At 52.4% G+C, this 115,343-nt stretch carries 101 protein-coding genes (1 of these 101 running past the window's edge); 75 read left to right on the top strand and 26 right to left on the bottom strand.

Features of this window, described 5'->3' with window-relative positions; all coding sequences use genetic code 11:
- On the top strand, nucleotides 1–187 hold the final stretch of the coding sequence (locus ACGG90_RS03635) for a DNA-3-methyladenine glycosylase I (protein ID WP_390405975.1). Its footprint begins 374 nt before the window's first position; 187 of the gene's 561 nt are visible here — the last part of the coding sequence; its start codon lies off the left edge, out of view; its stop codon occupies nucleotides 185–187.
- Between the two features lie 13 nt (nucleotides 188–200).
- A complete protein-coding gene (locus tag ACGG90_RS03640) occupies nucleotides 201–1,097 on the top strand; it encodes a DMT family transporter (protein WP_390405977.1) in 897 nt (298 codons plus the stop codon).
- Nucleotides 1,098–1,171: 74 nt separating this feature from the next.
- Here the strand turns inward: ACGG90_RS03640 and ACGG90_RS03645 are convergent, their stop codons facing one another.
- Nucleotides 1,172–1,345 (bottom strand): hypothetical protein, encoded by a 174-nt coding sequence (locus ACGG90_RS03645; protein WP_390405980.1) that lies wholly within the window; start codon nucleotides 1,343–1,345, stop codon nucleotides 1,172–1,174.
- A 121-nt stretch (nucleotides 1,346–1,466) separates the two neighbouring features.
- Here ACGG90_RS03645 and ACGG90_RS03650 point away from each other — a divergent pair, with 121 nt between their 5' ends.
- Nucleotides 1,467–1,958: a hypothetical protein gene (locus tag ACGG90_RS03650; RefSeq protein ID WP_390405982.1), complete on the top strand. Its 492-nt coding sequence runs from the start codon at nucleotides 1,467–1,469 to the stop codon at nucleotides 1,956–1,958.
- Between the two features lie 63 nt (nucleotides 1,959–2,021).
- On the opposite strand, the gene ACGG90_RS03655 is transcribed toward ACGG90_RS03650, so the two are convergent.
- Complete coding sequence (locus ACGG90_RS03655) at nucleotides 2,022–2,270, bottom strand: hypothetical protein (RefSeq protein ID WP_390405984.1); 249 nt, start codon at nucleotides 2,268–2,270, stop codon at nucleotides 2,022–2,024.
- A 138-nt stretch (nucleotides 2,271–2,408) separates the two neighbouring features.
- Here ACGG90_RS03655 and ACGG90_RS03660 point away from each other — a divergent pair, with 138 nt between their 5' ends.
- Nucleotides 2,409–3,575, top strand: coding sequence for a GNAT family N-acetyltransferase (locus ACGG90_RS03660; RefSeq protein WP_390405987.1), 1,167 nt, complete (start codon nucleotides 2,409–2,411; stop codon nucleotides 3,573–3,575).
- 107 nt (nucleotides 3,576–3,682) lie between these two features.
- Here the strand turns inward: ACGG90_RS03660 and add are convergent, their stop codons facing one another.
- Nucleotides 3,683–4,702: an adenosine deaminase gene (gene add / locus ACGG90_RS03665; protein ID WP_390405990.1), complete on the bottom strand. Its 1,020-nt coding sequence runs from the start codon at nucleotides 4,700–4,702 to the stop codon at nucleotides 3,683–3,685.
- Nucleotides 4,703–4,770: 68 nt separating this feature from the next.
- Here add and ACGG90_RS03670 point away from each other — a divergent pair, with 68 nt between their 5' ends.
- The 10 genes from ACGG90_RS03670 to ACGG90_RS03715 all read left to right on the top strand — a co-directional run bounded on the left by ACGG90_RS03670 (nucleotide 4,771) and on the right by ACGG90_RS03715 (nucleotide 17,838).
- Complete coding sequence (locus ACGG90_RS03670) at nucleotides 4,771–6,072, top strand: thymidine phosphorylase (protein WP_390405993.1); 1,302 nt, start codon at nucleotides 4,771–4,773, stop codon at nucleotides 6,070–6,072.
- Between the two features lie 113 nt (nucleotides 6,073–6,185).
- A complete protein-coding gene (locus tag ACGG90_RS03675; protein ID WP_390405996.1) occupies nucleotides 6,186–7,277 on the top strand; it encodes a metallophosphoesterase family protein in 1,092 nt (363 codons plus the stop codon).
- Between the two features lie 2,174 nt (nucleotides 7,278–9,451).
- Nucleotides 9,452–10,099, top strand: coding sequence for a PASTA domain-containing protein (locus tag ACGG90_RS03680; RefSeq protein ID WP_390405998.1), 648 nt, complete (start codon nucleotides 9,452–9,454; stop codon nucleotides 10,097–10,099).
- A gap of 310 nt (nucleotides 10,100–10,409) precedes the next feature.
- Nucleotides 10,410–11,402 carry a D-2-hydroxyacid dehydrogenase gene (locus ACGG90_RS03685; RefSeq protein WP_390406000.1) on the top strand — a complete coding sequence of 331 codons (993 nt, stop codon included), beginning with the start codon at nucleotides 10,410–10,412 and terminating at the stop codon, nucleotides 11,400–11,402.
- Between the two features lie 13 nt (nucleotides 11,403–11,415).
- A complete protein-coding gene (locus ACGG90_RS03690; RefSeq protein WP_390406003.1) occupies nucleotides 11,416–12,456 on the top strand; it encodes a PTS transporter subunit IIC in 1,041 nt (346 codons plus the stop codon).
- Between the two features lie 195 nt (nucleotides 12,457–12,651).
- On the top strand, nucleotides 12,652–13,911 hold the full coding sequence (locus tag ACGG90_RS03695) for a carboxylate--amine ligase (protein ID WP_390406005.1): 1,260 nt from the start codon (nucleotides 12,652–12,654) through the stop codon (nucleotides 13,909–13,911).
- A 741-nt stretch (nucleotides 13,912–14,652) separates the two neighbouring features.
- Nucleotides 14,653–15,114, top strand: coding sequence for a universal stress protein (locus tag ACGG90_RS03700; RefSeq protein ID WP_390406008.1), 462 nt, complete (start codon nucleotides 14,653–14,655; stop codon nucleotides 15,112–15,114).
- Nucleotides 15,115–15,169: 55 nt separating this feature from the next.
- Nucleotides 15,170–15,910 carry a DNA/RNA nuclease SfsA gene (gene sfsA / locus ACGG90_RS03705; protein ID WP_390406010.1) on the top strand — a complete coding sequence of 247 codons (741 nt, stop codon included), beginning with the start codon at nucleotides 15,170–15,172 and terminating at the stop codon, nucleotides 15,908–15,910.
- A gap of 80 nt (nucleotides 15,911–15,990) precedes the next feature.
- The gene (locus ACGG90_RS03710; protein WP_390406012.1) at nucleotides 15,991–16,683 is read left to right on the top strand and encodes a class A sortase; all 693 of its coding nucleotides are present in this window, start codon (nucleotides 15,991–15,993) and stop codon (nucleotides 16,681–16,683) included.
- A 117-nt stretch (nucleotides 16,684–16,800) separates the two neighbouring features.
- The gene (locus ACGG90_RS03715) at nucleotides 16,801–17,838 is read left to right on the top strand and encodes an AI-2E family transporter (protein WP_390406014.1); all 1,038 of its coding nucleotides are present in this window, start codon (nucleotides 16,801–16,803) and stop codon (nucleotides 17,836–17,838) included.
- A 428-nt stretch (nucleotides 17,839–18,266) separates the two neighbouring features.
- Here the strand turns inward: ACGG90_RS03715 and ACGG90_RS03720 are convergent, their stop codons facing one another.
- Together ACGG90_RS03720 and ACGG90_RS03725 are read right to left on the bottom strand one after the other, a co-directional pair.
- Nucleotides 18,267–19,487 (bottom strand): L-lactate MFS transporter, encoded by a 1,221-nt coding sequence (locus tag ACGG90_RS03720; protein WP_390406016.1) that lies wholly within the window; start codon nucleotides 19,485–19,487, stop codon nucleotides 18,267–18,269.
- 181 nt (nucleotides 19,488–19,668) lie between these two features.
- The gene (locus ACGG90_RS03725) at nucleotides 19,669–19,872 is read right to left on the bottom strand and encodes a hypothetical protein (RefSeq protein ID WP_390406019.1); all 204 of its coding nucleotides are present in this window, start codon (nucleotides 19,870–19,872) and stop codon (nucleotides 19,669–19,671) included.
- Between the two features lie 132 nt (nucleotides 19,873–20,004).
- Here ACGG90_RS03725 and ACGG90_RS03730 point away from each other — a divergent pair, with 132 nt between their 5' ends.
- The 9 genes from ACGG90_RS03730 to ACGG90_RS03770 all read left to right on the top strand — a co-directional run bounded on the left by ACGG90_RS03730 (nucleotide 20,005) and on the right by ACGG90_RS03770 (nucleotide 29,108).
- On the top strand, nucleotides 20,005–20,697 hold the full coding sequence (locus ACGG90_RS03730; protein WP_390406021.1) for a 2,3-diphosphoglycerate-dependent phosphoglycerate mutase: 693 nt from the start codon (nucleotides 20,005–20,007) through the stop codon (nucleotides 20,695–20,697).
- An 83-nt stretch (nucleotides 20,698–20,780) separates the two neighbouring features.
- Nucleotides 20,781–21,347 (top strand): hypothetical protein, encoded by a 567-nt coding sequence (locus tag ACGG90_RS03735; protein ID WP_390406024.1) that lies wholly within the window; start codon nucleotides 20,781–20,783, stop codon nucleotides 21,345–21,347.
- A 119-nt stretch (nucleotides 21,348–21,466) separates the two neighbouring features.
- Nucleotides 21,467–22,780, top strand: a complete 1,314-nt coding sequence (locus ACGG90_RS03740) for a polysaccharide deacetylase family protein (protein WP_390406027.1) — start codon at nucleotides 21,467–21,469, stop codon at nucleotides 22,778–22,780.
- Between the two features lie 605 nt (nucleotides 22,781–23,385).
- Entirely contained in the window at nucleotides 23,386–24,837 is a 1,452-nt protein-coding gene (nadB, locus tag ACGG90_RS03745; RefSeq protein WP_390406029.1) for an L-aspartate oxidase, read from the top strand.
- Between the two features lie 2 nt (nucleotides 24,838–24,839).
- Nucleotides 24,840–25,925: a quinolinate synthase NadA gene (gene nadA, locus ACGG90_RS03750; protein ID WP_390406032.1), complete on the top strand. Its 1,086-nt coding sequence runs from the start codon at nucleotides 24,840–24,842 to the stop codon at nucleotides 25,923–25,925.
- A gap of 12 nt (nucleotides 25,926–25,937) precedes the next feature.
- On the top strand, nucleotides 25,938–27,032 hold the full coding sequence (locus ACGG90_RS03755; RefSeq protein WP_390406033.1) for a cysteine desulfurase family protein: 1,095 nt from the start codon (nucleotides 25,938–25,940) through the stop codon (nucleotides 27,030–27,032).
- A gap of 84 nt (nucleotides 27,033–27,116) precedes the next feature.
- Nucleotides 27,117–27,440: a thioredoxin family protein gene (locus tag ACGG90_RS03760; RefSeq protein ID WP_390406035.1), complete on the top strand. Its 324-nt coding sequence runs from the start codon at nucleotides 27,117–27,119 to the stop codon at nucleotides 27,438–27,440.
- Entirely contained in the window at nucleotides 27,440–28,432 is a 993-nt protein-coding gene (locus ACGG90_RS03765; RefSeq protein ID WP_390406037.1) for a linear amide C-N hydrolase, read from the top strand. The genes ACGG90_RS03760 and ACGG90_RS03765 overlap by 1 nt, the downstream gene beginning before the upstream one ends.
- The gene (locus ACGG90_RS03770; RefSeq protein WP_390406039.1) at nucleotides 28,425–29,108 is read left to right on the top strand and encodes a hypothetical protein; all 684 of its coding nucleotides are present in this window, start codon (nucleotides 28,425–28,427) and stop codon (nucleotides 29,106–29,108) included. The genes ACGG90_RS03765 and ACGG90_RS03770 overlap by 8 nt, the downstream gene beginning before the upstream one ends.
- Before the next feature lie 510 nt (nucleotides 29,109–29,618).
- On the opposite strand, the gene ACGG90_RS03775 is transcribed toward ACGG90_RS03770, so the two are convergent.
- Nucleotides 29,619–30,155 (bottom strand): GNAT family N-acetyltransferase, encoded by a 537-nt coding sequence (locus ACGG90_RS03775; protein ID WP_390406041.1) that lies wholly within the window; start codon nucleotides 30,153–30,155, stop codon nucleotides 29,619–29,621.
- A 12-nt stretch (nucleotides 30,156–30,167) separates the two neighbouring features.
- Nucleotides 30,168–30,578: a peptide deformylase gene (locus ACGG90_RS03780; protein ID WP_390406043.1), complete on the bottom strand. Its 411-nt coding sequence runs from the start codon at nucleotides 30,576–30,578 to the stop codon at nucleotides 30,168–30,170.
- Between the two features lie 273 nt (nucleotides 30,579–30,851).
- Here ACGG90_RS03780 and ACGG90_RS03785 point away from each other — a divergent pair, with 273 nt between their 5' ends.
- From ACGG90_RS03785 to ACGG90_RS03805, 5 genes are all read left to right on the top strand, one after another.
- Entirely contained in the window at nucleotides 30,852–32,675 is a 1,824-nt protein-coding gene (locus ACGG90_RS03785) for an OPT/YSL family transporter (RefSeq protein WP_390406045.1), read from the top strand.
- Between the two features lie 51 nt (nucleotides 32,676–32,726).
- Nucleotides 32,727–34,139 carry a C69 family dipeptidase gene (locus ACGG90_RS03790; protein ID WP_390406047.1) on the top strand — a complete coding sequence of 471 codons (1,413 nt, stop codon included), beginning with the start codon at nucleotides 32,727–32,729 and terminating at the stop codon, nucleotides 34,137–34,139.
- Between the two features lie 123 nt (nucleotides 34,140–34,262).
- Nucleotides 34,263–34,928 carry an L-serine ammonia-lyase, iron-sulfur-dependent subunit beta gene (sdaAB, locus tag ACGG90_RS03795; RefSeq protein WP_390406048.1) on the top strand — a complete coding sequence of 222 codons (666 nt, stop codon included), beginning with the start codon at nucleotides 34,263–34,265 and terminating at the stop codon, nucleotides 34,926–34,928.
- Nucleotides 34,929–34,939: 11 nt separating this feature from the next.
- Nucleotides 34,940–35,803, top strand: coding sequence for an L-serine ammonia-lyase, iron-sulfur-dependent, subunit alpha (gene sdaAA / locus ACGG90_RS03800; protein ID WP_390406050.1), 864 nt, complete (start codon nucleotides 34,940–34,942; stop codon nucleotides 35,801–35,803).
- 74 nt (nucleotides 35,804–35,877) lie between these two features.
- Nucleotides 35,878–36,183, top strand: coding sequence for a hypothetical protein (locus tag ACGG90_RS03805; RefSeq protein ID WP_390406051.1), 306 nt, complete (start codon nucleotides 35,878–35,880; stop codon nucleotides 36,181–36,183).
- Nucleotides 36,184–36,249: 66 nt separating this feature from the next.
- Here ACGG90_RS03805 and ACGG90_RS03810 read toward each other — a convergent pair whose 3' ends face one another.
- Nucleotides 36,250–36,978, bottom strand: coding sequence for a DUF554 domain-containing protein (locus ACGG90_RS03810; protein WP_390406052.1), 729 nt, complete (start codon nucleotides 36,976–36,978; stop codon nucleotides 36,250–36,252).
- A gap of 143 nt (nucleotides 36,979–37,121) precedes the next feature.
- On the opposite strand from ACGG90_RS03810, the gene ACGG90_RS03815 reads away from it, so the two are divergent.
- From ACGG90_RS03815 to nagE, 8 genes are all read left to right on the top strand, one after another.
- Entirely contained in the window at nucleotides 37,122–37,997 is an 876-nt protein-coding gene (locus ACGG90_RS03815; protein WP_390406054.1) for a LysR family transcriptional regulator, read from the top strand.
- A 143-nt stretch (nucleotides 37,998–38,140) separates the two neighbouring features.
- Nucleotides 38,141–44,200 carry a MucBP domain-containing protein gene (locus ACGG90_RS03820; RefSeq protein ID WP_390406056.1) on the top strand — a complete coding sequence of 2,020 codons (6,060 nt, stop codon included), beginning with the start codon at nucleotides 38,141–38,143 and terminating at the stop codon, nucleotides 44,198–44,200.
- A 150-nt stretch (nucleotides 44,201–44,350) separates the two neighbouring features.
- Nucleotides 44,351–45,826: a UbiD family decarboxylase gene (locus ACGG90_RS03825; protein WP_390406058.1), complete on the top strand. Its 1,476-nt coding sequence runs from the start codon at nucleotides 44,351–44,353 to the stop codon at nucleotides 45,824–45,826.
- Between the two features lie 133 nt (nucleotides 45,827–45,959).
- Entirely contained in the window at nucleotides 45,960–46,553 is a 594-nt protein-coding gene (locus ACGG90_RS03830; protein WP_390406059.1) for a UbiX family flavin prenyltransferase, read from the top strand.
- Nucleotides 46,550–46,945, top strand: a complete 396-nt coding sequence (gene lpdD, locus ACGG90_RS03835) for a prenylated flavin chaperone LpdD (RefSeq protein WP_390406062.1) — start codon at nucleotides 46,550–46,552, stop codon at nucleotides 46,943–46,945. Before ACGG90_RS03830 ends, lpdD begins: the two co-directional genes overlap by 4 nt.
- A 108-nt stretch (nucleotides 46,946–47,053) precedes the next feature.
- A complete protein-coding gene (locus ACGG90_RS03840; RefSeq protein ID WP_390406065.1) occupies nucleotides 47,054–47,983 on the top strand; it encodes a serine hydrolase in 930 nt (309 codons plus the stop codon).
- A gap of 175 nt (nucleotides 47,984–48,158) precedes the next feature.
- Entirely contained in the window at nucleotides 48,159–48,713 is a 555-nt protein-coding gene (efp, locus tag ACGG90_RS03845) for an elongation factor P (RefSeq protein WP_390406068.1), read from the top strand.
- A 278-nt stretch (nucleotides 48,714–48,991) separates the two neighbouring features.
- Nucleotides 48,992–50,977, top strand: coding sequence for an N-acetylglucosamine-specific PTS transporter subunit IIBC (nagE, locus tag ACGG90_RS03850; protein ID WP_390406071.1), 1,986 nt, complete (start codon nucleotides 48,992–48,994; stop codon nucleotides 50,975–50,977).
- Nucleotides 50,978–51,793: 816 nt separating this feature from the next.
- On the opposite strand, the gene ACGG90_RS03855 is transcribed toward nagE, so the two are convergent.
- Nucleotides 51,794–52,543 (bottom strand): sulfite exporter TauE/SafE family protein, encoded by a 750-nt coding sequence (locus ACGG90_RS03855; protein ID WP_390406074.1) that lies wholly within the window; start codon nucleotides 52,541–52,543, stop codon nucleotides 51,794–51,796.
- Nucleotides 52,544–52,599: 56 nt separating this feature from the next.
- Between ACGG90_RS03855 and ACGG90_RS03860 the strand changes: the two genes are divergently transcribed.
- The 6 genes from ACGG90_RS03860 (at nucleotide 52,600) to ACGG90_RS03885 (ending at nucleotide 58,929) form a co-directional block, all read left to right on the top strand.
- Nucleotides 52,600–53,229 carry a histidine phosphatase family protein gene (locus ACGG90_RS03860; RefSeq protein WP_390406076.1) on the top strand — a complete coding sequence of 210 codons (630 nt, stop codon included), beginning with the start codon at nucleotides 52,600–52,602 and terminating at the stop codon, nucleotides 53,227–53,229.
- 307 nt (nucleotides 53,230–53,536) lie between these two features.
- Nucleotides 53,537–54,487, top strand: a complete 951-nt coding sequence (locus tag ACGG90_RS03865; RefSeq protein ID WP_390406079.1) for an ABC transporter substrate-binding protein — start codon at nucleotides 53,537–53,539, stop codon at nucleotides 54,485–54,487.
- Between the two features lie 329 nt (nucleotides 54,488–54,816).
- On the top strand, nucleotides 54,817–55,785 hold the full coding sequence (locus ACGG90_RS03870; RefSeq protein WP_390406082.1) for an ABC transporter substrate-binding protein: 969 nt from the start codon (nucleotides 54,817–54,819) through the stop codon (nucleotides 55,783–55,785).
- A gap of 410 nt (nucleotides 55,786–56,195) precedes the next feature.
- Nucleotides 56,196–57,143 carry an ABC transporter substrate binding protein gene (locus tag ACGG90_RS03875; RefSeq protein ID WP_390406085.1) on the top strand — a complete coding sequence of 316 codons (948 nt, stop codon included), beginning with the start codon at nucleotides 56,196–56,198 and terminating at the stop codon, nucleotides 57,141–57,143.
- Between the two features lie 79 nt (nucleotides 57,144–57,222).
- A complete protein-coding gene (locus ACGG90_RS03880) occupies nucleotides 57,223–58,122 on the top strand; it encodes an ABC transporter permease (RefSeq protein WP_390406087.1) in 900 nt (299 codons plus the stop codon).
- A gap of 3 nt (nucleotides 58,123–58,125) precedes the next feature.
- A complete protein-coding gene (locus ACGG90_RS03885) occupies nucleotides 58,126–58,929 on the top strand; it encodes an ABC transporter ATP-binding protein (protein ID WP_390406090.1) in 804 nt (267 codons plus the stop codon).
- 59 nt (nucleotides 58,930–58,988) lie between these two features.
- Here ACGG90_RS03885 and ACGG90_RS03890 read toward each other — a convergent pair whose 3' ends face one another.
- Nucleotides 58,989–61,046: an AAA family ATPase gene (locus ACGG90_RS03890; protein ID WP_390406093.1), complete on the bottom strand. Its 2,058-nt coding sequence runs from the start codon at nucleotides 61,044–61,046 to the stop codon at nucleotides 58,989–58,991.
- A gap of 249 nt (nucleotides 61,047–61,295) precedes the next feature.
- Here ACGG90_RS03890 and ACGG90_RS03895 point away from each other — a divergent pair, with 249 nt between their 5' ends.
- The 4 genes from ACGG90_RS03895 (at nucleotide 61,296) to ACGG90_RS03910 (ending at nucleotide 64,835) form a co-directional block, all read left to right on the top strand.
- Nucleotides 61,296–61,772: a DUF2975 domain-containing protein gene (locus tag ACGG90_RS03895; protein ID WP_390406096.1), complete on the top strand. Its 477-nt coding sequence runs from the start codon at nucleotides 61,296–61,298 to the stop codon at nucleotides 61,770–61,772.
- A gap of 10 nt (nucleotides 61,773–61,782) precedes the next feature.
- Nucleotides 61,783–61,989, top strand: coding sequence for a helix-turn-helix domain-containing protein (locus ACGG90_RS03900; RefSeq protein WP_390406099.1), 207 nt, complete (start codon nucleotides 61,783–61,785; stop codon nucleotides 61,987–61,989).
- Between the two features lie 77 nt (nucleotides 61,990–62,066).
- On the top strand, nucleotides 62,067–63,959 hold the full coding sequence (locus ACGG90_RS03905; RefSeq protein WP_390406101.1) for a fructose-1,6-bisphosphatase: 1,893 nt from the start codon (nucleotides 62,067–62,069) through the stop codon (nucleotides 63,957–63,959).
- A gap of 42 nt (nucleotides 63,960–64,001) precedes the next feature.
- Nucleotides 64,002–64,835 (top strand): YitT family protein, encoded by an 834-nt coding sequence (locus ACGG90_RS03910; RefSeq protein ID WP_390406104.1) that lies wholly within the window; start codon nucleotides 64,002–64,004, stop codon nucleotides 64,833–64,835.
- A 368-nt stretch (nucleotides 64,836–65,203) separates the two neighbouring features.
- Here the strand turns inward: ACGG90_RS03910 and ACGG90_RS03915 are convergent, their stop codons facing one another.
- Nucleotides 65,204–66,226, bottom strand: coding sequence for a branched-chain amino acid aminotransferase (locus tag ACGG90_RS03915; protein WP_390406107.1), 1,023 nt, complete (start codon nucleotides 66,224–66,226; stop codon nucleotides 65,204–65,206).
- Between the two features lie 237 nt (nucleotides 66,227–66,463).
- On the opposite strand from ACGG90_RS03915, the gene ACGG90_RS03920 reads away from it, so the two are divergent.
- A complete protein-coding gene (locus tag ACGG90_RS03920) occupies nucleotides 66,464–66,835 on the top strand; it encodes an ArsR/SmtB family transcription factor (protein WP_390406110.1) in 372 nt (123 codons plus the stop codon).
- 1,238 nt (nucleotides 66,836–68,073) lie between these two features.
- Here the strand turns inward: ACGG90_RS03920 and ACGG90_RS03925 are convergent.
- The 3 genes from ACGG90_RS03925 to ACGG90_RS03935 all read right to left on the bottom strand — a co-directional run bounded on the left by ACGG90_RS03925 (nucleotide 68,074) and on the right by ACGG90_RS03935 (nucleotide 70,999).
- Nucleotides 68,074–68,778, bottom strand: a complete 705-nt coding sequence (locus tag ACGG90_RS03925; RefSeq protein ID WP_390406113.1) for a VIT1/CCC1 transporter family protein — start codon at nucleotides 68,776–68,778, stop codon at nucleotides 68,074–68,076.
- A 9-nt stretch (nucleotides 68,779–68,787) separates the two neighbouring features.
- Complete coding sequence (locus ACGG90_RS03930) at nucleotides 68,788–69,456, bottom strand: VIT1/CCC1 transporter family protein (RefSeq protein ID WP_390406116.1); 669 nt, start codon at nucleotides 69,454–69,456, stop codon at nucleotides 68,788–68,790.
- Nucleotides 69,457–69,715: 259 nt separating this feature from the next.
- Entirely contained in the window at nucleotides 69,716–70,999 is a 1,284-nt protein-coding gene (locus ACGG90_RS03935) for a glycoside hydrolase family 28 protein (RefSeq protein ID WP_390406119.1), read from the bottom strand.
- A gap of 142 nt (nucleotides 71,000–71,141) precedes the next feature.
- On the opposite strand from ACGG90_RS03935, the gene ACGG90_RS03940 reads away from it, so the two are divergent.
- From ACGG90_RS03940 to tnpC, 8 genes are all read left to right on the top strand, one after another.
- Nucleotides 71,142–72,008, top strand: coding sequence for a sugar phosphate isomerase/epimerase family protein (locus tag ACGG90_RS03940; protein WP_390406122.1), 867 nt, complete (start codon nucleotides 71,142–71,144; stop codon nucleotides 72,006–72,008).
- Between the two features lie 382 nt (nucleotides 72,009–72,390).
- Nucleotides 72,391–73,923 (top strand): MFS transporter, encoded by a 1,533-nt coding sequence (locus ACGG90_RS03945; protein ID WP_390406125.1) that lies wholly within the window; start codon nucleotides 72,391–72,393, stop codon nucleotides 73,921–73,923.
- Nucleotides 73,924–74,033: 110 nt separating this feature from the next.
- The gene (locus tag ACGG90_RS03950; protein ID WP_390406128.1) at nucleotides 74,034–75,167 is read left to right on the top strand and encodes a glycoside hydrolase family 88/105 protein; all 1,134 of its coding nucleotides are present in this window, start codon (nucleotides 74,034–74,036) and stop codon (nucleotides 75,165–75,167) included.
- An 812-nt stretch (nucleotides 75,168–75,979) separates the two neighbouring features.
- Entirely contained in the window at nucleotides 75,980–77,242 is a 1,263-nt protein-coding gene (tyrS, locus tag ACGG90_RS03955) for a tyrosine--tRNA ligase (protein WP_390406130.1), read from the top strand.
- 267 nt (nucleotides 77,243–77,509) lie between these two features.
- Entirely contained in the window at nucleotides 77,510–78,769 is a 1,260-nt protein-coding gene (locus ACGG90_RS03960; RefSeq protein WP_390406132.1) for a CHAP domain-containing protein, read from the top strand.
- Nucleotides 78,770–78,942: 173 nt separating this feature from the next.
- Nucleotides 78,943–79,125 carry a hypothetical protein gene (locus ACGG90_RS03965; RefSeq protein ID WP_390406134.1) on the top strand — a complete coding sequence of 61 codons (183 nt, stop codon included), beginning with the start codon at nucleotides 78,943–78,945 and terminating at the stop codon, nucleotides 79,123–79,125.
- Entirely contained in the window at nucleotides 79,115–79,480 is a 366-nt protein-coding gene (tnpB, locus tag ACGG90_RS03970; protein WP_390406135.1) for an IS66 family insertion sequence element accessory protein TnpB, read from the top strand. Before ACGG90_RS03965 ends, tnpB begins: the two co-directional genes overlap by 11 nt.
- A 43-nt stretch (nucleotides 79,481–79,523) precedes the next feature.
- Nucleotides 79,524–81,047 (top strand): IS66 family transposase, encoded by a 1,524-nt coding sequence (gene tnpC / locus ACGG90_RS03975; protein ID WP_390406138.1) that lies wholly within the window; start codon nucleotides 79,524–79,526, stop codon nucleotides 81,045–81,047.
- A 425-nt stretch (nucleotides 81,048–81,472) separates the two neighbouring features.
- Here tnpC and ACGG90_RS03980 read toward each other — a convergent pair whose 3' ends face one another.
- Nucleotides 81,473–82,309, bottom strand: a complete 837-nt coding sequence (locus tag ACGG90_RS03980) for a hypothetical protein (protein ID WP_390406141.1) — start codon at nucleotides 82,307–82,309, stop codon at nucleotides 81,473–81,475.
- A 1,009-nt stretch (nucleotides 82,310–83,318) separates the two neighbouring features.
- Here ACGG90_RS03980 and ACGG90_RS03985 point away from each other — a divergent pair.
- From ACGG90_RS03985 to ACGG90_RS04060, 16 genes are all read left to right on the top strand, one after another.
- Nucleotides 83,319–84,518, top strand: coding sequence for a C40 family peptidase (locus ACGG90_RS03985; RefSeq protein ID WP_390406143.1), 1,200 nt, complete (start codon nucleotides 83,319–83,321; stop codon nucleotides 84,516–84,518).
- 87 nt (nucleotides 84,519–84,605) lie between these two features.
- A complete protein-coding gene (locus tag ACGG90_RS03990) occupies nucleotides 84,606–84,965 on the top strand; it encodes a hypothetical protein (RefSeq protein WP_390406145.1) in 360 nt (119 codons plus the stop codon).
- Nucleotides 84,952–85,533: an AAA family ATPase gene (locus tag ACGG90_RS03995; RefSeq protein ID WP_390406148.1), complete on the top strand. Its 582-nt coding sequence runs from the start codon at nucleotides 84,952–84,954 to the stop codon at nucleotides 85,531–85,533. Before ACGG90_RS03990 ends, ACGG90_RS03995 begins: the two co-directional genes overlap by 14 nt.
- Before the next feature lie 41 nt (nucleotides 85,534–85,574).
- Entirely contained in the window at nucleotides 85,575–86,009 is a 435-nt protein-coding gene (locus tag ACGG90_RS04000) for a Fur family transcriptional regulator (protein ID WP_390406151.1), read from the top strand.
- A 929-nt stretch (nucleotides 86,010–86,938) separates the two neighbouring features.
- The gene (locus tag ACGG90_RS04005) at nucleotides 86,939–87,439 is read left to right on the top strand and encodes a hypothetical protein (RefSeq protein ID WP_390406153.1); all 501 of its coding nucleotides are present in this window, start codon (nucleotides 86,939–86,941) and stop codon (nucleotides 87,437–87,439) included.
- Between the two features lie 9 nt (nucleotides 87,440–87,448).
- Complete coding sequence (locus tag ACGG90_RS04010; RefSeq protein ID WP_390406156.1) at nucleotides 87,449–88,285, top strand: DUF6681 family protein; 837 nt, start codon at nucleotides 87,449–87,451, stop codon at nucleotides 88,283–88,285.
- A gap of 352 nt (nucleotides 88,286–88,637) precedes the next feature.
- Nucleotides 88,638–89,375 carry an amino acid ABC transporter ATP-binding protein gene (locus tag ACGG90_RS04015; protein ID WP_390406158.1) on the top strand — a complete coding sequence of 246 codons (738 nt, stop codon included), beginning with the start codon at nucleotides 88,638–88,640 and terminating at the stop codon, nucleotides 89,373–89,375.
- Nucleotides 89,376–89,385: 10 nt separating this feature from the next.
- Nucleotides 89,386–90,207: a glutamate ABC transporter substrate-binding protein gene (locus ACGG90_RS04020; RefSeq protein ID WP_390406161.1), complete on the top strand. Its 822-nt coding sequence runs from the start codon at nucleotides 89,386–89,388 to the stop codon at nucleotides 90,205–90,207.
- Nucleotides 90,208–90,852, top strand: a complete 645-nt coding sequence (locus ACGG90_RS04025) for an amino acid ABC transporter permease (protein WP_390406164.1) — start codon at nucleotides 90,208–90,210, stop codon at nucleotides 90,850–90,852.
- Between the two features lie 15 nt (nucleotides 90,853–90,867).
- Nucleotides 90,868–91,533: an amino acid ABC transporter permease gene (locus ACGG90_RS04030; RefSeq protein ID WP_390406167.1), complete on the top strand. Its 666-nt coding sequence runs from the start codon at nucleotides 90,868–90,870 to the stop codon at nucleotides 91,531–91,533.
- A gap of 461 nt (nucleotides 91,534–91,994) precedes the next feature.
- Entirely contained in the window at nucleotides 91,995–92,666 is a 672-nt protein-coding gene (locus tag ACGG90_RS04035) for a WxL domain-containing protein (RefSeq protein ID WP_390406169.1), read from the top strand.
- 75 nt (nucleotides 92,667–92,741) lie between these two features.
- A complete protein-coding gene (locus ACGG90_RS04040; protein ID WP_390406172.1) occupies nucleotides 92,742–93,746 on the top strand; it encodes a DUF916 and DUF3324 domain-containing protein in 1,005 nt (334 codons plus the stop codon).
- A 19-nt stretch (nucleotides 93,747–93,765) separates the two neighbouring features.
- Nucleotides 93,766–96,156, top strand: a complete 2,391-nt coding sequence (locus ACGG90_RS04045) for a hypothetical protein (protein WP_390406175.1) — start codon at nucleotides 93,766–93,768, stop codon at nucleotides 96,154–96,156.
- 34 nt (nucleotides 96,157–96,190) lie between these two features.
- A complete protein-coding gene (locus tag ACGG90_RS04050; protein WP_390406178.1) occupies nucleotides 96,191–96,883 on the top strand; it encodes an EAL domain-containing protein in 693 nt (230 codons plus the stop codon).
- Between the two features lie 108 nt (nucleotides 96,884–96,991).
- Nucleotides 96,992–97,360 (top strand): hypothetical protein, encoded by a 369-nt coding sequence (locus ACGG90_RS04055; protein ID WP_390406180.1) that lies wholly within the window; start codon nucleotides 96,992–96,994, stop codon nucleotides 97,358–97,360.
- A 201-nt stretch (nucleotides 97,361–97,561) separates the two neighbouring features.
- Nucleotides 97,562–98,623 carry an iron-containing alcohol dehydrogenase family protein gene (locus tag ACGG90_RS04060; protein WP_390406183.1) on the top strand — a complete coding sequence of 354 codons (1,062 nt, stop codon included), beginning with the start codon at nucleotides 97,562–97,564 and terminating at the stop codon, nucleotides 98,621–98,623.
- A gap of 56 nt (nucleotides 98,624–98,679) precedes the next feature.
- On the opposite strand, the gene hflX is transcribed toward ACGG90_RS04060, so the two are convergent.
- Entirely contained in the window at nucleotides 98,680–99,957 is a 1,278-nt protein-coding gene (gene hflX, locus ACGG90_RS04065; RefSeq protein WP_390406186.1) for a GTPase HflX, read from the bottom strand.
- Between the two features lie 1,097 nt (nucleotides 99,958–101,054).
- On the opposite strand from hflX, the gene ACGG90_RS04070 reads away from it, so the two are divergent.
- On the top strand, nucleotides 101,055–101,252 hold the full coding sequence (locus tag ACGG90_RS04070; RefSeq protein WP_390406189.1) for a hypothetical protein: 198 nt from the start codon (nucleotides 101,055–101,057) through the stop codon (nucleotides 101,250–101,252).
- 398 nt (nucleotides 101,253–101,650) lie between these two features.
- Here ACGG90_RS04070 and ACGG90_RS04075 read toward each other — a convergent pair whose 3' ends face one another.
- From ACGG90_RS04075 to ACGG90_RS04100, 6 genes are all read right to left on the bottom strand, one after another.
- The gene (locus ACGG90_RS04075; RefSeq protein WP_390406191.1) at nucleotides 101,651–102,583 is read right to left on the bottom strand and encodes an ABC transporter substrate-binding protein; all 933 of its coding nucleotides are present in this window, start codon (nucleotides 102,581–102,583) and stop codon (nucleotides 101,651–101,653) included.
- Nucleotides 102,584–102,592: 9 nt separating this feature from the next.
- Nucleotides 102,593–103,567 carry a FecCD family ABC transporter permease gene (locus tag ACGG90_RS04080; protein WP_390406192.1) on the bottom strand — a complete coding sequence of 325 codons (975 nt, stop codon included), beginning with the start codon at nucleotides 103,565–103,567 and terminating at the stop codon, nucleotides 102,593–102,595.
- The gene (locus ACGG90_RS04085) at nucleotides 103,564–104,538 is read right to left on the bottom strand and encodes a FecCD family ABC transporter permease (RefSeq protein WP_390406195.1); all 975 of its coding nucleotides are present in this window, start codon (nucleotides 104,536–104,538) and stop codon (nucleotides 103,564–103,566) included. Before ACGG90_RS04085 ends, ACGG90_RS04080 begins: the two co-directional genes overlap by 4 nt.
- Entirely contained in the window at nucleotides 104,535–105,329 is a 795-nt protein-coding gene (locus ACGG90_RS04090; protein WP_390406197.1) for an ABC transporter ATP-binding protein, read from the bottom strand. The genes ACGG90_RS04085 and ACGG90_RS04090 overlap by 4 nt, the downstream gene beginning before the upstream one ends.
- Nucleotides 105,322–105,810 (bottom strand): flavodoxin family protein, encoded by a 489-nt coding sequence (locus tag ACGG90_RS04095; protein ID WP_390406200.1) that lies wholly within the window; start codon nucleotides 105,808–105,810, stop codon nucleotides 105,322–105,324. Before ACGG90_RS04095 ends, ACGG90_RS04090 begins: the two co-directional genes overlap by 8 nt.
- Nucleotides 105,811–106,774: 964 nt before the next feature.
- The gene (locus ACGG90_RS04100; protein WP_390406202.1) at nucleotides 106,775–108,418 is read right to left on the bottom strand and encodes an APC family permease; all 1,644 of its coding nucleotides are present in this window, start codon (nucleotides 108,416–108,418) and stop codon (nucleotides 106,775–106,777) included.
- 223 nt (nucleotides 108,419–108,641) lie between these two features.
- Here ACGG90_RS04100 and ACGG90_RS04105 point away from each other — a divergent pair, with 223 nt between their 5' ends.
- Together ACGG90_RS04105 and ACGG90_RS04110 are read left to right on the top strand one after the other, a co-directional pair.
- Nucleotides 108,642–109,403 carry an ABC transporter ATP-binding protein gene (locus ACGG90_RS04105; RefSeq protein ID WP_390406205.1) on the top strand — a complete coding sequence of 254 codons (762 nt, stop codon included), beginning with the start codon at nucleotides 108,642–108,644 and terminating at the stop codon, nucleotides 109,401–109,403.
- 9 nt (nucleotides 109,404–109,412) lie between these two features.
- Nucleotides 109,413–111,224 carry an FtsX-like permease family protein gene (locus tag ACGG90_RS04110; protein ID WP_390406207.1) on the top strand — a complete coding sequence of 604 codons (1,812 nt, stop codon included), beginning with the start codon at nucleotides 109,413–109,415 and terminating at the stop codon, nucleotides 111,222–111,224.
- 145 nt (nucleotides 111,225–111,369) lie between these two features.
- Here ACGG90_RS04110 and ACGG90_RS04115 read toward each other — a convergent pair whose 3' ends face one another.
- Both ACGG90_RS04115 and ACGG90_RS04120 read right to left on the bottom strand, forming a co-directional pair.
- Nucleotides 111,370–112,080 carry a hypothetical protein gene (locus ACGG90_RS04115; protein WP_390406209.1) on the bottom strand — a complete coding sequence of 237 codons (711 nt, stop codon included), beginning with the start codon at nucleotides 112,078–112,080 and terminating at the stop codon, nucleotides 111,370–111,372.
- Nucleotides 112,081–112,254: 174 nt separating this feature from the next.
- On the bottom strand, nucleotides 112,255–112,914 hold the full coding sequence (locus ACGG90_RS04120) for a histidine phosphatase family protein (RefSeq protein ID WP_390406212.1): 660 nt from the start codon (nucleotides 112,912–112,914) through the stop codon (nucleotides 112,255–112,257).
- Nucleotides 112,915–113,024: 110 nt separating this feature from the next.
- Here ACGG90_RS04120 and ACGG90_RS04125 point away from each other — a divergent pair, with 110 nt between their 5' ends.
- Nucleotides 113,025–113,264, top strand: coding sequence for a hypothetical protein (locus tag ACGG90_RS04125; RefSeq protein ID WP_390406214.1), 240 nt, complete (start codon nucleotides 113,025–113,027; stop codon nucleotides 113,262–113,264).
- Between the two features lie 52 nt (nucleotides 113,265–113,316).
- Here ACGG90_RS04125 and ACGG90_RS04130 read toward each other — a convergent pair whose 3' ends face one another.
- Together ACGG90_RS04130 and ACGG90_RS04135 are read right to left on the bottom strand one after the other, a co-directional pair.
- Entirely contained in the window at nucleotides 113,317–114,180 is an 864-nt protein-coding gene (locus ACGG90_RS04130) for a hypothetical protein (protein ID WP_390406216.1), read from the bottom strand.
- A 177-nt stretch (nucleotides 114,181–114,357) separates the two neighbouring features.
- Entirely contained in the window at nucleotides 114,358–115,260 is a 903-nt protein-coding gene (locus ACGG90_RS04135; protein WP_390406217.1) for a proline-specific peptidase family protein, read from the bottom strand.
- Nucleotides 115,261–115,343 lie beyond the last annotated feature (83 nt).

A 115,343-nucleotide genomic window follows, 5' to 3' on the forward strand; every position in this document is an offset into this window, starting at 1 on the left:
GATTGTTAATCGCCCCCAAACTGCCGCAGACATTCCCACGCAAACACCGCTGTCGCAAAACATCGCAGCGGATATGAAGCGACGCGGTTTCAAGTTTGTCGGGCCGGTGATCATTTATAGTTATCTTGAAGGCGCCGGGTTGATCGATGATCACCTGGCAGGGTGGCAAGGCACCAAGGCACAATAGAAGGATGTCGAACATGCAGGGCAAGCGGATCATTGGGTTAATTTTTGGGGCATTAGCAGCGTTATTATGGGGGATCTCAGGTCCAGCCAGTGAAGTGGTGTTTGCCCATCATGTCAGTGTCACATGGCTGATCAGTTCCAAAATGGTGATCGCCGGTTTGATCACGCTGGTGGCTGCGGCGATCAAACAGCGCGGGGAGATTTTTGCGCCTTGGCGCGATAAACGCGCGGCAAGGTCGCTGATCATCTTCATCTTGTTTGGGATGATCGCCATGCAGTTTATTTATTATCAAGCTGTGGCGGTATCAAACGCGCCAACTGCGACAATCTTGCAGTTCTTGTCGCCGGTGGTGGTGTTGGCTTACGTGGCGGTGTCGACGCGGCAATTGCCGCGCCGGGTGGATGTGGTGATCATTGCCTGTGCGCTGTTTGGCACCTTGCTGGTGGTGACTAAAGGCCACTTGACGCAGCTGGCCATCACGCCAGTTGCCTTAGGGTGGGGCTTGTTGTCGGCAGTGGCGGCGGCTAGTTATGCCATTTTGCCGGCACACTTATTGGAAACTTATTCGCCGCTGACCATTACCGCTTGGGCGCAGTTGCTAGGCGGGTTGGTGATGAGCATGGTGTGTCCGTTCTGGACGCAGATCCCGCACATGGATGCCACCGCTTGGGGCGCTTATGCTTTCGTGGTGGTATTTGGTACGGTGGTGGCATATTTGCTGTATCTGATGGCGATGCAATATATTTCCGTAACGGCAGTGTCGCTGCTGGATGCGTTTGAGCCATTAGGCGCGACGTTGACATCGGTGTTGCTGCTGGGCTTTGCGGTCAGCGGCGCAGAATTGCTTGGCGGGTTGATCATCATCGCCACGGTGATTGCCATGAGCTTCACCGAACCCAAAGCGCCTTGATTCAAAAAATGCCACCGCCTGACCATGATTGGGTCAAGCGGTGGCATTGTAATTGAAACTGTTGAGGTCAGGGGTTATTGACGATCATCTTGAGCAACGAGATTCGGTAAGCGATGCTGGCGTTGATGAGGGCGCAAAGCCAGGATGTAGCCGTTTTTCACCCGCATCTTGTATGTGATCTTAGGTTGCAGCTTCGTCGGACGACCGAACGCATCGACAACAGGTAATGTTCGATTCTTGGTTGGCATAAGACACCCCTCCTTCACCATCTATTATAGCCGCTTAGGCGGTTAGTTGCGTTACCACTGGGTTACAGTTGCTTGCTATAAATGATACAATAACAAGCGAAATCAGTTATGGAGGGCACTCATGGATCAATATGGCATCAGTGAATTAGCCGACTGGCTGGAAGCGCAGTCGGATGCGTTGCTTGCAAAAAGCACGCCTTTTCCCGAAACAAAAGTGTTTGCCGCAGTTGACTACCTCAAGAAACTCCGGCATCCTGCCGCAGATTACCTCAACGTCTTGCAAGGCCACTTCGATCGGCATGAATCCGACCACAAGCTCAACTTGTTAGCGGACAAGGCGACCTTAGCTGAGTTGGAAGACCGCATCATGGTCAACCACGTAGACGGCTCGATCACCGACAACACACTTAACTTCACTTATAATCATGAACCGACTTTTGAAGGCGGCTACCAACCTAAAACTGACTTGAACATCGTCAAGTTCGGTTTGGAGGTCATTGGCGCCGTCGCCACAACTGGCAAATTGGACACCGTGCGCGACGCCTTGTCTGCCGATGCCTTGGTGACACTGGTGGTGGCAGCGCACCGCTTCAAACAGTGGCAAGGGGAATAATGACAGGCAAACGCCGATGCAGCACGACGCAAAAGTCGCACAGCATCGGCGTTTATGTATCTGCTAAGCGATCGTTGGGTCACTTGGGGCCAGCCAGTCGGTGTCGCTAAGCTGATGCAGGCGCTTGGAAACCGGCACCCATAAGCGGGCCTTGACGATGGCGCGAATGCTTTGCCAAAAAGCCGGATCGTTGCGCTGTTGGGGGCTGGTGTGCACCGTGATCGTGGTGCCTTGATCGGTGCGGGCTTGAATGTTTGGGTAAGTGACCGCTGTCAGTTGAGCGGTGAGCACATCTAATTCGTTGAGTAACATTTACCTCATCCTTTCGATGCTTTCAGCATACCCAATTTGTGTGAAGATACTCGCGGCGAATTGTGATGATTCTGTGATGAAAAGCTGGCTGCATTGGTCTATACTAATTACAAAAGCGCTTTAACCGAGGAGGAAGTTATGTCTGTTCGTCAACTGACCCAAGATGAAGAAGCTGATTATTATACCCTAGCCCGTTATGCCTTCAACAAGCCGAGTTCCCCACATCGTGATGCGGCTTTTGCCAGCTTATTTGCGCATTCTGCGGCTTTTGGCAGCGGCGAGCCATTGGCCAGCGGCTTGTTAGGGACGCATTTTGCCGTGGATTTCTCTGGTGTCACTTACAAAATGAGCGGCATCGGCTATGTCGCCAGCTATCCGGAAGCCGGCGGCAATGGCGGCATCACCGCATTGATGCATGAAGCTTTCGCTAAGATGCGGGCCGATGGTGAAACGTTATCGTATTTGGCGCCGTTTTCGGCGACGTTCTATCGCCGCTTCGGGTATGAAGGGGCGTTTGATCAAGTGACCCATCAACTGGCGGCCAGCGACTGTCCCAAGGTGCCGCGGCCAAACGCGGCGGTGACGGTGCGGCGTATGCCTTATCAACAAGCCATTGCGTTGATGCAAGAAGTCTATGGCCGCAATCGCGTGGCCACGCGCGGCGGCTTGTTGCGCGAAGCGTGGTGGTGGGAGAATTTAGCCGAGCATTATCCCAAGCGCGAAGTGGCAGTGGCGATGTTAGGCGAGCGGCCGACTGGCTATGTGGTGTATGAGCGCGCCGGGGATACGTTCATGATTCATGAAATGTTCCATGATGATCTGGATGCCCTGATCGCGTTAAGCCGCTTTGTCAGCGCGCATCGCACGGCTTTTGCCCAGTTCATTTACACCACAGGCAACCCTGAGTCGCTGCATGATCTGCTTCCTGAACCAGGCGTCTTGCATACCAGCGTGGCCAGCTTTATGATGGCCCGAATCGTTGACGTGGCCGATTTTCTGCGGCGCTATCCTTATCAAATCAGCGACTTGGCACCGGTGACCATCGGTATCCAAGATGACTTTATCCCAGATAATGCCGGGGTGTGGCAGTTGGCCATTGATGACGGCCAAGTCAGCTTCACTAAAGCCGACCAGCTGACGCCGCAGGTGCAATTGACGATTCAACAATTAGTGAAGGCAACGTTTGGGGTACGCAGCTTGCGCGATTTGTATAGTCTGGGGTTGATCGATGGGGATGCTTATACGATCACCAGCTTGTCAGATGCGTTCTTAGCCCAGCAAACGCAGTTGTACGACTATTTCTAAGCTTGATCGGCACAAATAAGCCTGTGAGAAACCGAATTGGTTTTTCGCAGGCTTATTGTGATGCATGGCACCCAAAACAGTCGCCGCGGGGTTGACACAACGTGACTTCATGCCAAGAATGGCGCATACTCTTGGCGCAAACGGCTGGCCAAGGCAGTGCGAATTGCGGCAGGCTGGAAGCAAGCGGCAGCGGCATTGAGGTTAAAAGCCAAGAAATCGGCGATCGTGGTACCGAAATTGGCTGCGAACAATTGATACTCATGCGTCAAATCGGTGTGTGATACGGTGCGGTTGTCGGTGTTGATCGTCAGCTTCACGCCGGCTTGCTTAAGTTGGTCATACGGATAATGCGCCAGATCTTGGGCGGCTTTGGTTTGCAGATTGGAAGTCAAACACAATTCTGCAGTTGCACCGGCTTTGACAAATTGGGCGATGGCTGCCGGTTCGTTAAACAAGGCTGTGGCATGGCCGATCCGCAAGATACCCATGGCCAGCGCTTGGGTGATGTTGTGCACGCAGTGACATTCGCCGGCGTGCAAGGTCAAGGGCAAATGTAATTGTTGGGCCAAGGCGATTGAGTCAGTCAACACGGCAGTCGGATAGTCGGTTTCGTTGCCGGCAAAGTCGGCCCCGCACAAGCTGTTGCCTAACAGCGGTGCGGCGGCTTGGAGAATTTCGGCATTGCGCGCCGGGTCAGTTTGGCGCATCCCGCAGACTAAGACGCCGCATTGAATATCATAGGTCAACGCAGCTTGATGCAGCCCGGAAGCGACGGCTTGGATCGTTTCGGCGACACTTAAGCCTTCATCCATCGAGAATTCTGGGTCAAAACGCACTTCCAGGTAGCGGACATTTTCTTTGGCGGCTTGTTCAGCGACATCATAAGCGGCCATGCGCAAGTTGGCTTTGGTTTGCAACAGCGGCCGGATCACGTCAAAAGGCCGCAAGTAATCCAGCAAGCTGGCGGTATTTTGCGGGGCTTGGACCAATGCGGCAAGCGCCGAGTCAGCTGCTGGCAAGGTGACATGCGCATTGGCGGCAAGTTTGCGAATGACTGGCAAAGACAAAGAGCCGTCAAGGTGGCAATGCAACTCAACTTTAGGCAGTTGGTGATACAATGAATCCATAACATTTCCTCCCTTATGGCAAGGATCATCGTGCCAAGTGTAACATATCCCGAAAGGCGGCAGAAAGTATGCGAATGGTAGATTTGATCGCCAAGAAGCGCGATCGCAAAGCTTTGACCACAGAAGAGATCAATTGGATGATCGACCAATACATGCAAGAAGCGATCCCAGATTATCAAATGAGTGCGTGGCTGATGGCGGTGTACTTCAACGGCATGACCGATGACGAACAAGCGGCTTTGGCGCAAGCGATGTTAGCCAGCGGCACGCAATTGGATCTCAGCGATATTCCTGGAATCAAAGTCGACAAGCATTCCACTGGCGGCGTTGGCGACAAGATCACGCTGCCGCTGGTGCCTTTGGTGGCTTGTTTAGGCGTGGCGGTGCCGATGATTTCCGGCCGCGGATTGGGTTTCACCGGCGGGACCTTAGACAAATTAGAAAGTATTCCCGGCTTTAACGTTAATTTGACGACTGATCAATTCAAAGCGCAAGTCAAAGCGATTCATCAAGCCATTACCAGTGCCGGCGGCGTTTTGGCACCGGCAGACCGGCGCTTATATGCTTTGCGTGATGTGACCGGCACCGTGGCGTCTAAGCCGTTGATCGCCAGTTCCATTATGAGCAAGAAGCTGGCGTCTGGCACCGACGCGCTGGTGTTTGATGTCAAAAGCGGCAACGGCGCCTTCATGCCTGATGATCAAGCCGCTGCTGCCTTGGCCCAAGCCCTCATCGACATTGCCAAGAATGCCGGCGTTTCAGCGGTGGCGATGATCACGGATATGAATCAGCCGTTGGGAATCACCATTGGCAACAGTTTGGAAGTCGCCGAAGCCATTGCGTTAGTCAAAGGCCGCGGGCCCAAAGATGTACATGATCTGCTGGTGGCGCAAGCGGCGCAAATGCTCAAACTTGCCAAGCGTGCGCCATCGTTGGAATTGGCCATTGGCATGGTGGAAGACGCCTTGCGCGACGGCCGCGCTGCCAAAGCGTTCAAGCAGCTGATCCAAGCCCAAGGCGGCGATCCGCTGGTGGTTGATGACCCGCGGCGCTTGCCGCAAGCGGCGCATAAAGTTGCGATCAAAGCGCAACAGGCCGGCTTTGTCAGCGCCATTGATACCAAAGCGCTAGGCGTGGCAGTGATGCAGCTTGGCGGCGGCCGTGCTAAGCAAGACGACGTGTTGGATCACACTGCCGGGTTGGTGCTGCACAAGAAGCTTGGTACCCCGGTGGCTGTGGGTGAAACGCTGGCGGTGGCTTATGCCAGCGCGCTTGATCCAGCTGCGGTGAGCCAGTTGGTGCAAGCGGCATTTACGATCAGTGACACGCAACCCAAAGCCTTGCCGCTGATCCATCAAATCCTCAGCTAAGCGGTTGGCGGCGCCAAATAAGCTAGGCACAAACTGGCATAATCGTGTATGATAAAACTGGTGTCAGCGCTTGCGTGTTGCACTGCCATGTGATGTGTGAAAGGGGAATTGCCATGCGTTATTTGCATAATATTTCGATCAGACGCTTTGCCAAGCGGGACTTGACAGCTTTTGCCGATGCGGTGCGGCCGCAGATCACCGGGGCCGCGTTGAATATGGCTGTGATCACCGATACCCACGACCGCACCCAGCTGTCGCGGACGTTCTACGGGCCCAACGGTTATTGGCATGTGCAAGAGCAGCATTGGTTGTGCGGCGAGCTGCCGATCGATTGGCGCGTGCATCTCGGCGACATGGTCGATGGCTCGGAGCCTGCGGTATTGACCATGTGGCGGCTGCGCAACATGGTGCAAGACTATGCCGCCAGCGACGTGCCGTTTGTGATCGCGCGCGGCAATCACGACGACAACGACAAATTTGCCGAGCGCAACCGGCGTTTTGCCGGGAGTTTCCACCCATGGGTCTATCATGACCTGGTGTGGGACAAAATGGCCAAACAAGTCGGCGGCCCGAGTGTTTCGCGGCATGGGCTAAGTGTGTTTGATCATGGTAATGTGCGCGTGATCACCTTAAACACCTCAGATGTGCCGGTGCGCTGGATGAGCGGGCGCAAGAATTACGACATCAAGAAGACCTTGGCAGTAACAGCAGCGCAATTGCAAGAGCTGGCTGATGCGCTAAAAGCCGCCGGCGATCGCGATGTGTTGATCATGAGCCACGCTCCGGCAATGACGCGCCCAGGCAAGCCCGGGTTGCGCTATAACGGACGGGCGCTGCATGATTTGTTGCGGGTGTTTAATCTGCACGCAAGCGGGCGGCTGAATTGTGGCGACCATCCGGATTTTGGCGGCCAGGTGACTTTTGACTTCAGCGCGAATTCCGGCAAGATCATCGCGGCAGTGGCAGGGCATTGGCATGTGGAAGAGGATTTCAGTGTCAATGGTATTCACTACAGCTTGTTGAACAACTCGGCTTTGATGGGCTGGTCGCATGGCTTAACCACGCGCTACAATCGGCGCTGGCGGCGCCAGATCAACACACCAAGCGAATATGCCGGGTATGTGTTGAGCATCGACACCACCGCCCGTCGCTTGCGCTTATTCGGTTATGGCGCCACCAGTTTCAAGCGCGTCTTCGCGTACTGACGGGCTTTCACCAGCGGCAAAAAAAATTTGCGATTTGGCAAAAAAAAATTCGCGTAAGCGCTTGCACTTCTCAAAATTCCATGCTATACTTTAGTCAGAGTTAAGGAAGAGGTCAGGCGCAGAACCAGAAGACCAGCTCGAAAGTATCGAACGTTCAACACAACGAGTAGAGCAGGTGCAGGAAGCTGTACCACCACCAGTAATACAAGTACCAAGAAACCGTATCCAGACAAAGAACACGTGGAGGCGCAAGTCTAATAACAAGACTTTACGATCCAAGCGAAACCTTGAGTTTCCGGTAGATGTTTAACGGGTGCGTATTAACCACCAAACTTTGCCATGTTATCTGGCAACATCAATGTAGTCGTCACTCAATGTTTCGTACAAGTGAATAGTGACAGATAGAAGAGGTAAGTAGACCATTTCTAAGCAGTTTGTAAGTACCACGCAACAACCAAATTGCCGACCTCAAACATCCTTAACTTAGGGTCTCACAGTGCTAAGTACGCACGGTGAGGCCTATTTTTTATGCCCAGAGCGGAGCAAAGCGAATTTAGCGGGTCGGGTAGCTTAGCCATGCTGTTTGAGGCGTACTTTGCCTCGAACAGCATGGCGTAGCTAACCGCACCCGCGTTGCTTTGCGCAGCTCGACGAAGACCAGAGCGGAGCAGCCCGCACTTAGCGGTGGATATAAGGCGGGATGACATTTGGGCGTACTTTGCCCAAGTGGCGTCACGACTTATATCGCGCCGCGTTGGGCTGCGCAGCTCGACGAAGACCACAGCGTATAAAGCCCGGACAGGGATTGCTTCGGTGCGCGGGGCAAGCGGCGGCGCAGGCGGTGCGGCCGGTTCCAACCGCGCTGGAGAGCGCGCGTTTTCCACCTAACTTTTGAGCTTTGCGCTCGCCTGCGGCTCACTTTGCAAATCTCAAAAGTTGCCGCGTGTGATGTCGGGTGAGCCTCGCAAAGTACGCGAGTCTTACCTGACATCACACGTTTCACGGCCTGACCGCCGCTTGCCCCGCGCACCTACGCAATCCCTGTCCTCCAATAGTCGAATCAGCTAACAAGTGGCACGAGCGACCAGTCATGCGTGGACTGTGGTTACTTGTTGGCTGTAAGTTCTGAAGTCATGCCAATGAGCAAAGTTGATTTTCGTCAAACAGGGTACATCCTGGTGAGCATTGGTATGCGCAATTTAGAGATTTCCGAGCCGTTGATCCGGAAGTTGGGATATGCTCAGATTCGATTTGTAATATTGGCCACTCCGGTAGTGAGATTTTGCTGATTATTCAAGATTGTATTCGAGCTTGAGTTTGTTGATTGTTGACTGGGCCTTGCTTGCTGTTGTGTTTGCCAAAGTCTATTTCAGAAATCACGTCTGCGACATCGCGCCTTGATCGATCAATTTGTTGTCAACTCGAAAATCAAAGGACAGGGGTTGCGAAGTGGCGTGGGGCAAGCGGTGGTCAGGCCGTGAAACGATCAGCATACAAAGACAAGCGGGGTGTGCTTGGCTTTGTCTGCTGATCGCGGCAAGCATTTAGACGCGCAGGTGAGCAAAGCGAGCGCACGGCTAAATGCTTAGGCGTAAAACACGCGCTTTTTGCGTGGTTGAAGCCGGCCGCACTGCCTGCGCCGCCGCTTGCCCCACGCCGCGCAGCAGCCCCTGTCCGGCCTCCACGGACTATTGTAAATTAATTGTAAAAGCTTAGAAAAACGCTTGCAATTTAATTGTGTACGGCGTATTCTATAATTGTTCTCCGGCATAGGGGCAAGGGTAAGCGAAGGCCAAGCTTGCAGAACGCCGCACCCCGCAACGGGTCGTCTGGAAGCGCGAGTGGTTCGCGCTTTGACCCGCTCGTCCAGAGCGACAGCGCGCTGTTCGCTGTGAAGCCTCAGCTTAACCGCTAGGCAAATAAAGGACGTACTACAGATGATTTGCTCGACGGGTAACCGCCGGGTACTTATACCGCAACGAGTTGCCTTGCGCAGCTGGTTGAAAATCAAAGCCAAGCTTGTTGCTTAATTCAACACGACAAATACCCGATGCGCACTGCTGATCGGGTATTTGTCGTGTTTTGCGTTTAAAGCGCAAGCCGCTTGGGCGCTGTCAATGTTGATCTGGGGGATGCTATAATTAAAGCAGAAACACTTACAAGGGGGGATCTTGATGGCAGCAAGTAAAGGTAAACTGGATAAGTTGATCAAGGCCACAGATCAGCTGGTCGAATCCAAAGGCGTGTCGAAGCTGGCCAAGACTTTTGACAAGTCGCTCAACATTGTCGGCAACGCGGTTTCAGCGGCAGCTGATGTGGCGAACCATCAGCTGGATGAACACCGCAAATTGCATCGTGATGACGTGTCAGTCCCTGATATCAAGGGGCTCAACCTTGTGCAGACCCAGACTCTTTTTGAGGGATTGGATTTGCAATACGCGCTGGTCGTCGCCGAGCCTTCGAAAGCTTTAGCTCAAGCCAAAGCAGATACCATCGTCAAAACCGTGCCTAAGGCCAACAAGGTGCTTTCAGCCGGCAGCTTTGTGAAAGTCTATTACGTCGATGCGGCAACGATTTCAGCCAGTCAAGCACTTGTTGCCAAGGCTTCGCGCCGCAACCAAATTCGCAAAGATTCTGCCAAGGCGATCGCGCAAAAGGTCAAGCAAGGAACGGTTAGCGGTGCCAACAGCTTCGTGCAGACGACAACAGGCTTGTCTAAGAAAGTGGTGCCGCACAAGCATTCCCGCAAGCAGATCAAAGCCGAGATCATTGATGTGCCTAAGCAAAACAGCCAATCAGATGATTATTCGTCAGCGCGCTGAGGCGGGCAAATGCGAATTTGCGGTTGACAATTCTCATGTGAGTGGTAATCTAACATTAATCAATTTCTTAGGAGGTTCTCATTATGGTTAAGCTTTGGGCAAACAACCGCAATGCGTTTAGCTTCGCGTTTAGACAGTGATCTGTCTGGCGCGAAGCTCATTGTGATGAGCTTGCCCCACGCAGATCGTTCATCGACTGCGTGGCTAAATCAGACGGAGGACCGTCTCATTCAACCCCGCAGTCAATTATGACTGCGGGGTTTTTCTATGGTGTCGCTTCCTGTACATATTCCTGAGGAGGAAACAATTTATGAAAGTGCAAATGTATTCTGTCCGTCCCGATGAACAAGCTGCGATCAAGGCCAATGCCGAAAAATATGGTGCCACCGTTGATACGGTCAGCCACGATTTCACCCCGGCAGACATTCCCAGCTTAGCCGGTCATGATGTGTTGTGCTTGGCCCAACATGGTGCCATCGGGACTGCAGAAGACTATGCCAAGATCGCCGCACAAGGCATCAAGCATCTGGCTTTGCGCATCACCGGTTACGACATCATCGATTTGGCGGCAGCTGCGGCTAATGGGCTGAAAGTCACCAATGTGCCAGCATACTCACCGCGTTCAGTTGGTGAAATGACGCTGACGCATGCCATGGTCTTGGTGCGCCATCTCAATGAATCCAAAGCCCGCATGTTGCAAGGCGACTATTCTTGGGGCGGTTTGGAAGCCGATGAGATCCACACGCTGACTGTGGGCATTATCGGTGTCGGCAAGATCGGCTCTGCTGTGGCGCGGCTGTTCTATGCGTTAGGGGCCACCGTGATCGCCAACGACCCGATCCAGCGGCCGGAATTATCTGATATCTTGACTTATGTGGATAAAGACGAATTGCTGCGCACGGCGGATATCGTGACGGTGCACACGCCGCTTGATGACACCACGCATCATTTAATCAACGCCGATGCTTTGGCCAAGATGAAGAAAACCGCGATCTTGCTTAACTGCGCGCGCGGGCCGATTGTGGATACCACAGCCTTGATCCAAGCCTTAGAGAACAAAACGATCGCCGCAGCCGGCCTTGATTCCATCGAAGACGAAAACGGGATCTTCGGCGATAACCTAACTGGTAAAACCGTGCCGAATCCGCGCTTGTTGAAGCTTTTGCAAATGCCTAATGTTTCAGTTTCCCCACATATGGCCTTCTACACCCGTCCAGCTGTTGCCAATATGGTTGCCATTGCCATGAAAGATGCTGATACCATTGCCAATGGCGGCCAGTCTGAACACGAAGTCACCGCTTAAGGAGAATCAGCTTATGACCAATGCCAAAACTGTCACCATGAACATTCTCAATGGCTTGTCCATTGGGATCATCGTTGCTTTGATCCCAGGCGCGATTTTCAATTCGCTAGTTGGCGCGTTGTTGCCGACTTTCCCGCACTTGGCGTTTATCACCCAATTCACCGGCGCGGCGCAAACCATGATGCCGCTGTTGTCTGCAGTGTGCGTGGGGATGTTGGCCAAGTTTACACCGATTCAAACCACTTCGCTGGCTTTGGCGGCGCTGATCGGCGCTGGTAATGTGCAAGCGGCCAAAACCGGCTTCACCTTGGCTGGTACCGGCGATATCATCAACACCGGGATCACCTTGGCGGTAGGCTATGTGTTGATCTTATGGTTAGGCAACGCGTTGAAAGCTTATACCATCTTGTTGATGCCAAGCATTCTGTTGTTAGTCGCCGGCGGCATCGGGCATTTGACCTTAGGGCCGGTATCGGCCTTCACGCAAGCCATTGGTGTGGTGATCAAAGACGTCACCACGGTGCAGCCGCTGTTAATGGGGATCTTGATGGGCGTGGACTTTGGGCTGTTGATCGTTAGCCCAATTTCCACTGTTGGGATCGCCACGGCCATTACCTTAGCCGGCATCGGCGCCGGCAGTGCCAACCTCGGCGTGGTTGGGGCACAATTTGCTTTGACAGTGTATGGTTGGTCGGCGAATTCTTTTGGCACATCGATTGCGCATTTCCTGGGTTCGCCCAAAATGCAAATGGCCAACATTTTCTCGCGGCCGAAATTGTTCTTGCCGATTCTGATCAATGCCGGGATCATGGGCGGGATCGGCGCTTTGTTCAACATTCAAGGCACGCCGATGAGCGCCGGGTTTGGCTTTGCCGGCTTGATCGGGCCGCTGGCGGCGTTGGCTGGCATCGGCCATACCACAGCAGGCAGCTTGATTGAAGTGACGCTGATTTTCTTGGTGATCCCAGTGGCGTTGGCATTAGTGTCACACTTGCTGTTCACCAAAGTTTGGCATTATCAAGATGCAAGCGACTTTGCGTTAAATTATGCTTAAGAATATTAGCAAACGTCCGTTATTTTCGACGCTTGCCTTATAACAAGGAAGGCCTGTTGAATCGCATTGCGGTTTGGCAGGCCTTTTCTTGGCGCAGGTGAAAGCATCGGCCTAGGCCCTTTTGAGTCACTCGCCAGTCGTGGTATAATGCCACATGAAACCGCCGCTTGTGAGGCGTGAGATTAGGAGATAATAATGTCAGAGATTCCCGAATTTACCCCAGTCCTATTAGGCAGTGATATGAACGTTTACGGCATGGCCCGGTCATTTCACGAACTGACCGGCCAAGTCGTCGATGTTTACGCCAAGGTGCAGCTGGCGCCGACGCGCTTTTCTAAGATCGTGAATGTTCATTTGATCCCAGATTTCGACTCAGACCCGACGTTTATCGACCACATGCAGCAAATCGCCGCGCAATATGCCGACAAGCCCGGCAAGAAGATCTTGATCGCTTGCGGGGACGGCTATGCTGAATTAGTGTCCAAACATAAACCAGAACTGGAAAAGACGTTCGTGTGCCCATATGTTGATTACGACTTGCTCAAGCGCTTGAACTCCAAGAAAAGTTTCTATCAAGTCTGCGACGAATATGATCTGCCTTACCCGAAGACCAAAATCATCACCAAGGCGATGTACGAATCCGGTGCTCAGATCTCAACGCCGTTTGCTTTTCCAGTGGCGTTGAAGCCAACCAATTCCGTTGAATGGCTGCTGATCCATTTTGAAGGCCGCAAGAAAGCTTTCACGATCCATTCGCAAGTCGAATTAAACACCATCATCGGCAAGATCTACGACAACGGCTACACCAGCGACTTGATCTTACAAGACTTCGTGCCTGGCGACGACAGCCACATGCGGGTGCTTAACGCGTATGTGGACCAACACCACAAGGTCAAAATGATGTGCCTGGGCCATCCGCTGTTGGAAGACCCGACGCCTGCTGCGATCGGCAACTATGTGGCGATCATTCCGGAATATAACCAAGACTTGTATGATCGGATGCAGAAGTTCTTGGAAGACATCAAATTCACTGGTTTTGCCAACTTCGACATGAAATATGACGAACGCGACAATACTTACAAGTTGTTTGAAATCAACATCCGTCAAGGCCGCTCCAGCTTCTTTGTGACGCTTAATGGTTATAACTTGGCACAATGGCCGGTATTGGATTATGTGACTGGCGAATTAGCTAATCGCGATACGGTGTATGGCAACAAAGAAACCAACCAGCATCAACTGTGGCTGGGCGTGCCAAAGTCGGTGTTTAAGACTTACGCTAAGGATAATGAATATAAGCAAGAAGCCTTGAAACTGATTGGCGCCAACCGCTATGGCACCACGGTGTTTTATAATAAGGACATGAGCTTGAAGCGCTGGGTATTGATGAAGTATATGTTCCATAACTATATTGGGCGCTATAAGCAATATTTCGCGGAAAACAAAGGCGACGCCTAAAACCAGAGCGGAGCAGCCCGCACTTAGCGATGTGTATAAGATGGCCTGAGCTAATGGCGGTTTTTGCCATAAGCTCGGGACAGCTTATACACATCGCGTTGGGCTGCGCAGCTCGACGAAGACCACAGCGTAAAAAGCCCGGCCAGGCATTGCTTCGGCGCGTGGAAAAAGCAACGGCGCAGGCTGTGCGGCCGGCTGCAACCGCGCTGAGGAACGCGCGTTTTCCGCCTAAGTTTCGAGCCCCGCATCGCTGCGCTCAACGCGGGTCTTGAAACTTGCCGCGTGTGGTGTCGGGTAAGCCTCGCAAAGTACGCGAGGCTCACCCGACACCACACGTTTCACGGCCTGACCGTTGCTTTCCCCACGTGCCTACGCAATGCCTGGCCTCCTGTACTTGAAGCCGGATATGGTATGGTGTGACAAATGAATGTTGCAGGGTGCGGATAACTGATTGGATTGCGGACCAACGGCGTGCAGTTGGTTATCTTGCAGTGTGGTGGGATGAATGACCTAGACGCATTTCCAGATACGCGAGATCAAGCAAGTCATATGCAAGTATCATGAACCAATTGGCCCAGCCGCCGTTTAACCCACATTATCCAGCAATAGTTGTTGGCGGCTTGGCGGCGTTGCCTTTGGGGCAAGGGATCGCTGCGGGGTTTAGCCATTTCGTTGCAAGTTCTCACGCAAGCGCATATAATTGACGTTGAATTAGGATGACCTAAACTTAGGAGGCTTCACATGGTGACTGAAGACGATTTTGAAGTTGAATCCATGCATTACAACCGCCTTTTGTTGGCGGTAGACGACGATGACGACGAATCCTCGAGAAAAGCGTTCAATTACGCCTGCACTTTGGCGAAAATCTACGCGATTCCGTTGGGGATCGTTTCGGTGTTGGAAACCGGCGACTTGAATATTTATCAATCGTTGTCGCCGGATCTGTTAAGTGATCGGCGCAGCGATATTGCCGCACATTTGAACACATATGTGGAGAAGGCGCAGGCTTTCGGGGCCCAAGATGTTCAGCCGTTGATCGGCGAAGGCAAGCCTGCGCATGTGATCTTGGATGAGGTGCTGCCGACGTTTAAGCCGGATCTGATCATCTTAGGGTCGCATATCCGCCGCGGCAAGCTGCACATTGGCCATGTTGCAGGCGAAATCGTGCGTGAAGCCGAGGCGTCTGTGATCATCGTGCGCTAAAAGCATTATCAAGGCTTCGACCAAGGGTCGAAGCCTTTTTGCAAGGGGGAAGTTTATGCAATACGAGCATGTGGTGATCGGGCGGGTGATCGCGCGGATCAGCCGCTTCACGGTGCAAGTCGCGTTGAATGGGCAAACTGTGGCGGCGCATTTGTCCAATACTGGGCGCAACAAGGAATTGTTGGTGGCAGGTTTTGAGATCTCGTTGCGCAAAGCCGCTAATCCCGCGCGCAAAACGCCTTATGATGTGTTGGCGGTCAAGCGCGACGGCCGCTGGATCAATATTGACAGCCTGGCGCCTAATCGCGTGGTCAACGCGGCGTTGCGCGATGGCAGTTTGGTGCTGCCGGGGTTGCAGGAGCCGTTGGCGGTGCATCCGGAAACGACTTGGGGCGATTCACGGCTGGATTTTGCCGGCGTGGACGCTGCAGGTGTCAAGTGGTTTGCCGAAACCAAAGGCGTGACGCTGGCCAATCATACGCTGGCGGCGTTTCCTGATGCGCCAACCACGCGCGGGCTCAAGCATGTCCACACCTTGACGCAGGCACAGGGCCAAGGTTTTGCAAGTTTTCTGGTGTTTGTGGTGCAAGTGCCGGACATTCAGCGGGTAACGATTTATCATGAGCGCTTCGCCCCGCTGGCACCGGCGATCAGCCAGGCCAAAGCCCAAGGCGTGCAGGTGTTGGCGCTGGGGTGTGACGTTGGTGCCGATCACATCACGCTGGCTGAGCCGTTGCTGTTTGATGAGACACTGCCGTTTACCGAAGTTGATACATATCCGGAAAACGACGGCTGACAAAGCCCGCTGCAGCGGTTTGTCTCAGGCAGTTGAGTCGCAGGTGCAAACAGTGTAAAATGATGGCCAGGAGGTGGCACATGGCAAAAAAACATGCACAACACTCAGGTTGGTTGAAGCGCACGCTGTTGGTGTTGGGTTTGATCATCGGCTTGGCCTTGGTGTTCAACGAACCGATCAAGTTATTCGTGGTTGATCATATCGGCCAACAAACGATGCAAAAAATCGACAAGAATGCCGTCAAGAAGAACCAGAAGCAAAAAGGCAACTTCGATTTTAAAGCCGTCAAACCTTTAGGCGTCAGCCAAGTTGCCAAAGCTGCCACCAGCGCGACGTATAAGAATGCGATTGGCAAGATCGCCGTGCCGGCGGTGAACATGAAGCTGCCGGTATTGTTAGGCCTTTCCAATGAGAATCTGTCCACCGGTGCCGGCACCATGAAAGCCGACCAGCAAATGGGCAGCGGCAACTATGCTTTGGCAGGACATTACATGACCAACAAAGGGATCTTGTTTTCGCCGTTGAAGAATGCGGCAGTGGGCCAGAAGATCTACTTAACGGATATGTCGAAGGTTTACACTTACGACATCACCACCAAAACCACTGTCGATGAAACTCAGGTCCAATGGATCAACGATGTGGCTGGCAAGTCTTTGGTGACGCTGATCACTTGTGCTTCTGCGACTGAAGGCGAAACCAATCGCATTGTGGTGCAAGGCACCTTAAGCGACACACAGCCTGCGAATAAAACGACCTTGGCAGTCTTTAACTAAACTTAATGGCGCCAATCGATTGTGACCGGTACTTGAAACCCGCAAATAGTGGGCTTCAAGTACCGGTCATTTTGTTCGTGGGCATTTTGATGTGGCGGCGGGGAATTATCTGATATAATGTGGCGTAGATATGGAGGACGATCAGTGACTTACGATAAATTCTTGCGCCACACGCCACTTAGGCGGACTGTGGTTTTGGCGACGGTATTTCTGGTTTTGTGGTTTGCACGCAGCGTGATGAGCACCATTTTGTTGACGTTCATCTTCTCCTTCTTGGTGACGCGGGTGATCAACGCAGTGCGCCGGCGGGTGCCGGTGCGCGCGGTAGTCGTGGTGGCGCCGCTATATTTGTTGGTGGTGGCGGGGGTGATGTATGCGGCGATTCATTATGTGCCGGAGATCATCAAGCAGTCGGTGAATTCGTTTAACTCGGTGTTGGAATTTTATTACAGCGGACATTTTGCGCATAATGAAACCATTCAGTGGGTGTTGAAATCCATCGACCAGATGAATTTGAAAACGCAGATCCAGCATTGGGTCGCGGCGGTGCTGCAATACGCCGGGTCGCTAGGCGGCATGGTGGTGACGTTTGTGTTGTCGTTGTTATTGAGCTTCTTCTTCACGGTGGAAATCGACACCGTCAAGAAATTCGGCCGCCAGTTTCTGGCGTCGCCTTTTGGCTGGTATTTCGCCGATTTGAAGTTCTTCGCCGACAAGTTCATCGACACATTCGGCGTCGTGATCGAAGCGCAGATCATCATCGCCATTGTCAACACCACGATCACGACCATCACCTTGATCTTCTTGAAAATGCCGAACATTCCGACGCTGGCAGTGATGGTGTTCATCTTGTCGCTGATCCCAGTGGCTGGGGCGTTTATTTCGACGGTTCCGCTGGCGATCATCGCCTTCACCGTGGACGGTTTGCAAGGTGTGGCGACGATCGTGATCATGATCTTGGTGATCCATGCATTAGAAGCGTATGTGTTGAACCCGCAACTAATGTCCAGCCGCACCAAGTTGCCGATTTTCTTTACGTTTGTGGTGTTGTTGGCTGGTGAAGAGTTGTTTGGCACTTGGGGGTTGATCGTTGGGATCCCAATTTTCACGTTCTTGTTGGATATCATCGGCGTTAAGAAAATCGACGACGATTAAGCCGGCAAAATAAGGCAAGGCCTTGCGTTAGGTGCAGGGCCTTGCCTTATTCTTGGGGTAAATCGGTCGCCCGTACCTTTTGAATTCGGTTCAGGTTATGCTGTTAGCCGATCACGCTTATCTAATCCTTGTCTGGCTCGTCATGAATGACGTAGGGCAGGAGTTGCGCAGCGGCGTGGGGAAAGTGTCAGTCAAGCCGCGAAACAATCAGCGCAGTAAGCCAAACGGGCTTTGCTTGGCTTACTGCGCTGATTGCGGCAAGTTCTGAGACCGCGCTGAGCAAAGCGATGCGGGCTCAGAACTTAGGTGGAAAACGCGCAGCGACGTGGAGCGAAGCGGAGCTAGCAGCGCGGTTGGAACCGGCCGCGCCGCTTGCGCTGACGCTTTCCCCACGCCGCGTAGCAATGCCTGGCCGGCCCTTTACAACATTAGTTCTCGCTGGTTTGCCCGGCAGGGATGAAGGCTTTGCGGATCACCACAGACATGGTCAAGGCGATGGCTTCAAGTACGGCGAAAACGATCAAGGTGATCGTGTAGCTGCCGGTGAGCTGGTGTGTGAAAGACAATACCAACGGCCCCACCATGCCGGCGGCGCCCCAAGCGGTGAGCACATAGCCGTGAATGGCGCCAAGTTCTTTGGTGCCGAATACATCGCTTAAATAAGCCGGCACCACTGAGAATCCGGCCCCGTAACCGGACAAGATCACACACATGGCGATCATGAACAAAACCGGCGTGTGGATCACCAACAAGGCTAACATCAAGCTGCCCATCACCAAGAACACCACAGAAAACGTGTTGGGCCGGCCCAAGTAATCTGATGCGCTGGCCCACAACAAGCGGCCTAAGCCGTTGAAAACGCCGATGATCCCGACCATTAAGGCCGCGGTGCCTGGCGTCATGGCTGTTTGGCTTTGCGCCATTGGTGAAGCCGCAGCGACTAAGCCGATGCCGCAGGTGATGTTGATGAACAACATCAGCCATAACATGGCGAACTCACGTGTTTTGACCGCTTGATTGGCGGTAAGTGCTTGGCCGCCCATTAAGTTGACCCCAGCGTGATCAGCCGACGTTTGGGCCGCATGCTTTGGCGGGCGAATGAACTGCGCACACAACAGCATCACGGCAAAATACCCAGCCCCTAGCGAATAGAAGGTGGCCACCACACCGATGTGATCCATCAACATGCGCGCCACCGGACTCGTCAGCATCGCCGCAAAGCCAAAGCCCATGATCGCACAGCCGGTGGCGATGCCGCGGTGTTTAGGAAACCACTTGATGATCGTCGACACCGGCGTCACATAGCCAAAGCCTAAACCCAACCCGCCAAGCACGCCATAAGCCAGATACAATAACCACAATTGGTGGCTGGCGATCGCCACGCCAGTCAACACAGTGCCTGATCCATAACAGAAGCTGGCAATGGTCCCGGTGACGCGTGGGCCGAAGCGTTCCACGAGCTTGCCGGCAAACGCCGCGGAAGTGCCAAGAAACAAGATGGCCAAGCTGAAGGCGAAAGTGATGGCTGATTCATTCCAGTGCGTTTGGGCATGGATCTCTTGGGTGTAGACGCTCCAGGCGTATACTGAGCCGATCATCAAATGGAAAATGATCCCGGCGCTTGCGACAACATACCGATTGATTCGCAATTTGAGTCCTCCTTGAATTATCGAACGATTTCCAAAATATTTGCACTAGTTGTGCGTGTTTTCAGTATAATCGATTGATATTTTCACGCAAGGCATCGAAAAAATAGGAAAACCGCGAATTATCGCGGTTTTCCTTAGCTGAGATAGTTATGCACAAGTAATCCGACTAGCGATCTTGTGTTTAATGGCGGCGAATGATGTTGATCAAATGCAAGATCAACGCAAAGCCGCCGCCAATCAGTACCAGATCCGCTGCAATGTGCACCGCTGACCAGAAACCGCTGGTATCGACTAAAGTGTGTAAGGTCAATGAGTTAACGTAAACCATGAAATAAACGATGCTGAGCAGCCATAGCCCCAACACCACGAGCCAAATTTTGCGCATGTGAGCCTCCGTGAGTCATTTCCTGAAAAGGGTCCGCTTTCATCATAGCAAACTTTGCAATTGGCGTCGCGTTTATCGTGAGATGTGGTATCATGAATTGATACTAAAAATATTAAGCGAGGTAATCTCTAGATGGCTAAATTAGTGCTTATCCGTCACGGTCAAAGTGAATGGAACCTGTCTAACCAGTTCACTGGCTGGGTCGACGTTAACTTAAGCGACAAAGGTGTTGAAGAAGCAAAGGCGGCTGGTCGCAAGATCAAAGAAGCCGGCCTTGAATTCGACCAAGCTTACACCTCCGTTTTGACCCGTGCGATCAAGACGCTGCACTTTGCACTGGAAGAATCCGATCAACTTTGGGTTCCAGAAACGAAGACTTGGCGCTTGAACGAACGCCACTATGGCGCTTTACAAGGCCAAAACAAGGCTGAAGCAGCTAAGAAGTGGGGCGACGAACAAGTGCACATCTGGCGTCGTTCTTACGATGTCTTGCCTCCTCTTTTGAGCGCTGACGACGAAGGCTCTGCAGCCCAAGACCGTCGTTACGCTAACTTGGACCCACGCATTGTGCCAGGTGGCGAAAACCTCAAAGTTACGCTCGAACGCGTTATCCCATTCTGGGAAGACCACATTGCCCCAGATCTGTTGGCTGGCAAGAACGTCATCATCGCAGCGCATGGTAACTCCTTGCGTGCCTTGACCAAGTACATCGAAAACATTTCCGATGAAGATATCATCAACTTGGAAATGGCTACCGGCGAACCAGTTGTCTACACTTTCAACGACAAGCTTGAAGTGCAAGACAAGACCAAGCTCGGCAAATAATTTACACCTGACTCAATGAGCCAGACGCCACGTCTGCAGTGATGCAGGCGTGTTTTTTTTACGACAAAATGGGGGAATGACGTGTGAAGAAGTTAAACAAAGGGTGGCTTGCCGGCTTGGTCCTGCTGGCGGCAACGTTATCGGTGTTGTTGTTGGCCGGCTGTGGCGATACCGCAGCGGATAGTGGTGACGCCGATGAAGAAACGGCAGAATATTATACAGCCGATGACGAAAGCGTCGACGATGCCGCAACTGAAAGCAGCGAAACGACCGCTTCCAGCTTCAGTCAAAGCAGTGACGCGACAACAGCATCCAGTGTGAGTCAAAGTACGACAGACGATCAGGCAGCCGCAAGTGCGGCTGATTCAACCGCTGCCGCCAGTCAAAGCACTGGCACGACGGATCAATACCAAGATCCGCGCCCGGCGCAAGCCAGCTCGACGACGCGCAATTATCAATACCAGCCAGTGCCGCAAACCGGCCAACAAGAAACGGTGTATATCAACACTGCCATTAAAGGCCGCTATCACAAAGATCCCAACTGTCGCGGCTTGCAGCGCTTCGGCGGCGGCACGCCGATGACTTTGGCGCAAGCGCAACAACAAGGCTATACCGCATTTTGCGCGTATGAACGCTACGGAGACAATTAAGAGAGACAGGCTTTCGCTGAGGCGAAAGCTTTTTTTGTAATCTGTAGTTGTGTGCGGCGGGCTGCTCGCTCATAATGTAGCTAAACGTCGTATGGGTGCGATGATTACAGGAGGAGATCATGAAGTATTATCAGTGGGTGGCAGGCCTGGCATTGATCGGCTTATTGGCTGGGTGTCACAAAGCACAACCGGCAGTGCAGTCGCAAACTAAGCCGTTATTGAAGGCGCAACGGGCAATTTTTGCGCACAGTTCGAGTACGAACGCAGGAAAGCGGATACATATCCTGATGCCGCAAACGGCCAATGGGAAAGCTTTGGTGAAAGCAGCGCCATATCAAGCTGCCGCTGCCAAAGCTTTGGGCAAAGCCAAGGCTGCAGCGGCGTATGTCACATTCACCGGCCATCCCTTGCAAGCGGACTATTGGCAGCTCACCCCAAGCGTGCAAGTTTATCAAGTTAAAAACGGCACCACCAAGCTGGTGAAGAAACAAGCGCTCAAGCCGGTTAATGTGAATACCAAAACCGCCGAAATCTTAACCGCAGGCAGCTTGTTGAATACCGATGCCGAATTGCAAGCGGTGAATTATCGCGCGCTTAAGCAAGTGGCCGATGGCAAGCATTTAAGTGCCGATCAGCTCAAGCAGGCCCAAGCCATCACCTGGCTGAAAAATCGCCAGGCGACGAATCTGACCGTTAGCGCCAAAACCCTCACCATATACCCAGCAGCTAATCCGCTGCAGATCAAAGCTGTTGACATTCCCTTAACTGCCATCAGCAGCTATTTAAGCAAGTGGCACCAAGGGCAAGCAACAGTCGCTGATGCTAAGCAGAAGCTAGTGGCGTTGACTTTTGACGATGGGCCGAATCCGCAAACCACGCCGCAGATCCTCAACACACTGGCCAAGTTCCATGTCCAAGCGACATTCTTCTTGCTCGGCGAACAAGTGGCGCAAAATCCTGCCTTATCCGCCCAAGTGGCTGCTGGCCATGAAGTCGGCACGCATACTTATGACCATGAAAACATCGCCGCTTTGGCGCCTAAAGCAGCCGTTGCCGAAGTTGATCAATCGTTGGCGACGCTATATGAAGCCACCGGCAAGCTGCCGACGCTGCTGCGGCCTCCATATGGCGCCATGGACAAGGCGCATGATGCCGGTGTGGCGCTGCCGGCGATCCAATGGTCGATCGATTCACGCGATTGGACCACGACGCAAGTGGCACCGATCGTTTCGCGGGTGACTCATGCGACATATCCTGGCAGCATCATCTTGATGCACGACATTCATCCCCAAAGCGTCGCCGCGTTGCCGGCAATTATCAAAGGCTTGCAAGCGCAAGGCTATCGCTTCGTGACCGTGTCACAACTGTTAGGCACGCAACTGCTGCCGCACGAGCAATACTTTGGCGTAGGCGACCATCGGCCGATTGAGTGAATAAAGCAATGCCAGCACTGACTTGTTTACTTCGTACTAGTTCGTTGATTTGGCCGTCAAGTCGCATTGAGCAACGATCGACATCATTGGTCAATTAGCGGGGATCTTCGATTTGTGAGTATTTTGAGTATCGATTGTTTAATCTCCCGATTCGAATATTGTAGGACAGGTGAAGCGCAGGTGCGCGGGGCAAGCGTCGGTCAGGCCGTGAAACGCTCAATGCAGTGAGACAAGCGGGCTTTGCTTGGCTTGCTGCATTGAGCGCGGCAAATTCAGAGACGGGCAGGCGAGCAAAGCGAGCGCCTGGCTCTGAATTTAGGCGGAAAACGCGTGGCGACGTGGAGCGCAGCGGAGCTAGTCGCGCGGTTGCAGCCGGCCGCACCGCCTGCGCCGACGCTTGCCCCACGCACCGGAGCTTCACCTGTCCGAGCCTGCCTGGCAAGTAGTGGTCTTATATCAACCGCTAATCGTGGGCTGCTCCGCTCTGGTTTTATAAATAATTTGCTTTTCTCTGTGTAAAGGTGTACAAATACTTTATGGTGTCTGGACATCTTTTTTTATTTCCTACATTAAAGTTTATTTGACTAATATTCATGGAGGCTCCTATGAAACGTGTTGTGATCATTGGTGGTGGTTTGGCAGGGTGCTATTTGGCCAGCCGCTTACAAGACAATTGTGATGTGACGATCGTAACTAAAGGCGGCAAAGCTGACAGCAATTCGATGTTGGCGCAAGGCGGGATCGCTGCGGCGCTTGATCCTGGCGACAGTCCCAAGGTGCATGAAGAAGACACGCTTAAAGCTGGCGTGTTCCATAACCGCACGGACGCCGTTGAACAATTGGTCACCACCGGTCCTAAGCTGGTGCAAGACTTGATCGATAAAGGGATGGCGTTTGACCGCAATCCTGACGGCACGTTGAACTTCGGCTTGGAAGGCGCACACAGCTTCCATCGCGTGCTGCATGCCAATGGTGATCGCACCGGCGCGGCAGTGACGAGCTTTGTGCAATCGTTGCTGCACAATGTGACTTGGCAAGAACACACCGCCGCGGTGGCTTTGCAACAAGATGGCGGCCGCTGCACCGGCGTGGTGGTGCGCAATGTGCAAGACGACACCCAACAAAGCTTAACGGCTGATGCGGTGGTGTTGGCTAGCGGCGGGTTAGGCAATTTGTATACTCTGACCACCAACGATCACACCGTCACCGGCGACGGAATCGCTTTGGCGGCACGTGCCGGTGTGAAGCTGCATGACATGGCGTTTGTGCAATTTCACCCAACCTTGTTGACCATTGATCATCGCTGCTTTGGCTTGATCACTGAAGCGATCCGCGGCGCCGGGGCGATTTTAGTGGATGAAAACAGTGCCCCGATCATGGTCAATGTGCCGCATAAAGATTTGGCGCCGCGCGACGTGGTGGCGCGGCATTTAACAGCAGCCATGGCAGCCGGGCATCATGTGTTCTTGGATATCTCTCGGGTGGCAGATTTTGCCAAGCATTTTCCAGGGGTTGCCGAAAACCTCGATAATCACGATATTCCTTGGCGGCGCACCATGCGCATTCCCGTGCAGCCAGGCGCGCACTTCATGATGGGCGGCGTCGACACCGATTTGAATGCCCAAACGTCGCTTGAAGGCTTGTGGGCTGTGGGCGAAGTGGCTTGCAACGGCGTGCACGGCGCCAACCGCCTAGCTTCGAATTCCTTGCTGGATTGTTTGGTGTCTGCTGATAAAGCGGCGTTAAGCATCCAAGCTGCTCCAGCGCATCAGCAAGCGGCACCACAAGCCGCCACGCCGCAATATCAGCCGGCTCACTTGCCGGCGTTAAGCGACTTGCAGCAGCATGCTTGGGCCATGTTAGGCGTTGAGCGCACCAAGCAAGGCATGCAAGACTTTCTGACTTGGCTGAGCCAATATGACGTCGACCAGCCGGCACAAACTGTTGCCACCAAAGACTTGCCGTGTTTGAACCTCGCGTTATGCAGTCAACTGATCGCCGAAGCTGCCTTACAAGAACCGCGCAGCCTCGGGGCGCATTATCTCAAGGAGGCCTAGTGATGCTACTGACACAACTTGATCAACAAGAGGCTTTTGCCCGCTACTACGACGAAGATCCAGCCGCCCAAGCGGCGCGGGTCGCAGCAATCAAAGCAGATTTTGGGGAGCGCTTATTGCTGGTGGCGCATCATTATCAAAAAGACGAAGTGGTGCAGTTTGCCGATGCCACCGGCGATTCGCTGCGCTTGGCCCAAATCGCTGCGCAAAATCACACCGCCGATACGATCGTTTTCTGCGGGGTGCACTTCATGGCTGAAACAGCTGACATCTTAACCACCGACGATCAGCGCGTGATCTTACCGGACCCAATGGCAGGCTGTTCCATGGCGGATATGGCCAATGTGTTCCAGCTCACCCAAGCTTGGCAAGTGCTCACCCAAACCATGCCAGACCTCATTCCGGTGACTTATGTGAATTCCACCGCCGCGATCAAAGCCTTCGTGGGCAAGCACAACGGCGTGGTCGTCACTTCCAGCAACGCCCCGAAAATCGTGGCTTGGGCGCTGGATCACGCCAAGCATCTCTTGTTCTTGCCTGATCAGCATTTAGGCCGCAACACCGCGTTGAAACTCGGCATTCCAGAAAGCAACATTGCTTTGTGGGATCCGCAAGCCGGGCGCTTGGCAGGTTCAAACACCGCCCGCGTGGTGTTATGGAATGGTTATTGTTCCGTGCATCAACAATTTGACGTGGCGCAAATCACGGCCTTGCGCGCTAAGTATCCCGACATCAAGATCATTGTGCATTCTGAATGCAAGCACGAAGTCGTCGCCGCTGCAGATGTGGCCGGCTCTACCGCTGATTTGATCCGCTATATCGATGCCGCACCTGCCAACGCGCGCATCGCTGTGGGCACTGACAACAACTTAGTCGGCCGCTTGATCGCCAATCATCCTGATCAGCATGTGATGTATCTCAACCCGATGTCTTGTGCTTGCATCTTGATGAATCGCATCGACTTGCCGCATTTGGCTTGGACAATGGATCAGCTGGCAGCTGGCAAGCCGGCCAATCAAATCACTGTGGATCAAGACACCGCCTATTGGGCCAAGCAGGCGCTTGATCGCATGCTTGAGTTAAGCTAAGGGGGAATGACAATGATCGATTTTGATCATGCGGCAACCACCAGAATGAGCCCAGATGCCTTGGCGGCTTACACCAAAGTGGCCACGGCTTTCTATCAAAACAGCGAAAGCCTGCATCACGCCGGCAACGTCGCCGGCCAATTGGTGCAAGAAGCGCAAACTACCATCGCCCGCAAATTACAGGTGCAAGCGGAAGGTTTGATTTTCACCAGCGGCGGCACTGAAGCCAATCAGCTGGGGATTCAAGCCTTAGCTGAAGCCGCCAGCGGCCATACGATCTTAGTCAGCCCGCTGGAACATTCTTCGGTGTATGAGATCTTAGAGCGCCTGCAGCGCGTCGCCGGCTTTAAGGTGAATGTGTTGCCAGTAGACGACCAAGGCCAGATCCAACCGGCAACGCTTGAACAAGCCCTTACCCCTGATGTGGGCTTGGTGGTGATCCAAGCGGTCAATGGTATCACCGGCATCACTCAGCCGTTAAAACAGTTGAATGCAGTGGCTCAAGCTGCCAAGGTGCCGCTGTTTGTTGATGCGGTGCAAGCCATGGGCAAGGTGGAAGTGGCGTGGGGCGAGTTTGCCGGCTGGTCGGCCAGTGCGCATAAGTTCAACGGTCCTAAGTCTTGCGGCTTCTTATATTTGTCGCCAAGTGTGCCGGTAGCGCCGCGCTTCCACAACGTTTTCCAACAAAATGGGTTCTTGCCTGGCACCATGGATGTGCCAGGAATCGTCAGCGCTGAAGCCGCCTTTGAAGCGGCGATAAGCGATTTGCATCAAGCCCATTACCAAGCGCTGCGCCAAGCGGTATTGACCCAACTGGCGCCAAGTATCAAACCAGTCGTGCCAGATGCCGGTTTTGCTGGGATCTTGGGGTTGGTGCTGCCGCACACACAAGGTCAAGAAGCAGCCACTGCCATGGGTCAAGCCGGGATCTGTTTTTCGACGGTGAGTGCCTGCAGCATTCGCGACCCGCGGTCGGATCGCACATTAATGGCGCTGCAGTTAAGCGAAGATGCCGCCAAACGGTTCATTCGGCTTTCCTTTGGGCCAGAGAACACGGTGGCTGAAGTGGCGGCCGTGGTTGAACAGCTCAACGCCCGCTATGCTTAATCATTGCCTCGCCGAAAGTCGGTGAGGCTTTTTTATTTGGATGGCGAATGTTAGAATAAGGCCACCAAGAAATGAGGGATGACGATGAGTATTCAATTGATCCATGACCGTGATTACGCAAGCGCGACGGCTGCTGGGTTGGTGGTGGTGGACTTTCGCATGGACTTTTGCCCAGGGTGTGAACGCATGGACCACGTTTTAAGCCGTCTGGCCAAGACCTACGCAGACAGTGTGAAATTCGTCGCGTTGTCGGTGAATCAGGATTTCTATGTGGCCGAAGCCATTGGCGTCAAAAGTGCGCCGACGCTGCTCATCAAACAAAACGGCCAAATCGTGGCGCATTTCATCGGCTATCATCCCCAAACTGAAGTCGAAGCGGCGTTGACGCGCTTGTTGCAGGTGGCGTGATGTGTACCAGTATCCATTTGATCGCCCAAGATTTCACCCATGTGTTGGCGCGCACCATGGACTGGCCGACATTGGCGGTGCAGCCGCTTTATGTGCCGCGTGACTACGCTTGGCAAAGCCCCTTTGATCATCATGAATATCGCACGCGTTATGCGCTGATCGGCGGCGGCAGCATGCAGCCTGGGCGCATCGATGTGTCAGATGGGGTCAACGAATACGGCTTGTGCGTGCAGAAGCTGACTTTTGCCAATGGTGCAAAGCTCAATGTGCAAAGGCGGGCTGATCGCATTCAGCTGGCGCCTTTTGAACTGAGCTTTTGGCTGTTAAGCAATTGCCGCAATTTACAAGACGTTGCCGCGCGCTTGCCGGAGTTGGAATTGATGGCTGATGAACAAAGCGACACGAAATACGGTTACCCTGAGCTGCACTTTGCCATCAGTGATACAACTGGTGCGTGTGCGGTGTTGGAGCCGACTGCTTCACCTTTGCGCTTGCGCATGAATCCGCTGGGGGTCGTGACGAACAGTCCGGATTTTGATGAACAATTGCGCCGAATGCATGATTATGTGGAATTTACGCCGGAATTTCTGGCTGGTACCGTGGGCCCTAATGTTGCGCGGGTCACGACTGGTAATTTGTCTGGCAAAAAGGTCCCCAGCGGTTCGTACACACCAGGCGCGCGGTTCATTCGCGCGGCGTATCTCAAGGAGCGCAGTGATCAAGCTGCAGATGAAACTGCGGCATTGACGCTGGCGTGGCATTTGTTAGATGCGGTGACAGTGGTCAAGCAAAGCCGCCATCAGCCGACTTATTCGGTGTATCGTGCCGCAGCATGTGCCAACAGCCGAAAATATTATTATCAAAGTTATCAACAAGCACAAGCCAGCGTGTTGACGCTGGATGACGACTTGTTGGCGCAAACTGTGCCGCAAGTGTTTGCCACGCCGGATGAATTTCATGCCCAAACGTTGAACGGAGGCCCCTATGCGTAAAAAATTAGTGATGTTGGTGGTTGCATGTGCTTTGTTGGCGCTGCCGCTAACGCCAGTATCAGCGCGCGCCGGTGGGGCGACAGGTGGACATGTGAGCACCGGCGGTACCACCAGCTTTGGCAGCAGCCGCAGTATCGGCGGGCCGAGAATGTTCTTTGGCCGGCGGCGTTTGTTATATGGCGGGCCAGGGGCTTTGATCGCCATTGGCTTTGTGGTGTGGCAATTGGCCAGATATCGCCGCCAGACGCAAGCCGACACCAGTGCCAAAACCGGTGACGTTTATCCGATCGATGCAAACTTGGCGCCAGAATTTGAGCAGCTGTTCTATGCGGTTGAAGCGGCTTGGTCAGATAATAATGTCGATGCACTGTACCCGTTAATGACCGCTAAGTGTTACGGCAAGCAGCGCGCGATTTTGGAGCGCTGGCAGCGCGAAGGCAAAACCAATCGCTTAGACTCATTGGCAATCGTTGACACCAGCCAAGAAGTGTCTGACGCCGATCACCCGCATGTCGTGGTCACCGCCCAAGCGCGCGATTATTTCCAATATGCCCACCAGCCAGACGCTTATAACCAGCAGCTTAAAGACGACGCCTTGATCCAGCGCTTCACCGAAGTGTGGGAATTGGCTTATGCCGAGGATGGGCATTTGCTGGTGGATAATATTAGACAATAAAATCCCCAAAGCGTACTTATATCACGCCGCGTTGCTGTGCGGCGCTCAACGAAGACCACAGTCGTTAAAAGCCCGGCCAGGTGTTGCTGCGGTGCGTGGTGCAGCAAGCTGGCGCAGGCGGTGCGGCCGGCTCCAACCACGCTGAAAAGCGCGTGTTTTCCGCCTAAATTCAGAGCTAGGCGCTCGCTTTGCTCGCCTGCTTGTCTCTGAATTTGCCGCGATCAGCACAGCAAGCCTTGCACAAACCGCAAGTCTTGTTGTGCTGATCGTTTCACGGCCTGACCAGCTTGCCGCACCACGCACCTACGCAACACCTGGCCTACTGTCGTCGAATCAGGCTAGATGACACTCAGCGGGAAATCGCGTTTACTCACTTGCTGTGTTGATCAACTACAGCAGGATAAGCACGAACAGCCGATACTATACCGAGTTGGGCGTCGAGTCGCGCAGCTTAACGACATCAAAAAATGCCTCAACAACCGGAAACTTTCGGTTGTTGAGGCATTTTAGTTAGTCGGTTTTAAGGCGGCTGTATTGATTCTCATCGTGATAGCCGTCAGCGAGCAACTCGTTGTCGCGGATCATGCCTTCCAAGGTGAAGCCGGCTTTTTGTGCCACGCGGTTGGAGGCGGTGTTGTCAACGGCGGCGCGGATCACCAAACGATGCAAGGCCAAGTCGGTGAAACCCAGCGCGCACATGCCGGACACGGCACGGTGCATGATGTTTTGCCCTTGATAAGCGACGCCTAGCCAATAGCCGAGGTCTGCGGCGTGGTTTTCGTGATCAAGGCGATTAAACGAGATCATGCCGGCTTGTTCATCTTGGTAATGCACCACCAAGTTCAAGGACTGATGCGCGGCGTAATGTTCTAAGGTCATTTGCAAGAAGGCCGCTTCTTGTGCGGCGGTTTGCATGCCTGCCACCCAGGGTAAATAGCGGCCCAAGATGGTGCGGTCTTGCTGCACCAACGCAAATAATGGGGCGGCGTCATATTCCGGCCGCGGCAAGGCCAAGGCCAGTTCGGGATCGATCCGATATTCGAACATACTAAACTTCCTTTAAATCAAGATACCTTTGAGGTGATCGCATTCGTGTTGAATGATCTGCCCGAAGTAATCGCTAAAGGTTTGGGTGTGGACTTGAAATTGTGCATCTAAGTAGCGCACGGTGATGTGGTGATAGCGGGTGGTGGGGCGCTGGCCAGTCAGTGACAAACAGCCTTCTTCAGTTTGATAGGGCCCGCTTTGGGCGGTGATTTCAGGATTGACCAGCGGCATGGCCATTGGCCCCAGCTGCGCGATGATGATGGCTACCGGTTGGCCGATCATGTTGGCAGCCATGCCGACGCATTCAGCGTGATGAAAGGCCAAGGTGTCTTTGAGATCTTGAATGATCGCCGCGTCTTGAGGTGAGGCTTGACGCGCAGGTTGGGCCAAGGTCAAAGGATTCTTGTTGATAGGTTGGATCATGAAACACCTCCATGTGATTAGTCTCATTATACACATTCTTTGCTGAGAGAATGGCAGATTCCTCATCAGTATGAATATCGAAATATTTGTATCCAGTCGGGATGGTTGCGCACAGCGTTGACGATTTACGAATGAAACTATTTATTGCGGATATTTTTATTTGGATCATGTGAATTGCTTCCGGATTCATTAAGGCTTGTTCATAACAATTGTACCGATTCCCGAACTAGCTTACCATGACGGTTAATTGATGAAAAGGGTGAGGATTAACGCATGGATAAATCAAAAGCGGCTGGCCGCGGCATCGTGATGGTGATCGGCACGGTATTGGCGATCATTTTTGCCGCCAGCACGGCTTATTCTGGGATGAAGGCGGGGTTAACGGTGGCGGCAGGGATCCCTGGGGCGATCATCGGCGCCGGGTTGGTGAAAGTCGTTGCAAGAAGCCAAGGCATGCGCGGCAAGAACTTGATCCAAGGCATGTCCAGCGGCGGGGAGTCCATTGCCAGCGGCATGATCTATGTGGTGCCGGCAATCATCTTGATCGGCGGGCGCGTCAGCTTGTGGCAAGGCATCGCGGTGGGGATGTTAGCGGTGTTGTTTGCCGTGGGTGTGGCCAGTGTCGTGGAGCATTATATGGTCGTGGAAGAAGACGGCAAGTTGATGTATCCAGAAGCCCAAGCCATTGCCACGGCGCTTGAAGCTGGTGAATCAGGCAGCGACAGCTTGAAGCAAATGGCTTGGGGCTTTGGCGTTGGCGGGGCGCTGACGGCAGTGTCGACGCAGGTATTTGGCTGGGTGAACACCACGCTGACGTTTGTGGGCAGTGCTGCTTATCGCTGGAAGTTTGCCTTAGAAGTCAATCCGATGCTGGCGGGGATCGGGTTTGTGGTGGGGTTGGACGTGTCGTTGACGATGTTTGCCGGGTCGCTTCTGGCCAATTTTGCGGTGACGCCTTTGATCGCGTATTTTACGCAAATGGCTGGCGATAGCGCCATTGTTTGGAATGGCACCGCGGCGATCAATCACTTAGGCGTGGATGCGTTGGCTGGCGCGTATTCTAAATATATTGGCGCAGGGATGATGTTGTGCGGCGGCTTGATCGGCGCGCTGCGCTTGGTGCCAGTGATCCGCCGCTCGCTGGCCCAAACCATGTCGGCTGCTGGCGGCACCAGTCGCAACACGCTGGGCTTAGCCGGCATTGGGGCAGCTTGTGTGGGGATCTTTGTGGTGGGTTTGATCGTGGCAGATAACTTCTGGTTGGCGATTGTCGCTGGGGTGTTAGCGTTAGTGTTGGCCTTGTTATTCATCATTGTGTCAGCGCGCATGGCCGGTACCATTGGCTGTTCCAATGCGCCAGTGTCAGGGATGACCATTGCCAGTTTGGTGATCATGACCTTAGTTTTTGTGTTATGCGGCTGGTCTGACAATCAGCACACCCAGTGGCTGTTATTGTTTGGGGTGTTTATCGTGACCGCGATTTCTGTAGGCGGCGCTTATACCCAAACGCAAAAGGTCAACTACTTGGTCAAACAAGATCGGCGCGTGATGCAACGGTATTTCTTGGCCGCGGCGCTGATCGGCGTGGTGGTGGTGATCGCCACCACCAGCTTGTTAAGTCCCCAATTGGCCATCACCGGTGCCAATCCGCCTTTTGGCTTGCCGCAAGCCAACTTGATCGCGACGTTAACTGATGGGATCATGTCTGGGCATTTGCCTTGGATCATGATCATTGTCGGGGTGATGTTGGCGATTGTGTGCTGGGCGTTAAAACTGCCGATCATGACTGTGGCGTTAGGCTTTTATCTGCCCATGGCTACCACCAGCGTAATCTTAGTCGGCGCCTTGTTGCGCGTGGCGGTGCAGCGCGCCACCAAAGATACGCAGTTGCGCAAACAGCGCGAAGATTCCGGGGTGAGCTTGGCGTCTGGGTTGATCGCCGGCGGCAGCTTGATCGGGCTGATTGGGATCTTGCTGCAAGTGTCCGGCTTGATCCACGCCCACACGCCAAGCGGCACGTGGCCGGCAGTAGGCTTGTTGGTGTTGTTAAGTGTGGCGATTGTGGGGCCGTTGTTGAAGTCGCGCTTGGCGAAATAACCGCCGGCGCGCATAATGAAGACAGTTGTTTAGACATAAGGGGGAAGCATTGTGACACAACGTTCAGCATGTACTTCGATCATGGTTGGTAAGGCCGCGTCGCTTGAAGGGGCGACTTATATTTCCCGCAACGAAGACCGCTTGCAGGCGATTTATCCTAAAGCTGTCGTGATCAAACCGGCAGTTTCAAACCGCGAGGAAACTTTTGTCTCAGCGTATAACGGCTTAACCGTGCCGCTGCCGGCCAGCGGCTATCGTTATTCAGCCACGCCTGACGTGGATCAAAGTGCCGGGCCTAACGAAGAAGACGGCTTCAACGAACGCGGCGTTGGCGAATCCGCGACGGAATCTGTCTATGCCAATCAGCGCGTGTTAGCGTATGATCCTTTTGTCAAGAATGGCTTGGCAGAAGATGCCTTAACCACCTTGGTGCTGCCGTTTATTGACTCGGCGCGCCATGGTGTGCAGTATCTTGGTGAATTAGTGGCCAAATACGGCTCGGCTGAAGGCAATGGCGTGCAATTCATTGATCAAGCTGAAGTGTGGTATATGGAAATCGTCACCGGCCACATGTGGGTCGCCGTGCGCATCCCCGATGATTGTTACGCCGTGGCAGCCAACCAAGTTGCCATTCAGCAAATCGACTTTGATGATCCCGCAAACTTCCAATGGGCGCCAGGTATTCGGGAGTTTGTGGATGCGCATCACCTGAATCCAGATGAAACCGGCTTTAACTTCCGGCATATTTTCGGCACCGATACGGAAAAAGATCACCACTACAACACGCCGCGTGTGTGGTTTGCCCAAAGGTATTTCAACCCAGAAGACCAAAGCCAAGATCCCGAGTCTGCTGAATTGCCATTTATCCGCAAGCCCAGCCGCAAATTGAGCTTGGAAGATATTCAATATGTGTTGAAGTCGCATTATGATGAAACCCAATATGATCCTTTAGGTGGCGGCAGCACCCATGACAAGCTGACTTATCGCGCCATCAGTTTGTCGCGTACCGCCAATTCCCATATCCTGCAAGGCCGCAGCGATGTGCTTGGCGGCGTGCAATGGGTCGGCTTTGGCATTCCGACGTTCTGCCCGCATGTACCGATGCTGACCAATGCCACTGACATTGACCCCACTTACGCCAATGTCCCAGCAACCATGGATCTGGCTTCGGCGTATTGGTTGTATGAAGCCTTGGCGATGGTAGTAGAAAGCCATTACGCCGAATTCATCGAACAAGATCTCGCCTATCAGAAGGACTTAGGCGAATGGGCCCGCCGCAAGCTGGCTGCAGTGGCTACTGCGGCGGCAGATTTAAAAGGGGCAGCCTTGACGGATTATCTCACCGCGCAAAACCATGCCATCGTGACGCATTATAATCAAGTCACCAAAGCCTTCTTGTTTGATTTGATGACACAAGGTACCGAGTTGTCGAAGCTGACGTTTAAGATGGATCCCAACCTATAAACCACTGAATGGCCTGCCAAACTGTTTTTGGGGTTTGGCAGGCCATTGCTGTGGCACGTTTTTCGTGCGCAATTGGCACAAACGTGTTAGTGTGGAACTATCTTAAGCAATGGAGAAACAGTCATGCCAGAAGTGAGATTTCATAGCGTCTTTGATATTATCGGCCCGGTGATGGTCGGTCCCAGTTCGTCGCATACCGCAGGCGCTGCCAGGATCGGCCATGTGGTGCGCGACATTTTTGGCGAGCAGCCGCAGCGCATCGATGTTTACCTTTATGAATCTTTTGCCAAGACTTACCGCGGCCATGGCACCGATGTCGCCATTGTCGGCGGCTTGTTAGGCATGGCGCCTGACGATGCGCGCTTGCCTGATTCGCTGCGCTTGGCGCATGAAGCCGGCATCAAGGTGACGTTCGTGCCGAAATCCGACAAAGTCGATCATCCCAATTCCGCACGGATTGTCTTAACCAAAGGCGACCATAAGCTGACGGTGTTAGGCGAGTCGATCGGCGGCGGCAACATTCGCATCACCGAACTTAACGGCTTCAAGATCTCGCTGTCGATGGGGACGCCGACTTACATCACGATCCACGAAGACGTTCCTGGGATGATCGCGGCGGTCACCACCATTTTCTCCCAGGCGACGATCAATATCGGGACCATGACCGTCACTCGCGAAGCCAAAGGCCAGCGGGCGATCATGATCGTGGAAGTCGATGCGTATGACCCGGCGATCTTGGCGCAATTGAAGGCCTTGCCGCATATGGTCAATGTCACATTCTTCGAGTAAAAGGGGCAGCTATGTTTTATACGATCAATGAATTGGTGAGTCAAAGCCACGATTATCCATCGGTGGCGGAATTGATGATCGCCACGGAAATGCAAAACACCACCCGTTCTCGCGAGCAGATCCGCCAGCTGATGCTGCGCAACTTGGAAGTCATGGAACAATCTGTCGCCCAAGGGGTGGCAGGCGTTAAGTCGCATACCGGCTTGACCGGCGGGGAAGCCAAGAAAATGGACGACTATATCGAGACAGGCGATTTCTTATCCGGTCAGCCGATCCTAGAGGCAGTGCGCAACGCCGTGGCAGTCAATGAAGTCAATGCCAAAATGGGCCTGATTTGCGCCACGCCTACCGCCGGTTCTGCCGGCGTGTTAGCCGGGGTGTTAACGGCGGTGCGTGATCGCTTGCACATGTCGCGCGAGCAGCAGGTGGACTTCTTGTTTACTGCTGGTGCGTTTGGCTTGGTGATCGCCAACAATGCCGGCATCGCCGGGGCAGAAGGCGGCTGTCAAGAAGAAGTCGGCTCAGCTTCGGCCATGGCGGCTGCGGCGTTAGTCATGGCCAAAGGCGGCAGCGTGGAACAAGCCAGTGCGGCAGTGGCCATCACCTTGCAGAATATGATGGGTTTGGTGTGTGATCCGGTAGCAGGATTAGTCGAAGTGCCTTGCGTCAAGCGCAACGCACTAGGCGCCAGTCAGGCGATGATTTCTGCCGATATGGCACTGGCGGGGATGATCTCGGTAATCCCGACTGATGAAGTCATCGAAGCGGTGCGCCGCGTGGGGGTGCAATTGCCAAGCGCGCTGCGGGAAACCGGTGAAGGTGGATTGGCAGCAACGCCAACGGCCATTAAATTGAAACAGAAGATCTTCGGTTAGTTTTTATGCGATCTGCTCTAGTACAACCCACTTCTGTGATATACTTAATGTGAAAATGATGAGGAGCCGTGAGTATGGGAGAAGAAGAGAACGATCGCATCTTGATCTTGGACGTCTTAGGGCGCATCAACAAGAAGCTGAATATTCATTCCAGTTCGTTATTGTACCTTGAGTTCGGGTTCACAGAAAGCGAGATCGATCAGCTCAATCAGTTCATGATGACCCAAACCATCGCCGATCACACGGTCACCACCAAGGCGCTGGGGCGCGTCGTGGAAGCGACCAAACCGGAACTCGGCGGCGAACAAGCGCAGGCGTTTGCCGTGCGCTTGATGCGCGCTTGGGTTGAAGAAGGCATGTTCAAGCCGGTATTGGATTAAAATCGAATCAGTAAAAGGCCTTGCCTGGCGATTTCACAATCGTCAAGCAAGGCCTTTTATATGCGGCTAAAGCAGCGGCATGATGACTGTCATCCACAACCACGACAGCGGCATCACCAATACCATCGCTGGGATCATATCAGCAGTCGGGAACATCTTGATTTCCACCATTCTAAAGCCAGTGGCCAGCATCAAGATGCCGCCGGCGGCTTTGAAGTCCAAGATCATATTCGGCGTCGTCAATGGATAAATGACGCCTGCGCCGAGGAACAACAAGAAGAAAATGACAAACTGGGGAATGGCGATCAAGGCCACCACATACCCCAGATTCGCCGCAAAAATCGCCGCGGTGAAGAAATCCAGGATCGACTTGGCAATCAGGATCGACGCATCGCCGTTCATCCCTTCAGTCAAAGCGCCATAGATCCCCGTGCCAGATGCGCAAAACAACACGATCACGGTAACCAAAGTGGCGTCGAATTCTTGTTCACTCATGTTTTCGCTGGTGTTAGGGACAAAGCGCACGATCAGCGTCTGCATCGCTTTGGCGCCTTTGTTGAGCAAGTCGCCTAAATGAATGAGCAGCCCCAAGCCGGTGCCTAAGATAATGGCAAAAATTACCGCAGACATATTCTTCATCGGGGCAATCGAGAAGATCCCCATGGCCATGGAACACGCGCCAAACACCATATTCAACCCCGCTTTGAAGCTTTCTGACATGTGTTTGCCGCCAAGCGCGCCAAAGATTCCGCCGAGTAAAACGGCTAAAGCGTTAATGATAATACCAACTGGCACGATGTTGCCTCCCAAAATTTGCAGCCAAGCTGCCTGAAATAAGCACGATCTTTAGTCTACAGAAGTCAGTGGGCAAGAACAATTCGCATTAATGTGGTAGACTATTCCAAACAAGAATGTTTACGGATTCTCGGGAGGCTGTTATGGAACTGCGCAAGCTTGCGACTTTTGTCGATTTGGCAAAGACTTTGAATTATACCGAAACCGCTAGTCACTTATATATCACTCAAGCTACGGTGTCCAAGCAGATCAAATCATTAGAAGAAGAATTGGATGTGGAGTTGTTCGACCGCTCGCATCGCACCGTCAGCTTGACGGCTGCTGGGCGCTTCACCTTGCCTTATGCGCAAAAGATCGTCGCCACTGCTGCACAGTGGCAAGACGCACTGGCCGCCAAGCGCAAAGAAGCCGGCATGCGCTTGGTGGTGCGGGCTATCCCGTCAATTTCACAATATAAGGCCTTCAACACGATCGCCGCATTTACTAAACAAGATCCGCAAATCGAAATGCAATTTGGCGAAGCCGAAACGCAAACGCTGCTGCCAAGCTTAAACAGTGGGGCTTGTGACGTGGTGTTCACGCGGTTGTTTGACAATGATCATCCCCAATATGACGTGATCCTCGGCGAGAAGGATCATTTTGTCGCCTTGGTGCCGAACAATCAGGCACTTGCCCAAAGCGAGAAGTTGGCAGTCAGTCAATTAGCTGATCAGTCGCTGCTTTTGCTAAGCGAAGCGACTGGTTTGTATCAGCCGGTGCGCGATTTGCTGGCGCAGGCGCAAGTGCAGCCTAAAATCGCTTATATCGGCCAGCGCATTGATTTAGTCGCTGGCATGGTCAACCGCGGAATGGGCGTGGCGATCATGATGGCACGCTCGGTGGATCTGGACAATTACCCTAATGTCAAAGCCGTGCCGCTAACGCCAACGATCACAAGTCACCTGGCGTTCATCCGCAGGCATGGCCATCATACGCCGGCTTGCGATGCCTTTTGGGAATTCTGCCAAGCCAGGAATTAACGGTCTGCTGAAAAGCAGGCCGTTTTTGCTGCACGCCGCACCAAAGTTAGCAACAGATTCTTATGCATATTGAGCAAAAAGTTGACATTTTACCCCCTATACTAATGCTGGAGATGAAATCGCATTCTGTGGAGGAAAATGAAATGAGCGAACCAATTAGGCGGGTAAAATTGTATCGCGCAGGGAAGTTGTGGGTCGCAGCCGCAGTGGTCACCTTCGGGGTAGGGGTGGCGACTGGGGTGGGTCAAGTTGCCGGCTGGCAGGCGCAAACGGTGCAAGCAGCGGATGATGCAACCATCGTCACGACAACTGATGACGACGGGAATATCTCGATTGATCCTGAGCATACTGCTGGAGATGCCGTTGCAATCACCGATGAGAACATGGCCCAGTATTTTACAGTGTCAGATCTGGCTGGCAACTTGAAAACAATCAGCGGCCGCGAGGTTTCGCTGACCACTGGCAAAGAAAAACCTCTGCCAAATTTGAACTTCACTACAGGTACAGTGCTGTTGCTGGCAAATCGCCAGGTGGATTTCACCAGTGACTTCGCCTTGAGCGTCACGATGCATGTCGCTTATGACAACAGCTTGGGCACTTGGGTCGGCGGTGATGGCACGGCGCTGTTTTTCGAGCCGTTAAGCGTTAATGATGTAATCGAGGATGCCGAAATTGGCTCGGGGCTGGGAATCGCCTATGCTGATTATGTGGATTCTGGCAATCTGATCAGCTTTAATATTTCATCCAACGCTGAAGGCCGGGTAACTGCGCCGGATGGCACGAAGTACACACCAGCGCGTTGGCTGGTTTATTCATCCAGTGCCACGATTTCTAAATCGGTGCTGCAAAAGACGGCGCCGGCTTATGCCTTAGATACACCGATTGAAACAAATCAAATCGCCGGCAAAGAAGGTGAAACGGTCAAGCGGGTTGATATGGCCTACACTTTTGACATGAAGTATGACGCCAAAGGGCATACCATCACCACGAATGTCCTTGATGGCGCTGGCAAGCTTGTGCAAACTTGGAAATTTCCAGTGCCAGCCGCTTGGCGAGGCAAAGGCTACACTATGGGGGTTTCTGCCGCTACGGCGATGTCCCATGCGCAATTTGATGCCAAGATCAACAGCTACAGCTACACGCCTGCCGGCAGCAGCTTAAATATTTCCAGTACCGGCTTGCCTGAAGGCGTCAACGGCCCGAAGCAATCCGGCATTAAAGCCAGCGCCGGCAACACAGTGGCGTTCTACCCTGAAGGCACACAAGCGCCAACAACTGCCGAAGATGGGCGGCCATTGACTGCGGCGTATGCCGTGCCAGCAGTCGGTGACTACGGCTTGGCAGCCACCCAGTATGCCACGATCGTCACTGGCGACGACAACAACGTGGTTCTGCCATTTGTGAAGCAATCAAAGATCAACGTCAAGTACGTTGATCAAAACGGTAAAGAAATTCAACCTAGCACGACACTCACTGGCAACGTCGGTACGCCTTATTCAGTGACCCGGCCGACCATTGAAGGTTATACCGAAGATGGTTTGGGTAAAGATTCTCCGGGGTTGGCGGGCAAATTTATCGAAGAAGACCAAACGGTAACTTTGCAATACAAGCAAAACGCCGGCAGCCTGACAATCAAGTACGAAGATGAAGCGGGTCATGAAATTGCCGATCCTATTGTCAAAGAGGGCTCTGTTGGGGAAGCGTATCAGGTGGACGAGCGCAAAATTAACGGCTACGACTTTGATAAGTTGGCCGATAATTCTGCTGCATTAAAAGGCACCTTGACCGCCGAACCTCAGACGGTAATTTTGCAATACAAGCAAACAGCCGGCGGCCTGACAGTCAAGTACGAAGATGAAGCCGGTCATGAAATTGCTGATCCTACTGTCGAAGAGGGCTCTGTTGGTGAAGCGTATCAGGTGGAAGAACGCAAAATTGACGGCTACAAATTTGATAAGTTGAAAGACGATTCAGCTGCATTAGAAGGCACCTTGACCGCCGAACCTCAGACGGTAATTTTACAATACAAGCAAAATGCCGGCAGCCTGACAGTCAAGTACGAAGATGAAGCCGGTCACGAAATTGCTGATCCTATTGTCAAAGATGGCTCGGTTGGTGAAGCGTATCAGGTGGACGAGCGCCAAATTGACGGCTACAAATTTGATAAGTTGGCCGATAATTCTGCTGAATTAAAAGGCACCTTGACCGCCGAACCTCAGACGGTAATTTTACAATACAAGCAAAATGCCGGCAGCCTGACAGTCAAGTACGAAGATGAAGCGGGGCACGAAATTGCTGATCCTACTGTCGAAGAGGGCTCTGTTGGTGAAGCGTATCAGGTGGAAGAACGTAAAATTGACGGCTACAAATTTGATAAGTTGAAAGACGATTCAGCTGCATTAGAAGGCACCTTGACCGCCGAACCTCAGACGGTAATTTTACAATACAAGCAAAATGCCGGCAGCCTGACAGTCAAGTACGAAGATGAAGCGGGGCACGAAATTGCCGATCCGATTGTCAAAGAGGGCTCGGTTGGCGAAGCGTATCAGGTGGACGAACACCACCCAATCCCAGGTTACGGTTTTGAAAAGCTGAAAGACGGTTCAGCTGCATTGGAAGGCACCTTGACCGTCGATGCACAGACTGTAACATTGGTTTATCATAAGCTTTCAAGCGAAGTTCCAAATCCAGTCGATGCTGGCCCATTGACGATCCATTACGTGGATGAATATGGTGCGATAATCAAGTCTGATGAGACCAAAGCGGGCAACGTCGGCAATGGCTATGCGATTGTACCACCGGAAATCGGCGGCTACACATATACTGAGCTAGGTAAAGATTCCGCACCATTGACCGGCCAGTTTACCAAAGACCCGACCAACATCACGCTGGTATACAACCAGAATGAACACAAGTTGCCTGACCCAGTCGCAGCCTCTTTGACGATCCATTACGTGGATGAATATGGTGCGACAATCAAACATGATGAGACTAAAACAGGTAACGTCGGCAATGGCTATGCGATTGTACCACCGGAAATCGGCGGCTACACATATACTGAGCTAGGTAAAGATTCCGCGCCATTGACCGGCCAGTTTACCAAAGACCCGACCAATATCACGCTGGTATACAACCAGAATGAACACAAGTTGCCTGACCCAGTCGCAGCCTCTTTGACGATCCATTACGTGGATGAATATGGTGCGACGATCAAATCTGATGAGACCAAAGCGGGAAATGTTGGCAACAGTTATACAGTTGTACCGCCGAAAATCGGCGGCTATCGGTATGGCGAATTAGGCAAAGATTCCGCACCATTGACTGGACAGTTTACGAAAGACCCAACCAATATCACACTGGTATACAACCAGAATGAACACAAGTTGCCTGACCCAGTTGCAGCCTCGTTGACGATCCATTATGTGGATGAATATGGTGCCACAATCAAACATGATGAGACTAAAACAGGCAACGTCGGCAATGGCTATGCGATTGAACCGCCGAAAATCGGCGGCTATCAGTATGGCGAATTAGGCAAAGATTCCGCATCTCTGACTGGAGTGTTTACGAAAGACCCGACCAATATCACACTGGTATACAACCAGAATGAACACAAGTTGCCTGACCCAGTTGCAGCCTCGTTGACGATCCATTACGTGGATGAATATGGTGCCACAATCAAACATGATGAGACTAAAACAGGCAACGTCGGCAATGGCTATGCGATTGAACCCCCGAAAATCGGCGGCTATCAGTATGGCGAATTAGGCAAAGATTCCGCATCTCTGACTGGAGTGTTTACGAAAGACCCGACCAATATCACACTGGTATACAACCAGAATGAACACAAGTTGCCTGACCCAGTTGCAGCCTCGTTGACGATCCATTACGTGGATGAATATGGTGCCACAATCAAACATGATGAGACTAAAACAGGCAACGTCGGCAATGGCTATGCGATTGAACCCCCGAAAATCGGCGGCTATCAGTATGGCGAATTAGGCAAAGATTCCGCATCTCTGACTGGAGTGTTTACGAAAGACCCGACCAATATCACACTGGTATACAACCAGAATGAACACAAGTTGCCTGACCCAGTCGCAGCCTCGTTGACGATCCATTACGTGGATGAATACGGTGCCACAATCAAATCTGATGAGGTCAAAGCGGGCAACGTCGGCAATGGCTATGCGATTGAACCCCCGAAAATCGGCGGCTATCAGTACGGCGAATTAGGCAAAGATTCCGCACCATTGACTGGCCAGTTTACGAAAGACCCAACCAATATCACACTGGTATACAACCAGAATGAACACAAGTTGCCTGACCCAGTCGCAGCCTCGTTGACGATCCATTATGTGGATGAATATGGTGCCACGATCAAATCTGATGAGACCAAAGCGGGCAACGTCGGCAATGGCTATGCGATTGAACCCCCGAAAATCGGCGGCTATCATTACGGCGAATTAGGCAAAGATTCCGCACCTCTGACTGGAGTGTTTACCAAAGACCCGACCAACATCACGCTGGTATACAACCAGAATGAACACAAGTTGCCTGACCCAGTTGCAGCCTCGCTGACGATCCATTATGTGGATGAATATGGTGCGACAATCAAATCTGATGAGGTCAAAGCGGGCAACGTCGGCAATGGCTATGCGATTGAACCCCCGAAAATCGGCGGCTATCATTACGGCGAATTAGGCAAAGATTCCGCATCTCTGACTGGAGTGTTTACCAAAGACCCGACCAACATCACGCTGGTATACAACCAGAATGAACACAAGTTGCCTGACCCAGTTGCAGCCTCGCTGACGATCCATTACGTGGATGATCATGGTGTGCCAGTAGCGCTTGATGAAACTAAACAGGGTAATATCGGCAACGGCTATACCGTCGTGCCAAAGCCGATCGGCGGTTATACGTATACTGAGTTAGGCAAAAACTCTGCACCATTGACAGGAAAGTTTGTCGCGCAGCCAACAGATATCACCTTGGTTTACCATGCGAAACCAAGCCAAGTTCCTGAACCAATAAAAGCTGGCGAGTTAAGGATCCATTTTGTCGACATCGATGGGAAACCGTTGGGCAATGACATCGTGAAAACCGGTTCAGTGGGGAATGGCTATACCGTGGCGCCGATAGTGATCGACGGTTATCGCTATGTTGGACTGGCTGACGAGTCAGCACCTTTAACTGGCACTTTAAGTGCGGAGCCACAAACCATCACGTTACTGTATCGGCCAGTTCCTGTGACAAATACTGGTACAGGGGTTCCAGGTGGGCCAGTCGACAACGGCGGTAATCCACCGAGCACACCAGTAGATAACGGCGGCAATCCACCAAGTACACCAGTCGATAACGGTGGCACCGCACCAAGCACACCGGTGGATAACAGCGGCAATCCACCAAGTACACCGGTGGATAACAGCGGCAATCCACCAAGCACACCAGCGGATAACGGTGGCACTGCACCAAGCACGCCAGTGGATAACGGTGGTAATCCACCAAGCACGCCAATCGACAACGGCGGCACCGCACCAAGCACACCGGTGGATAACGGTGGGAACCCACCAAGCACACCGGTGGATAACAGCGGCAATCCACCAAGTACACCGGTGGATAACGGTGGCAATCCACCAAGTACGCCAATCGACAACGGCGGCACCGCACCAAGCACGCCAATCGACAACGGCGGTAATCCACTAATCACACCGGTGGATAACGGTGGCAATCCACCAAGTACGCCAATCGACAACGGCGGTACCGCACCAAGCACACCAGTGAATAACGGCGGCACCGCACCAAGCACGCCAGTGGATAACGGTGGCAATCCACCAAGCACACCGGTGGATAACGGCGGCAATCCACCAAGCACACCAATCGACAACGCCAACAGTACGCAAACGCCGAATGGTGCTGCAAATACCGTAACGACTACGCCAACACGGCTTCAAGCACAGTCAGCACAACCGGCCGCGCGCACAATGCTGCCTGACACCGATGCTGAAGCCACACCAACGTCTGCAGGCAAGGCGGCAGTGCAACAGCCAAGTCGCAAGGCGGCAGTGCAACAGCCAAGTCGCAAGGCGACACGTCAAGCATTGCCGCAAACTGGGGACCACGCAGCCTCAATGTTGGCGCTGCTAGGCGCCTTCCTGCTGGGCATCGTGGGCTTAACTGAGGCTCGGCGCGACGAATGATTTTACAAAAGGCATCCTCGCCAATTGAGGATGCCTTTTCCTTATCCCAAGATATTCCATAACGGAATGGATGGCCGAGGTAAGTGAATTGTTCGATGGTGGGATTCTTTGCATAATGAACTTTGTAATCACGAAACGGAGGCAAACAAGATGTCTGAACAACCATATGATCTGCGTAAAGTTTTAGCTGAAATTAAGAACAAACCTGGGCAATATCACGAAACAAATAAAGAAATCGATCCGCAAGCCGACCTGGCCGGCGTTTATCGCTATATCGGTGCCGGTGGGACCGTCAAGCGGCCAACGCAAGAAGGGCCAACCATGATGTTTAACAACGTCAAAGGCTTCCCCAACTCCCGTGTGCTGATCGGCTTGCAAGCTTCGCGCCAACGCGTGGCCGACATTTTGCACAAAGACTACAAGCACCTCGGTCAAGCCCTTAACACGGCGGTGACCCATCCGGTTGCCCCAGTCGAAGTGGCGCGCGCTGATGCGCCGGCGCAAGAAGTGGTGCATCTGGCCACAGATGAAGATTTTGATATTCGTAAGTTATTAGCCGCGCCAACCAATACGCCTGACGATGCCGGTCCGTATATCACCATGGGGGTGGTGTATGGCCATTCTGTCGACAAGCAAGAATCTGACGTAACCATTCACCGCATGGTTTTGGAAGATAAAGACACCATCGGCATGTACATCATGCCTGGCGGTCGACATATCGGCGCATTCTTGAAGCAATATGAAGCGCGTAACGAACCGATGCCGATCACCATTAACATCGGCTTGGATCCGGCCATTACCATCGGCGCGACTTTCGAGCCGCCGACTACGCCGCTTGGCTACAACGAATTGCAAGTGGCCGGTGCCTTGCGCAACGAAGCCGTGCAAATCGTGCAAGGCGTCGCCGTCGACGCCAAAGCTATCGCCCGCAGTGAATGGGTGATCGAAGCCGAGATCTTGCCCAACACCAAAATGCAAGAAGACATCAACACGAACTCCGGTTATGCCATGCCCGAATTCCCCGGCTACAACGGCACCGCTAATCCAGCAGTAAACGTGGTCAAAATCAAAGCCGTGACGCATCGTCAAGACAACCCAATCGTGCAAACCACTATTGGGCCTTCTGAAGAACATGTGTCTATGGCCGGCATCCCCACGGAAGCGTCGATTTTGAACTTAGTCGACCGCGCGATCCCAGGCAAAGTCACCAATGTTTACAACGCCCCAGCCGGTGGTGGTAAGCTGATGACTATCATGCAGATCCACAAAGACGACATCAACGACGAAGGGATCCAGCGCCAAGCCGCCTTGTTGGCTTTCTCTGCATTTAAAGAGCTCAAAACTGTGATTTTGGTGGATGAAGATGTTGATATTTTCGACTGGAATGACGTGATGTGGACCATCAACACGCGCTTTCAAGCCGATCGCGACATCATGGTCTTAGAAGGCTTGCGTAACCATCCGCTGGATCCATCAGAATTGCCGGAATATGATCCATCCCGTATTCGCCATCGCGGCATGAGTTCTAAATTAGTCCTTGACGGCACGGTGCCATATGACATGAAAGACAAATTCGTCCGCGCGCCGTTTAAAGAAATGAGCAACTGGGAAGATTATTTAAAGTAGCCAAAGCAGCACGCACTTAGCGGTGGATATAAGACGGGATGACATTTGGGCGCTTTTCGCCCAAGTGGCGTCACAACTTATATCACGCAGCTCGACGACCCCCAAGCCAGATCACCCCTAGAAAGGAAATATTATGAAACGAATCGTAGTTGCAATCACCGGCGCCAGTGGCACCATTTACGGTATTCGGTTGTTAGAAGCGTTACACGCTGACCCGGAAGTTGAAGTGCACTTGGTGATGAGTGCTTGGGCTAAGGAGAACTTAGCCATTGAAAACACTGGCTATGTGGAAAGCCAAGTGAACGCTTTGGCGGATCATGTTGATGATCCGCGCAACATGGGCGCGACGATTGCTTCTGGGTCGTTTCATCATGATGGCATGGTGATCGTGCCTGCCAGCATGAAAACAATCGCTGCCATTGCTTGTGGCATGGGGGATAATTTGATCGGCCGCGCCGCTGATGTGACGCTTAAAGAACGCCGCCCGTTGTTGATCGTGCCGCGGGAGTCGCCTTTTAACCAGATCCACTTGGAGAATATGCTGAAGCTGGCCAAGATGGGCGTGGAGATCATTCCACCGATCCCAGCATTCTACAACAACCCGCAAACAATCGACGATTTGATCGATCACACCACGATGAAATTGTTGGATCACCTGCATATCGCCAATGACTTATCGCCGCGCTGGGCAGGCTTGGCCAAAGCCAAGCAGGCGGCGCGCCGATGAGCACAGGGACTTTCACTCGCCAACAAGCAGGGGTGACGATGACCTTGCAAGTTGAGCAACAAGGCCAAGATATCTTGGTGACTTTAGTCGGCGGAGATGTGCCACACTTCGGCGTTGTCACCACCGTCGGCCAAGATGGGGTGTTCACCCATGCCTTACCCAGCCGACCTGGCCATGTGCATCAAGAAGGGGCGTTGACCAAGCGGCTGGCCAAGCAAATCGCGCCGGTGCTGGCGGGCAATGCGATCATCACCGCAGGCATGCATGTTAACGAAATCACCAAGGTGCAGATGCAAGCGGCGTTTGCCTTGACCAAGGCGCTAGGCGATGACCTCAGGCATTGGCTGCAGGCGCATCCGGTGGCTGCGGTGGTTGAGAAATTTGCCAAATAACTTCTTGATCCCGATCTGCCGCTGGTGGATCGGGATTTTGGCTTGTTCTGCCAACGCATTCAGGTTAAAATTTTCTTGATACGCATGACGGTTATCTCGGAGGCCAAAATGGCAACTTTACGGCAACTTATTCATTTTCTGGCAACACATCATCTCAAAAGGCGCTACCGCATCGGCTTGATCGTTGGGGTGACGGTGATCTTGATCGTGGCCATCGCCAGTATTGGCGTCCACGCCTTGAAGCGGCCGGCTGCGGCCAGTTCAAGCAGTGCCGTGATCAAAATCGCCAAGCTGCCGGATCCGACCGTCAGTTTGCAAACGTATTTGAACAGCCTGGAGCAAACCGGCAAAGTCCAAGTCAGCTTCTACAGCCTGGCGCCTAAACCCGGCTCCAAAGCCGCCAAGCAGCGCTCAGGCGCCTTGGATCGCAAAGGCGGGGTGAAAGTAGCTGCCGGCGGCGACACCAAGGTGTATTCGGCGTCGACTTATAAGCTTTACATCGCCGCGTATGTGTTCCACCGCTACGCCCAAGGCAAGCTGCCTTGGGATTTGACGGACCGCCAGAATTTCGACGCGATGATCGTCAATTCCGAAAACGGTTATGCCCAAACGATTTTGACGCGTTATGGCAATGACACAGTGGATAATTACTTGCAGACGATCGGCATCGATCCGGCGTTTGCAGGGGATGCGGCAGAAACGACCGCCAACAACTTGGTGAAGATCTTGAAATTATTGGATGCTGGCCAAGGGCCTTTTGCCAATGACAAAATGCGCACCCGCTTGCTCAAAGACATGGGCAAGCAAGTGTATCGCCAAGGCATCCCCGCCGGCGTGGCCAGTGTGGATAAACATGCCAAAGTACAAGACAAGGTGGGCTTTTTGACCAATACCAATAATGATGCGGGCATCGTTACCACCAAAGACGGCCACCGCTACATTCTGGTGATCATGACCACGGGACATGCGCAATTGGACTTCTCACAAATCAAAGAGATCGCCGCGCATATTCAACGGCTGGTTTACGAAGCGGCTTAAGTCTGGCATAATGGTATGTAAGGCACTAACCAACCGTTGCGCCAATGGAGGCCAGAATGTTTATCTTTTTTGTAGATTTAGGGCATGCGCTGATCATGCCGCTGCCGCCGCCGTGGCTAGCAGCTGATTAAACACTGAAGACATGAGCCTAGCTCACAAGGGAGAATATTAACCAATGGAAGCAATCGAATTACGTGCAGGAATGACGTTTGAAAAAGACGGCAAGTTGATCAAAGTCCTTGAATCCAACCACCACAAGCCTGGTAAAGGCAACACTTTGATGCAATTGAAGCTGTATGATGTGCGCGCAGGCTCAACGGTGCAAACCACCATGCGTCCCAGCGAGAAGCTGACGCCAGCGATCTTAGAAAAGAAGTCCGCCCAATACTTGTATGAACAAGACGGCACCAGCTTCTTCATGGATACCGAAACCTATGAACAATACGAATTACCTGATGAATCCATCGAACATGAACGTCTCTACTTGTTAGAGAACGCCATGGTCCAAATCGAATTCTACGGAACTGAAGTGATCGGCATCACCTTGCCGTCCACGGTCAACTTGAAAGTCACTGAAACCCAGCCTAACATCAAAGGCGGCTCTGTCACCAGCGGCGGCAAGCCTGCCACGATGGAAACCGGTTTGGTCATCAACGTGCCAGAATTTATCAATGCCGGCGACGTGGTGCAGATCAACACGGCCAACGGCGAATACCAAAAGCGTGCATAATCTCAAAAACAGCCTTCACGGGCTGTTTTTTTTGCAGAAAATTTCAGATTTGGCCTGGACCACTCATTTGCAATTGTTGGGAAAAAGGCGGGAATCACCGCGTTGACTCGGTTTGTCATGACAGCTTAGTTTACAATCGGTATAGCCCAAACACACCGATGTTATTGTCATGTTATGTCACAGAAACCTTTGACCGCAGGGCCGATCTCGTATAACCTAGTAACTGTTATTATTGATTTACGAAATTGGTCTATTTTTCTATGAAAGAAGTGGTCAAAATGAAAAGTTACATGCAAAGAATGGGAAGCTCGATCCAGCTGCCTGTATCGTTATTACCCGCTGCCGCCCTCCTGGAAGGAATCGGCCATTGGCTCCCTGCAAAATGGCCTGCTGCTCAGTTTCTCATGGCAGGCGGCAATGCTGTTTTAGGGATCTTGGCGTTATTGTTTGCTTTAGGGCTGGCTAGTGGGATGTCCAAGAACCAAGACGGCGCCTCTGCTATTGCTGGGTTGGTGGCATATTCTGTGCCAGTGGCAGTGCTTGCCCCAGCCAGTGTCGCCGCGCTGCAAGGCGTGAAAGTCGGCGCGGTTGATCCAGCCTTTGGCGCCATCAGCGGCAATGTCTTCATCGGCATCTTAGGCGGCTTGATCGCCGCGGCGTTATACAACCGCTTCTCTGACACAAAGCTGCCGATGGCCTTGTCGTTCTTCTCCGGTAAGCGCTGTGTGCCGATCTTGACTGCCGGCGTGATGCTGGTGTTGAGTTTGGTGCTGTTAGTCGTATGGCCGCCAGTTTATGGGGCTTTGGTAGCTTTTGGTAAGTTCATGGTCAGCTTAGGGGCAGTTGGGGCCGGCTTATACGGCTTCTTTAACCGCTTGTTGATTCCAACTGGCTTGCATCAAGCGCTGAACTCGGTATTTTGGTTCAATATCGCTGGGATCAACGATATCGGCAACTTCTGGGCCAACGCCGGCACCAAAGGCGTGACTGGTCAATACATGGCCGGCTTCTTTCCGGTGATGATGTTTGGCTTGCCAGCCGGGGCCTTGGCGATTTATAAGAACGCCAAGCCCGAGAAGAAAGCCCAAACCGGTTCGTTGATGTTAGCCGGGGCTTTTGCCGCTTTCTTCACCGGCGTCACGGAACCGTTGGAATTCTCCTTCATGTTCGTGGCTTGGCCGCTGTATGTGATCCACGCGGCTTTGACTGGCTTAAGTTTGGCATTTGCTGCGTTCATGCACTGGACGGCGGGCTTTACCTTCTCTGCTGGACTGGTCGATTATGTGTTGAGTTTGCGCATGCCGATTGCCAACTTGCCTTACATGTTGATCGTGCAAGGCGTGGTGATGGCAGTGTTGTATTATTTCGTGTTCGACTTCGCCATTCGCAAATTTAACTTGGCCACGCCTGGGCGTGAAGCTGATGTGGCCGTCAGCACGCCTGAAGTTGCCCAAAGCGTTGGCGACGACAAGTATTCGCTGAAAGCCAAGCGTATTTATGCGGCGTTAGGCGGTTTTAAGAACTTGTTAGTCGTCGACAACTGCACTACGCGCCTGCGCTTGCAGCTGGCAGACACCGCGGCAATCGATGAACCAGCAATCAAAGCGGCTGGGGCGGTCGGCGTCAACGCCATTGATGGCCGCAATTTGCAGATCATTATCGGTACCGATGTGCAATTTGTTGCCGAGCCTTTGAAGGCGATCAATGACGCCAAAACGCCGCTGGCTGATTTACAAGTCAGCAAAGCTGTCGCAACGCCTGATGCGCCAATCGCGCCAACAGAAGCCGCCGCGACAGTGGTTGAACCGCTGTACAGTCCGGCAAATGGTGAATTGATCGATTTAGCCGATGTTGCCGATGCCACTTTTGCCCAGAAAATGTTAGGGGACGGCTTTGCTGTGGAGCCAAGCGATGGTTTGATCGTGGCACCGGCTGCCGGGAAAATCACCAGCATCTTTCCCACGAAGCACGCCATTGGTTTAACTACCACCGCCGGCTTGGAGTTATTGATCCATATCGGCATCGATACGGTAGCGTTAAAAGGCGCGCCGTTTGAAGTGTTGTGCGAAGAAGGCGCCTCGGTGCAGCCTGGTGATCAACTGGTCAAGGCCGACTTGGCGGCGATTGGCAAGGCCGGTAAAGCCACCACGACCATGGTGGTGATCACCAACATGGCCAAAGCCGTTGAACTTTTCGACCGGACAGCACCAGGCGCGATCAAAGCCGAAGCTAAGGCCCTTAACGTTACGGTTGCGCAAGGTTAAGCAATGTAGCAGCCGGGCTGGTGTTGCTGCGCAGCGTGGGGCAGACAAGGCGGCGCAGGCGGCGCGGCCGGTTCCAACCGCGCATGGGGCGCGCGTTTTCCACCTAAATTCTGAGCCCGCATCGCTGCGCTCAGCGCGGTCTCAGAATTTGCCGCAAGCAGCACAGTATCCCAAGCACAAACCACTTGGGATATTGTGCTGCTTGTTTCGCGGCCTGACCGCCTTGTCTGCCCCGCGCCGCTTCGCAACACCAGCCCTACGGTATTCGTGATCGATTAGGATACTGGTCGACTTGCGTTTGTTGGTAGGGATGGGAGGTTGAGTTGCCTATGAAGCAAATGGTAATTGCACTGTCATAGACGTAAAATTTGGGTATCCCGGTGTCTTCAGATCTACTCCGCATGGTCACGATATTTAAGGTTTACCATGATTGGCGTCGGATCCTGTTTTCGGGTTAGTATTGCATATATAACCAAGTTCAGACAATGGAGGACTAGTGAAGCGGAGCGGCGTGGGGCAAGCGGTGGTCAGGCCGTGAAACGATCAGTGTCGCAAGCCAAGCGATTTGTGCTTGGCTCGCGTCGCTGATCGCGGCAAGAATCGAGACAAGCGGGTGAGCGCAGCGAGCGCTTGGCTCAATTCTTAGGCAGAAAACGCGCGAACTTCAGCGCGGTTGGCGCCGGCCGCACCGCCTGCGCCGCCGCTTGCCCCACGCCGCGCAGCTTAACTAATCCGGCCCGCGACCAACGCCAAACAAAAACATGCCCGTGAAACCTCAACTTGAGATTCCACGGGCATATTTGATCAGCCAAGCGGTTAGCGATAAGTGGTGATGCCTAAGTAAATTGCCAGCCCAAATGCGGCAAAAGCAATGGCGTAGCGCAGCGGTCGCACCGGCAAGTGGCGCACCAGCTGCGGGCCGATATAGCCGCCAATCAGAAAGCCCACGCCCATGATCAACACGACCGACCAATGAATATCCGCAGTAAAGGCGTAAATCACCATCGCCAAGGCATTAGCGGCGAAGCTGGTGAAGTTCTTGATGGCATTCAGTGTGGCAAACGGCAATTGTTCTGTCACCGTCAAAATCGCCAAGGTGATCACGCCGGCGCTGGCGCCGAAGTAGCCCACATAGATCCCCACCAAGAAAATCGCGATGCCTTTAAGAATCGGCGGGACTGGCTTGGCGTTGCGGCTGGGCTTGGCGTGCAGCGAATACAACATCAAGCATCCGGCAAAAGCGATCAGAAACGGCACCGCTTTGGCGAAGCTGGCTGCAGGCGCCATCAACAACAATACGCAGCCGCACACCGAGCCGATCAAGGCCCAAATGGTGATGCGGGCGGTGGCGCGCGGTGCAGTGGAAAGTTCTTTTCTGGCACTCAAGGTGGAGCCAATGCCGGTAAAAATTTGGGCCGCGGTGTTGGTGACGTTGGCACTTAACGGCGGCAAGCCTAAGCTTAACAACACCGGATAAGACACCAGTGACGCCATGCCGGCGATGGTACTTAATAAGCCGGCGACGATGCCGGCGGCAATAATGTAAATTACAAGGAGCGGATGCATTTGCTTCACCTCATTTCACGATAAAATCTAGTATACTAGTTGATGAGGTGTTATGAATGACAAAATTTTATTTTGTGCGACATGGCCAAACAAAGGTCAACTTGCGCCATGCGTTCAATGGCGGCGGCGTTGATGAGCCGCTGACAGCACTTGGGGTCGCCCAGGCGCAGCAAATGGGGCAATATTTGGCAAAGGTGCGCTTTGCTCAAGCCATCAGTTCCAGCATGCCGCGGGCGGTGACCACCACGCATTTGATCTTAGCCAAGAATGCGTATCCCACACCGCTGGCCACGGCCAACGGCTTGCGGGAGTTGCGGCTGGGGCCATGGGATGGGCAAATCGAAGCAGACGTGTCGGATACCCAAGCACTTGATGCATATTTTCACCGGCCGGCTGAATTTGACGCCAAGTATGCGCCAAATTTGGGCATTGAGCCTTACGGACATTTACTCAAGCGCAGCCGGGCGGTGATCCAAGCGGCGTATGCGGCACATCCGGCAGCCAATTTGTTAGTGGTGGGGCATGGCATCTTGTTTCAATTCTTGTTGAACAGTTTGTTAGGCGTGCCTTTTGACGAGTTGCGTAAGCCGCCGATGCTGCATAACGCCACGCTTTCGCGGCTGGACACGCTAGACGGCAAGCATTATGTGCGGCGGCAATGGGACTTTGCGCCGGGGATAAATTAGAATTTCCTCACGAATATCCTTGACGATTCTCATTAAGCGGCGTATGGTAGCACCATACCCACTACAGGAAGGCGTGTTGATAATGTCATTAGTACAATCAACTCATTTTAATCAATATTTCGGCGGCTACTATTACCTGTAGCAGGCTCGTGGATGCGGGCCTGCTGCTCGCATCCATGAGGCCGTCGACTTGCGTATGCAATCACGCCACATGGACGATACCATGTGGCTTTTATTTTCCGGAAAAATAATGGCCGGCCACATGGTGTTGTTGTGTGGTCGGTCATTTTATTTTTTGGAGGATATTATGAAAAAATTCATGTTAACTATCGCCGCTGCCGCTTGTGTCATTCTGTTGGCCGCTTGTGGCAAGTCTCAAAAGAGTGCCTCACCATCAACTGTGAAAATCGGTATCTTGCAACAACTCGATCAACAAGCCTTAGACGACGCGGAAAAAGGCATCCGTGAAGAACTCAAGGCCAAAGGCTACGGCCAAGCCAAGATCAAGCTGCTCAACGCCCAAGGCGATCAGTCCAACTTGAACCAAATGGCTAACCAATTGACCAGCGCCAACAACACCGTCAACATTTCCATCGGCTCGGCGGCCAGCCAAGCCATGGAGAAAGCCGGCAACAAAACGCCGCTGGTGTTTTCTGCCATCACCGATCCAGTGGCGGCGGGCTTGATCACCAAGCAAGCTGCTAAGGCGCCAGACAAGAATGCCACCGGGGTGACGGTTTTGACCAGCGTTAAGACCCAACTGAGCTTGTTGCATCAAATGTTTCCTAAAGCCAAGAAAATCGGCATGATGTACGATGCTGGCGAACCAAATGCCTTGGCGGTGGTCAAGCGCGCCCGCAAGGCAATGAAGCAATTAGGCATGACCCCGGTAGAAATGACGGTGGCTTCGGCTTCTGATGTGGAAGCTACCGCCCGCGCTTTGGCCAAGAAGTCTGATGCCTTCTTCATCCCTAATGATCACATTGCCGCCGTTGGTATGGCCACGATCGGCAAGGTTTCCTTGGAAAGTAAGGTCCCAGTGGTCAACTCAGATCCGACGATGATTCCGATCGCCGGCGTTGCCACTAAAGGTGCCAGCTTTGAATCTGTCGGCAAGCAAACTGCTGACATGGTGATCAAGATCATCAAAGGCAAGCAGGTCAAAGACTTGCCAGTTGAAGCGCCTAAAGACGTGCGCTTGGTCAAAAACGAGAAGCGCATGAAGGCTTTTGGCGTCACTGATGCCGATTTGAAGTAAGCACATATTAAAATCTTGTTGACAGCAGCGTTTTCTCAGTGTATTCTCAGACACATAAAGGCGAGGAGTGTTGAATAATGAATCACAATCTTACAACACAACTAAACAACGCTTATTACTACGGCTATTACGGATAGCGGCTTGCATCGACTGGATGCAAACCGCGTTGCAGGTTTGCATCCACGATAGGCGTAGCACCTTAACATGCTTACAACGCCACGTGGATGAGTGATCACCATGTGGCTTTATTTTCCGGAAGATAATGGCCGGCCACTGGTGTAAACTAGCGGCCGGCTTTTCGTTTGACGCTGAATTTGGAGGAGAAAAGTATGAAGATCAAGAAATTATTGGCAGGTGTATTGACTGCCGCTGCTGTGTTGAGTTTAGCCGCTTGCGGCAAGAAAGACGCCGACACCAAAGCCGGCACCGTGAAGATCGGCATCTTGCAGCTGATCGATCAAAGTGCGTTAAACGACGCGCGCAAAGGTTTCACCGAAGAACTCAAGGCCCAAGGCTACAAAGGCGACAAGATCAAGATCGATTACGTCAACGCGCAAGGTGATCAAGCCAACTTGAAGTCCATGAGCGAACAGCTCAAACAAGACAAGAACGACTTGAATCTGGCCATCGCCACCCCAGCCGCACAAGCCTTGCAAAAAGGCGACCCAGACACACCGATGTTATTTACCGCCATTACTGATCCCAAGTCGGCCGGCTTGACGTCAAGCACTAAAGCCCCAGACAAGAACGCCACTGGGGTCACAGATATGGTTGATGTCAAAGGCCAAATCGACTTCACCCACAAGCTGTTTCCAAAGGCTAAGAAAATCGGCTTGTTATACAACGCCGCTGAACAGAACTCGGTATTTCAAATCAAGCTGGCCAAACAAGAAATCAAGAAGCTCGGGCTTACTGCCGTGGTGAAAACCGCTGCGACTACCAATGACGTGCAGCAATCCGCTGAAGCTTTAGCCGGCCAAGCGGATGCCATCTACATCCCGACTGACAACATTGCCGCAGCTGCGATGCCAACCATCGGCAAAGTTTCTGAAGCCAAGAAAGTCCCTGTCGTCAATGCCGATGCCACGATGATCAAAACCGGCGGTGTGGCCACGCGCGGGATCAACTACGAAGACTTAGGGCGCCAAACCGCCAAGATGGCCGTGAAGATCTTGAAAGGCAAGAAGGTCAAAGATTTGCCGATCGAATCACCGGCCAAGACGGAACTGGTGTCCAACGCCAAGCGCATGAAGCTGTTCAATTTGACGCAAAGCGACCTTGAAGCGGCTTCTAAGTAATTAACATCACATATTCCCCCATAGCCGGTGGATGAAATGAGAATATTCCCTTGACACTTTTATCTTGTCATAGTATTCTCATTTTATACCAGCAACAGCTGGTGCCAAGGAGTGTTGAACATGACAATATTAAATCCAACACAACTGAACACAGTCTTTTTTACCGGCTTTTTCGGATAGCGGTTTGCATCATGGATGCAAGCCGCGGCTTGCATCCATGATGGCCGGTACCATTAAACGTGCGATCGATTGCCACATGGATGATTTTAAATCTTCTCCATGTGGCCTTTATTTATCCAAGAATGTTTTTGGGCCAGTCACGCGGAGAAGATCCAAAGTGACTGGCTTTTGTTTTGCACCGGCTGGCGGACTTGCCAACTATTGCCAAAACATTCTGGGAGGAATATATCATGAAGAAATTATTACTTGGCCTTGGGGCCGTTGCGATCTTAGGCTTAGCCGCTTGCGGCAAGTCAGCCAGTGCCAAAGACGACACCGTGCATGTTGGGGTCTTGCAATTGATCGATCAAACTGCGTTGACTGACGCGCGCAAAGGCTTCACCGAAGAGTTGAAGGCCCAAGGGTATTCCGGCAAGAAGATCAAGATCGATTACGTCAACGCACAAGGCGATCAAGCCAACTTGAAAACCATGAGCGAACAACTCGCCAAAGACAAGAACGACGTGAACTTGGCGATCGCCACCCCAGCTGCGCAAGCCTTACAAAAAGGCGACCCCGACACGCCAATGGTGTTCACCGCGGTGACTGATCCTAAATCCGCCGGCATTGTGGACAACATGAAAGCCCCAAGCAAGAATGCGACTGGCGTGGTGGACATGGTGGATATCACCATGCAAATCAAGTACATGCACAAACTCTTCCCTAAGGCCAAGACGGTGGGGATGTTGTACAACGCTGCGGAACAAAACTCTGTGGTGCAAATCAAAGCCGCTGAAAAAGCCGCTAAGCAACTGGGCTTGAAAGTCGTCAAGCGCACCGTAGCCACCACCAACGACGTGCAATCCGCTACCGAAGCCTTGGCTGGCCAAAGCCAAGTCATCTATGCGCCAACGGACAACACTGTGGCCGCAGCGATGGCGACTGTCGGCAAGGTATCCTTGGCCAAGAAAGTGCCAGTCGTACCAGCTGCGGCGACCATGGTCAAAGACGGCGGCGTGGCCACTGTTGGGCTGAATTATGAAGATTTAGGCAAGCAAACTGCCAAGTTGGCTGTGAAGATCATCAAAGGCAAGAAGGTCAAGTCCTTGCCAGTGGAATCCCCAGCCAAAGTCAGCGTGGTCACCAACGCCAAGATGATGAAGGCCTTCGGGTTAACGGCAGCAGATGTTAAACAATAATTGAGCGTTGCAAAATAACGCGGCTGAAGCGAGTCGTGTGATGGCTTTGCCTGCTCGATAAATCAAAGGAGTAGTACTGATGAGTATTCTAACTTCAAGCGTTTCGCAAGGGCTTTTATGGGCGATCATGGCGATCGGCGTATATTTGACCTTCCGTATCTTAGATATTGCCGATATGACGGCTGAAGGGAGCTTTCCTTTAGGCGCGGCGATCACGGCGCACAGCTTAGTCGGCGGCACCAACCCGATTTTAGCGACGTTATATGGCTTCATCGGCGGGGCGCTGGCGGGTTTTGTGTCAGGGTTCTTGCATACCAAGTTGAAGATTCCGGATCTGTTAACTGGTATCTTGACGATGACCGGGTTGTATTCTGTCAACTTGTTCATCATGGGCCAAGCCAACCTTTCCTTATTGAGCAACGTCAAAACAGTCTTCACCATTTTCTCCACTGGTAATGCGACGTTTGACACCATTATCGTTGGCGCTGTGGTGATCGCCATTGTGATTATTCTGCTGGTGTTGTACTTTAACACGCAAATGGGCTTGGCGGCGCGGGCTGTCGGGGATAACCAGGCGATGGCCGCAGCCAACGGCATCAACAACGACAACATGAAGATCATTGTGTACATGGTGTCTAACGGCTTGATCGCCTTGTCTGGTTCTTTGATGGCGCAAACCAATGGCTATGCGGATATTTCCATGGGGATCGGGACTTTGGTCATCGCCTTGGCTGCGATTATTATCGCCGAGATTTTGTTGCACAACCTCAGCTTCGGCCAGCGCTTGTTGACGATTATCGTCGGTGCGATCATTTATCGCTTGATCATCGCCGGGGTCTTGGAACTCGGGGTCGATCCTAACGCTTTGCGCTTGTTCTACGCTTTGATGCTGGTGGTGTTCTTGTCCTTGCCGCTGGTGCAGAAAAGCTACAAGCAACACGTTGCCCGTCGTGCCAACCAGAAAAGAATGGGGGACTAGTCGATGCCAGCCTTAGAAGTACGAGATTTACATCAATATTTTGCCCAAGGGACGGTTAACGAGAACCACGCCCTTAAAGGGATCAACTTAACCCTTGAAGAAGGCGACTTCGTGGCGATCATCGGCGGTAACGGCGCCGGCAAGTCCACGCTGTTGAACTCCGTAGCGGGATCTTTGCCAGTCACGCACGGCCAAGTCAAAATCGCTGGCAAAGACGTGACGTATCAATCCGTGGCCAAGCGCGCCAAGTTGATTTCGCGTGTGTTCCAGGATCCGTTGTCTGGCACCGCGCCGATGCTCACGGTGGAAGAGAACTTAAGCTTGGCGATGCAGCGCGGCACTTGGCGCAACTTCTGGAGTGCCGGCGTGCGCCACAGCGACCGCAAGTTGTTTCAAGAGAAGCTCGCCAGCTTAAACCTCGGTTTGGAAACGCGCTTAGGCACGGCGATCGGCTTGTTATCCGGCGGCCAGCGCCAAGCCATCACCTTGTTGATGGCGACGTTAAAGGCGCCTGAGCTGTTGTTGCTGGATGAACACACCGCTGCCTTGGATCCGCAAACCTCAGCGACGGTCATGCAGCTTACCGAACAACTCGTCGCCGCTCAGCATATCACCACTTTGATGATCACCCATGACATGCAAGACGCCTTGCGCTATGGCAACCGCTTGATCATGTTGGATCACGGCCAAATCGCCGTTGATTTGAAAGGCGACGAGAAGAACGGCCTGACGGTGCCTGACTTGTTGACGATGTTCAAAGAACGCTCTGGTAAAGCGCTCAACGACGACGCGGTATTGCTCAGCTAACGCCAAAATGGCCCGCAAGCACATTTGTGTTTGCGGGCCATTTTATTGTGCCTGACATATTAGGCTGCGGTGATTTGGATATCGTTGTCCTTCACGTCAGCGGCTAAGGCGTGCACGTCTTGATGCGCCAAGTAGAAGTCGGTGACGCGATCTCTGATGTGTTGGGCGATCACCCGGCGCAATGGACGAGCCCCTAAGGCTTCGTCATAACCTTGCGTGATCAGCCAGTCTTTGGCAGCTGGGCTGACGGTTAAGGTGATGTCTTTCTTGGCTAAAGTCGTGTTGACGTCATCTAACAACAAGTCGACGATCTTCGCCAAGTCGTCTTTGGTCAGATGCGAGAATTCCACGATCCCGTCGAAGCGGTTGAGAAATTCTGGACGGAAGAACGGTGCCAGCTTGGTTTGCAAGTCGGTGTCAGCATCCTGTTTGCCAGTTAAAGCAGCATTGCCGAAGCCGGCGTTGGAAGTGGCAATGATAATGGTGTTCTTGAAGTTGACCACATTGCCTTGGCCATCAGTTAAGCGGCCGTCATCTAAGACTTGCAGCAACAAGGTCAGCACTTGCGGGTCAGCCTTTTCGATTTCATCCAGCAAGATGATCGCATATGGGTTGCGGCGAACTTGTTCGGTTAAGGTGTTGCCGTTGTCGTCATAGCCCACATACCCGGCAGTGGTACCGATCAGCTTGGAAACCGCGGTGCGGTCGCTGTATTCAGACATATCCAAGCGAATGATGGCGTCTTTGCTGCCAAACATGTCTAAGGCCAATTGCTTGGCTAGTTCCGTTTTACCCACGCCGGTCGGGCCGACGAACAAGAAGCTGCCGATCGGGCGTTCACCATCGTCAAAGCCGGCCCGGTTGCGGCGAATGGCTTGGGCCACCATGTTCACCGCTTCGTCTTGGCCGATGACTTTGTTCTTCAAGCGATCGCCAAGGTGTTGCAAGCGGCGAATGTCGCTGTCGCCTAGTTGCGCTACTGGAATGCCGGTGAGGCGTTCAACGGCTTGGGCCACATCATTAGGTGTAGCGGTGACGGCTTGCGGCTGAGCGTCTGAACTGTTGAGCTGCTGCTTGGCGTCATCCAGCTGCTGCTTGAGCTTGGCGGCGTCTTCGAAATGCTCGGCTTTAGCGGCGGCGTCTTTTTGCTGGGTGAGGTCTTTGATGCGGGATTCCAAGGTCACTTTATCGACCACTGGGTGCTTGGAGGCCAAGTGCGCTGCGGTCATATCAAGCAAGTCGATGGCCTTATCCGGCAGGCTGCGTTGCGGCAGGTATTGCACAGAATAGGCGACACAAGCCTTCAACACGTCGTCTGGCAAGGTAACGTGATGGTGTTGTTCGTATAACTTGCGCAAGCCTTGTAAGATCTTGAAGGTGGTGTCAGCGCTTGGTTCGTTGACGGTAACGTCATTGAAGCGCCGGGCTAACGCTGCATCTTTCATGATCGTGTTGCGGTATTCATCTTGGGTGGTAGCGCCGATAACAGTTAATTCACCACGTGACAAGGCTGGTTTGATGATATCAGCCAAGCCTTTGCCGCCGCCTTCACCAGTGGCGCCGGCGCCTAAGATCTGTTGGATCTCGTCGAAGAACAAGATCACGTTGCCGGCCTTTTGGACCGCTTTGATCAAGTCTTGGATATTCTTCTCGTAGCTGCCGCGATATTGGGTGCCGGCTTCCAGTTGCGACAAGTCAATGGCAATGATTTGCTTGTCTTGAATGGCAGCAGGCACGTTGCCTTTGACAATGGCTTGAGCCAAGCCTTCAACCACGGCCGTTTTGCCAACGCCGGCATCGCCGACTAAGATCGGGTTGTTCTTGGTGCGGCGGCTTAAGACTTCAGCCGTTTCTTGGATCTCTTTGTCTCGGCCGATCACCGGATCCAGCAAGCCGTCTTTGGCCGCTTGGGTCAAGTTGCGGCCTAAGCGCGTCAAGATATCGCCTTTGCCCTTTTCTTTAGTTGCGACCGGGATTTGGCTTTGTTGTTGCGCCGCTTGTAATTCTTCAGGGGTGACCTCATGGCCGTTGACGACATAGCGCGGCCGATTGTTGAAACCTTGTTGGCCTAGAAACTGATTGAAGAAGTCGTCGAATGGATCATTGTAGTTCGCCATAAATATTCCTCCTTTAACACGGCGCATCTAAAAACGCACCGCCAACCACAGCAGTGCGCCTTCTGATATGATCGAACCGCTGTGGCTCTCTTGTTTACATAATATATTATTGCACCATCTTAGCACTCTGTCAAGGAGAGTGCTAATTTTTTTGAACTTTTTCCAGTGTACCCAATGTTTATTGATTATCGATAATTTCTTATTGATAATCGATAAACCAGCCGGTATACTATTGCCGAGGTGAAGAACATGAAAATTCGAACAACGTTTCTTAAAGCGATGCTGGTGATCGCCGGGTTGGTGATCGCTTTGTTTGCCGGTGGCTTCTTCTGGCGCATGCCGAATCGGTTAACGACGATTTATCACGCACCGTTATGGGCATGGGTGCTGACTGGCGGGTTGTATTTTGCCGTGGTGTGTTTCTTTGCGGCTTTGGTGTGTGCTTGGCGCTTGTTGCGGCGAGTGGAAACCGATACGGCGTTTACGCAATTGGCCGTGGCGAACTTGCGCCAATTAAAGTGGTGCACCACCGGCATCACCGTCGGCTTGGCGCTGATCATGCCGCAAGTGTTTGTGGCCATGCAGCAAGAAGACGCGCCTGGTGGGATCTTAATGGCCAGCGGTTTGGTGGCGCTGCCGCTGATGGTGACCATTTTCTTAGCGGTGTTGGAGCAGCTGTGGGCCAAGGCGCTGGCATATAAAACCGAGAACGAACTGACGATATAGGAGGCGCAAGATGATCACGATCAATTTAGATCAGCTCTTGTTACAGCGGGGGATGACGCTGACGGAATTGGCCCAAGCGGTCGATATGACTATGGCCAACTTGTCGATTCTCAAAACCGGCAAGGCCAAAGCGATCCGCTTCTCAACGCTGAGCAAGCTGTGTCAGGCTTTGGCGTGTCAGCCAGGGGATCTGTTGGCATTTACACCTGAGGAGTAACCGTTTTCCTTAAGCCGAGAATTGTGGTATGATGGGGACAATAACTAAGATTGGTATACCTACATTGGAGGAATTCGATGACCGACCCGACTGCACCTTATCAAACTGTCCCTGAAATCACCACCGAGCTGATCAACTTGATGGCGATTTTGAATCTACCTAAACCCACCGAAGCCTTCATGAGCGACATTCATGGCGAATATAACGCCTTTCAACATGTGCTGCGCAACGGCAGCGGTAATGTATTGGCTAAGATCCGCGAGTGTTTCCATGGCGAAATGACTGAAAGCACACTTAAAGAAGTGGCGTTCTTGGTGTATTACCCTAAAGAACGCCTGGCAGCGCGCCATCATGATTTTGCCGGCGAAACTTTGACCCAGTGGTATTTGACCACCGTGCCGCGTTTGGTGCGCTTGTTGGCATTCACGGCGACGAAATACACCCGCAGCAAGGTGCGCAAGGCCATGGATCCGAATTTTGCCTATATCACTGAAGAACTGTTGTATAATTCGGCGCAAGATACGGACAAGTCGGATTATTATTGGGCGATCATCAACAACTTGATTGCTTTGAAGCAAGTTGACCACTGGATCGAAGCCACTTGCATCACGATTCAGCATTTGACGGTGGATCATATTCATATTGTCGGCGACATCTATGATCGCGGTCCGGCACCGGATCTGGTGATGGAAGCCTTGATCAATCGCCAGCATGTCGACATTCAATGGGGCAATCACGACATCTTGTGGCTTGGCGGAGCGGCTGGGTCGCCGCTGTGCATCGCCAATTTGATCCGCATCTCGGCGCGTTACAATAACTTATCGATCCTGGAAGATCGCTACGGTATCAACTTGCGGCATTTGGCGCGCTTGGCGGAGCGCTATTACGATGATAATCCGGCGTTTCGCCCGCATGAAGCACGCAACATGCCACAAGACGAGCTGTTGGAGATCACCAAGATCCATCAGGCCATCGCCATCATTCAATTCAAGCTGGAAGGCCCGGTGATCAACCGCCGGCCGGAGTTTGCCATGCAGCATCGCTTGTTGCTGGACAAAATGAACCACGATCAAACAACAATTACCTTGCACGGCAAGACTTATCCGCTGCATGATGGCTGTTTTGTGACTGTTGATCCTGATGATCCTTACCAGTTATTGCCAGAAGAGCAGCAAGTGGTCGAGCAGCTGGTGCAAGCTTTCACGCATTCTGAGAAGCTGCATCGCCACATGGACTTCTTGGTGGCCCACGGCGGCATGTATTTGCGCTATAACCATAACCTGCTGCTGCATGGCTGCGTACCAGTGGACGATGACGGTAATTTTGTGGGTTTGACGATCAATGGTACGACTTATGCCGGGCGCCAGTTGTTTGAAATGTTGGAAGCTAATTTGCGCTTGGCTTATGCTAATCCCAAACAACAAGGGGATCTGGCCACCGATCTGTTGTGGTATTTGTGGACCGGGCCGTATTCGCCATTATTTGGCAAGCACGACATGACCACCTTTGAACGCTACTTTATTGATGCACCAGAAACCCATGACGAACATCCCAATCCCTATTATCGCCTGCGCCATGATGAAGCCTTCGTGCGCAAGCTGCTGGTGGCGTTTGCTTTGGATCCGGAGTTGGGCCATGTGATCAACGGCCACACCCCGGTGCGCAAAGGCAAGTCGCCAATCATGGCCAATAAGAAAATGATCGTCATTGACGGCGGCTTCTCGCGCCCGTATCAGAAAACCACCGGCATCGGCGGCTATACCTTGTTGGATAACTCTTACGGCATGCAGCTGGTGACCCATCAGCCATTTGTGTCCAAAGCCCAAGCCTTGGCGGATTTGACGGATATTATTTCAACCAAGCGCGTGGTGGAAACCGAAGCGGTGCGGCGGACGGTGGCGCAAACCGATATTGGTGAACAATTGCGCCAACAGATCAAACGGTTATCAGCGCGTTTGGCAAAGCTGTAAACCTTTGTTACACTTAAGGTAACTAATAGATTGAGGTGAGCCATGAGCAAATATCTGACCCATCCCGTCGTCCGTTATCTGGCGATGCTGATCGCATTGGCGCTGATCGCCGTTTCCATTAATATGTTCTACGCCCCACATGGTGTGGCTGCCGGCGGTGCCACTGGGATCGCCATTCTGGGTCAAGAAGCCTTTGGGGTGCCGCTTTTTGCCACGACCTTGGCGGTGAACCTAGGCATGTTGGCATTGGCGTATTGGCTGCTGGATCGCGGCACCACCAAGCGCATTCTGCTCGGCAGTTTGGTGTTGCCGGTGATGTTGGCGCTGGTGCCGCAAATCAAGGTGGTGCAAGATGAATTGCTGGCGGTGATCGTCGGCAGTGTGATTTTTGCCATCGGGGTGGGGTTGAATTATCAAATCGACGCCAGCTCCGGCGGCACCACCGTTCCGCCAATGGTGTTGAAGAAATATTTTGGCATCAAGCCGGCAGTGGGGCTGTTTGCCATTGATCTGCTGGTGTGTGTGGGCAACTTGTTTGTTTCTGGGATCGAAGCCTTTGTGTTGGCAGTGTTTGCCATTGGTTTGACCAGCTTGGTGATGACTTATGTTGAAACCGGCTTCGACCGCAAGAAAGCCGTCTATATCATGTCCATTGACATCGCCGCGATCAAAGCGGCCTTGCAAGCTGATGCCGCGCATGGGTTAACTGTGCAATCGGTAGTTGGCGGCTATTCTGGCCAAACCAGCGAAATGTTGATGGTGGTGGTGGAACAGCCTGATTTCAAGCAGTTGATCGACCGCGTGCGCGTCATCGATCCGGCTGCGTTTATCTTGGCAGTAGAAGCCACTGAAGTACATGGCGGAAGATTAAACTGAGGGTTTCCTCGAGCTGCGTGGCGCAACGCGGGTGCGGCTAGCTACGCCGACGCACTCGAGGCAAGAAGCGCCTCAAGCACGCCGGCTAGGCTACCCAACCCGCTAAGAGCGCGCCACTCCGCTCTGGTTTTTCGTCGAGCTGCGCAAAGCAACGCGGCGTGATATAAGCTGTGACGCCGCCAAGGCACAAACCGCCTTTGCGTCATCCCATCTTATATCCACCGCTAAGAACGCTTTGCTCCGCTCTGGTTTTTTCGTCGAGCTGCGTGGTGCAACGCGGCGTGATATAAGAACGCTTTGCTCCGCTACGGCCATACAAAAAAGGCGGCTCACATTTTTTCGTGAGCCGCCTTTAGTCGGGCTAAATATTAGTCAACTGGGTAGATCCAGCCTTCTGGGGCTTCAACGTCGCCGAATTGGATCCCGGTGAGTTCGTTGTAGATGGCTTCAGTCAACTTACCAGTCTTGCCATCGCCGAAGGTATGCACGTTGTCGCCGTAAGTGATGGAGGAAATTGGCGTGATGACTGCGGCAGTCCCGCAGGCGCCGGCTTCAGCAAACTGGTCCAAGTCGTGGATGGAAATCTTGGTTTCTTCAGTTTCCAAACCGAAGCGTTCCTTGGCAATTTGCAGAATCGAGTACTTGGTGATGGAAGGCAGAATCGATGGGGACTTAGGCGTCAACAGGCGCTTCTCGTCTTTGGTGATCCCAAAGAAGTTCGCAGAACCGACTTCTTCAATGGTTTCATGGTTGATTGGATCCAAGTAGATCGCATCGCCATAACCATGTTCATGGGCATACTTGCCGGCTTGCAAGGAAGCCGCATAGTTGCCGCCGACCTTGGAACCACCAGTACCAAAGTGAGCTGCGCGGTCGAAGGAGTCAGCCACGATGAACTTGGTTGGGACCATGCCGCCTTTGAAGTAAGGACCAACTGGCATCGCGAAAATGGTGAACAAGTATTCCTTGGCAGGCGCAACACCAATGTTTTCACCGATCCCAATCAAGATCGGGCGCAAATACAAAGTGGCACCAGTGCCATATGGTGGGACATAGTCTTCGTTAGCTTTAACGACTTGCTTGGCCGCATCAATGAAAGTGTCGACTGGCACGCGCGGCATCAACATCTTGTCAGCAGAGTTCTGCAGGCGCGCAGCGTTGCGGTCTGGCCGGAACAATTGCACCTTGCCTTCTTTAGTCCGATAAGCCTTCAAACCTTCGAAGGCGCCTTGACCATAATGCAAGATCGGGGAGCTTTCGTTGATGGTCAACATGTTGTTGGTGGACAATTGCCCATCATCCCACTTGCCATCTTTCCAGTAAGAAATGTAGCGATAAGGCAGGTTCATATAGTCGAAACCGAGATTATCCCAATCGATATTAACAGCCATAATAAGTCCTCTTTTCATAGATGTCAGATTAACATTAGATAAATATTAAAATACAATGAGGAATATTGCAAGCTTTTCAGGGAAGTTTTCGGGGATTTTTTTCAGAAAAAAGCCAGCTGCCGGATTCTGCGGGGTCGTCACGACAGCTGCCGTTATAAAACATGAGATTATCTGTAAAAAAATGCCCACCTTTCCTCATAATGGGGTAAAATATGGTGAAGAAGTCAATTCTCTTAAATGAATTCATTATCGATTAAGAAGGTGATCACCATAGCAGAAGCAAAGCTTACCGCGCAAGAATTAGCGTTGCAGGAATTCCAGGCCGACATCGGGCATCTCAATGCCTTGTCTAATCAGAATCGCCAGCACTTATTGATGATCTTAGGCACCTCGACGCATTCAGGGGGCTTGAGGGTCAATGATTTGGCCAAGGAGATCGGCTTATCGCAGCCGGCCACCTCGCATCATCTCAAAGCCCTGAAGGATATTGGCATGGTGGATTCCAAGCAAGAAGGCAATGTGGTGTACTACTACCTCACGCTGGATGACACCATCCACCGCTTGGAGCGTTTGACCACTGCCTTGAAGCGGCAACAGGCCCAGAAATAACGGCAGAACATAAGCGGCACTGCATCTTGATGATGCAGTGCCGTTTTGGTTTCTGGTGAGGTCCGGACAGGGGTGGCTTCAGCACGACAGGGGTGGCTTCAGCACGTGGGGGGGCGCGAGACGGCGCAGGCGGGTGAGGTCCGGACAGGGGTGGCTTCGGCGCGTGGGAGCCGCGAGACGGCGCAGGCGGTGCGGCCGGCGCCAACCGCGCTGAGGAGCGCGCGTTTTCTGCCTAATTTCGGAGCCAGGGTTCGCTGCGCTCACCTTTCTGTCTCCGAAATTGCCGCGATCAACGCAGCGAGCCAAGCACAACCCGCTTGTCTCACCGCGTTGATCGTTTCACGGCCTGACCGTCTCGCGGCCCCCACGCACCTACGCCACCCCTGTCCTACGAAATTGGGATCAGGTTAGGTTGTTGGAGGCTGAAGGATGACCAACACTTTCTGGAGGGAGTGGATGCAAGCACTATTTGATTATCAGATCCGCAGTTGCATTCGGAGCAACTCATGTGCGCTGTATGCTGTGGTTCTTTGTCGCGCCTCGCAAAACAATACGGTTGTGGATAAAGCGTAACGCCACTTGGGCAATACATGCCTGAATGTTATCCCTTGGCTTGCACTTTCCTCTGGCATCATAACTTTGTTCCGTTGATTTAAGCTGGAGTCGGCAATTAGGTCATTAGAGCTACATTCGCCTGGTGTAGGCTAGTTGTGCTTTTCTTGGCGTGTTTAATCAACAAATTAACTGTTAGTAAATGCGATTTGTTGATGCTCGTTAATCAAGCCAAGCACGATTCTGAGTCGACTATGGTAGGACAGGGATTGCGGAGGTGCGCGGGGAAAGCGGCGGTCAGGCCGTGAAACGATCAGCCGAGTGAGACAAGTGGTTTGTGCTTGGCTCGCTGGGCTGATCGCGGCAACTTTTGAGATTTGCAAGGCGAGCCGCAGGCGAGTGCAAAGCTCAAAAGTTAGGCGGAAAACACGCGTCGACGTGGAGCGAAGCGGAGCTAGCAGCGTGGTTGGAGCCGGCCGCACTGCCTGCACCGCCGCTTTCCCCGCGCGCCGGAGCAATGCCTGTCCGGGCTTTGCCAAAACCTGAGACTATGGTAAAGCAAGCCTTTTACGCTGTGTTTTTCATTGAGCCGTGCAAAGCAAACGCCCCCGCACTCGCGGCAAAATACGCCGCAAGCACGAGGGCTAGGCTAATTGACCCGCTAAATTCGGGCTGCTCCGCTTTGGTTACATGAGCTGGCCGATGCCGTAGTGGATGGCCATGGTGATGATGCCGATGATCACATTGCGGATCACAGCCGTTTTGACTAAGCCATCGCCGAATTTGGCGGATAAGAACCCAGTCAAGCAGCTGGTCAAGACCACTGCAATGATCGTGCCAGGCCAAGCCCATGTGCCTGGCAAGAAGGTCATGGCCATCAGCGGAAAGATCCCGCCGCTGGCTGCGGCGACCAAGCTGGAGAAGGCGGCGTCCCAAGGATTCATGTAATGTCCCAGCTGCAGTTGGTATTTCACATTGATCACGGTGCCTAAGGCGTCTTGGTCCATCAGTTGCTTGGCAATTTTTTCGGAAGTGGCTTGCGTCACGCCGCGATCGACGTAATGCTGCACCACAGCTTGAAATTCTGACGCGTAATCGGCGGTTAATTTGCGGCTTTCTTCATCAACCACGGCTTGTTCGGTGTCTTTTTGCGAGCTGACACTGGCATATTCGCCACTGGCCATGGAGAACGCGCAAGCTAAGAGATCGGCTAATCCGGCAATGAAAATGGTGAAGTGATCCGTGGTGGCAGCAGCCACGGAAAACAGCACCCCAACGACGGTTAAGATCCCGTCATTAGCGCCAAGCACGCCGGCACGCAAGGTGTTGGCGCGTTCGGCCATGGTTTGCTTTTGTTTGATTTTGGTAGGATGAACGGCTTGAGTTTTCATAGCGGCCTCCTAACGGGCAAACAGTGAGCCGACGACGTAGGTGACGGCCATAGTCAAGATCCCAGCGACCACATTGCGCACCATCGCCTTGAAGCGATTGGCGTTGCCTAACGCCGCGGCGGTGTAGCCGGTGATGGAAAGGGCGATGATCACCGCAATGATCGTGCCCCACACCCGCATGGCAGCAGGCAAGAAGGTGATCGCCACCAGCGGCAAGATCGAGCCAATGGGAAACGAGATCATCGATGCGATCGCCGCGGCAATCGCGCTGGTTTGGGCATGTGAATCAAAGCCGTAGCGTTCGCGTACCGCGACATTCAGCGGATCGTCTTGCATCATTTCCTTGGTGGCTTGCGCAGCCAGTTCCGGGGAGATGCCGGTTTGGATATATTTGTTCTGGATGAAGGCCAATTCTTGGTCGTAATCATTATCCAGCGCGCGGCTTTCTTTGATCACGGCGTTCTTCTCGCCGTCGCGCTGCGAATTGACGCTGACGTATTCACCCATCGCCATTGACACAGTGCCGGCTAACATCCCCGACAACCCTGCCAGTAAAATTGCATTCCGATTGCTGGTGGCCGTGGCCACCCCAATGACGATCCCTGCAACTGAAAGGATACCGTCATTTGCCCCCATAACGCTGGCCCGCATCACATTGATCTTTTCTGCTAAGCTCATATGTGTGCCTCCGTAGATTATAATGATTCTAAACAACGTTCCAATTATACGGCGGACCAGCAATCTTGTAAAGTTTTCTATTCACAATTTCACCAGCACCATAATGCCATTAGTATAATCCGTCTGATTGCCCAGTTAAAGGCTTGTACAACTAAATTTACGTTGAACATCCGCTCAACTAGATTGTGCGTATCTATCTTTTGAATCGTCAAAAAGCCGCCGCCTGATGACTCAGGCGGCGGCATTAGTGCGGTTGCAGTTAAGGTTCGCTGATCGCACTGTTGAGGTTATTGGTGTTGTTGACACAATAGGCACCTTGATGATCGAAGATGGTGACATTTTGGATCCGGGTCCGGTCGGTGTTTTCAATGAACCAACCAGCAGCGCTGAGCTTTGGGGCATCGGCGATCATGGCCGGTTCAACAGGTGTTGCCGATTGCGCCATGAAGAATTGGGAATTGGTGATTTGCAAATCTTCAATTGGCGCTTCCGGCAAGCCGTAAATGAACCCGGCACAAGACTGGATGTCAGTGGCGATCAGGTTCGTGAAGTTCAAGCGGCGATATTGCGGGGTGCGCGCATCAACAGGATAAGCGGCTTTGTCCCAGACGTATTTCTCTTTGCCGGCAGGGCCGCAATAATAATAGCTGTTAATGACAAGCGGACACAACACGTGGCTCATCACAATATTTGACACGGTGACGTCTTCGATCACGCCGCCGCGGCCGCGCCGCGTTTTCATGCGGATGCCGCGATCAGTGTGGTCGAAGGTGCAATTGGTGATGACCACATGGCGAATATCGCCGGACATTTCACTGCCTAACACAACGCCACCATGGCCGCGGCGCATGTTGCAATTGGCGATGACCAGGTTTTCACAAGGACTTTTGATCGCGGTTTGCTCAGTGCCGGCTTTGACGGCGATGCAATCGTCGCCGACGTCGAATTCGCAATTGACGATGCGAATATCGTTGCATGACTCAGGGTCTAAGCCATCGGTGTTCGGTGAATCAGCCGGGTTGCGCACCGTGACCCCATCAAACACCAAATCGCGAGATTCCATGGGATGCAACGTCCAAGCCGGTGAGTTGGTGAAGGTCAAATCCCGCACCCGCACGTGTTGGCAATGTTCCAGTGACACCAAATAAGGCCGCGGATAAGCGAGGTCTTGCTTGGCAAAAGCGTCCCACCAAGGCTGCCCATTACCGTCGATAACGCCCATGCCTTGCAAGGTGACATCTTCCAGGTGCTTGCCGTAAATGCAAGCTTGATAAACTGGGCGCGCCACGCCTTCCCAGCGCGATTGCACTACCGGGTACAAGTTGACTTCAGGAATGAAGGCCAATTTAGCGCCGGCCTGAATGGTTAAGACCAAATGCGAACACAAGGTGAGGGCACCGACTTGATAAGTCCCTGCAGGCACGCTAAGCTCACCGCCGCCTTGAATGTCGATTGCTTTGATCGCCTCTTGAAACGCAGCAGTATCGTCATGTTGACCATCACCTTTGGCGCCGAATGCTGTCACTTCTAATACACCAGCCATGTTGTTTCCTCCTTCAGGTTGCTGTTAACGTTCACACACTTTAACGGTATACGCATTTTAAAACGCTGTCAATTGTTATCTTAGCGTTTTCTTTTGACGGGTGAGCGCTGTACAATGAATTTATTAGTAAGGGGGATCTAGCATGACGATCAATTTAGGCTATCGGGCGCATGACGCCCAACCACACACCTTGGAACACTTGCTGGGGGTGTGCCAACGTTATCAACTCAACAACATTCAGTTTGCACCATTCAAGTTTCTGCCCAGCACCCAATTTCCCGATATGACAGCGGTGACGCCAGGCTTAGCTGATACCTTGCGCAAACGCTTCGCCAACGCCGGCGTGACCGTGTCGATTTTAGGCTGCTATGTCAACATCTCATCGCCAGACGCTGCGGTGCAAGAAGCGGCTTTGCAGCGCTTCTATGACACACTGGCATTGGCGAACCGCTTTGGCGCCACAGTCGTCGCAACCGAAACCGGCACCGCTTCACCAAACGGCTTCACCTTGGCCAACTACACTGAAGAAGCTTACGTGCGGATGCGTGATGCTGTGCGCGAAATGACAGCAACAGCGGCGCAATTCGGGGTGACAGTCGCCATTGAACCAGGGGTCAACCATCCGCTGCATGACAATGTGACCGTGGCGCGCTTGTTGCGTGATGTGGACAGTCCCAACTTGCGGGTATTGTTTGATTTGGCCAATATCTTAAGCCACGATAATATGGCTGATCAAGCAGCGGTGCTTGAAGAAGCCCAAAGCTTATATGGCGATAAGATCGTGGCTTTTCACCTGAAAGACTTCAAGTTCACCGGGGATTCTGATGGGCAAAAGCAATACATGCCAGTGGGCAGCGGCGTGGTGGATATTCCCGCTTACGTGCGCTTCATCAATCGCTTGAAACCATACACTTATGCGACGTTTGAAGGGGTCAGTGAAGCTGATTTGCCAACGGCGGTGAAGCTGGTGCGGCAAGTAGACAGCGAATTTCCTGATGTGCTGGCGTAAATGAAGTAAAACAAGGCGATCAGGTACAGCAGGTGCTGTACTTGATCGCCTTGTTTTGGATTTGGCTTTGCTGAGGCAAAAGGCGGGCTGCTTTGACTCAGCAGACAACCACGATGTAGACCGGTTTTGTCCGAAAACATCATGCTCAACTAATGTTAAGGTTACCATTATTATTAATATATTAGTTGTGCAGCCATTTACATGAAAGGCTTATGATGACGGCGTTAACCCTGTGAAAACAGCGAGTAAACGCTGTTATTTTTTGTGAAATGGCGTACTTAATGCTTGAAAAACTATATTCCTGGTGCTACATTTAACAATGTTGAATGTGTTAACGCTAACACAAAGACACGCACAAACAATTTATTAGGGGATGAATGTTGTGGAAGCGAAATCTCACAAAATAACGCTCTTATCCCGGATTGCCTATGGCAGCGGCAATCTGCTCGGTTCTGGGGCGCTGGCAATTTCTGGTTCTTGGCTCTTATTTTTCTATACCACTTTCTGCGGCTTACCGGTTTTCCAAGCCACGCTGATTTTTTCGATCGCGACTTACTTGGATGTTATCTTAAACCCGATCATGGGTTACGTTACCGATAACTTCAACAACTTCAAGTTGGGGCGCAAGTTCGGGCGACGGCGGTTCTTCATTATGATCGGGATCCCATTGATGCTGTTATATCCAGCGATGTGGGTCGCCAACATGAACTTCTGGTATTATCTGTTCTGCTACGAAGCGTTTGAAATCACCTACACGCTGGTCATGATCCCATATGAAACTTTGGCGATTGAAATGACCAACAGCTTCGCCGAACGCAGTTACTTAACTGGTTTTAAGGCGGCTTTTGGTAAAGTTGCCAACTTCATTGCCAGTGCTTTGCCTGGTGTGTTCTTCACCATCTTAGGTAAGAATTCGCCTTGGTCCTTCTTCGCCACGGCGCTTTGCTACATGGTGATCATGGTCATTGCTTTGACTTTGCTTTACTTCAATTCATGGGAATTACCAGTTGAAGAAGTGCATACTGAACATAACACGAAGAACTTAGGCGAAGTGATTCGCAAGCTCTTTACCGATATTTTATCCACGTTGCGCAACCGCACGTTCCGCTGGCACTTGGGCATGTATTGCTTCGGGTTCGGCGCTGAATGGCTGATGACGGCGACGTTTACTTACTTCATCGTCTTCTGTTTGCAACGGCCTGCAACCATGGTTTCTGGTTTGAACTCCATGTCTGCGGTATTGCAGCTGGTATCGACTTTCATCTTCATGGCGATTTGTGCCAAGGTCGGCTTCTCTAAGCCGTTTGCTGGTGCTTTAGGCGTCGTGATCATGTCTGTGATCGCATATGCCGTGGTCTTCTTCTTGCACATTCCGCATTTGACTTGGTTGATTGTGGCGATCACTGCGGTGTTTGGCATTTCAACCGGTGGTGTTTACTACATTCCTTGGGCCACTTACACGTTTATGGCGGATGTTGATGAAGTCATCACCAACCGGCGGCGTGAAGGGATCTACTCTGGCGCCATGACCATGGCCGGCAAGCTGATCCGCGCCACCATCGTCTTCATTTTAGGCGTTGTGTTATCCTGGTTTGGCTTTAAAGAAGGCGCCACGGTGCAACCAACTAGTGCCGTGCACGCAATTGTCGGCGTCTTGCTCGTCGGGGTTGGCGGCTTGGCGATCTTAGGGATCATTTCCAGTTTCATGATGAAGCTGGATGCCAAGCACCACAAGATCATCTTGGCTGAACTCAAGCGGATCCACGAAGGCGGCAAAATGTCCGATGTTGATCCTGAAACCAAGGCGGTTTGCGAACAGCTGACTGGCTTTAAATATGAGAACTGCTTCGGCCACAACAACGTCGGCTATCACGAAGAGAAAGTCGATAAGAATGGCGTAAAAGTCGCACATTAATCACATCACGGCGGATTGTGGCACAAGCTGCACCACTGAGTCGCCACCCCTTCGGCGACTTGCTGGGCGCTTGGCGCAATGCGCCGTTTTGCGTAGAGAAAGGATAAATCATGACAAAATATCGTTCATATGGGGATGCCCATTCTGATTGGGCCAACCGCGGGGCACAAACCATGTTGCGCCGCGAACCGAACATGAATCCTAAGCACAAGTGGGAATACGAAGACGGCTTGATGCTCAATGGCATGTATGCCATTTACAAGCTGACTGGCAAACAAGCATACTTCGACTATATCAAAGATAATTTGGATCGCTTCGTTGACAGCAAAGGCCAGATTTCACAATACCACTATGATGAATTTAACCTTGATCATGTCAATAATGGCAAGGCGCTGCTTGATGTGTATGATGAAACCGGCGACCAGCGTTACAAACTGGCAGCAGACATGTTGTATGACCAATTGCTGCATCAGCCCAAAACCAAAGCCGGCAGCTTCTGGCACAAACAGATGTATCCGAATCAAGTGTGGTTAGACGGCTTGTACATGGGCTCGGTATTCTATGCGCGCTATCAGAAGACTTTTGGCATCAGTGATCACTTAGCAGATGTGGTCAAGCAGTTCTTGTTGGCTTATGATGTCACCAAAGATCCGGCGACTGGCTTGTGTTACCACGCTTATGATGAATCACGCAAAATGTTCTGGGCTGATCCGGAAACCGGTCATTCGCCGCATTTCTGGCTGCGGGCGATGGGCTGGTTTGTGATGGCAATGGTCGATGTGCAAGAATACTTGCCAGATGACTTGCCAGGCAAAGCGCAGATCAACGCCAACTTGAATGCATTATTAGACGCGGTGCAAAAAGTTGCCGATCCTGAAACAAATTTGTGGTACCAGATCCCAGATGAAGGCGATCGGCCGATGAATTATTTGGAAGCTTCTGGTTCATTAATGATGCTTAACGCGATTGCCAAAGGCTTGCGCATGGGCTACTTGGATGAAGCCAAGTGGGGCAAGGTGTTAGCCAAAGGCTGGACTAACGCGATCGCACAATTCTTGTCAGTGACTAATGAAGGTAATGTCAATGTCAACAAGATCGCCCATGTCGGCGGCTTAGGCGGCGCGACGCATCGCGACGGCAGCTTTGCTTATTACATTTCAGAACCGATCGTGGTCAACGATCACAAAGGCGTTGGGCCATTCTTGTTGTTGGCAGCAGAAATGGCGAAGCGTGCGCAAGGATAATTAAGGCGTCGGCTTTTGCTTTAGGCGCAAACATGATACAATACAGACAATTATCCAAGCGAGTTCAGTAGGTGCTAGGTGGTGCGTTAAGAAAGTCGGCGGTTGTTGCAAGCCGATCCACGCCTGGTACTGAATTACACCCCGCATTCAATTGGATCGCGGGTGATGCCGTTAACCATCAACGAGGTGGCGTTGCGCCACGAAGTAGGGTGGTACCACGGAAGAATTCGTCCCTGTTCGCATTAATGCGAGCAGGGGCGATTTTTTATTACCCAGAGTGGAGCAAAGCGCTCTTAGCGGCTGATATAAGCTGAGATGACGCAAAGGCGCTCTTTGCCTTGGCGGCGTCACAGCTTATATCACTGCCGCGTTGCTTTGCGCAGCTCGACGAAGACCACAGCGTGTGAAGTCCGGACTTGCTAAAGCCCGGCCAGGTGCTGCTCCGGCGCGCGGGGAATTCGGTCAGGCTGTGCGGCCGGCTCCAACCGCGCTGCTAGCTCCGCTTCGCTCCACGTCGCCGCGCGTTTTCCGCCTAACTTTTGAGCTTTGCGCTCGCTTTGCTCGCCTTGCAAATCTCAAAAGTTGCCGCGATCAGCACAGTAAGCCAAGCACAAACCACTTGGCTTACTGCGCTGATCGTTTCACGGCCTGACCGAATTCCCCGCGCACCTGCGCAACACCTGGCCTGCTTCGTTTGAACCAGGCGATGAATTTGGCTGAGCGAGGAGCGTTGAGGGATGATTTGTGGGCGGCTGTGAAGCACAGTTTAACGAATGAATTCGCATATTCACATATTATAGGAGGAAATTATTATGGAAGAGAATATTCTAGATGAATTGGCTTGGCGCGGGGCGTTGAACCAATTGACCGACGAGGAAGGCTTGCGCAAGCTGACTTCAGAAAAGCACGTGGGCATTTATGTCGGGACGGATCCCACTGGCGATTCCTTGCATGTGGGGCATTTGATCCCGTTCATGATGCTCAAACGCTTCCAGCTGATGGGTCACAAGCCGGTGATCGTCATCGGCGGCGGTACCGGGTCGATTGGTGATCCATCTGGGCGTAATTCAGAACGCGTCTTGCAAACGATGGAAACTATCGAACAAAACAAGCAGAAGCTCACGGCGCAAATGGAGAAGTTGTTTGGTACCGAGAACTTCCGCATTGTGGATAACTATTCTTGGTTATCCAAGATGTCGATGCTGGACTTCTTGCGTGACTTCGGTAAGCTTTTCCCAGTTAACCAAATGCTGGCCAAAGAAGTGGTGGCTTCTCGCTTAGCTAATGGGATCTCTTACACTGAATTCACTTATCAGATCTTGCAAAGTATCGACTTCTTGCATCTTTACAAGCATGAAGACGTGCAGGTGCAGCTAGGCGGTGCCGATCAATGGGGCAACATCACTGCCGGAATCGACTTGATCCATAAAGTCGAAGGCGGGGATGCAGAAGTTTACGGCTTGACCAACCCGCTGATGTTGAAGTCAGACGGCACCAAGTTCGGCAAGTCTGCTGGCGGCGCCGTGTACTTGGATCCGGAGAAAACCAGTCCCTATGAGTTCTACCAATTCTGGTTCAACCAAGACGACCAAGATGTCGAGAAGTTCTTGAAGTTCTTCACGTTCTTATCTAAAGAAGAGATCCAAGACTTAGTTGACGCCACCAAGACCCATCCGGAAAAGCGCGAGGCCCAACGCCGCTTGGCTCAAGAAGTCACGAAATTTGTTCATGGCCAAGCCGCTGTTGACCAAGCCGAAGCGATCACCGCAGCCTTATTCTCCGGCAACGTTCAAGACTTAACGGCTGAAGAAATCGCCCAAGGCTTCAAGCAGTTCCCAACGGCTGACGCCACCAGCGCCCCAGAAAACATTGTCACTTGGCTGGTGGACACCACCAAGATCGAATCCTCGCGGCGCCAAGCGCGTGAAGATATTCAAAATGGTGCCATCACTATCAACGGGGTTAAACAACAAGATCTGGACTTTACTGTTGACCCAGCGGCGCATTTTGACGGGCAGTATGTGATCGTCCGCCGCGGCAAGAAGAAGTATTTCTTAGTTAAGATCCATGATTAAATGACAACTTCAGGCTGAAACATTAGGTAATCTTGGCCGATTACACCAGTGCCTGCACCCTGCGATTTTCATGTAAATCGCGGCGTGCAGGCTTTTTTTTGTCTTGAGGGAAGATGCAAGTAAGGGATTTTGCTTTGCTGAGTGGCGCTTACATTACGAGTTGTGGTGCAATTGTTTGTAGACGGTAATTCGCCTGTAACAGCGGTGTAACCTCCAAAGGGTAGAGTACAAGACAGTGATTAACGAAAAAAGGGTGGCAAAATACATATGAAGCTTCAAACTATCTTCACCACAATGGTAACCGCAGTCACACTCACCGCGTTCTCTGCAACCGCAATGACTGTATCTGCAGCTAGCGATACGAAAGCTCAGATCACCGCCAACCAAAGCACCACCGATCAGTTGGTTCAACAACTCGCGGCCGCAAACGCCGAAGTGATCAACTTGAACAACAAGATCAACGACAAGAACACGGCGATCAAAGATGCGCAACAGAAGATTACTGATACGCAAGCCAAGATCGTTTCGCTGAAAGGCGAAGTCGCTAAGACCGAAGCCGAATTAGCAGCGCGCAAGTCTGTGCTCAAAAAGCAGCTGGTTTCCCTGCAGAAGCAAGCCGGCGATTCTGTCACAGGCAACGTCTATGTGGACTTCGTGTTGAACTCTGATGACTTGTCTGACTTGATTGCCCGTACTTCAACGGTCAACAAGTTGAACCAAGCCAACAAAGACGCCATGGATGCCGTTAACGAATCCAAAGCCAAGTTGTCTGCATTACAATCCGAACAAGAAGCCAAGAAGCAAACCTTAGTTGAAACTAAGGCTAGTCTTGAAACTGAAAAGACTCAATTGGTTTCCTTGAAGTCTAACGCTGATGCGAAGACCAAGGCTTTGAACAAGAAGATCAATGACAACAAGTCCGTCTTGGTTGCTTTACAAGACAAGGCTGCCCAAGAAGACGCTGCGGCTAAAGCAACGTTGGCTAAGTTAGCTGCATCTTCTACTGCCGCAACTAAGAGCACCACAGCAGTTGCTAAGCAAAGCAGCACGAAAGCATCAACTCCTGCAACTAAGTCATCCACTAAGAAGGCTGCATCGCAAGTTCAAAGCAGCGCACCGCAAGTGCAAGCTTCTACACCAGTTGCGACGACCAACAATGGCGGTGGCACCAGCCACGCCGGCGAAGCCAATGCTTATGCTTGGGGCCAGTGCACTTGGTACGTCAAGATGGTCGCACCTTGGGCCGGCAACCACTGGGGCAACGGCGGCCAATGGGGCGCAAGTGCTGCGGCTGAAGGATATACCGTCAACCACACCCCTAGCGTAGGTTCCATCGTTGTTGTTGCCGGCGGCCAGAACTTCGGCGGCTGGAATGCAGCGGCTGGTTACGGCCACGTGGCATATGTTGTCGGTGTTTCCGGCAGCAGCATCACGGTTCAACAAGGCGGTATGGGCTTTGACAACCCAGCCGGCCCGAACACGCAAACGATCAGCGGTGCAGGCAGCTACACTTACATCCACCGTTAATTTATAAATCAATTGCACCGCTACTGCAGAGTAGCGGTGTTTTTTGTATCACGCCGCGTTGGGCTGCGCAGCTCGACGAAGACCATGCGTAAGCACCAAATAACAGACCGAATATGACTCGCCGTAAATTGGCGGTATTCTTACCTCATCATAATGAATGGTGAGGTATTTTTATGGCAGAGAAACCTGAGATTGTTGAGATTAAGATGGACAAACCATTGCGGCCTCAAGTTCAAGCATCAACCAAAGCCTTACAGATCAAGATTGACGCCAACAAGTCGGTTGTCGTCTACAACCATATTCAAAGCTACATCCTTGAGGCGCTCATGAAAGCCGTGTTTACTGATGCTCATTGATCCTGCACGACTTCACGGCATTTATTTGGTATGTGGCAGAACTGATTTGCGACGTGGAATCGATGGCCTGGCGGCCGTCGTTCAAGAACAATATCAGCTTGATCCGCATAACCAAGCGCTCTATTTGTTCTGCGGTCGGCGCAAGGACCGGTTCAAGGCGTTGTACTGGGACGGCGATGGCTTCATTTTGTTATACAAACGCATCGAGAATGGGCACATTCAGTGGCCAACTAATCAAAACGAGGTGAAGAAACTCCATACAAAGCAGCTTATTCGCCTGCTTTCAGGTTGGGCAATTGAGTCATCGATCAAACCAACGCGACGGCCAAGAAGTAATGGTGGTCAAGCGGGTTGATTAGTGATACGCTACTGCCAACAAACATAACGAGGCAGTGCCAATGGCAACGACAACCGAAGATCTACTTAAACAAGCGCTCGAACAAAATGCAAAATTACTCGAACAAGTCCAGCTCCTTACAGAGCAAGTAGCTTATTTGACTCAGCACCGTTTTGGTCGCAGCTCGGAACAAATCAATCCCAACCAGACGTCATTATTGGAGGATGATAGTGTTTTTACCGACCCAGAGCAAACTGGGCAACAAAGCGAAGAAGCAGCCAAAAGAGTAAATCAAACGCGCAAGCCAAAGGCGAAGCGTTCTGAAATCCTGGCGAAAGATTTACCGGTAGAAACAACAGTCATTACTAAGAATGACGAGCATTGCGAACACGGACACGATCTAAAACCCTTCGGGAAGCATCTACTTCGAGAAGAAGTGCAGGTTGTTCGTGCGCGCTTATTTGTTGAGAAAGTCTATGTTCAATCGTACAAGTGTGACGAATGTGAACAAGAAGACGGCTGTAGCCATGTTTATCAAGCCGACGCGCCCAAGGCGCTGATCGCTCACAGCATCGCAACGCCGTCCCTAATTGCGTCCATTCTTCATCAAAAGTATATTCTGGCGACCCCATTGTACCGTCAGTTAAAAGATTGGCAGCGAGCTGGTGTACTACTCAGCGAAACGACTATTGCCAACTGGGTAATCAAGTGTGCTGAGCTGGTCAAACCAGTATATGATGACATGCGCTCACGTCTAATGAGCCAGCGTTTTCTCCAGGGTGACGAAACACCGTATCAGGTCTTAAACGAACCTGGAAAGACTGCGACCAGCAAATCATATGTCTGGGTGGCTCGCAGCATTACTCGTACAGATCAGCCAGTCGTATTGTATGCATATGCGAATACGCGGTCTGGCCATTTCGCGCAGAGTTTGTATGAAGGTTTTCGTGGTGTTCTTCAGTGTGACGGCTACGCCGGCTATAATCTCCTTAGTGACTCAGTTACTAGGGTTGGATGCTGGGCTCACGTGCGCCGAAAGTTCTTCGCCGATTTCACATATACTAAGGCGATGACCAAAGGGCTGAAGTTGATCAATCAGATGTTTGAGCTGGAAGCAAAATGGAACAATCTTTCAAGCGCTGAGTGCTTGAAGGTGCGTCAACAAGAACTCAAACCTTTGATTGAACGCTTCTGGCAATGGTGTGATCAAGTTGATACCCTCCCTAAAGGTCGTCTTGGAAAGGCCATCGCGTATGCACAAGGTCAGCGAGTGCCACTGAATCGAGTGCTTGATTATGGCGAGATCGACCTGACTAATAATGCGTCTGAACGTAATATGAAGACGTATGTGATTGGGCGAAAAAACTGGCTATTCAGTACCAGTCCAAAAGGCGCCGAAGCAAACGCGATTTGGATGACGATGATTGAAACCGCCAAGGCCAATGGACTTGATCCAGTAGTGTATCTGGAAGAGTTGCTTAAAAAAATAACAGAACTGCCAACCTTCGCAAAAAATGAAGAGTTGGAGGCGTGTTTGCCGTGGAATTTAATCCAGACCTCTGACGAAATCAAAAACCTGGCCTAAGCGGAAAGAACCCCGTGATCTCAAAGTCGAGATTACGGGGTTCTTTAGTACGGTCGATTATTAGGTGCTTACGACCATGCGTCTAAAGGGCCGGACAGGGGTTGCTCCGGTGCGCGGCAAAAGCGGCGGCGCAGGCGGTGCGGCCGGCTTCAACCACGCTGAGGAGCGCGTGTTTTACGCCTAACTTTTGAGCTTTGCGCTCACCTGCGGTTCGCCTTGCAAATCTCAAAAGTTGCCGCGATCAGCCCAGCAAGCCAAGCAAAGTGCGCTTGTCTTACTGGGCTGATCGTTTCACGGCCTGACCGCCGCTTTTGCCGCGCACCTGCGCAACCCCTGTCCTTCTGGATTCGCATCAGGATCGTCATTGGCTATGCGATGGATCTGGTTTTAGAAAACGCAACGGATAACGCGGACAGCTGGATGGGTTAATTGAGATATTTTGCATCAATGGCTTGCTGCCACTGGGCCAGTTCTTCATCGGATAAAGGTGTCCCTTTGCCGGAAAGCGGCAAGTGGTGGGCTGTTGCGAATTGATAATCTAACATGATTTCTTGGGCCTGTTGATGCAGATACAAGGGATCAGCTAGGCGCTTGAAGTCGACGGCTTCGCGCGGGCGTTGCAGGCGGCCGTAGATTGCGGTGGTGGTCACGCGCTTTAACGGCTGTTTTAGCAACAACAGCGGGGTGGTGAGCGCGAGGATGGCTGTAGTGGTTTCTTCGTTTAATTCGCGCTGATGGCGCTGCATGGCGGGCAGATTCTCTACTGATGCGCCACTGTGAGGCGCCATCAGTTCTTGCACATGACGTTGATAGGCGGTGAGTTGGTCTTTGTGCGACAGCCAGTTGGCGGTGATTTTGGCTAAGCGCTTGGCTAATGTGTCGGCATCGTGATGGCTGGCAACATAACGGGCAAAACAATTGGCCTGAGCTTGGAGAATTTTGCGCTCATTGTTCTCAAGCAGCTGCTTGGCGGCTTGGCGTTCATGGCGGTGCGGCAAGACCAGAACAGTTTGCAAGCGGCCTTGCACCAGCAAGTCATCGCCGTAGCGGATCGGCGCGTTGGCAACCATTAACTTGGGGGTGACCGCTAAGGCGACGGTTGTGATCTTGGTGTTGGTGATTTCATGGCGGTATGCTGCAACAGAATACACTCGCATCAACACGACTTCTAAAGTTTCGATTGCGGTGTAATTGCTTAAGATCGCCATGGTTTTAGGCCGATCGACAACACCGGCGAGCAAGCGTTTAGGATGTTGGGTCATGATGAAGCCTCCTTTGTGAGTTTAATTTGATTATACGAAGCAATCTGCAATTAGACGAATTTCTGAAGTTGGCCCGGCCACCTGAATATAGTTTCAGCTTGGTAGAAATCGGATTTTGGCATCAAATATGCAACATCGCGGGTTGGTCGCCCAATTTGTTGCCGATTCGAAAACCAGAGGACAGGGGTTGCGGAGTGGCGTGGGGCAAGCGGCGGTCAGGCCGTGAAACGATTTGTACAGTGAGACAAGCGGGCTGTGCTTGGCTCGCTGTACAAATCGCGGCAAGCATTTAGACGCGCAGGTGAGCAAAGCGAGCGCACGGCTAAATGCTTAGGCGTAAAACACGCGCTTTTTGCGTGGTTGGAGCCGGCCGCACTGCCTGCGCCGCCGCTTGCCCCACGCCGCGCAGCAGCCCCTGTCCGGCCTCCACGGACTATTGTAAATTAATTGTAAAAGCTTAGAAAAGCGCTTGCAATTTAATTGCGTACGGTGTATTCTACAATTGTTCTCCGGCATAGGGGCAAGGGTAAGCGAAGGCCAAGCTTGCAGAACGCCGCACCCCGCAACGGGTCGTCTGGAAGCGCGAGTGGTTCGCGCTTTGACCCGCTCGTCCAGAGCGACAGCGCGCTGTTCGCTGTGAAGCCTAGGCTTAACCGCCAGGCAAATAAAGGACGTACTACAGATGATTTGCTCGACGGGTAACCGCCGGGTACTTAAACCAACGCGGCGTTACCGCTGATCTCACGCCGCGTTGCGTAAATCGCCAAAAGCCACGATGGCAGCTCGCCAATCGTGCTTTTGTTATGCAATCAAGGCAACCCGGCACCTCAGCCATTGCGCTTAGGCGCCTTTTTTTGCGTGCGCGCAGCAAATGAAGTTAATTCGTTCAATTAATGGTAGCGTATTCAAAACGTTGCGGCGGCGACGCGAAGGCTTAACCACTTCGTCACGAATCTGTAACAGGCCTTTGTTACACTGTTCACTAGAAACTAAGAGGAGCGAACAAGCAATGAAACTGATGAAGACCGTTACCGTACTGGCAGCCGCCACCGTTCTTGCCGTTGTTGGGGTAAGCACCCAATCTGTCAGCGCTGATTCAATCAGCGATGCCAAAAGCGCATTAACCACCAAGCAAACTGAGTCCAGCGCTTTGCAGCAACAACTGCAACAAGCGCAAGACGCCGTCACCAAGATCAACGGCCAAGCCGAAGCCAAAGCTGTCGCAATCCAAAAAGCTCAAGCGCAGATCAAATCCGCCACGGCTAAAGTCGCCAGCTACAACAAGCAAATCGACCAAGCCCAACAAGAAGTCAAAGCGCGCACGACCACGATGAAGAAACAACTGCGCTCTTTGCAAAAGGAAATCGGCGATTCCGCTACCGGTAACATTTACATCGATTTCATTCTCAACGCGCATGATTTATCCGATGCCGTTGACCGCTCCTTCACGGTGCATAAGCTTAACAACGCTAACCAAGAAGCTTTAGCAGAAGTCCAAGCGGCCACCAGCAAGCTCAGCGACTTAAAGCAAGCCGCCGCTGATAATAAAGCCGATTTGGTCCAAGCCGAAGCCAAATTGGAAACCGAACGCGATCAAATCAAGTCCTTAGCAGCAGATGCTTCGGCTAAGCAAGCGGCTTTGCAAAAGCAAATCGACGCCAACAAAGATGCCGTTGCTGCTTTGCAAGGCAACATTGCCAAAGCCAACGCCACGGCTAAAGCCGCTGCCACCAAAGCAGCGCAACAAGCCGCAGCCAGCACCAAAAAAGCTGCCACTGCGACACCAATCAAGCAAGCAACTGCTACAGCCGCAGCTGTTGCGCCAAAGCCTGCTGCCACGCCAAGTTACACCGGCAGCGGTTCGCTTGGCGGCATCGTCGGGGTTGCCGAACAATTCATTGGTGTGCCATATGTTTACGGCGGGATGAGCCCAAGCGGTTTTGACTGCTCTGGCTTAGTCGCTTATGCAGCCGCTAAAGTCGGCATCAGCTTGCCGCATAATGCTGCAGCGCAATCCTCAATGGGTCACAGTGTTTCCATGTCTGCTTTGCAGCCAGGCGACTTGCTGTTTTGGGGCGGGGTCGGCTCTGCCGGCCACGTGGCCATTTACATCGGCGGCGGCAGCTACGTTCACGCCCCGCAACCAGGTGAAAGTGTGACGATTCAGAAGATGGCTTACTACGCGCCAAACTTTGCCCGTCGCTTGTAATTAAAATCATCAGTTTGCCGCGGGAAACCGCGGTTTTTTGATTTTTAAGATGCTATACTATTAGCAAAAGGGGAAAAGAGGCGGAACATGGCATATAGTGTGATCGGAGCAAGTTATCAACAAGGCAGCTTGGCGGTGTTTCACGCCGGCTTGGAAGACGAGTTGTTGCCGACTTTTGCACAAGCGTCGAAGAAGGCTTTGCATTTGTTGATCCAAGAGCTTGCCGTTAGTACCTTACCGGACATCCACGAGCTGCATGATCAAGTGGTGGCATATGCCCAGCACGGCAAGGCAGATATGCATGGGTTGAATGCGGCAACTGGCGATGAATTGACCGCCAGCTGGTATGCCGATGACCATTTTGTCATCAGCGTGATGGATCAAACCGAAGCCTTCCAGCTGCACTTGGAAGTGGTGGCACAAGTGGAGGAGAATGTTGAAGCATAGATTGATCGTGATCACTGGCGAGACTGGCACGGGCAAAACGACGGTCAGCCGCTACTTAACCGAACAATACGACATTCAGCGCGTGATGACGCACACCACGCGGCCTAAGCGCTGCAACGAAGTCGAAGGGGTGGATTACGCCTTCGAAACACCGGAAAGCTTCGCGCAAAACCACTACATTGAGGACGTGACTTATGCCGGCTACCAATACGGCAGCTCATATGAGTCGCTGTATGCGGTGTGGCAGCATGCCGCTTTTGCCAGCATTGTCTTGGATACCAAAGGCGCGGTAACATACGCGCAAACGCTGGGGCCGGCGGTGTGCACGCTGTTTTTGACCATTGAAGATCCCAGCATCTTGAAAAAGCGCTTGTTGGCGCGCGGCGACGATCCGGCAATGGTGCAGCAGCGCTTAGCCAGTCCAGAATATCAGCGCGACTTGTTGCTGCCAGATGAATTGAAGGCCACAGCGACGGTGATCGCCAATGATGATTGGACAGTCGCCAAGCACAATATCGACCGTTTCATGAAGGATCTGGCGTTAGCGGTGGCTGGTATTCACCGCTGAATTATGATACAGTGAGGACAATTCAGGAAAGGGGTGGTCGCATGTCGAATGCAACCATTGCATTGGCGCGCATGAAGCAAAACGGCATGCGTGTCACCAAGCAGCGTCGCGATTTGGTGGCATATTTGGATGATCATGCTGATAGTTACGTGACGGTGACCAGCATCGATGCGTATATGCGCGGGCGCTATCCTGGCTTGTCGCATGATACGATTTATCGTAACGTCAAAGAATTCGAGAAGCTGGGCATCTTAGAGTCTGAAGTCCAAGATGAGCAGGCAATCGTGAAGTTGCAGTGTGACTACAACCACCCGCATCATCATCATTTCATTTGTACCAATTGCCACCGCGTGCAAGAGTTGCAAATGTGTCCAATGGATTTCTTCGAGAATCAAGTCCCAGGTGCCAAAATCGCCAGCCATAACTTCGAGTTATACGGCTTATGTGCAGAATGTGCCGCTAAACAGGCACAATAATTTCCAAAACCACGAGCGGCTTAGTTCGTGGTTTTTTGATTGGTGAAAGGGACAGGCAGGTGTTGCTGCACGGCGTGGGGCAAGCGGCGGCGCAGGCAGCGCGCGTTTTCTGCCTAAGAATCGAGCCCGGCGCTCGCTGCGCTCACCTTGCCTGGCTCGATTCTTGCCGCGATCAGTACCCAAAGCCAAGCAAAGCCCGCTTGTCTTTGGGTGCTGATCGTTTCGCGGCCTGACCGCCGCTTGCCCCACGCCGCTTCGCAACACCTGCCCTACATCTTCGGTTTTATGTTAGAATTCTGGTCATGGATCGGTTGAGGAATGTTCAGCATTATCCCAAACCTGCGATGTGATAATTGTGTGTCTAAAAGCGACTGTGGTGCAGGCAGGTGGGTGCGACGTTAACGACGCGATGTTTCACTAAACTAGCCAATTACCGCGTTGTAACAGGTTTAGTTTTAGCAGCCAGATACATTCTAACCCGAAACAAACTTGGTTAAGGAATCGTCGAAGATTGGTGGAATTCGTTGGATCGATCACATGTTGATCAATGACGGCTATCATCAACGAAGGACTAGTGAAGCGGAGCGTCGTGGGGCCAGCAAGGCGGTCAGGCCGTGAAACGATCAGCGTTGTGAGACAAGCGGTTTGTGCTTGTCTCACAACGCTGATCGCGGCAAGTTATGAGACAGGCAGGTGAGCGCAGCGAGCGCCTGGCTCATAACTTAGGTGGAAAACGCGCGCTCCTCAGCGCGGTTGGAACCGGCCGCACCGCCTGCGCCGCCTTGCTGGCCCCACGGCGCGCAGCTTCACTGGTCCGGCCCTTGTGACTGAGCGCAATTCTTCGGCGATTTTTGAATTTTCTTAAGGCCGCCTTAAGGTGCAATGCGGTACAATTTAGTCATCATGTTTTTTTGAGAGGAGTTGCAATCATGGCTTATCGAACCGCGCCATTAGTTTCACCAGCCGCGATCGTTTCGATCATTATCTTCGTTGCCGGGTTCAACGTCATCAACACGACCGTCAACCCCAGCGCCAAGCCGAAGTCTGCAGCAGACCAAAGTGCGTTGATTTCCAAACAAAAGGCGGCCACGGCAAGCAGCGTTTCCAAACCCAGTGCGCCAAGTGCTAAGCCTAAAGCCTCATCCAGCAGTGCTGAATCAGCGTCTACAGATTCAAGTCCCCAAGCGCAAAGCAGCTCAGCTGACAACAAGCAAGATCAAACCCAGCAGAATGCCCAATCGGCTTCTTCTGCTTCTGGCGCCACTGATCAAACCACCACTGGCAACACCGACAAATCTGATGCTGCCAGCGGCCAAGATACCACAGCCAACAGCAGCAGCGCCCAAAGCGCCAAGGATACTGGTGACACCACTGACGCTGCCAAAGCTTCCAGCGCCCAAACCACCAGCACCACGACCACGGGACAATAGGAGGCAACCATGTTAACAGCGTTAGATATTTTGAATCGGTTGTTGAGCTACTTCAACATCCAAGACAAAGCCAAAGGCAAAGCCTTCACCGTCGTGGCCTTCGTGGCGAATTTCTATTTGTTATACGCCGCGATCCAAGGGTTGCGCTTTAGCGGATATCGGCTGCAAGGCACCGCGTTTCTGATCGGTTTTCTGATCTTGGAATATTTCATTGTGTTGAATTTCTTCTACTATTACACGGACAAGCAGTTGAAATACGACATTTCACCGAAAGTCGAGAAGCTCTTAGGCGGCAATCAGGCGCAACTCAAAGCAGCTGAATCCAAGTTGGCGCAAAATAACTTGGCGACTGCCGCGTCTGGCTTGTATCAAGACGAGAAATTGTTGCCGACAGTGGTGACCATCAGCCCCAGTCAACAAGTTAACTTGGATCATTTAGTTGACCACTTGATCGCCGGCGGGCACTTGGCAGCCAATTATTCCGGCTTGGATGACCACGCGATCATGCGCGTGATCCAGAAGTCGCACAAGCCGGTGGCAGCCATTGGCGCGCTGGTGGAGCTGCCGTTTTATGAACTGCGGCAAACCAGCGGCAGCGTGGAAGTTTTCGCCGGGGTCAATGCCTTGCAAACTGCCAGTATCGCCACGGTTTCGCGGGTGGGCTTATTGCCAGTCAAAGAAGCGCAAGCGCAATATCATTTAGTCGCCGCGCATGTGTATCTCACCGGCGGGCAAAGCAAGCAAATGGGGCGCCGGACTTTGATCACCAAAGAAGCCCCATACAGTGTCACCGTGCAGTTGGCTTATTCGACCAAGCAAACCGCACCACAAGACAACCGTCGCTGATGACAGCGGCGGTTTTTTTCTGTGAAAAAATAAATATTTTCTGCATAAAAAATCAGCTTCAGGCCAAGAGAAAACCCGCTATTAACGGCATTTGGGGCCATGTGATACCAGCGCGGCGGCTTGGGAGACAAAGATTTGGATAGACCCAGACAGGACAGTGGTGATTATTTAGTGGACAAGATGAGTGAAAAATGATAAATTATTCATAATCACGAAACTGTTGCAAGAACATTCATCGCGTCCTTTAAGCCCGCTATCATGTTGCCTTGTCTAAACAGGCGTGGTGCTACCAGTCACACGCCGACAAGCCTCTGGGTTGTCGCGCGATTCAACCATATAAGGAGGGATCACGATGTCGATGATCGAATTTCACGATGTCGAGAAATACTACGGCAAGTTCCATGCGCTTAAGAACATTAATCTGACCATCGATCGCGGCGAGGTCGTTACCATTATCGGCCCGTCCGGTTCAGGGAAGAGTACCTTATTGCGCACCATCAATGGCTTAGAACGGGTCCAATCCGGACAGCTGATCGTCAACGACTTCGACTTGGCCGACAAACACACCGATATGAACAAGATCCGCAAGAACGTCGGGATGGTGTTCCAACATTTTAACCTATATGCTAACAAAACGGTGATGCAAAACATCACCTTGGCGCCGACTTTGGTGCTTAAGCGCAACAGCGAAGAAGTGCATGAGGATGCCTTGAAGCTCTTAGACCAAGTGGGCTTGCGCGACAAGGCAGATTCTTATCCTTCTGCGTTGTCTGGCGGGCAGAAACAGCGCATCGCCATTGCGCGCTCTTTGGCGATGAAGCCTAAAGCCATTTTGTTTGACGAACCGACTTCAGCGCTTGATCCAGAAACCATCGGTGATGTGTTGGATGTGATGCAAGACATTGCCCAAGGCGGCATGACCATGGCGGTGGTGACCCATGAAATGGGCTTTGCCCGGCATGTTGGCGATCGCATCGTGTTTATGGCAGACGGGCAGATCTTAGAAGACTCCAGTGACGTTGGCGCCTTCTTCGACCATCCGCAGGAACCGCGCGCTCAGGAGTTCTTGTCTAAGATCATCAACCACTAAGGAGGCAGCTATGAGAACAAAACGCATCCTGCCATTTCTGATCGCGCTGTTGGGGCTGGTGGTGTTCACATCCGGTTGCGGTAAGTCCTTGGCTGATCAAGACGTGCTTGAACACGCCAAGCAAACCGACACGATTGTTTGGGGCGTGAAAGCCGACACGCGCTTGTTTGGGTTGATGAATACCAAAACCGGCAAGATCGAAGGCTTTGATATCGACATGGCCAAGGCCATTACCAAGCAGATTTTAGGCCCCAAAGGCAAAGCTCAACTGGTGCAAGTCACCAGTGACACCCGCGTGCCGATGTTAAAAGGCGGCAACATCGATGCCATCATCGCCACCATGACCATCACCCCGGATCGGCTGAAAGTCTTGAATTTCTCCAAGCCGTATTTCAACGCTGGGCAATCATTGCTGGTGAAGAAAGGCAGCCCGATCCATTCGGTCAAAGACTTGAAGCAAGGCGACAAAGTCATCGGCGTGCAAGGCTCAACGTCGGTTGACAACATCAAGAAAGCCGCCCCGCAAGCCACTGTGTTGCAACTGTCAGACTACGCGCAAGCCTTCACGGCGCTTAAATCCGGCCAAGGCTTGGCGGTGACCACAGATAACGGGATCTTGTATGGGATGTCCAAACAAGATAAGCGTTATGTGGTCGTCGGCGGCACCTTCACCAAAGAACCTTATGGCATCGCCATTAACAAAGGCCAAACCAACATGACCAACGCCGTGGATAACGCGGTGGCTGAATTGCGCAAGAACGGCACTTATGAGAAGTTGATCAACAAGTGGTTCGGCGACATTCCAGGCTTTGATATCAAGGAGGTGGAGTAGATGTTTACCATTCTTGTCAATAACTTCCCGACCTTGCTTTCCGGGCTTGGCTACACCTTGTTGAGTTCAATCATTGCCTTGATCGGCAGTTTGATCATCGGGACCATCTTTGCCTTGCTGGAGATCTCGCCGTATCGACCACTGCAGGTGATTGGGCGCATTTATGTGGAAATCGTCCGCAATATCCCGTTGTTGGTCATTACCATGGCCTTTTATGTGATCGTGCCGACGTATGTCACTGAAATTGACGGCTTCACCGCCGGCACTATTGGCTTAACGATTTACACCAGTGCCTTCATTGCCGAAACCATTCGTGCCGGGATCGAATCCGTGCCGGTGGGGCAAATGGAAGGGGCGCGTTCTAACGGCTTAACTTATGCCCAAGCGATGACGCATATCATTTTCCCACAGGCGATTAAGATCGTGATCCCGCCGTTGGGCAACCAATTCATCAACTTGGTGAAGAACTCATCGATCCTGGCCTTCGTGGCTGGCTTTGACTTGATGTACCAAGGCAAGATCATCGCCAATGCGACTTTCAATACCTTCGATACTTACTTGGCAGTCGGCTTGTTGTATCTGATCTTGACCTTGCCGCTGTCGTATTTCATGCGTTATCTCGAGAAGAAATGGGCCGTCGCCTAGAAAGGAGGCCAAGTGATGCAAAACTTTATTGATGCATATTCACAAGTTAATATTTCGTATCTGCTTCAAGGCCTTTGGGTGACGCTTGAAGTTTCGGTGACGTCGATTTTCTTCAGCTTCATCATCGGGACCTTGCTTGGCGTGGCACGTTACGTTAACGTCAAGATCTTCTCGGCAGTCGTGGGCTTTATCATCGATATCATCAGAAACCTGCCGCTGCTGTTGATCTTGTTCTTCACTTACTTTGCCTTGCCGAACATTGGCGTGCGTCTGCCAGTGATCCCAGCGTCGATCGTGGCGATGACGGTGTTTGAATCGGCGATGTTAGCCGAAATCGTGCGCTCCGGGATCAACTCGGTGCCGATTGGGCAAATGGAAGCTGCCCGCTCTAACGGCTTGTCGTACACGCAAGCAATGGTCCATATCATCTTGCCGCAAGCCTTCAAGGCGATGATCCCGCCGATCGTGTCGCAGTTCATTTCCTTGGTCAAAGATACCAGCTTGGCGACGATCATCTTGTTGCCGGAATTGACCTACCACGCGCAGATCATTTACGGCCAAAACATCAACTATATGATTCCCATGTTTGTCGCGTTGGCCTTCTTATACTTCATCGTCAACTACGCGCTGTCGGTGATTTCACGAATGATCAACAAGCGTTTATCATCTGGCGTTCGCTAGACCAATTGCTTCAGCCGGCCGCTGCTGTCTGTTTTTACAGGCGCAGCGGCCGGCTGTTTTATTACCCAGATCGGTGGGTAATTATACAGATAATGGATAGATATACGAAAATATATTTTAATATACGCAAACGCTGACAGGGGAATTTAAGTTCACAAAATGTGCGATAACGTGATGCATGCCGTGAAGAAAGCTGGTAACAGCACGCACTATGATGTGACACCATGTTGTTGAAAACACGTGATAATGGCGTTTTAATTGGGTAATCCCATTGATATATTGTTATTTAAATAATGTGACCAGTGGCAATGATGGCGAGAAAGACTGTGCTGGCGATGTTTTCATGCTGATTTCAGTGTACCCATTAGATTTCGGCGTTATATTGCTAAATATGGGTTACTAATCTGGAAAATGTATGATATGTTGGAATAGTATAAATATTACGTTGGGGGAAATTCAATATGAAACGAAGCTTTCTTATCGGCAGCGCACTTTTCGCCGCAGCGCTGGCCACGACTTTAGCAACCAATTCGGTTAATGCGGCTGATGGAGATAAAACCAGCACAAGTGATCTGTTAAAAACTTCAAATGCAACATTGTCGGTGGAAGATAATGATTCTGATCACGGCAAGCTGGTTTTGACTGAGGTGCCAAGTTTTGATTTTGGCAAGCCTGAGCTGAGTAATTTGATCAGTACTGGCTTTACTTCTGAGGATAAAGCCGGTTCAGGTTCTTTAACGGTTAAGGATTTAACTGGGACAAGCAAAGGCTGGAACATCACAGCAAGGTTGAGTACGTTTACGCATGAGACAGAAACCACCAATACTTTAGATAAAGGGACTTTGACTTTGTCTGCTTCGGCACCGAAATGGAACACGAACTCTGCTGAAGTTACTGGAATTGACGCGGTGAAGGGTACCCTCAATGTCGGCGGTGATGCAGTTGGCGTTCAAAAAGCACAGCCTAAATTTGGTCAAGGTACGACTGAAACGAATCCGGTTAACGGCAAGCTGGTGATTCCTGCAACAGCTACAGCAACTACAGGGGTTTATACTGCTACGATTACCTGGACGTTGGGGTCGGGCCAAACACCTGAAGCTGCACCTGCGACTGATTCTGTACAAGACAATTAATCATACGTTCATTCCCGCCTCTCGCCGCATAGGCCGGGGCGGGATTTTTCTTGGAAAGCCAAATAAGGAGACATGATGCGAAAGAAAGTATGGCTGGCCTTGGTGGGCTTGGTGTTGATGCTCATGCTATTGCCAAGCCACCAAGTGCAAGCAACTGGCGCCAGCTTCACGATCAAACCGGAGCTGACCAATGCGCAAAGCAAACAAGCCGGCTATTATGAATTAATGGTCAAGCCCAACCAACGCGTACAATTGGCGATGACGGTGTCAAACGTCACCGATTCACGCAAAACAATCAAAGTCAGCGTGGCAGATGCCTACACCGGCAACAATGGGACGATTGGCTATGATCCAGGCGGCCCGCGTGATGATTCAGCCAAATACCGCTTGTCGCAGTTGGCTGGCAAGCCGGTTAAAGTTACGTTAGCCGGCGGGCAAACCAAGCGCGTGGCTTTCAACTTGCAAATCCCGAAAAACGGCTTTGCCGGTGAATTAGTCGGCAGTGTATACGCAATCGATACAGCATCATACGGGGATGACAAAGGCCAAAGCATGGCGATCAAGAACAAGTTTGCCATGTATTCGGCAATCGTGATGCGGGTCAGTTCGCAATACGTGCGCCCAGCCCTTAAGCTGCCGAAGTTGGACCTTGGCATGCAAGACGGGCAAGCGGCCGTATTGGCCACTTTGCAGAACATTAAGCCGGAAATGTTTGGCAAAATGTCGATTAATGCTAAAGTGTATAAAGATGGCGGCGCTAAGCCGGTATTAACGCGCAAAGTCAGCGATTACGCCATGGCGCCGAATTCGCATTTCGTCTATGGCATCTATTCCAAGCACGCTTTTGCCGCAGGAAATTATCAACTGGATCTGGTGGCGAAGTCTGGCAGCCGCACTTGGCACTTCAAGCGTACGATCCATGTCAGCCAAGCCAAAGCCGAGCAGGTCAACAAAGCCGCCAGCCTCAAAATGGCTAATCAAGTGCCATGGTGGCTGATTGCATTGATCGTGCTGTTGGTGTTGATCATTGTGTTGTTGGTGGTATTGTTGTTCAAGCGGCGCAAACACGCCGATCAGTAAACCCAAAGGAGGCGCAAAGATGCGTGCGGTTAAATTGAATCTCAGAATACCAATCGCCATCTGTGCGCTGATTTGGTGGCTTGCGGCGTTTGGCGCTTCGCGTGTGCAAGCAGCTACGTGGAACAAGAATCCGGTTGATTTTACCAGTGAAGCGACCAATCCTTCTTTTAGCAGCGATGGGGCCACGCTTAAAGATCAAGTTGCCCAAAACGGCCTGTTCATGTTGCCGATCCAGTCAGTGTATGCGTCAGGTTTTGAACAAGTTGATGCCAATACGCAAGTGGTCGATCCAAACGGGAATGTGACTTTTGTGATCCCAGCAGGCAGCTATGATTCGCCGTTTCGTTCTGATAACGCCATTTTTGGCAGTGGGCAGCATTGGGCGCAATTGGCTAAATTCAGCATGGTGTTCAGCCTGGGCGGTGGTGTTTGGATCCCGGCCAACAGTCCGGCGGTGACTTATACTTATGGCGCGCATCCTGGCGATAACACCGTTAAGCGCGGCAGCGATGGGTTTGTTCCGATCGGCACGGATACCGGCAGCGAACTGTATCGCAGCGGCAGCGAATATTCCACTAACCAGATCAATGTGCGCGACCCGATGTATATCCAAATCAACCTGAAAGCCGCCGGTTACAGCGATAAAGTTGATACCTTGACGGTGCAGGAACAATTCACCTTAGCCGGCGGCACGCCGTGGTACAAGACCCAGTTGGGGAAGCTGGATTTTCATATTCAGCTCACGCCTAAAGTTGCTTCGACTTTGCCATTGCCCAATAACGTTTCTTATCAAGGCAAAGAAGTCGGCACGATTGTGATCGGCACCGGCACGATTCCAGGCGATACGCTGCATTATGCCATTAACAAAGAAGCCACACTGGATTCGCCAACGATGCAAAATGCCGATGGGTCCACTGTCAAAGTCTTGGATGACAAACGCTGGGTGTGGCTGGTTCCGCCTAAGGTGCTCAACCCCAATGATGTCTTGCATGTGGTGGAAGAAAGTCCGCTTAAAGATGCTTCCGACAATGCACAAGACACCTTGGTCGATGTGTCTAAGTATCTTACCGGCGGCGACGGTGCGCAGCAGGTCAAAGAATTGGAAGATCTGATCAAGCAGTTTCTGGTCGATGGCAGCGATCCGACCGTGTTAGATCACATTGTTGATACGATCAACGACATTAATCAAACCGTGGAAGTCGCCAAAGCTTCTGATGAATCACCATTGCAGCTGACTTTTGACAACGATGCGAATTTCGTGTTTGCGCCAAGTTACAAGACCCAAGACTTGCATGGTTATACCTTCTTGCAGCCGGCTGCCACCACACGCAAGCTCAGCTTAGCGCCTGATGACGAAAGCATTAGTAATGCCAAAGCCGTCACCTGGCAGGTGTACAAGCATGGCAGCGCCGACGTTTATTCAGCCATGGATAGTCCCGTGACCTTAAGTGATGCTTCAACTAGCGGGGTGACGGCGACGGCTAATCAGGTGGCGGCGACGCAAATCAACGACTTAGATGGCGGGGTCGATATCGTGGCAGACATCACCTTGAACTCTGGGGTCAAGATCCTCAAGCGCGTGACCTTGCAGGTGTTGGCTTTAAATCCTGAACATGCCGATTCTGGTAATTTAGGCGAAGATCGCACGGTGAAATTGACCAAGGTCCCAGCCAGTCTCAAGGCGGCGCAAGCAACGGCGCAAGCGGCGGGGCAAGCGATGGCGCATTTTATCAAATACACGCCAAACTACGATGCCACAAAGCTGAAGAATTCGGCGACGTTTTTGCCAACTGATGCTGCTGCGTTCAGTTATTCGATCCCGAACTTGAGTTACTTGAATGCCGGCGATATTTATCAGTTGAATTTTGAATATCACGGCCAGACTTATTATTCCAATGCAGCGCAAATTGTGATCACCCAGCCGCAAGGGCCAACCGTGCTGGCGGTGCCGGATTTTGACTTCGGGAAAGCGGAGTTGAGTCAAGTGATCAGCGTCGCTTACACCGGGTCGGCGGCGCTGCAGGCCAAAGGCGGGGAATTTACCTTTGGGGCGCATACCGGCGCGAATAACAAATGGATGATCACTGCGTCAATGACGCCTTTTGTCACGAAAGATCAACCAAATCAGCCAATCGATACGGTGCTGCATACGACCTTTACCCCGGATGATCCGGATTTGGCTAAAGCGGTGGGCTTTGACAGCACAGTGAAGTCAGGGCCGATTCCTGATACGGCTGATTCGGTGGTGGTTTTCTCCACGACGCAAGCTGACGTCAAGGACTTCACATTAAGTGGGCAAATGTCAGCGGCGCTGGACGTTTTGCCATCAGCAAGCGCACAAACAGGCACTTATACATCCACGATTACTTGGGCGGCAGGCACGGTACCAGATCAGCCGGCAGCACGTTAAAGAAGGGGGCGCCGAGGGATACGGCGAGATAATAATGATCAGATTATGGGGACAAGCACAATTTTCCATCAAAACCAAGAAACTTTCCGGGTATGAATTATTCTTACGAGAGCAGAAGCTTCCAGGCGGCCCTTGGCGGCTGCCGGATAATATCAGCTTGATCGATCCGGTGCAAATGAGTGCATTATTGAATGAGACGTTGGCAGCGATGCCTGATGGCTTAGAGTTCGTGGCGTTTAATCTTGATCAATCGCAATTTGTTCAGCCTGAATACTTGCAGCTTCTGCAAGATGTTAAGCGTACCTTGCCGTTTAAATTGGGAATCGAATTGACCGAGCGGCACGGGGATGACACCAAAGCCGTGGCCCTGGCGGATCTGGTCACAAGCGCCAAGGCCTATCAAGGCGCAGGCTTGTTGGTGTGCTTGGATGATGTGGGGACTGGTGAGAACGTCGGTGATTTGGTCCAAGCCCTTGATCCATACGTCAGTGAGTACAAATACGCCATCCAGAATGTCCGCAAAACCCAACCTCAAGCGCAAATCGCAGCCGAAGTCACCCATTGGCGCAAACGCGCGCTGCAGTTAGGCAAAGTGTTTACACTGGAAGGTTTGGAATTGTCTGATGATTTGACGCTGATTCGAGATTTCTGCCCGGATTTTGTGCAAGGTTATTACTTTGGCACACCGCATTTTATGGCGATACCGCGGGATTTGACGGCAGGTTAGGGTGAGGCTGTTGCGAATTCTTTGCGTTTTTTGACGATCCTTGGGACAATAATAGCAGCACAGCGGGCGGCCGCGGTGCTGCTATTATTTGTATTGGAGGAGAAATGGATGAAGACAAAGGGTTTGTTGATGACCAACGGAATCGTCGGCTTGATCGGCGGCGTGTTGTTGCTGCTGGGACCGTTTCTGTTGACCGGCGGGGCAGTGTCTGACATTGCAGGCGGCACCAGCGGCAGTACGAGCGGGGTTTCTACTGTGCTGACGCTGGTTAAGATCGCGGTGTTGGCACTGGGGATCATCGGCTTGGTGTATTACAAAGGCGATGCCCGCGTTAAGCAAGCGCCTGATGTGCTGCTGGTGGTTGGCGGCGGGGTCGCGTTGATCCCGTTTCTCGGCTGGGCCGGCGGCATTGTGGTGATCGTTGGCGGCGCCTTGGCGTTAGCCGGGTTGAAGGCGTTCAATGCACCACAGCAATAATTTAGCATGAGATTCAGCCGGTTGCTGTTAGCAGCCGGCTGTTATTATGTCAACAGGTAGCGATATCGCGACGATGCATGAGAAAATAATGAGTCAAATCTCATTACAAATTCACTAAATCACAAATAGTAATTGACTTTCTCTCAATTTTTGGTAGGGTATTCATAACAACATGAGAAAACTATGAGAGGGAGAATAATCATGTCTTTGACTACTGAGATCCGACCTGGCACCAACCGTTACATTAACCACACCGGGGCATTGGCGCAACTGCCAGAGTTATTGGCGCCTTTTGCCAAGCCGATCATTGTCACTGGCGAGAAATCGTATGCCGCTTTTTCTGAGCTGGGGCCGCAACTCGATTATCCGCTGTATCGCTACGACGGCACCGCTTCTGATGAAGACGCCGCGCGGATCGCTCAAGCGGCACCTGACGCCGATTGTGTGATCGGCATCGGCGGCGGGCGCGTCTTAGACACCGCCAAAGACGCCGCTGAGGTATTGCACGCGGCGACTGTGTGCGTGCCGACGTTGGCTTCCAACTGTGCGCCTTACACGCCGATCGGGGCGATTTACAATCCTGATCACAGTTTCAAGCGCGTGGCTTATTTCACCCAAGCGCCTTACGCGACGGTGGTGGATTGGGATTTGATTTTGACTACGCCGCATGATTATTTTGTCGCCGGCATTGGCGACACCTTGGCCAAGTGGTACGAATTAGTGGGCTTGACCAAAGACCGCACGGATTCACTGCCGGCCTTTTCCCGAGTGGCCAAAGCCGTGGCTGAAAGCATTTTTGCCACGTTGAAAACCCAAGCGCCTGCGGCCTTGCAGGCGCTGGCTTCAGGGGTGGTGACGCCGGCGTTCACCGATGTGGCCGATAGCATCATTGGCATTGCCGGTACCACCGGCGGCTTCGGGGTTGCTGACGGCCGCCAAGCCGGGGCCCATGCGATCCACAACGGCTTGACGCATCTCAGCGAAACCCATGAATTGTTGCATGGCAGCAAAGTCGCCTATGGTATTTTGGTGCAGCTGGCGCATGAAGGCAAAGTTGATGAGATCCAAGCAATCTTGCCTTTCTATCGCGCGGTAGGACTGCCGATGAAGCTGGCGGATCTGAACATCACCGAACATATCGATGAAGCGCTGGCCACGGTGGCAGAAACTGCCGCCAGTGACGCCGAAAGCTTCAAGCTGATCGATCCCGACATCACGCCGGCGCAAGTCGTACAAGCGATGCGCTTGGTTGAAGCCCAATAATTCACAAAAACAGCGCTGCTTCAGATGTGAAGCAGCGCTGTTTGCGGGTCTGGGAATTATTCTTCAACGAGGAACTTGCGCAACTGACCAGCTTGGATCTGGCTGACTGTGGTGGTCAAGCGCGTGCCTTCTGGGGTGTAGTCGGTGGCTTGCACGCTGGTTTCGCGATTGATGAAGTCCACGACTTGCCCTTGGTCAAAAGGCACCAAGTAAGTGTTGATTTGGTCATTGGCAAAAACGTGGGCTTTGATCAAATCCACCAGCTTCTGCAAGCTCGCAGGGTCTTTGGCCGAATAAATCAAATCGTCACCATTGATCTCAGGATAAGTCGCACCTTCGCGTTTGTCGGCTTTGTTATAAGCAACGATCATCGGGATGTCGGTGATGCCAATGGATTCCAAAGTGGTTTGGGTGACTTGCATCATGTCTTGATAATGCTCGTCTGAGTAATCCACCACTTGGATCAATAAGTCCGCGTTAGCCGCTTCGGCTAAGGTGGCTTTAAAGGCGTCAACTAACGTATGCGGCAGTTTAGACACGAAGCCGACAGTGTCAGACAACAAGAACTTGCGCTTGTCAGGCAAGCTGATTTGGCGCACTGAGGTATCCAGCGTGGCAAAAAGCATGTCTTTCTCAAACACTTGCTTGGTTTCTGGATGGTCGGAGAACAGTTCCAACAAGCCGTTCATGGTGGTGGACTTGCCAGCGTTGGTGTAGCCGACTAAGGCCACTGTCGGCAATTCGTTGGCCTTGCGCTTGGCACGGCGGACTTCTTCGCCGATGTCGGCGTCTTTGAGGTCTTGGCGCAAGTGGCTGATGCGCTTGTTTAAGACCCGCTTGTCCATTTCCAGCTTGGTTTCGCCGGCCCCACGGTTGGCTAAGCCGCCACCGCCGCCTTGCTGATCCAGCTTGTTGGCACTGGGATGCAAGCGCGGCAAAGCGTATTGCAGCTGGGCGATTTCAACTTGGGTCTTGGCGGTTTTGCTTTTGGCGCGGTTGGCGAAAATTTCCAAGATCAGCTGGGTGCGGTCGATGATGTGGTGCTTGATTTCGCGTTCCAAGTTGCGCAGTTGTGATGGCGACAATTCGTCGTTAACCAGCACAGTTGGCGCGTCTGAAGCGTCAGCCAGTTCTTTGATCTCGGCGACTTTGCCGCTGCCAAAATAATACGCGGCAGTAGAGCGGTCGAGGTTTTGGCGAACTTCGCCGACGACGTCATAATTATTGGCTTTGGCTAATTCAACCAGTTCGGTCATGGTGTATTCAAAATCATCGCGGCCGCGGCTGATGCCGGCGATGATGACTTTCTCAGGTTGTGGTTGTAAATCTTGCATTAATGCTCCTTTTGCTCGTGCACACAAAAACGGCAGCCCAGCTGCCGCGGTGGCGCCGCGAGCCTGCGATAAGTGGCTATCTGCCTAAAATGGCAATCTTCAAGCGCATGCGGATCACGCTCCCTTCGCGTTATTGTCTTAAGTGTAACATGGTGCTTCCACCACGCCAAGATAAACCAGAGCGAAGCAAAGCGCATTTAGCGGGTCAATTAGCCTAGCCCTCGTGCTTGCGGCGCACTTTGCCGCGAGTACGGGGGCGTAGCTAATTGCACCCGCGTTGCTTTGCGCAGCTCGACGAAGAAACCAGAGCGGAGTGGCGCGCTTTTAGCGGTGGATATAAGGCGGGATGACGCAAAGGCGCTCTTTGCCTTGGCGGCGTCACGACTTATATCACGCCGCGTTGCGCCACGCAGCTCGACGAAGAAACCAGAGCGGAGCAGCCCGGTCTTAGCGATGTGTATAAGACGGGATGACGTTTGGGCGTACTTGGCCCAAGCGGCGTCACGGCTTATACACAATCGCGTTGGGCTGCACAGCTCGACGAAGACCACAGCGTGAAAAGTCCGGACTTGCTCAGGCCCGGCCAGGTGTTGCTTCGGCGCGTGGTGCGGCAAGCCGGCGCTGGCTGTGCGGCCGGCTGCAACCCCGCAAAGTGCGCGTGGTTTACGCCTAACTTTTGAGCTTTGCACTCGCCTGCGGCTCGCCTCGCAAATCTCAAAAGTTGCCGCGATCAGCACAGCAAGCCAAGCACAACCCGCTTGTCTTGCTGTGCTAATCGTTTCACGGCCTGACCGGCTTGCCGCACCACGCACCTACGCAACACCTGGCCTCTGGTATCTGAATCAGGATAGCGAATCGTGCAGCACAAAATAAGCAGATTACACAATGCATCTGGTCAATAAATAGTCGTTTATGATGATGTAATTAGTGTTAATAGTATATTAATTATTCAATCTTTTGCGCCTATATACATAATCCTAGACGTCTGATACAATATTTAGGCACGAAGTTTAATGCGCGGTGGCCTTCGATTGCCAGAAGGGAGCTGATGCCTATGGAAGCATGGGAATCACAAAATCTGGGAAAGGAGCGCCTCTATGTATATCCTGGACGTGTTTTTCAACGTCCTCGCAACCGCCTGCCGCCTGATTGGCGATCATGCTGACACCATTGTCGGATTGATTACCATCACGTCTAAGTTGTTCGATCTTAGAACAACGTGGCAAGCGGGCACTGCTGACGGAAGGAAGCGGCGCAAGCGAAAAGGAAAGCATAAGAAAAAACCACGCCATTAATACTTTTGAGTGAGTAGACGTGGTTTAATTACGATGTCGAAAGGTCACCGCTCTTTAAGCGGCGTGCCGGACGTGGTGTTACCAGCACCACGTCTTTTTTGTACATAGACATGATACCATGATGTGCTATTTTGTGGCAATAGCGTGCCGAATCAGCACATCTCAGGTGCAAGGAAGCGGCGCAAGCAAAAAGGAAAGCATAAGAAAAAAACCACGTCATTAATACTTTTCACCGAGTAGACGTGGTTGTATAACCCAATCGAAAGGTCACCGCTCTTTAAGCGGCGTGCCGGACGTGGTGTTACCAGCACCACGTCTTTTTAGTACATCAACATGATAACGTGAAGCACTAATTCGTGACAATAGCGTGCCGAACCAGCCATGGTAGTTCCGCCGGGTTACTGTTGTTTTAGCATCGTCTTGGCAACAAGTTTGATCTGGCCTTTGATCGCGGCAGGATCATAATAGTACATTTTGGTGAAAGGCAAGGCGACGACGTGACCGGCTTTGACGGCAGGCAATTGCTGCCACACAGCGTTGTGCTTGAGGTCGCTGATGGCTTGGTCGTTGCCGTTGGCGGTAGTGGTGGTATTGGAGAAGAACATCCAGTCGCCGGCGTAAGTCGTTAGCGATTCGGTGGAGATCTGTTTGTAGCCGGTGCCGACTTCGACTTTCTGGCTGGCGGCGTTGAGCTTAAAGCCCATCGCTGTGACGATGGCGTTGCCACCGCGGCCCCAAGTGGCGCCGTCGACATATAGCTTGCTGGCTTGAATGTCAAAGAAGGAGACAGTCGTGACTGCCGGGTCGATACCGCCGGCTTTGAGCTGCGTCACAGCGGTTTTGGCCGTGGCCTTAAGGTCAGCGGCGACGGTTTTGGCCTGTGCGGTTTTGCCAAACCAGGTGCCGAATGTCGTCAAGGTTTGATACATGTCGCCGGTGCTGCCGTAGGGGATGTACAGCACTGGGGCGATGGCTTTGAGTTTCTTGACGTCGGCTTCGTTAGAGGTGACGATCAAGTCTGGTTTGAGTTTCAAAATCGCTTCTTGGTTCATCGCATTGCCCAGGTCTTTGATGCCCTTAGTGGCGGATTTGCTCAGCCAGGGGTTTTGCAGATCCATTTGCGTCGAGCCGACCACCGGCACGCCTAAGCTGAGCAATTCACCGGTGTATACGGTTGAAACTACGCGCTTTGGGTGCGCAGGGATCTGCGTTTTGCCGGCGGTAGTGGTGACGGTGCGCGTCGCTGATTGAGAACTAGTCGTATGCTTTGGGGCACAGCCAGCTAGCAGTAGAGTTGCCGCGGCGGCAATAATGAATGTTCGAATGTGCATGGTCTTCTCCTATTCGTGAAAGAGTTGCAACAAGAAGTAAGGCATGGTGATCACCGCGACCACCAGCCCCACCGGCAGCGTGGCCGGCAGAAACAAGTTATTGGCGACAATGGTGGCACCTAACATGATGATGATGCCTAATAAGATACTTAACGGCCAGCGCACGGCAAAATGACTGCCGATCATGCGCTTGGCAATGTTGGGGGCCATTAAGCCTACCAAACTAATGGCGCCGCCGACAGCTACCGCTACTGCAGCAGTGGCAATGGCCAATACCAACACTGCCAAGCGCAACCGCCTCATGGCTACGCCGGCGCTGATGGCCATGGCGTCGCCTAACACCAGCATTTCCAAAGGCCGAATCAAGCCGGCCACAACAACCAATAAGGCCAACAGCGCCAAGCCGTAGCCGCGCAGAAACGCCCAGTCCACATTCCAGAAGCTGCCTGACAGCCACACCAACACGCGTTCAAAATCAAAGGTGTTCATGTTCAGCTGCAACAATAAGATCACGCCGTTGAGCATGGCAGTCAATGCCACACCGCGCAACAACAATTGCAACCGGCTGCCTGATTGGCGCTGGTGCACGGTCAGCAGCGCCAAACACGCCCCAAGGACGACGGCCAGCGGCAGCCAGCGCTGCACTGACAGCCCCGACCAGCGGGCACTGGCGGCGATCAACAACACCGCCCCTAAGCTGGCCCCGGCGTTGACGCCAAGTAAGCTGGAATCAGCCAGCGGGTTATGGGTGAGTTGTTGCAGCAACATGCCGCTGGTGGCCAACCCAGCGCCGACAATGCAAGCGGCGACCAAGTAAGGCAGGCGCATGCGCCACACTACTAAGTTAGCGATGCGGTCACTGCCGCCAAATAAGGCGCCGGCCACTTGGGTCAAACTTAAGTGAATGTCGCCAAGGGCCAACAAGCCAATCGCCAAAGCGCATGCGACTGCCACCATCATCGGCCAAAGCCAACGCCGGGTCATAAGCGCACCCCCTTAGGCCGCGAAATCACAGCAAACAAGAAGGCGCCGCCGCAAATTGCACTTAACGCCGCCAGCGGCAACTCATTCGGGGCCGTGAGCGTTTTGGCCAAGATATCCATGGCTGACATGAAACACGCCCCGCCTAGCATCGTTGGTGCGATGTTGCGCTCGAAGCGATCCGGATGCACATACGCAATCACTTGCGGCACGCCTAAGCCGACAAAGCCGATGTTGCCAGCCACTGCCACTGCTAAGCCGGCGCACAGCACGACTAACGCGGCAGCCAGCAATCTCACCCGGTTGGGATCGATGCCTAAGCTGGCGGCAGTGGCATCATCTAAGACCATCAGCGACAATTCTTTATGAAAGCACCCGGCAATGATCACAATCACCGCCGCGGCGCCAAGCAGCACCGTGGCTTGCGCCGGCGTGGCGTTGGCAAAGCCGCCAACCAGCAAGTTGCGAAACTGGCTGGTGCTGTTGGTCAACAAGCCTGCCGCATAAGCCAAGCAGGTGATCAAACTCGACAACACCGTACCGCCTAAGATGAAGCGCAAGATATCCAAGCCCCCGCGCCGCATTGCCAAGCCCAATACCATCACAAAAGTCACTGCCGCGCCTAACAAACTCAGCCACAAGGTGTTGATCACGGTTAACGCCACGCCGCCTAGCGCGCCCAGCATCAACGCCAAAGTGGCGCCGGCATTCACGCCTAAAATCGCCGGATCGGCAATGGGATTGCGCGCCAAGCCTTGCATCAACTGCCCGGAAAAAGCCAACAAGGCGCCGACCAGCGCCGCGCACAGCACCCGCGGCAGGCGAATCGTCCAAAGAATCTGTTGGGCCAATTGGCTGCCCAGCCAAGGCGTCGGTGCATACCAATGTACCCCAGCCGCCAGTCCCAGCAGCAACAACACGCCTAAACCTAGCACAAGCCCGGTATTCAGGGCCCATAACCTGGTGTGTTTCATTGCGCCACCAAGGTTTGTGCGTTAAGCAGTTGCGGATAGTCACAGTCAGCTGGGGTGACTAAAGTGGCGCTGACTTCAAAGACGTCAGCTAATAATTCGGCAGTCAACACCTCAGTTGGGGTGCCGTTGGCCACGATCACACCATCATGTACGCAAATCAAGTGGTCACAATAGCGCGCCGCTTGATTCAAATCATGCAGCACCACCACGATGGTTGTGCCATTGTCGCGATTCAGCGCTTGCATCAAGTTCAGCACATCCAATTGATGGGTGAGGTCCAAGTAAGTGGTGGGTTCATCGAACATGATCACTGGGGCATTTTGTGCCAAAGTCATGGCGATAAAAGCGCGTTGACGCTGGCCGCCGGATAAGCTGGCCAGCGGCCGATTGGCAAATTCGGCGACTTTGGCTTGCAGCATCGCCAAGCGGATCTGGGCGTCTTCGTCTTGGTCTTTGCCAAAAAAACCGCGATGATACGCATACCGTCCCAGCTTGCACAATGCCGCCACTGTTAAATCGCCTGGCACATCCGGCGCTTGGGCCAAATAAGCCAGCGCCTGGGCGCGGCTTTTGGCCGGCAAGGTCGCCATGTCTTGCTTGCCGCAAAACAATTTGCCACCTATCAACGGTTCAATGCCGGCGATGGCTTTAAGCAGCGTCGACTTGCCGCTGCCGTTAGGGCCGATTAAGCCGGTGATTTTGCCGGCAGGGATATGTAAGGTTTGATCATTGATGATCACCTTTTTGCCGTAGCCGATCGTAAGCTGCGAGCCGCTGATTGCGTCAGTCATGGAGCGCCTCCTGATAAGCGGCCAGCGCTTGTGGATAGTCGCTAGGCCGTTTGACGATGCTGGTGTCGATGATGAAACTGGTTTGATAAGTCATGTTCAAGAATTCGCCAAGCTGCTGGATCGCCGGGGCAATGCCAGGTGCGGTTTGCGCCGGCGCTTGGGTGCCGTCGATCAAGGCGTAAAGCTTGATGGGCTTGGTGAATTCGGCTTTAACCAGCGTGCAGCGGTCCAGCCAAGTCTTCAACAAGCCGGTCATGTCCGACCAATACACTGGTGTGCCGATCAACAGCGCATCGACTTGGGCGATTTCATGGATCAAATTGGCAAAATCGTCCACTTGGTCAGCGTGTTGGCCGAGTTGATTAAGGTGATAATTCACCAGCGGCCATTCAGTGACCGCTTGATCAGCTAATAAATGTCGGCCCAATTTGGCGGTGTGACCGTTGGCATTGGGACTGCCATTGATGAATCCCCACTGCATAACACCAGCTCCTTACGTCATAAAATTACAAGGTAGTGTGAATTATATGGCAATTTATTGAGAGAAACAAGCGCGTCGATCGGCGAAAAATGCTGCGACAACGCTCACATCCCTTGCTACGCCTAGAATATCAGCATTCAAAGAAAAAGACAACTAATTTTGTTGAATAACAGTTGTGCGTGACTTAATGATACTCATTCTAATTTAACGGCGATTTCTCGATCATCAACTGACGTCATGAGTCATGTGTTTTTCCGTTGCAAATTTATGCCACTAGTTAAACATGATGTTGTCTGTTCATCGATAATGTTTAACTAGTGATCAGTCAAGGCAAGTTACTCAAGCCGATCATGATCTTGATACGACTATGGAGGACAGGGGTTGCGGAGGGGCGCGGGGCCAACAAGACGGTCAGGCCGTGAAACGATCAGCACACAAAGACAAGCGGGCTGTGCTTGGCTTTCTGTGCTGATCGCGGCAACTTTTGAGATTTGCAAGGCGAGCCGCAGGCGAGTGCAAAGCTCAAAAGTTAGGTGGAAAACGCGCGCTCCTCAGCGCGGTTGGAACCGGCCGCACCGCCTGCGCCGTCTTGTTGGCCCCGCGCGCCGCAGCAGCCCCTGTCCGGGCTTGACCAAACCACGCCTTGATCAAGTCCTCGCTTTATACGCTGTGGTCTTCGTCGAGCTCCGCAAAGCAACGCGGCGTGATATAAGTCGTGACGCCACTTGGGCACAGTACGCCCAAATGTCATCCCGCCTTATATCCACCGCTAAGTGCGCTTTGCTGCGCTCTGGGGTCTTCGTCGAGCTGCGTGGCGCAACGCGGGTGCGGCTAGCTACGCTATCGTGCTCGGGGCAAAGTGCGCCCCAATCACGATAGCTAGGCTACCCGACCCGCTAAGAGCGCGCCACTCCGCTCTGGGGTACAAAAAACACCAAGCCCGAGTGACTTGGTGTTTGCATCATTAAACTTGATCAGTAGTCCCATTGCGCCCGTTACGGGTCATATACAAGATCAATGCGACTAACGCCACATCGACCACTACCACGCTGCCGTAGCGCAAAGCTGCGGCGGCATGCGGCAACAGCGACAACAAGATCCCTTTAGAAGCCAAGAATACCAACGCGACGATCAACACCGCGGTGAACACCCACCAGCTGCTGCGGCCAAAGGCGTTGCCGCTGGCTTGGCGCTTGGCGATCCAAGGCATCATGAAGCCTAACACCACCATGCCGATCGGCACCACAATGTTTAGCGTCAGCATCAGTGCGAAAGTCTTGCTGTTGGCGTCAGTCGGGAAGAAGCCTAACACCGCCAACAAGAAGGTGACCACCAGCATCCACAAGCCGACGATAAAGCCCAGCTTATCGTTTTTGATGAACTTGTATTCTGGCGTCGGGAAGCGCGACGCATGGCGGCGCACCATGATATAAGACCAGAACAAGAAGCAAGTGGAGAATGGCGACACGATGCCGTTGAGGTTCAACAACCAGTTGAAAATATCGTTGATCTCCGGCAGCATCCCGCCTAACGCCATGATCACTGCACAGATGATCGTCGTCAGCCAGTAGCCGTTGATCGGCAGGCCATCGGCGGTTTTCTTGGTGAGCTGGCGCGGCATGAAGCGCTTGGCCACATCCGATAAGAACACCCGCGTGGAAGCGTCTAAGATCACCGCTAACTGGGCCAGCATGTAAATGCCTTGCACCACAGCAAACAGGTACATCAAGCTGTTGCCCATGCCGAATTGCTTACCGATGGCTTGAAAGGCGTAATACGAGCCGTTCATTTTCAAGTCGTTCGGCAGGTGATGGGCGTTGAAATACACGCCTAAAGAGAAGGTGCCAAACAGCGTCAAGAACATCGTCATGATCGCAATCATTTTCAACGCCTTGGGGAAGTCTTTGGCGGGGTGTTTCATGTCGGCGGTGTAAGGGGCGGCCAGTTCTGAACCGTTCATGGCAAACACGAACAAGCCAAACGTCGACAAGAAGCTCAAACTCCAGAAGTTCTTGGGCATGAAGCTTGAGAAGTGAAACGGATGCGTGGCGATAGGGTTGCCATGGGCTAAACCAGCGAAGGTCATCACCACAAACAACACCGTCATGATAAACATTGCCCCGCCGCCAATGGTGGACATCACTTCAAGCGACTTGTTCTTAAAGAAGTGCTGCAGCCAAATGAACACCACAAACACCACGGCAGTTAAGATGCCAAACCAGGCGTTGCCTAAGTTGTCTTGAATGTTGCCGTTGCCGTTTTTGATCCAGCCAAAAGAGATGACCACGGAATTGGCGACGTCAACGACATAAGGCAAGCCGGTGATCCAATAGAACCACGCGGCGAAATACCCGACGGTGTCGCCGTTAGTTTGGCGCATCCAGCTGGTGATCCCGCCGCCTAGCGACCCGAATGTCGAGCCCATGTGTGCAACAATCAAGTTATAAGGGATCACATAGAAAATGGTCATGATCACCCAAGAAGTGACGGCGACCAGACCTTGGTTTTGAAAGTTATAAATAATATCGTCAAAGCCGATCACGGTGACAAAATCCATCAACCCCACGATCAGCCAGGGAATGTATTGCTTATTCTTTTCTTCTTGCATGTTTGCTCCTCCACAATGCTTCAGTGACAGCCGCCACTTATGCACCTGGGGCTTTGTTTTGAACCATGAGCGCCTCCTTGTTCGATGAGATAACTGAACTATTCTACCGGATTTTGTCTGGCTTGCAAATACGCCAGCTTACAGAATCGTAAGGAAATGTTCGTTTCTGCAGGCAGTTTATACGTTAAGATAAGACTATCGAAATTCATGGAGGCATAAACTGATGCAAAACCAACCAGTGGTCATGGTCAAAGACGTGACCAAAACATACGGCAAGAAGAATGAGAAGCAATACCAAGCCTTGAAAGGCGTCAGCTTTTCGGTACAGCCAGGCGAATTCGTCGGCATCATGGGCGCATCCGGCTCTGGGAAAACCACTTTATTGAACATTTTGTCGACTTTGGATCGCCCGACCAGCGGCCAAGTCGCCATCAACGGCCAAGACGTGACGGCGCTCAAAGGCAACCAGTTGTCAGATTTTCGCGCCAAGGAAGTCGGGTTCATTTTCCAAGACTTCAACTTGTTGGAGAACTTAACGGCGCAAGAAAATATCGCCTTGCCCATGGCGCTGCAAAACGTGGCGCATGCCAAACAAGTCGCCGCAGTGGAGAAGATCGCCACGACTTTAGGTATTCAAGAGGTGCTTAGCCATTACCCAACAGAATTATCCGGCAGGCAGAAACAGCGCGTCGCCGCCGCTCGCGCCTTGGTGCAGAATCCGGCGATTTTGTTTGGGGATGAACCTACCGGCGCCTTGGATTCGCAATCAGCCAAGGAATTGTTGGACACGATGACCAAGCTCAATCAAGAACAAGGCGTATCGATCCTGTTGGTGACCCATGATCCGTTCTCTGCCAGCTATGCCAAGCGCATCTTGTTTATCAAAGACGGCCAAATCGGTCAGGAATTGGTGCACGGCGACAAGTCACAAAGTGATTTCTACCAAGAAATCTTGGCGACATTAGGGACATTTCAGACCAAATAGGAGGGCGCTATGTTACGTAAACTTGCCTTAGGCGGCATTCGCTCGCGCTTTCGCGATTATGCCGTGTTGTTTTCCGGGCTGGTGATCGCCAGTGCCGTGTTTTATATGTTTATGGCCTTGGCCACCAACACCAAATTCTTGACCAGCAACTCGCCGGTGGGGATGACAACGCTGATTTTTGGCTTTGGGGAAGTACTGTTGGTGATCATCACGATGGTTTATATCGTGTATGCCAACAACTTCTTGATGAGCATGCGCCAGCGTGATTACGCGATGTTCATGATGCTTGGCGCCAAAAGCCACAAAATCGCCCAGCTGATCTTCATTGAAACTGTCAGCGTGGGCTTGTTGGCCACAATCGTCGGTTCTGTGATCGGCATGGCGCTGACTGGCGTGGCAGGCAACTTGTTGATTTCGATGCTGCATGCGCCAGCGACGCATTTTGCTGTGTTCTGGCTGCCGGCGGTTATCTGGACTTTCGGCTTCTTCATTGCGATGTTTGTGGTGGCGGCATTCTTTAACGCCGGCAAGTTGTTGAAAACGCCGATGTTGACCTTGCTGCATGCTGACACCACGCCGAACCGCATCCAACAAAAGCCTTTAGGCCGCATCATTCAAGCCGTGTTGGCAGTGGTGTTGCTGGCGATTGGTTATTGGTCGATGCAGCAGTTGGCGACTTTACAGATCATGGCCATTGGCATTGCGTTGGTGACGATTGTTTTAGGCACGTATTTCTTGTTTAACTCGCTATTGGTGTGGGCCGTGGGCATGCTCAAGCGCGATCAGCGTTTCGCTGCCAAAGGCTTGCGCACCTTCACCTTGAGCCAGTTAAGCTTTCGCATTCGCGATTACACCAAGATCTTATCGGTAGTGGCGATGCTGTTTGCCTTGGCCTTAGGCGCCATCACCGTGGGGTTGGGTTTTGAACACGAAATCCCTGAACTTGCCGCTAAACAAACCGCTTATGATGTGGTCACCATCGCCCCCAATGCTGCAGTGCAAGCGCAAGCCGACAAGCTGCAAGGCGTCAAGGCCAAAGTCGCCTACACCCAAAAGCGCGATGCCAAAAATGTGTATTTTGACGCGGCTCAATTGGCCAAGCACCCGCTGGAATTCATGAACTTCAACAACGGCGACGTAAAGAAACAGCGCGCCACGGCGGCTAATTTCGCCAAGCTCGCCACTGAAGCTTCTAGTGGGCAATTGCTGCAGTTTCGCGTCCCTGCCGATGGCAATCGGCAGCTGAAAGTGCTGCCGCATGCGCAATTTGCTGAGCTGCCAGGCGCCACGCGCACGGTGACGACCTATCAGCTGCATGATTTTGCCGCCAATTATGACGTGATCGACAAGCTGGTCACTGCGCAAAACAAGCAATACCACATCACCAGCATGGATCAAACCGGCCAGAAGCTGACCACTTATGCGCTGATCAACTCAATGTTTTCAGGCTTTGCGTTCATGGGCTTCTTCTTAGGCATTGCGTTTTTGGCGATGTTGGCATCGACGTTGATGTTTAAGATCTTAAGCGGCGCCAGTTTTGACGCCAGCCGCTACTTAATGCTGCAGAAAATCGGCGTGCGGCCAGGGCTGTTGCGCCGCTCAGTGCGTCAAGAAATCGGGGCGTTGTTCCTGTTTCCCGGCGTGTTAGGCGTGGTGCATGTGTTGTTTGGCTTGCAGCTGTTTAATACCTTGTTGAGTCATCCTTATGAAAACTTGCTGGTACCGTTTGGCATCTTCATCCTGTTGTACATCGTGTATTATTTCCTCACGGTGTGGCTGTATGAAAGTATTGTCATCAGCAAGGACATCGCCACAGATTGATCGGCATGCAGGCTGGGACATCAAGCGGTTTTAGCCAATAACGCAAGCGGCTCTACGCCACGATTCTGCACTTTGAATCGCGGCGTAGAGCCGTTTGCGTTACTTGGCGTTGCTTGATGGAACGCGACTATAGGACTTTTGCATTTCAGCAGTCGCCAGTGTGCACCAGCACCCGATGGATGGCATAAGCGGCCAATGCGGCGTCGCTTGCGTTAGGGCCAATGAAGGAACGGCTGCCCTCGTCGGTGGGGATGGTCACTTGCGGACAGCGCGCCAATTCGGCTAAAGCCAACAAGCAAGCCGAATCTTCTGCGTTATCAGCCACTGTTGGCAATGGCATGACAGCTTTTTTCAAATCATGGTTGAGTTTGGTTTGCCAGGCGGCTTGCACCGCAGCGGCGGCGTCGTTTGGGCCTTGCCGCAATTGGGTCAAGGCCTCAGCGAGCTGGGCTTGTTGGGCAGGGGCAGGTTTGCCGATCAATTGAAGCGAGTGCCAGCTGCTTGCCGGCAACAACCCGCTCACCAGCTTCTGGAAAATATCGACGTCACCGGCGACAAAGCCTGGCGCATCAAAGCCTTCAGCCACACTGGTGCGCAAGGCAAAAACGTTGCTGGCAGCGGCAAGTTTGCGCAAGGAACCAGCGGCATCGATGCCGACTGCGCAATCAACTTGCTGCTGCGCCACGGCTTGGGCCAAGTCGTCGCAACTGCCAACTAAAGCGGCGCCGTTTGCCAGCAGCGCAGCGACCAGCGGCTGATCGGTTGAAACATTAGGTGCAATGGCAAAAGTCACGTCATCAAGCGTACCAGCGGCTGTGGGTGGCTGCGCGAGCGAAGAATCAAGTTGAACTAGCATGATGGGCCTCCTGTAAATGTTAACGTTAACATCATTATAGAACAATTCGTGTGTGATTGCATCCAATGACCGCTGGCTTGTCAATTACCAGGCCAGCAGCGGCCAAGGCGGTTGCAAATGCCGCACAAAAACGCCCAGGCGACGTGATGCGCCGCTTGGGCGATGAGGCATGGTTTATAATTCGAGTTGGTTATATGACAGCACTTTGATGCCTTCATCGGTGAGTTGGATCTTGGAAATCGAACCGTTTTTAGGCGCTTCGGTGACCACGAAGCCGTCTTGTTTGCCGAATTTATCCACAATGCTGCGAATGGTGGTGCCATGCGAAACCAGCAGCACGTTGTCGCCGTTTTGATTTTGCATGCGCAAGAGCTTGAAGCCTTTCTGCAGGCGATTCCAATAGGTCAACGCGTCTTCTGCGGCGCCGAAGGGATCGGCTTCATGGGTGAAGTCTTTGGAAGCATCGACGCCGTATTTGCTGATGATGGCCTTGAAGCTTGGCGCATCATGCGGCGCGCCGACGGCATACCAAGTTTTGCCTGAGTCTTCACCTTCATAATAGCCATAGAACTGCTCGCGGAAAAAAGGCGTGATGGTCAGCTCAACGTTGCTGTTGAGGTTTTGCGCCAAGATCTCGCGGGCGGTGTTAGACGCGCGCATTGTGTCGCTGGAATAAGCGTGGGTGAAGGTGATGTGGCTTAAGACGCCGCCGACTCTTTGGGCATCGGCCATGCCTTGTTCGGTCAATGGCGAATCCGACCAACCTTGCATCCGATTAAAGCGGTTGAACCAGGTTTGACCATGACGTACTAAATATACCGTGACTGTTTTCATAATAGTTTGCCCCTTCGCGTCGTTTGCCTCCAGTTTAGCACACGCGTCTACCAGACTAAAGCGCTTGCGGTATGGTACACTGAAAGAAACAACAACGAGGGGGACAGTGCATGCATAAATGGTGGCAACAACTCACCCAATCTTCCGCCAAACAATCAGCTGCTGCCGGCTCCAGCAGCTATTGGCTCGGCAGCGCGGTGGTCGCATTAGCCGGCGGGGGCTATGTGGTGTATAAACTGTGGGATCAGCATCAACTCGGCGCCATTATCCTGGCGGTGATTTTTGCGTTAGTGGCGGTTTATGACTTGCGCTTGGTGTTGGCCAAGCGCCGCGCTCGCCGCAGACGATAATTTAACCAAATCAAAACGGCTATGTCCGCCAAGGGACATAGCCGTTTTGCGCTTATTTCAAGCTGGTGGCCACTGTCAGCAAGGTCATGGCGTCGGTACCGCTGGCGGTGTACAGGATGTTGCCGCTGCGCCAAGCAATCGTGTTCAGCCGCAAGTTGCCGGTGTTCACCCGCAAAGTCACAGCACCATGGCCGGCAGGAATCGGCAAAGCGAACTTGCTAAACAAGGCGGTAGCTTGCTTGGCCAAAGGCAAAGGCAATTCATGGAACTGGTTGATGGCTTGCACCGTGATCGACCAGCGGCCTTCTTGCCAGGTGAGATACGTCGAGCCGGCGGCGCCTTGCTGCTCGGCCTTTAAGTTGTCGCCGATGTCGACACTGGCGTTGGCGGCGTCAACCGGTTGATAGTTGATTTGCGCTTCGGCGGCCTGCACCGTGGCGTAAGTTTGCTTGGTTAACTTGATTGCGGCGGCATTGTCACCAACTTGGCTGGAATTGAACGCCAAAGCGGTGCTGCCAGGGTTGTAGTAAATTGCGTAGTGACTGCTGTTGCCGGTGTAGCTGGCATTCAGCGTGGCGTTGGTCGGATAAGTGCTTGGCAACAAGGCCCCAGGCAAGGCGGCTTTAAGCTGCTGGTTCAAGCTGGTCAAGCGCGAAACTGATACTTTGGCCGTGCTTGATGCAGCACTAGGCGCTGCTGCTTTGCTGGATGAAGCAGCGGTTGCCTTGGTGCTGGTGCTTGCCGCTTTGCTGGATGAAGCGGCGGTGCTTGAGGCTTTGGTCGTTTGCTTGGTTTTGCTGGATTGACTGCTGGTGATTTTGCTGCTGGTGGAATCTTTACTCTTGTCGTTGCCGCATCCTGCCGCCAGTAAAGCCAAGGCGATTGCCGGGACAACGAGCCATTGCGTCTTCTTCATGTAAACCCCTCCATTTCCACCTTGATTATAAGCCTTGCTACCCAAACAACGCGAGAGATAATTCGTCAAGCAGCGCCAAGTCACGCAAATAGCTGTCCCCTGCGATTCATCGTGAATCGTGAGGGACAGCTATTTATCTGATTGGCTACAACCGCTTGCGATTACAGCCTGGGTGAATTAATCGTTAAAGTTGCCGGTTTCGACGTCTTTGATGAATTGCTTCAAGTGGGCGAAGTAAACGGGGGCGTTGTCGATCATGTGGTGATGACCGCCGTTGGGGGTGGTGACCAAGCGCGCATGCGGAATGTCTTCGGCCATGCGTTGGGCAGACTTCATCGGCATGGTTTCGTGTTCGCCAAAAGTCAACAGCGTTGGTACTGTGATGTTGTGGATCTGATCGCGAATGTCCCAGTCTTTAAGCTTGCCAGTCACGACAAATTCGTTGTCGCCTTGGAAGGCGCCGTAAACATCAGTGGCCATGGTGGAAATCAAATGGCTGATGGCAGGCGGCTGCTTGCGATCCACATAGCCGGCGTTTAAAATGTCGACATATTTCTGGTATTGCGGGTCGTCCCAGTTGCCGGCTTTTTCGACTTGCTTCATGTATTTCACAGCAGAAGGCGGCAGCGCCTCTTCACGGCACAGTTCAACATGTTCAAGGTATTCATTGATGTTGTCGACCATGCTGGAAATGATGGCGCCTTTGAGGTGTTGGCCGTACTTCAAGGCGTACAGCTGCACCAGTGCGCCGCCCCAGCTTTGCCCGATCAGGTAAAAGTGGTCAAGCCCAAGCTTTTGGCGGACTTCTTCGACTTCATCCAAGAAGTAATCGGTAGTCAAGTACTTCTGGTTCTCCGGGTCGGAATAATCAGGCTGATCGGAATAGAAACTGCCGAGTTGGTCATACATGTGCACTTGTACACCAAGATCAGCAAGTTCTTCACCGAAGTTTTCCCAGTATTCATGGGTGCCGCCAGGGCCGCCATGCAGGCATAACAAGTGAATGTCGCCTTGGCCTTGGGTGTTGGTCCACAGGTGGTAGCCATTATCCAAGGTGAGGATCGTGGTTCCTTGTTTCATTACAATCACCGCTTTCATAAGATGTTATTATTGTAGCACTATCTTTCAGGGTACGGGAGGGCGTGATCAGCTGCTGAACTTAA

This window comes from Lacticaseibacillus jixiensis (assembly GCF_042847315.1).
Lineage (GTDB): Bacteria > Bacillota > Bacilli > Lactobacillales > Lactobacillaceae > Lacticaseibacillus > Lacticaseibacillus jixiensis.

Coding starts and splice junctions, on each gene's coding strand:
- ACGG90_RS04085 (WP_390406195.1), bottom strand. CDS start 104,538: ATGAAACACACCAGGTTATGGGCCCTGAATACCGGGCTTGTGCTAGGT.
- ACGG90_RS03655 (WP_390405984.1), bottom strand. CDS start 2,270: ATGTTACTCAACGAATTAGATGTGCTCACCGCTCAACTGACAGCGGTC.
- ACGG90_RS03965 (WP_390406134.1), top strand. CDS start 78,943: ATGGCAGAGAAACCTGAGATTGTTGAGATTAAGATGGACAAACCATTG.
- ACGG90_RS03760 (WP_390406035.1), top strand. CDS start 27,117: ATGAGTATTCAATTGATCCATGACCGTGATTACGCAAGCGCGACGGCT.
- ACGG90_RS03840 (WP_390406065.1), top strand. CDS start 47,054: ATGGCAACTTTACGGCAACTTATTCATTTTCTGGCAACACATCATCTC.
- ACGG90_RS03875 (WP_390406085.1), top strand. CDS start 56,196: ATGAAGAAATTATTACTTGGCCTTGGGGCCGTTGCGATCTTAGGCTTA.
- ACGG90_RS03820 (WP_390406056.1), top strand. CDS start 38,141: ATGAGCGAACCAATTAGGCGGGTAAAATTGTATCGCGCAGGGAAGTTG.
- ACGG90_RS04100 (WP_390406202.1), bottom strand. CDS start 108,418: ATGCAAGAAGAAAAGAATAAGCAATACATTCCCTGGCTGATCGTGGGG.
- ACGG90_RS04075 (WP_390406191.1), bottom strand. CDS start 102,583: ATGCACATTCGAACATTCATTATTGCCGCCGCGGCAACTCTACTGCTA.
- ACGG90_RS03865 (WP_390406079.1), top strand. CDS start 53,537: ATGAAAAAATTCATGTTAACTATCGCCGCTGCCGCTTGTGTCATTCTG.
- ACGG90_RS03715 (WP_390406014.1), top strand. CDS start 16,801: ATGTGGCGTAGATATGGAGGACGATCAGTGACTTACGATAAATTCTTG.
- ACGG90_RS03830 (WP_390406059.1), top strand. CDS start 45,960: ATGAAACGAATCGTAGTTGCAATCACCGGCGCCAGTGGCACCATTTAC.
- tnpC (WP_390406138.1), top strand. CDS start 79,524: ATGGCAACGACAACCGAAGATCTACTTAAACAAGCGCTCGAACAAAAT.
- ACGG90_RS04005 (WP_390406153.1), top strand. CDS start 86,939: ATGGCTTATCGAACCGCGCCATTAGTTTCACCAGCCGCGATCGTTTCG.
- sfsA (WP_390406010.1), top strand. CDS start 15,170: ATGCAATACGAGCATGTGGTGATCGGGCGGGTGATCGCGCGGATCAGC.
- ACGG90_RS04080 (WP_390406192.1), bottom strand. CDS start 103,567: ATGACCCGGCGTTGGCTTTGGCCGATGATGGTGGCAGTCGCATGCGCT.
- ACGG90_RS03980 (WP_390406141.1), bottom strand. CDS start 82,309: ATGACCCAACATCCTAAACGCTTGCTCGCCGGTGTTGTCGATCGGCCT.
- ACGG90_RS04095 (WP_390406200.1), bottom strand. CDS start 105,810: ATGCAGTGGGGATTCATCAATGGCAGTCCCAATGCCAACGGTCACACC.
- ACGG90_RS03660 (WP_390405987.1), top strand. CDS start 2,409: ATGTCTGTTCGTCAACTGACCCAAGATGAAGAAGCTGATTATTATACC.
- ACGG90_RS03710 (WP_390406012.1), top strand. CDS start 15,991: ATGGCAAAAAAACATGCACAACACTCAGGTTGGTTGAAGCGCACGCTG.
- ACGG90_RS03990 (WP_390406145.1), top strand. CDS start 84,606: ATGGCATATAGTGTGATCGGAGCAAGTTATCAACAAGGCAGCTTGGCG.
- ACGG90_RS03670 (WP_390405993.1), top strand. CDS start 4,771: ATGCGAATGGTAGATTTGATCGCCAAGAAGCGCGATCGCAAAGCTTTG.
- ACGG90_RS03650 (WP_390405982.1), top strand. CDS start 1,467: ATGGATCAATATGGCATCAGTGAATTAGCCGACTGGCTGGAAGCGCAG.
- ACGG90_RS03950 (WP_390406128.1), top strand. CDS start 74,034: ATGACAAAATATCGTTCATATGGGGATGCCCATTCTGATTGGGCCAAC.
- ACGG90_RS03695 (WP_390406005.1), top strand. CDS start 12,652: ATGTCAGAGATTCCCGAATTTACCCCAGTCCTATTAGGCAGTGATATG.
- ACGG90_RS03930 (WP_390406116.1), bottom strand. CDS start 69,456: ATGAGCTTAGCAGAAAAGATCAATGTGATGCGGGCCAGCGTTATGGGG.
- ACGG90_RS03915 (WP_390406107.1), bottom strand. CDS start 66,226: ATGGCTGTTAATATCGATTGGGATAATCTCGGTTTCGACTATATGAAC.
- ACGG90_RS03805 (WP_390406051.1), top strand. CDS start 35,878: ATGGGAGAAGAAGAGAACGATCGCATCTTGATCTTGGACGTCTTAGGG.
- ACGG90_RS04025 (WP_390406164.1), top strand. CDS start 90,208: ATGTTTACCATTCTTGTCAATAACTTCCCGACCTTGCTTTCCGGGCTT.
- ACGG90_RS04050 (WP_390406178.1), top strand. CDS start 96,191: ATGATCAGATTATGGGGACAAGCACAATTTTCCATCAAAACCAAGAAA.
- tnpB (WP_390406135.1), top strand. CDS start 79,115: ATGCTCATTGATCCTGCACGACTTCACGGCATTTATTTGGTATGTGGC.
- ACGG90_RS04055 (WP_390406180.1), top strand. CDS start 96,992: ATGAAGACAAAGGGTTTGTTGATGACCAACGGAATCGTCGGCTTGATC.
- ACGG90_RS04130 (WP_390406216.1), bottom strand. CDS start 114,180: ATGAAGAAGACGCAATGGCTCGTTGTCCCGGCAATCGCCTTGGCTTTA.
- ACGG90_RS03880 (WP_390406087.1), top strand. CDS start 57,223: ATGAGTATTCTAACTTCAAGCGTTTCGCAAGGGCTTTTATGGGCGATC.
- ACGG90_RS04030 (WP_390406167.1), top strand. CDS start 90,868: ATGCAAAACTTTATTGATGCATATTCACAAGTTAATATTTCGTATCTG.
- ACGG90_RS03995 (WP_390406148.1), top strand. CDS start 84,952: ATGTTGAAGCATAGATTGATCGTGATCACTGGCGAGACTGGCACGGGC.
- ACGG90_RS03640 (WP_390405977.1), top strand. CDS start 201: ATGCAGGGCAAGCGGATCATTGGGTTAATTTTTGGGGCATTAGCAGCG.
- ACGG90_RS04090 (WP_390406197.1), bottom strand. CDS start 105,329: ATGACTGACGCAATCAGCGGCTCGCAGCTTACGATCGGCTACGGCAAA.
- ACGG90_RS03765 (WP_390406037.1), top strand. CDS start 27,440: ATGTGTACCAGTATCCATTTGATCGCCCAAGATTTCACCCATGTGTTG.
- nadB (WP_390406029.1), top strand. CDS start 23,386: ATGAAACGTGTTGTGATCATTGGTGGTGGTTTGGCAGGGTGCTATTTG.
- ACGG90_RS03855 (WP_390406074.1), bottom strand. CDS start 52,543: ATGCATCCGCTCCTTGTAATTTACATTATTGCCGCCGGCATCGTCGCC.
- ACGG90_RS03985 (WP_390406143.1), top strand. CDS start 83,319: ATGAAACTGATGAAGACCGTTACCGTACTGGCAGCCGCCACCGTTCTT.
- ACGG90_RS03675 (WP_390405996.1), top strand. CDS start 6,186: ATGCGTTATTTGCATAATATTTCGATCAGACGCTTTGCCAAGCGGGAC.
- ACGG90_RS04115 (WP_390406209.1), bottom strand. CDS start 112,080: ATGCTAGTTCAACTTGATTCTTCGCTCGCGCAGCCACCCACAGCCGCT.
- ACGG90_RS03935 (WP_390406119.1), bottom strand. CDS start 70,999: ATGGCTGGTGTATTAGAAGTGACAGCATTCGGCGCCAAAGGTGATGGT.
- ACGG90_RS03925 (WP_390406113.1), bottom strand. CDS start 68,778: ATGAAAACTCAAGCCGTTCATCCTACCAAAATCAAACAAAAGCAAACC.
- ACGG90_RS04035 (WP_390406169.1), top strand. CDS start 91,995: ATGAAACGAAGCTTTCTTATCGGCAGCGCACTTTTCGCCGCAGCGCTG.
- ACGG90_RS03725 (WP_390406019.1), bottom strand. CDS start 19,872: ATGCGCAAAATTTGGCTCGTGGTGTTGGGGCTATGGCTGCTCAGCATC.
- ACGG90_RS03860 (WP_390406076.1), top strand. CDS start 52,600: ATGACAAAATTTTATTTTGTGCGACATGGCCAAACAAAGGTCAACTTG.
- add (WP_390405990.1), bottom strand. CDS start 4,702: ATGGATTCATTGTATCACCAACTGCCTAAAGTTGAGTTGCATTGCCAC.
- ACGG90_RS03740 (WP_390406027.1), top strand. CDS start 21,467: ATGAAGTATTATCAGTGGGTGGCAGGCCTGGCATTGATCGGCTTATTG.
- ACGG90_RS03825 (WP_390406058.1), top strand. CDS start 44,351: ATGTCTGAACAACCATATGATCTGCGTAAAGTTTTAGCTGAAATTAAG.
- ACGG90_RS03885 (WP_390406090.1), top strand. CDS start 58,126: ATGCCAGCCTTAGAAGTACGAGATTTACATCAATATTTTGCCCAAGGG.
- hflX (WP_390406186.1), bottom strand. CDS start 99,957: ATGCAAGATTTACAACCACAACCTGAGAAAGTCATCATCGCCGGCATC.
- ACGG90_RS04015 (WP_390406158.1), top strand. CDS start 88,638: ATGTCGATGATCGAATTTCACGATGTCGAGAAATACTACGGCAAGTTC.
- ACGG90_RS03870 (WP_390406082.1), top strand. CDS start 54,817: ATGAAGATCAAGAAATTATTGGCAGGTGTATTGACTGCCGCTGCTGTG.
- efp (WP_390406068.1), top strand. CDS start 48,159: ATGGAAGCAATCGAATTACGTGCAGGAATGACGTTTGAAAAAGACGGC.
- ACGG90_RS04105 (WP_390406205.1), top strand. CDS start 108,642: ATGCAAAACCAACCAGTGGTCATGGTCAAAGACGTGACCAAAACATAC.
- ACGG90_RS04040 (WP_390406172.1), top strand. CDS start 92,742: ATGCGAAAGAAAGTATGGCTGGCCTTGGTGGGCTTGGTGTTGATGCTC.
- ACGG90_RS03895 (WP_390406096.1), top strand. CDS start 61,296: ATGAAAATTCGAACAACGTTTCTTAAAGCGATGCTGGTGATCGCCGGG.
- ACGG90_RS03900 (WP_390406099.1), top strand. CDS start 61,783: ATGATCACGATCAATTTAGATCAGCTCTTGTTACAGCGGGGGATGACG.
- ACGG90_RS04000 (WP_390406151.1), top strand. CDS start 85,575: ATGTCGAATGCAACCATTGCATTGGCGCGCATGAAGCAAAACGGCATG.
- ACGG90_RS03905 (WP_390406101.1), top strand. CDS start 62,067: ATGACCGACCCGACTGCACCTTATCAAACTGTCCCTGAAATCACCACC.
- ACGG90_RS03940 (WP_390406122.1), top strand. CDS start 71,142: ATGACGATCAATTTAGGCTATCGGGCGCATGACGCCCAACCACACACC.
- ACGG90_RS03680 (WP_390405998.1), top strand. CDS start 9,452: ATGGCAGCAAGTAAAGGTAAACTGGATAAGTTGATCAAGGCCACAGAT.
- ACGG90_RS03770 (WP_390406039.1), top strand. CDS start 28,425: ATGCGTAAAAAATTAGTGATGTTGGTGGTTGCATGTGCTTTGTTGGCG.
- ACGG90_RS03685 (WP_390406000.1), top strand. CDS start 10,410: ATGAAAGTGCAAATGTATTCTGTCCGTCCCGATGAACAAGCTGCGATC.
- ACGG90_RS04010 (WP_390406156.1), top strand. CDS start 87,449: ATGTTAACAGCGTTAGATATTTTGAATCGGTTGTTGAGCTACTTCAAC.
- ACGG90_RS03700 (WP_390406008.1), top strand. CDS start 14,653: ATGGTGACTGAAGACGATTTTGAAGTTGAATCCATGCATTACAACCGC.
- ACGG90_RS04110 (WP_390406207.1), top strand. CDS start 109,413: ATGTTACGTAAACTTGCCTTAGGCGGCATTCGCTCGCGCTTTCGCGAT.
- ACGG90_RS04070 (WP_390406189.1), top strand. CDS start 101,055: ATGTATATCCTGGACGTGTTTTTCAACGTCCTCGCAACCGCCTGCCGC.
- ACGG90_RS04045 (WP_390406175.1), top strand. CDS start 93,766: ATGCGTGCGGTTAAATTGAATCTCAGAATACCAATCGCCATCTGTGCG.
- ACGG90_RS03645 (WP_390405980.1), bottom strand. CDS start 1,345: ATGCCAACCAAGAATCGAACATTACCTGTTGTCGATGCGTTCGGTCGT.
- sdaAA (WP_390406050.1), top strand. CDS start 34,940: ATGTTTTATACGATCAATGAATTGGTGAGTCAAAGCCACGATTATCCA.
- ACGG90_RS04125 (WP_390406214.1), top strand. CDS start 113,025: ATGCATAAATGGTGGCAACAACTCACCCAATCTTCCGCCAAACAATCA.
- nagE (WP_390406071.1), top strand. CDS start 48,992: ATGAAAAGTTACATGCAAAGAATGGGAAGCTCGATCCAGCTGCCTGTA.
- ACGG90_RS03780 (WP_390406043.1), bottom strand. CDS start 30,578: ATGATCCAACCTATCAACAAGAATCCTTTGACCTTGGCCCAACCTGCG.
- ACGG90_RS03690 (WP_390406003.1), top strand. CDS start 11,416: ATGACCAATGCCAAAACTGTCACCATGAACATTCTCAATGGCTTGTCC.
- ACGG90_RS04120 (WP_390406212.1), bottom strand. CDS start 112,914: ATGAAAACAGTCACGGTATATTTAGTACGTCATGGTCAAACCTGGTTC.
- ACGG90_RS04060 (WP_390406183.1), top strand. CDS start 97,562: ATGTCTTTGACTACTGAGATCCGACCTGGCACCAACCGTTACATTAAC.
- ACGG90_RS03755 (WP_390406033.1), top strand. CDS start 25,938: ATGATCGATTTTGATCATGCGGCAACCACCAGAATGAGCCCAGATGCC.
- ACGG90_RS03910 (WP_390406104.1), top strand. CDS start 64,002: ATGAGCAAATATCTGACCCATCCCGTCGTCCGTTATCTGGCGATGCTG.
- sdaAB (WP_390406048.1), top strand. CDS start 34,263: ATGCCAGAAGTGAGATTTCATAGCGTCTTTGATATTATCGGCCCGGTG.
- ACGG90_RS03785 (WP_390406045.1), top strand. CDS start 30,852: ATGGATAAATCAAAAGCGGCTGGCCGCGGCATCGTGATGGTGATCGGC.
- ACGG90_RS03775 (WP_390406041.1), bottom strand. CDS start 30,155: ATGTTCGAATATCGGATCGATCCCGAACTGGCCTTGGCCTTGCCGCGG.
- ACGG90_RS03960 (WP_390406132.1), top strand. CDS start 77,510: ATGAAGCTTCAAACTATCTTCACCACAATGGTAACCGCAGTCACACTC.
- ACGG90_RS03815 (WP_390406054.1), top strand. CDS start 37,122: ATGGAACTGCGCAAGCTTGCGACTTTTGTCGATTTGGCAAAGACTTTG.
- ACGG90_RS03890 (WP_390406093.1), bottom strand. CDS start 61,046: ATGGCGAACTACAATGATCCATTCGACGACTTCTTCAATCAGTTTCTA.
- lpdD (WP_390406062.1), top strand. CDS start 46,550: ATGAGCACAGGGACTTTCACTCGCCAACAAGCAGGGGTGACGATGACC.
- nadA (WP_390406032.1), top strand. CDS start 24,840: ATGCTACTGACACAACTTGATCAACAAGAGGCTTTTGCCCGCTACTAC.
- ACGG90_RS04020 (WP_390406161.1), top strand. CDS start 89,386: ATGAGAACAAAACGCATCCTGCCATTTCTGATCGCGCTGTTGGGGCTG.
- ACGG90_RS03920 (WP_390406110.1), top strand. CDS start 66,464: ATGAATTCATTATCGATTAAGAAGGTGATCACCATAGCAGAAGCAAAG.
- ACGG90_RS04135 (WP_390406217.1), bottom strand. CDS start 115,260: ATGAAACAAGGAACCACGATCCTCACCTTGGATAATGGCTACCACCTG.
- tyrS (WP_390406130.1), top strand. CDS start 75,980: ATGGAAGAGAATATTCTAGATGAATTGGCTTGGCGCGGGGCGTTGAAC.
- ACGG90_RS03730 (WP_390406021.1), top strand. CDS start 20,005: ATGGCTAAATTAGTGCTTATCCGTCACGGTCAAAGTGAATGGAACCTG.